The 110,490-nt window shown below is 71.4% G+C and carries 112 protein-coding genes (1 of these 112 running past the window's edge); 63 read left to right on the top strand and 49 right to left on the bottom strand.

All coding sequences use genetic code 11. The annotated features are described in order from the left end of the window. From ACFYV5_RS28840 to ACFYV5_RS28815, 6 genes are all read left to right on the top strand, one after another. On the top strand, positions 1-856 hold the 3' portion of the coding sequence (locus ACFYV5_RS28840) for an acetoin utilization protein AcuC (RefSeq protein ID WP_389173154.1). It extends 323 nt beyond the left edge of the window; the window shows 856 of its 1,179 coding nt (coding positions 324-1,179); its start codon lies off the left edge, out of view; its stop codon occupies positions 854-856. Between the two features lie 135 nt (positions 857-991). Beyond that, the gene (locus ACFYV5_RS28835; RefSeq protein WP_355113836.1) at positions 992-1,807 is read left to right on the top strand and encodes a phosphatase; all 816 of its coding nucleotides are present in this window, start codon (positions 992-994) and stop codon (positions 1,805-1,807) included. A 128-nt stretch (positions 1,808-1,935) separates the two neighbouring features. Next, positions 1,936-2,145, top strand: coding sequence for a helix-turn-helix domain-containing protein (locus ACFYV5_RS28830; protein WP_158988220.1), 210 nt, complete (start codon positions 1,936-1,938; stop codon positions 2,143-2,145). 132 nt (positions 2,146-2,277) lie between these two features. Further along, on the top strand, positions 2,278-2,376 hold the full coding sequence (locus tag ACFYV5_RS28825; RefSeq protein WP_003948845.1) for a 30S ribosomal protein bS22: 99 nt from the start codon (positions 2,278-2,280) through the stop codon (positions 2,374-2,376). 205 nt (positions 2,377-2,581) lie between these two features. Then, on the top strand, positions 2,582-3,622 hold the full coding sequence (locus ACFYV5_RS28820) for an NAD-dependent epimerase/dehydratase family protein (protein ID WP_355113834.1): 1,041 nt from the start codon (positions 2,582-2,584) through the stop codon (positions 3,620-3,622). Positions 3,623-3,624: 2 nt separating this feature from the next. Continuing rightward, positions 3,625-4,704, top strand: coding sequence for a lysophospholipid acyltransferase family protein (locus ACFYV5_RS28815; RefSeq protein ID WP_389173151.1), 1,080 nt, complete (start codon positions 3,625-3,627; stop codon positions 4,702-4,704). Between the two features lie 76 nt (positions 4,705-4,780). Here the strand turns inward: ACFYV5_RS28815 and ACFYV5_RS28810 are convergent, their stop codons facing one another. The 3 genes from ACFYV5_RS28810 to ACFYV5_RS28800 all read right to left on the bottom strand — a co-directional run bounded on the left by ACFYV5_RS28810 (position 4,781) and on the right by ACFYV5_RS28800 (position 8,440). After that, entirely contained in the window at positions 4,781-5,980 is a 1,200-nt protein-coding gene (locus ACFYV5_RS28810) for a DUF5667 domain-containing protein (protein WP_355113830.1), read from the bottom strand. A 298-nt stretch (positions 5,981-6,278) separates the two neighbouring features. Further along, complete coding sequence (locus ACFYV5_RS28805) at positions 6,279-7,070, bottom strand: ECF subfamily RNA polymerase sigma factor, BldN family (RefSeq protein ID WP_137988687.1); 792 nt, start codon at positions 7,068-7,070, stop codon at positions 6,279-6,281. Positions 7,071-7,498: 428 nt separating this feature from the next. After that, positions 7,499-8,440 carry an HAD-IB family hydrolase gene (locus ACFYV5_RS28800; RefSeq protein ID WP_355113828.1) on the bottom strand — a complete coding sequence of 314 codons (942 nt, stop codon included), beginning with the start codon at positions 8,438-8,440 and terminating at the stop codon, positions 7,499-7,501. A 137-nt stretch (positions 8,441-8,577) separates the two neighbouring features. Here ACFYV5_RS28800 and ACFYV5_RS28795 point away from each other — a divergent pair, with 137 nt between their 5' ends. The 6 genes from ACFYV5_RS28795 to hemB all read left to right on the top strand — a co-directional run bounded on the left by ACFYV5_RS28795 (position 8,578) and on the right by hemB (position 15,150). Next, positions 8,578-8,865 carry a glutaredoxin family protein gene (locus ACFYV5_RS28795; RefSeq protein ID WP_389173147.1) on the top strand — a complete coding sequence of 96 codons (288 nt, stop codon included), beginning with the start codon at positions 8,578-8,580 and terminating at the stop codon, positions 8,863-8,865. Positions 8,866-9,136: 271 nt separating this feature from the next. Beyond that, positions 9,137-9,928, top strand: a complete 792-nt coding sequence (locus ACFYV5_RS28790; RefSeq protein ID WP_355113824.1) for a redox-sensing transcriptional repressor Rex — start codon at positions 9,137-9,139, stop codon at positions 9,926-9,928. Next, a complete protein-coding gene (locus ACFYV5_RS28785; RefSeq protein WP_355113823.1) occupies positions 9,925-11,289 on the top strand; it encodes a glutamyl-tRNA reductase in 1,365 nt (454 codons plus the stop codon). Before ACFYV5_RS28790 ends, ACFYV5_RS28785 begins: the two co-directional genes overlap by 4 nt. Beyond that, positions 11,286-12,272, top strand: coding sequence for a hydroxymethylbilane synthase (gene hemC / locus ACFYV5_RS28780; protein WP_355113821.1), 987 nt, complete (start codon positions 11,286-11,288; stop codon positions 12,270-12,272). The genes ACFYV5_RS28785 and hemC overlap by 4 nt, the downstream gene beginning before the upstream one ends. Then, positions 12,269-13,939 (top strand): uroporphyrinogen-III synthase, encoded by a 1,671-nt coding sequence (locus tag ACFYV5_RS28775; protein ID WP_389173144.1) that lies wholly within the window; start codon positions 12,269-12,271, stop codon positions 13,937-13,939. The genes hemC and ACFYV5_RS28775 overlap by 4 nt, the downstream gene beginning before the upstream one ends. Positions 13,940-14,148: 209 nt before the next feature. After that, the gene (gene hemB / locus ACFYV5_RS28770; protein WP_389173142.1) at positions 14,149-15,150 is read left to right on the top strand and encodes a porphobilinogen synthase; all 1,002 of its coding nucleotides are present in this window, start codon (positions 14,149-14,151) and stop codon (positions 15,148-15,150) included. On the opposite strand, the gene ACFYV5_RS28765 is transcribed toward hemB, so the two are convergent. Both ACFYV5_RS28765 and ACFYV5_RS28760 read right to left on the bottom strand, forming a co-directional pair. Then, positions 15,134-15,697 carry a hypothetical protein gene (locus ACFYV5_RS28765; RefSeq protein ID WP_389173140.1) on the bottom strand — a complete coding sequence of 188 codons (564 nt, stop codon included), beginning with the start codon at positions 15,695-15,697 and terminating at the stop codon, positions 15,134-15,136. The genes hemB and ACFYV5_RS28765 overlap by 17 nt on opposite strands. 40 nt (positions 15,698-15,737) lie before the next feature. Next, positions 15,738-16,628, bottom strand: a complete 891-nt coding sequence (locus ACFYV5_RS28760; protein WP_389173138.1) for an NAD(P)-dependent oxidoreductase — start codon at positions 16,626-16,628, stop codon at positions 15,738-15,740. Between the two features lie 171 nt (positions 16,629-16,799). Here ACFYV5_RS28760 and ACFYV5_RS28755 point away from each other — a divergent pair, with 171 nt between their 5' ends. Next, on the top strand, positions 16,800-17,072 hold the full coding sequence (locus tag ACFYV5_RS28755; RefSeq protein WP_355113812.1) for a DUF1876 domain-containing protein: 273 nt from the start codon (positions 16,800-16,802) through the stop codon (positions 17,070-17,072). Between the two features lie 94 nt (positions 17,073-17,166). Continuing rightward, on the top strand, positions 17,167-18,489 hold the full coding sequence (locus ACFYV5_RS28750; protein ID WP_389173135.1) for a helix-turn-helix domain-containing protein: 1,323 nt from the start codon (positions 17,167-17,169) through the stop codon (positions 18,487-18,489). 72 nt (positions 18,490-18,561) lie between these two features. Here the strand turns inward: ACFYV5_RS28750 and argS are convergent, their stop codons facing one another. After that, positions 18,562-20,325: an arginine--tRNA ligase gene (gene argS / locus ACFYV5_RS28745; RefSeq protein ID WP_389173133.1), complete on the bottom strand. Its 1,764-nt coding sequence runs from the start codon at positions 20,323-20,325 to the stop codon at positions 18,562-18,564. Between the two features lie 177 nt (positions 20,326-20,502). Between argS and lysS the strand changes: the two genes are divergently transcribed. Together lysS and ACFYV5_RS28735 are read left to right on the top strand one after the other, a co-directional pair. Further along, entirely contained in the window at positions 20,503-22,227 is a 1,725-nt protein-coding gene (lysS, locus tag ACFYV5_RS28740) for a lysine--tRNA ligase (RefSeq protein ID WP_389173131.1), read from the top strand. Positions 22,228-22,353: 126 nt separating this feature from the next. Further along, entirely contained in the window at positions 22,354-22,560 is a 207-nt protein-coding gene (locus tag ACFYV5_RS28735; RefSeq protein ID WP_355113804.1) for a hypothetical protein, read from the top strand. Between the two features lie 19 nt (positions 22,561-22,579). Here ACFYV5_RS28735 and ACFYV5_RS28730 read toward each other — a convergent pair whose 3' ends face one another. The 3 genes from ACFYV5_RS28730 to ACFYV5_RS28720 form a co-directional block, all read right to left on the bottom strand. Then, entirely contained in the window at positions 22,580-23,881 is a 1,302-nt protein-coding gene (locus tag ACFYV5_RS28730; protein WP_389173129.1) for a DUF2637 domain-containing protein, read from the bottom strand. Positions 23,882-24,020: 139 nt separating this feature from the next. Beyond that, a complete protein-coding gene (locus ACFYV5_RS28725; protein ID WP_389173127.1) occupies positions 24,021-24,746 on the bottom strand; it encodes a DUF3558 family protein in 726 nt (241 codons plus the stop codon). 96 nt (positions 24,747-24,842) lie between these two features. Then, positions 24,843-25,673: a DUF3558 domain-containing protein gene (locus ACFYV5_RS28720; protein ID WP_389173125.1), complete on the bottom strand. Its 831-nt coding sequence runs from the start codon at positions 25,671-25,673 to the stop codon at positions 24,843-24,845. 183 nt (positions 25,674-25,856) lie between these two features. Here ACFYV5_RS28720 and ACFYV5_RS28715 point away from each other — a divergent pair, with 183 nt between their 5' ends. Continuing rightward, positions 25,857-27,050, top strand: a complete 1,194-nt coding sequence (locus tag ACFYV5_RS28715; RefSeq protein ID WP_389173123.1) for an RtcB family protein — start codon at positions 25,857-25,859, stop codon at positions 27,048-27,050. Between the two features lie 64 nt (positions 27,051-27,114). Here ACFYV5_RS28715 and ACFYV5_RS28710 read toward each other — a convergent pair whose 3' ends face one another. Beyond that, on the bottom strand, positions 27,115-27,879 hold the full coding sequence (locus ACFYV5_RS28710; protein WP_355113796.1) for an SDR family NAD(P)-dependent oxidoreductase: 765 nt from the start codon (positions 27,877-27,879) through the stop codon (positions 27,115-27,117). A 50-nt stretch (positions 27,880-27,929) separates the two neighbouring features. Then, the gene (locus ACFYV5_RS28705; protein ID WP_355113795.1) at positions 27,930-28,265 is read right to left on the bottom strand and encodes a YnfA family protein; all 336 of its coding nucleotides are present in this window, start codon (positions 28,263-28,265) and stop codon (positions 27,930-27,932) included. A gap of 75 nt (positions 28,266-28,340) precedes the next feature. On the opposite strand from ACFYV5_RS28705, the gene ACFYV5_RS28700 reads away from it, so the two are divergent. Continuing rightward, a complete protein-coding gene (locus tag ACFYV5_RS28700; RefSeq protein ID WP_389173120.1) occupies positions 28,341-28,874 on the top strand; it encodes a hypothetical protein in 534 nt (177 codons plus the stop codon). Positions 28,875-28,882: 8 nt separating this feature from the next. Here ACFYV5_RS28700 and ACFYV5_RS28695 read toward each other — a convergent pair whose 3' ends face one another. Then, positions 28,883-30,307, bottom strand: coding sequence for an FAD-dependent monooxygenase (locus tag ACFYV5_RS28695; protein ID WP_389173118.1), 1,425 nt, complete (start codon positions 30,305-30,307; stop codon positions 28,883-28,885). Between the two features lie 91 nt (positions 30,308-30,398). On the opposite strand from ACFYV5_RS28695, the gene ACFYV5_RS28690 reads away from it, so the two are divergent. Beyond that, on the top strand, positions 30,399-30,959 hold the full coding sequence (locus ACFYV5_RS28690) for a TetR family transcriptional regulator (protein WP_355113789.1): 561 nt from the start codon (positions 30,399-30,401) through the stop codon (positions 30,957-30,959). Between the two features lie 328 nt (positions 30,960-31,287). Here the strand turns inward: ACFYV5_RS28690 and ACFYV5_RS28685 are convergent, their stop codons facing one another. Then, complete coding sequence (locus ACFYV5_RS28685; RefSeq protein ID WP_355113787.1) at positions 31,288-32,025, bottom strand: Mut7-C RNAse domain-containing protein; 738 nt, start codon at positions 32,023-32,025, stop codon at positions 31,288-31,290. Between the two features lie 125 nt (positions 32,026-32,150). On the opposite strand from ACFYV5_RS28685, the gene ACFYV5_RS28680 reads away from it, so the two are divergent. After that, positions 32,151-32,615, top strand: coding sequence for a GNAT family N-acetyltransferase (locus ACFYV5_RS28680; RefSeq protein WP_355113785.1), 465 nt, complete (start codon positions 32,151-32,153; stop codon positions 32,613-32,615). Here ACFYV5_RS28680 and ACFYV5_RS28675 read toward each other — a convergent pair. From ACFYV5_RS28675 to ACFYV5_RS28665, 3 genes are all read right to left on the bottom strand, one after another. Next, positions 32,612-33,136, bottom strand: coding sequence for a GNAT family N-acetyltransferase (locus ACFYV5_RS28675; RefSeq protein ID WP_389173115.1), 525 nt, complete (start codon positions 33,134-33,136; stop codon positions 32,612-32,614). The genes ACFYV5_RS28680 and ACFYV5_RS28675 overlap by 4 nt on opposite strands. A 15-nt stretch (positions 33,137-33,151) precedes the next feature. Continuing rightward, entirely contained in the window at positions 33,152-33,994 is an 843-nt protein-coding gene (locus ACFYV5_RS28670) for a DUF6597 domain-containing transcriptional factor (protein ID WP_389173189.1), read from the bottom strand. A gap of 87 nt (positions 33,995-34,081) precedes the next feature. Beyond that, the gene (locus tag ACFYV5_RS28665; RefSeq protein WP_389173113.1) at positions 34,082-34,327 is read right to left on the bottom strand and encodes a hypothetical protein; all 246 of its coding nucleotides are present in this window, start codon (positions 34,325-34,327) and stop codon (positions 34,082-34,084) included. 248 nt (positions 34,328-34,575) lie between these two features. On the opposite strand from ACFYV5_RS28665, the gene ACFYV5_RS28660 reads away from it, so the two are divergent. Then, positions 34,576-35,496, top strand: a complete 921-nt coding sequence (locus ACFYV5_RS28660; RefSeq protein WP_389173111.1) for an ABC transporter substrate-binding protein — start codon at positions 34,576-34,578, stop codon at positions 35,494-35,496. A gap of 29 nt (positions 35,497-35,525) precedes the next feature. Here the strand turns inward: ACFYV5_RS28660 and ACFYV5_RS28655 are convergent, their stop codons facing one another. Continuing rightward, positions 35,526-35,957, bottom strand: a complete 432-nt coding sequence (locus ACFYV5_RS28655) for a MerR family transcriptional regulator (RefSeq protein ID WP_389173187.1) — start codon at positions 35,955-35,957, stop codon at positions 35,526-35,528. 169 nt (positions 35,958-36,126) lie between these two features. After that, positions 36,127-36,729, bottom strand: a complete 603-nt coding sequence (locus tag ACFYV5_RS28650; RefSeq protein WP_389173109.1) for a hypothetical protein — start codon at positions 36,727-36,729, stop codon at positions 36,127-36,129. A gap of 256 nt (positions 36,730-36,985) precedes the next feature. On the opposite strand from ACFYV5_RS28650, the gene hemL reads away from it, so the two are divergent. The 8 genes from hemL to ACFYV5_RS28610 all read left to right on the top strand — a co-directional run bounded on the left by hemL (position 36,986) and on the right by ACFYV5_RS28610 (position 45,420). Continuing rightward, the gene (hemL, locus tag ACFYV5_RS28645; protein WP_355113775.1) at positions 36,986-38,293 is read left to right on the top strand and encodes a glutamate-1-semialdehyde 2,1-aminomutase; all 1,308 of its coding nucleotides are present in this window, start codon (positions 36,986-36,988) and stop codon (positions 38,291-38,293) included. Continuing rightward, positions 38,290-39,051 (top strand): histidine phosphatase family protein, encoded by a 762-nt coding sequence (locus tag ACFYV5_RS28640; protein WP_389173106.1) that lies wholly within the window; start codon positions 38,290-38,292, stop codon positions 39,049-39,051. Before hemL ends, ACFYV5_RS28640 begins: the two co-directional genes overlap by 4 nt. Before the next feature lie 228 nt (positions 39,052-39,279). Continuing rightward, positions 39,280-40,530 (top strand): hypothetical protein, encoded by a 1,251-nt coding sequence (locus ACFYV5_RS28635; RefSeq protein ID WP_389173104.1) that lies wholly within the window; start codon positions 39,280-39,282, stop codon positions 40,528-40,530. Between the two features lie 121 nt (positions 40,531-40,651). Next, a complete protein-coding gene (locus ACFYV5_RS28630) occupies positions 40,652-41,257 on the top strand; it encodes a TlpA family protein disulfide reductase (protein WP_389173102.1) in 606 nt (201 codons plus the stop codon). Position 41,258: 1 nt separating this feature from the next. Beyond that, positions 41,259-41,996, top strand: coding sequence for a cytochrome c biogenesis protein CcdA (locus ACFYV5_RS28625; RefSeq protein ID WP_355113767.1), 738 nt, complete (start codon positions 41,259-41,261; stop codon positions 41,994-41,996). Positions 41,997-41,999: 3 nt separating this feature from the next. Then, complete coding sequence (locus tag ACFYV5_RS28620; protein WP_389173099.1) at positions 42,000-43,706, top strand: cytochrome c biogenesis protein ResB; 1,707 nt, start codon at positions 42,000-42,002, stop codon at positions 43,704-43,706. Positions 43,707-43,717: 11 nt separating this feature from the next. Next, on the top strand, positions 43,718-44,809 hold the full coding sequence (ccsB, locus tag ACFYV5_RS28615) for a c-type cytochrome biogenesis protein CcsB (RefSeq protein WP_389173185.1): 1,092 nt from the start codon (positions 43,718-43,720) through the stop codon (positions 44,807-44,809). A gap of 44 nt (positions 44,810-44,853) precedes the next feature. Next, complete coding sequence (locus ACFYV5_RS28610; RefSeq protein WP_389173097.1) at positions 44,854-45,420, top strand: SRPBCC domain-containing protein; 567 nt, start codon at positions 44,854-44,856, stop codon at positions 45,418-45,420. Between the two features lie 43 nt (positions 45,421-45,463). Here the strand turns inward: ACFYV5_RS28610 and ACFYV5_RS28605 are convergent, their stop codons facing one another. From ACFYV5_RS28605 to ACFYV5_RS28585, 5 genes are all read right to left on the bottom strand, one after another. Continuing rightward, complete coding sequence (locus tag ACFYV5_RS28605) at positions 45,464-47,002, bottom strand: hypothetical protein (protein ID WP_389173095.1); 1,539 nt, start codon at positions 47,000-47,002, stop codon at positions 45,464-45,466. A 5-nt stretch (positions 47,003-47,007) separates the two neighbouring features. Continuing rightward, positions 47,008-49,077: a hypothetical protein gene (locus ACFYV5_RS28600; RefSeq protein ID WP_389173093.1), complete on the bottom strand. Its 2,070-nt coding sequence runs from the start codon at positions 49,075-49,077 to the stop codon at positions 47,008-47,010. Positions 49,078-49,178: 101 nt separating this feature from the next. Beyond that, entirely contained in the window at positions 49,179-50,099 is a 921-nt protein-coding gene (locus ACFYV5_RS28595; RefSeq protein ID WP_389173091.1) for an isopenicillin N synthase family dioxygenase, read from the bottom strand. Then, positions 50,083-50,544, bottom strand: a complete 462-nt coding sequence (locus tag ACFYV5_RS28590; RefSeq protein WP_389173089.1) for a nucleoside deaminase — start codon at positions 50,542-50,544, stop codon at positions 50,083-50,085. Before ACFYV5_RS28590 ends, ACFYV5_RS28595 begins: the two co-directional genes overlap by 17 nt. Before the next feature lie 610 nt (positions 50,545-51,154). After that, positions 51,155-51,418 carry a GntR family transcriptional regulator gene (locus ACFYV5_RS28585; RefSeq protein WP_389173087.1) on the bottom strand — a complete coding sequence of 88 codons (264 nt, stop codon included), beginning with the start codon at positions 51,416-51,418 and terminating at the stop codon, positions 51,155-51,157. A 163-nt stretch (positions 51,419-51,581) separates the two neighbouring features. On the opposite strand from ACFYV5_RS28585, the gene ACFYV5_RS28580 reads away from it, so the two are divergent. Continuing rightward, complete coding sequence (locus ACFYV5_RS28580; protein ID WP_355113751.1) at positions 51,582-51,899, top strand: hypothetical protein; 318 nt, start codon at positions 51,582-51,584, stop codon at positions 51,897-51,899. A 321-nt stretch (positions 51,900-52,220) separates the two neighbouring features. Here ACFYV5_RS28580 and ACFYV5_RS28575 read toward each other — a convergent pair whose 3' ends face one another. After that, positions 52,221-52,721, bottom strand: coding sequence for a hypothetical protein (locus tag ACFYV5_RS28575; protein WP_389173085.1), 501 nt, complete (start codon positions 52,719-52,721; stop codon positions 52,221-52,223). A gap of 116 nt (positions 52,722-52,837) precedes the next feature. Beyond that, positions 52,838-53,476, bottom strand: a complete 639-nt coding sequence (locus ACFYV5_RS28570) for a flavodoxin family protein (protein ID WP_389173083.1) — start codon at positions 53,474-53,476, stop codon at positions 52,838-52,840. Between the two features lie 149 nt (positions 53,477-53,625). Here ACFYV5_RS28570 and ACFYV5_RS28565 point away from each other — a divergent pair, with 149 nt between their 5' ends. After that, positions 53,626-54,573 (top strand): DMT family transporter, encoded by a 948-nt coding sequence (locus tag ACFYV5_RS28565; RefSeq protein WP_389173081.1) that lies wholly within the window; start codon positions 53,626-53,628, stop codon positions 54,571-54,573. Here ACFYV5_RS28565 and ACFYV5_RS28560 read toward each other — a convergent pair. Together ACFYV5_RS28560 and ACFYV5_RS28555 are read right to left on the bottom strand one after the other, a co-directional pair. Then, positions 54,470-55,360, bottom strand: a complete 891-nt coding sequence (locus ACFYV5_RS28560; RefSeq protein WP_389173079.1) for a LysR family transcriptional regulator — start codon at positions 55,358-55,360, stop codon at positions 54,470-54,472. The genes ACFYV5_RS28565 and ACFYV5_RS28560 overlap by 104 nt on opposite strands. 1 nt (position 55,361) lies before the next feature. Continuing rightward, a complete protein-coding gene (locus ACFYV5_RS28555) occupies positions 55,362-55,751 on the bottom strand; it encodes a PLD nuclease N-terminal domain-containing protein (protein WP_355113742.1) in 390 nt (129 codons plus the stop codon). Positions 55,752-55,840: 89 nt separating this feature from the next. Here ACFYV5_RS28555 and ACFYV5_RS28550 point away from each other — a divergent pair, with 89 nt between their 5' ends. Together ACFYV5_RS28550 and mqnP are read left to right on the top strand one after the other, a co-directional pair. Then, the gene (locus tag ACFYV5_RS28550; RefSeq protein WP_355113741.1) at positions 55,841-57,292 is read left to right on the top strand and encodes a menaquinone biosynthesis decarboxylase; all 1,452 of its coding nucleotides are present in this window, start codon (positions 55,841-55,843) and stop codon (positions 57,290-57,292) included. After that, positions 57,289-58,191, top strand: a complete 903-nt coding sequence (gene mqnP / locus ACFYV5_RS28545) for a menaquinone biosynthesis prenyltransferase MqnP (RefSeq protein WP_389173076.1) — start codon at positions 57,289-57,291, stop codon at positions 58,189-58,191. Before ACFYV5_RS28550 ends, mqnP begins: the two co-directional genes overlap by 4 nt. Here the strand turns inward: mqnP and ACFYV5_RS28540 are convergent. After that, positions 58,181-58,792, bottom strand: coding sequence for a rhomboid family intramembrane serine protease (locus ACFYV5_RS28540; RefSeq protein WP_389173074.1), 612 nt, complete (start codon positions 58,790-58,792; stop codon positions 58,181-58,183). The two genes, mqnP and ACFYV5_RS28540, sit on opposite strands and share 11 nt — an antisense overlap. A gap of 88 nt (positions 58,793-58,880) precedes the next feature. Between ACFYV5_RS28540 and ACFYV5_RS28535 the strand changes: the two genes are divergently transcribed. Next, complete coding sequence (locus ACFYV5_RS28535) at positions 58,881-59,564, top strand: UbiX family flavin prenyltransferase (protein WP_355113735.1); 684 nt, start codon at positions 58,881-58,883, stop codon at positions 59,562-59,564. On the opposite strand, the gene ACFYV5_RS28530 is transcribed toward ACFYV5_RS28535, so the two are convergent. Then, complete coding sequence (locus ACFYV5_RS28530) at positions 59,561-59,686, bottom strand: hypothetical protein (protein ID WP_355113869.1); 126 nt, start codon at positions 59,684-59,686, stop codon at positions 59,561-59,563. The two genes, ACFYV5_RS28535 and ACFYV5_RS28530, sit on opposite strands and share 4 nt — an antisense overlap. A gap of 126 nt (positions 59,687-59,812) precedes the next feature. On the opposite strand from ACFYV5_RS28530, the gene ACFYV5_RS28525 reads away from it, so the two are divergent. The 6 genes from ACFYV5_RS28525 (at position 59,813) to ACFYV5_RS28500 (ending at position 65,016) form a co-directional block, all read left to right on the top strand. Beyond that, on the top strand, positions 59,813-60,268 hold the full coding sequence (locus ACFYV5_RS28525) for an Lrp/AsnC family transcriptional regulator (RefSeq protein ID WP_355113733.1): 456 nt from the start codon (positions 59,813-59,815) through the stop codon (positions 60,266-60,268). Between the two features lie 49 nt (positions 60,269-60,317). Next, on the top strand, positions 60,318-61,481 hold the full coding sequence (gene mqnE, locus ACFYV5_RS28520; RefSeq protein WP_355113731.1) for an aminofutalosine synthase MqnE: 1,164 nt from the start codon (positions 60,318-60,320) through the stop codon (positions 61,479-61,481). Between the two features lie 108 nt (positions 61,482-61,589). Further along, entirely contained in the window at positions 61,590-62,114 is a 525-nt protein-coding gene (locus tag ACFYV5_RS28515) for a GNAT family N-acetyltransferase (protein WP_389173071.1), read from the top strand. 57 nt (positions 62,115-62,171) lie between these two features. Continuing rightward, a complete protein-coding gene (locus tag ACFYV5_RS28510) occupies positions 62,172-62,462 on the top strand; it encodes a DUF4229 domain-containing protein (protein WP_355113727.1) in 291 nt (96 codons plus the stop codon). A 372-nt stretch (positions 62,463-62,834) separates the two neighbouring features. Next, positions 62,835-64,154 carry a dicarboxylate/amino acid:cation symporter gene (locus ACFYV5_RS28505; RefSeq protein WP_389173069.1) on the top strand — a complete coding sequence of 440 codons (1,320 nt, stop codon included), beginning with the start codon at positions 62,835-62,837 and terminating at the stop codon, positions 64,152-64,154. 193 nt (positions 64,155-64,347) lie between these two features. Then, a complete protein-coding gene (locus tag ACFYV5_RS28500; RefSeq protein ID WP_355113723.1) occupies positions 64,348-65,016 on the top strand; it encodes a TetR/AcrR family transcriptional regulator in 669 nt (222 codons plus the stop codon). Here ACFYV5_RS28500 and ACFYV5_RS28495 read toward each other — a convergent pair. Beyond that, positions 64,967-65,845, bottom strand: coding sequence for a MaoC family dehydratase (locus ACFYV5_RS28495; RefSeq protein ID WP_389173067.1), 879 nt, complete (start codon positions 65,843-65,845; stop codon positions 64,967-64,969). The two genes, ACFYV5_RS28500 and ACFYV5_RS28495, sit on opposite strands and share 50 nt — an antisense overlap. 77 nt (positions 65,846-65,922) lie before the next feature. On the opposite strand from ACFYV5_RS28495, the gene ACFYV5_RS28490 reads away from it, so the two are divergent. Next, a complete protein-coding gene (locus tag ACFYV5_RS28490; RefSeq protein WP_389173065.1) occupies positions 65,923-66,048 on the top strand; it encodes a hypothetical protein in 126 nt (41 codons plus the stop codon). 51 nt (positions 66,049-66,099) lie between these two features. Here ACFYV5_RS28490 and ACFYV5_RS28485 read toward each other — a convergent pair whose 3' ends face one another. The 4 genes from ACFYV5_RS28485 to ACFYV5_RS28470 form a co-directional block, all read right to left on the bottom strand. Then, positions 66,100-66,348 carry an SCO4226 family nickel-binding protein gene (locus ACFYV5_RS28485; protein ID WP_355113717.1) on the bottom strand — a complete coding sequence of 83 codons (249 nt, stop codon included), beginning with the start codon at positions 66,346-66,348 and terminating at the stop codon, positions 66,100-66,102. Between the two features lie 32 nt (positions 66,349-66,380). Then, positions 66,381-67,034 (bottom strand): pyridoxal 5'-phosphate synthase, encoded by a 654-nt coding sequence (locus ACFYV5_RS28480; RefSeq protein WP_355113715.1) that lies wholly within the window; start codon positions 67,032-67,034, stop codon positions 66,381-66,383. Then, positions 67,031-68,305, bottom strand: a complete 1,275-nt coding sequence (locus ACFYV5_RS28475) for an FAD-dependent monooxygenase (protein ID WP_389173062.1) — start codon at positions 68,303-68,305, stop codon at positions 67,031-67,033. The genes ACFYV5_RS28480 and ACFYV5_RS28475 overlap by 4 nt, the downstream gene beginning before the upstream one ends. Before the next feature lie 109 nt (positions 68,306-68,414). Further along, positions 68,415-69,596 (bottom strand): acetyl-CoA acetyltransferase, encoded by a 1,182-nt coding sequence (locus tag ACFYV5_RS28470; protein WP_389173060.1) that lies wholly within the window; start codon positions 69,594-69,596, stop codon positions 68,415-68,417. A 145-nt stretch (positions 69,597-69,741) separates the two neighbouring features. Between ACFYV5_RS28470 and ACFYV5_RS28465 the strand changes: the two genes are divergently transcribed. Next, the gene (locus ACFYV5_RS28465) at positions 69,742-70,935 is read left to right on the top strand and encodes an acyl-CoA dehydrogenase family protein (protein WP_389173058.1); all 1,194 of its coding nucleotides are present in this window, start codon (positions 69,742-69,744) and stop codon (positions 70,933-70,935) included. Further along, positions 70,935-71,408, top strand: a complete 474-nt coding sequence (locus ACFYV5_RS28460) for a nitroreductase family deazaflavin-dependent oxidoreductase (RefSeq protein ID WP_355113862.1) — start codon at positions 70,935-70,937, stop codon at positions 71,406-71,408. Before ACFYV5_RS28465 ends, ACFYV5_RS28460 begins: the two co-directional genes overlap by 1 nt. A 147-nt stretch (positions 71,409-71,555) precedes the next feature. Here the strand turns inward: ACFYV5_RS28460 and ACFYV5_RS28455 are convergent, their stop codons facing one another. After that, entirely contained in the window at positions 71,556-72,203 is a 648-nt protein-coding gene (locus tag ACFYV5_RS28455) for a TetR family transcriptional regulator (protein ID WP_355113707.1), read from the bottom strand. 262 nt (positions 72,204-72,465) lie between these two features. Here ACFYV5_RS28455 and ACFYV5_RS28450 point away from each other — a divergent pair, with 262 nt between their 5' ends. Next, entirely contained in the window at positions 72,466-73,335 is an 870-nt protein-coding gene (locus ACFYV5_RS28450) for a VOC family protein (RefSeq protein WP_389173056.1), read from the top strand. Between the two features lie 103 nt (positions 73,336-73,438). After that, entirely contained in the window at positions 73,439-75,826 is a 2,388-nt protein-coding gene (locus tag ACFYV5_RS28445; RefSeq protein WP_389173054.1) for a PQQ-binding-like beta-propeller repeat protein, read from the top strand. 35 nt (positions 75,827-75,861) lie between these two features. On the opposite strand, the gene ACFYV5_RS28440 is transcribed toward ACFYV5_RS28445, so the two are convergent. After that, positions 75,862-76,551: a hypothetical protein gene (locus tag ACFYV5_RS28440; RefSeq protein ID WP_389173052.1), complete on the bottom strand. Its 690-nt coding sequence runs from the start codon at positions 76,549-76,551 to the stop codon at positions 75,862-75,864. Between the two features lie 105 nt (positions 76,552-76,656). On the opposite strand from ACFYV5_RS28440, the gene ACFYV5_RS28435 reads away from it, so the two are divergent. After that, complete coding sequence (locus ACFYV5_RS28435; RefSeq protein WP_355113699.1) at positions 76,657-77,220, top strand: hypothetical protein; 564 nt, start codon at positions 76,657-76,659, stop codon at positions 77,218-77,220. 18 nt (positions 77,221-77,238) lie between these two features. Here the strand turns inward: ACFYV5_RS28435 and ACFYV5_RS28430 are convergent, their stop codons facing one another. From ACFYV5_RS28430 to ACFYV5_RS28420, 3 genes are read right to left on the bottom strand one after another with little or no spacing between them, the layout of a single operon-like run. Then, positions 77,239-78,018, bottom strand: coding sequence for an enoyl-CoA hydratase/isomerase family protein (locus tag ACFYV5_RS28430; protein WP_389173050.1), 780 nt, complete (start codon positions 78,016-78,018; stop codon positions 77,239-77,241). Then, positions 78,015-78,440, bottom strand: coding sequence for an OB-fold domain-containing protein (locus tag ACFYV5_RS28425; protein WP_355113695.1), 426 nt, complete (start codon positions 78,438-78,440; stop codon positions 78,015-78,017). The genes ACFYV5_RS28430 and ACFYV5_RS28425 overlap by 4 nt, the downstream gene beginning before the upstream one ends. Before the next feature lies 1 nt (position 78,441). Next, positions 78,442-79,584: a lipid-transfer protein gene (locus ACFYV5_RS28420; protein WP_389173048.1), complete on the bottom strand. Its 1,143-nt coding sequence runs from the start codon at positions 79,582-79,584 to the stop codon at positions 78,442-78,444. Between the two features lie 92 nt (positions 79,585-79,676). Between ACFYV5_RS28420 and ACFYV5_RS28415 the strand changes: the two genes are divergently transcribed. Next, positions 79,677-81,227 (top strand): FadD3 family acyl-CoA ligase, encoded by a 1,551-nt coding sequence (locus ACFYV5_RS28415; RefSeq protein ID WP_389173046.1) that lies wholly within the window; start codon positions 79,677-79,679, stop codon positions 81,225-81,227. A 90-nt stretch (positions 81,228-81,317) separates the two neighbouring features. After that, the gene (locus ACFYV5_RS28410) at positions 81,318-81,974 is read left to right on the top strand and encodes a hypothetical protein (protein WP_389173044.1); all 657 of its coding nucleotides are present in this window, start codon (positions 81,318-81,320) and stop codon (positions 81,972-81,974) included. Here ACFYV5_RS28410 and ACFYV5_RS28405 read toward each other — a convergent pair. Further along, positions 81,925-83,349 (bottom strand): DUF2079 domain-containing protein, encoded by a 1,425-nt coding sequence (locus ACFYV5_RS28405; RefSeq protein WP_389173042.1) that lies wholly within the window; start codon positions 83,347-83,349, stop codon positions 81,925-81,927. The genes ACFYV5_RS28410 and ACFYV5_RS28405 overlap by 50 nt on opposite strands. Before the next feature lie 93 nt (positions 83,350-83,442). Between ACFYV5_RS28405 and ACFYV5_RS28400 the strand changes: the two genes are divergently transcribed. From ACFYV5_RS28400 to ACFYV5_RS28385, 4 genes are read left to right on the top strand one after another with little or no spacing between them, the layout of a single operon-like run. Then, the gene (locus tag ACFYV5_RS28400) at positions 83,443-84,138 is read left to right on the top strand and encodes a response regulator transcription factor (protein WP_389173040.1); all 696 of its coding nucleotides are present in this window, start codon (positions 83,443-83,445) and stop codon (positions 84,136-84,138) included. After that, positions 84,131-85,594, top strand: a complete 1,464-nt coding sequence (locus ACFYV5_RS28395; RefSeq protein WP_389173038.1) for a sensor histidine kinase — start codon at positions 84,131-84,133, stop codon at positions 85,592-85,594. The genes ACFYV5_RS28400 and ACFYV5_RS28395 overlap by 8 nt, the downstream gene beginning before the upstream one ends. A gap of 35 nt (positions 85,595-85,629) precedes the next feature. Then, positions 85,630-85,935, top strand: a complete 306-nt coding sequence (locus ACFYV5_RS28390; protein WP_355113681.1) for a hypothetical protein — start codon at positions 85,630-85,632, stop codon at positions 85,933-85,935. Then, positions 85,932-86,327, top strand: a complete 396-nt coding sequence (locus ACFYV5_RS28385; RefSeq protein WP_355113679.1) for a hypothetical protein — start codon at positions 85,932-85,934, stop codon at positions 86,325-86,327. The genes ACFYV5_RS28390 and ACFYV5_RS28385 overlap by 4 nt, the downstream gene beginning before the upstream one ends. 252 nt (positions 86,328-86,579) lie before the next feature. On the opposite strand, the gene ACFYV5_RS28380 is transcribed toward ACFYV5_RS28385, so the two are convergent. Together ACFYV5_RS28380 and ACFYV5_RS28375 are read right to left on the bottom strand one after the other, a co-directional pair. Next, entirely contained in the window at positions 86,580-86,780 is a 201-nt protein-coding gene (locus tag ACFYV5_RS28380) for a hypothetical protein (RefSeq protein ID WP_389173035.1), read from the bottom strand. Positions 86,781-86,983: 203 nt separating this feature from the next. Continuing rightward, positions 86,984-89,944 (bottom strand): BTAD domain-containing putative transcriptional regulator, encoded by a 2,961-nt coding sequence (locus ACFYV5_RS28375; RefSeq protein ID WP_389173033.1) that lies wholly within the window; start codon positions 89,942-89,944, stop codon positions 86,984-86,986. A 153-nt stretch (positions 89,945-90,097) separates the two neighbouring features. Here ACFYV5_RS28375 and ACFYV5_RS28370 point away from each other — a divergent pair, with 153 nt between their 5' ends. After that, positions 90,098-91,315, top strand: coding sequence for an amidohydrolase family protein (locus ACFYV5_RS28370; RefSeq protein WP_389173031.1), 1,218 nt, complete (start codon positions 90,098-90,100; stop codon positions 91,313-91,315). 11 nt (positions 91,316-91,326) lie between these two features. On the opposite strand, the gene ACFYV5_RS28365 is transcribed toward ACFYV5_RS28370, so the two are convergent. Further along, positions 91,327-91,737 (bottom strand): PIN domain-containing protein, encoded by a 411-nt coding sequence (locus ACFYV5_RS28365; protein WP_355113671.1) that lies wholly within the window; start codon positions 91,735-91,737, stop codon positions 91,327-91,329. Further along, positions 91,734-91,955 (bottom strand): type II toxin-antitoxin system VapB family antitoxin, encoded by a 222-nt coding sequence (locus tag ACFYV5_RS28360; RefSeq protein WP_355113669.1) that lies wholly within the window; start codon positions 91,953-91,955, stop codon positions 91,734-91,736. The genes ACFYV5_RS28365 and ACFYV5_RS28360 overlap by 4 nt, the downstream gene beginning before the upstream one ends. A 158-nt stretch (positions 91,956-92,113) precedes the next feature. On the opposite strand from ACFYV5_RS28360, the gene ACFYV5_RS28355 reads away from it, so the two are divergent. The 6 genes from ACFYV5_RS28355 to ACFYV5_RS28330 all read left to right on the top strand — a co-directional run bounded on the left by ACFYV5_RS28355 (position 92,114) and on the right by ACFYV5_RS28330 (position 100,242). Then, positions 92,114-93,031, top strand: a complete 918-nt coding sequence (locus ACFYV5_RS28355) for an LLM class F420-dependent oxidoreductase (RefSeq protein ID WP_389173029.1) — start codon at positions 92,114-92,116, stop codon at positions 93,029-93,031. A gap of 17 nt (positions 93,032-93,048) precedes the next feature. Continuing rightward, positions 93,049-93,810: a glucose 1-dehydrogenase gene (locus tag ACFYV5_RS28350; protein WP_355113665.1), complete on the top strand. Its 762-nt coding sequence runs from the start codon at positions 93,049-93,051 to the stop codon at positions 93,808-93,810. A gap of 106 nt (positions 93,811-93,916) precedes the next feature. Continuing rightward, positions 93,917-95,041, top strand: a complete 1,125-nt coding sequence (locus ACFYV5_RS28345) for an LLM class flavin-dependent oxidoreductase (RefSeq protein WP_389173026.1) — start codon at positions 93,917-93,919, stop codon at positions 95,039-95,041. Between the two features lie 196 nt (positions 95,042-95,237). Next, a complete protein-coding gene (locus tag ACFYV5_RS28340; RefSeq protein ID WP_389173024.1) occupies positions 95,238-96,974 on the top strand; it encodes an amidohydrolase family protein in 1,737 nt (578 codons plus the stop codon). Beyond that, positions 96,971-98,428, top strand: a complete 1,458-nt coding sequence (locus ACFYV5_RS28335) for an aldehyde dehydrogenase family protein (protein WP_389173022.1) — start codon at positions 96,971-96,973, stop codon at positions 98,426-98,428. The genes ACFYV5_RS28340 and ACFYV5_RS28335 overlap by 4 nt, the downstream gene beginning before the upstream one ends. A gap of 248 nt (positions 98,429-98,676) precedes the next feature. Beyond that, positions 98,677-100,242, top strand: coding sequence for an APC family permease (locus ACFYV5_RS28330; RefSeq protein WP_355113657.1), 1,566 nt, complete (start codon positions 98,677-98,679; stop codon positions 100,240-100,242). Between the two features lie 91 nt (positions 100,243-100,333). On the opposite strand, the gene ACFYV5_RS28325 is transcribed toward ACFYV5_RS28330, so the two are convergent. Genes ACFYV5_RS28325 through ACFYV5_RS28315 form a run of 3 tightly spaced genes read right to left on the bottom strand, consistent with a single transcriptional unit; the run spans position 100,334 to position 101,802 of the window. Then, entirely contained in the window at positions 100,334-100,546 is a 213-nt protein-coding gene (locus tag ACFYV5_RS28325; protein WP_355113655.1) for a hypothetical protein, read from the bottom strand. Between the two features lie 55 nt (positions 100,547-100,601). Then, positions 100,602-101,357 carry a GNAT family N-acetyltransferase gene (locus tag ACFYV5_RS28320; RefSeq protein WP_389173019.1) on the bottom strand — a complete coding sequence of 252 codons (756 nt, stop codon included), beginning with the start codon at positions 101,355-101,357 and terminating at the stop codon, positions 100,602-100,604. Between the two features lie 13 nt (positions 101,358-101,370). Beyond that, positions 101,371-101,802: a nuclear transport factor 2 family protein gene (locus tag ACFYV5_RS28315; protein ID WP_355113651.1), complete on the bottom strand. Its 432-nt coding sequence runs from the start codon at positions 101,800-101,802 to the stop codon at positions 101,371-101,373. 127 nt (positions 101,803-101,929) lie between these two features. Between ACFYV5_RS28315 and ACFYV5_RS28310 the strand changes: the two genes are divergently transcribed. Continuing rightward, positions 101,930-102,463 carry a GNAT family N-acetyltransferase gene (locus ACFYV5_RS28310; RefSeq protein WP_355113649.1) on the top strand — a complete coding sequence of 178 codons (534 nt, stop codon included), beginning with the start codon at positions 101,930-101,932 and terminating at the stop codon, positions 102,461-102,463. Here ACFYV5_RS28310 and ACFYV5_RS28305 read toward each other — a convergent pair. Next, positions 102,444-103,955 (bottom strand): CehA/McbA family metallohydrolase, encoded by a 1,512-nt coding sequence (locus ACFYV5_RS28305; protein WP_389173016.1) that lies wholly within the window; start codon positions 103,953-103,955, stop codon positions 102,444-102,446. The genes ACFYV5_RS28310 and ACFYV5_RS28305 overlap by 20 nt on opposite strands. An 85-nt stretch (positions 103,956-104,040) precedes the next feature. Here ACFYV5_RS28305 and ACFYV5_RS28300 point away from each other — a divergent pair, with 85 nt between their 5' ends. From ACFYV5_RS28300 to ACFYV5_RS28290, 3 genes are all read left to right on the top strand, one after another. Continuing rightward, the gene (locus ACFYV5_RS28300) at positions 104,041-104,874 is read left to right on the top strand and encodes an LLM class F420-dependent oxidoreductase (protein ID WP_389173014.1); all 834 of its coding nucleotides are present in this window, start codon (positions 104,041-104,043) and stop codon (positions 104,872-104,874) included. Between the two features lie 164 nt (positions 104,875-105,038). Further along, complete coding sequence (locus ACFYV5_RS28295) at positions 105,039-107,639, top strand: bifunctional FO biosynthesis protein CofGH (RefSeq protein ID WP_389173012.1); 2,601 nt, start codon at positions 105,039-105,041, stop codon at positions 107,637-107,639. 119 nt (positions 107,640-107,758) lie between these two features. Continuing rightward, positions 107,759-108,877, top strand: a complete 1,119-nt coding sequence (locus ACFYV5_RS28290) for an ADP-ribosylglycohydrolase family protein (protein ID WP_389173010.1) — start codon at positions 107,759-107,761, stop codon at positions 108,875-108,877. Here the strand turns inward: ACFYV5_RS28290 and ACFYV5_RS28285 are convergent. Next, positions 108,862-110,385 carry a sodium:solute symporter family protein gene (locus ACFYV5_RS28285; protein ID WP_389173008.1) on the bottom strand — a complete coding sequence of 508 codons (1,524 nt, stop codon included), beginning with the start codon at positions 110,383-110,385 and terminating at the stop codon, positions 108,862-108,864. The two genes, ACFYV5_RS28290 and ACFYV5_RS28285, sit on opposite strands and share 16 nt — an antisense overlap. Positions 110,386-110,490: the final 105 nt, after the last annotated feature.

Raw genomic sequence — 110,490 nt, 5'->3', positions numbered from 1 at the left:
GGTGGGCGCGGCGGAGGCGGTGTGGCGCGGGGAGGCCGCGCACGCGGTGAACTTCGCGGGCGGGCTGCACCACGCGATGCCGGGGAGCGCGTCCGGGTTCTGTATCTACAACGACGCGTCGCTGGCCATCGCCCGCCTGCTGGAACTGGGTGCGGAGCGGGTCGCGTACGTGGATGTGGACGTGCACCACGGGGACGGGGTGCAGGCGGCTTTCTGGGACGACCCGCGGGTTCTCACGATCTCGCTGCACGAGCATCCTCGGACGCTGTTCCCGCAGACGGGCTGGCCGGAGGAGACGGGCGCGACGGGTGCGGGCCAGGGGTCCGCGGTGAACGTGGCGCTGCCGGCGGGGACCGGGGACGCGGGGTGGCTGCGGGCCTTCCACGCCGTCGTGCCGGAGCTGCTCGCGGACTTCCGGCCGCAGGTGCTGGTGACGCAGCACGGCGCGGACACGCACTTCGAGGATCCGCTGGCGCATCTGGCGGTGTCGCTGGACGCGCAGCGGGCCGTGCAGGTGGCCTGTCACGAGCTCGCGCACGCGCACGTGGACGGCGGGAAGTGGGTCGCGCTGGGCGGCGGCGGGTACGCGGTGGTGGATGTGGTGCCGCGGTCGTGGACGCATCTGGTGGGGATCGCCGGGCACGCGGAGATCGCTCCCGAGTCGGTGATCCCGTCGTCCTGGCGGGACCTGGTGTACGCGCGGACGCGGCAGCCGGGGCCGATACGGATGACGGACGGGCGGTGGCCGGTGGGCTGGCGAGGCTGGGAGGAGGGCTACGACCCGGCGGACCGGCTGGACCAGGCGGTGCTGGCGACCCGGCGGGCGGCGTTCCCGCTCAGGGGTCTGCTCGCGTAGGGACAGTACCCGCCGAACGCGCGGAATTCGGCCGCGCCCGGCCGAACCCGCGCACCGGCCACATGGTTACGCCAACTGTGCGGTGTGGTAGGTGTTTTGACCCGCTGTCGGGCCGACTGGGGCAGCATCGGTCGGGTGCTGAGTACCGGGGCGCTGCGGGCGCATTTGTTGGCGGCGGGGTTGGCTGGGACGGTGGCGACCTCGCGGGAGCAGAGTCTGCGGAGTTACCGGCTCTTCGCCGCGCGGGATCCGCGGGTGATGCTGGGCCTCGACCCCGACTGGGAGTGGGGCGAGGGTGAGTTGTTGCGGCTGATGGCCGACAAGTGCGGGGTGTCCGGGGATCCGGCGCACCGTTCGGGGCCCGATGTCATCGATCCGGAGCGGACGTTGGGCGGGCTCGACGCGTTCGCCGCGCGGCTGGGGGAGGCGGCGGGCCGACGGGCTCCGGTGCTGTTCGGGACCGGTCATCCGCATCGTCTGCTCGGCTTCTACGCAGCACTCGCAGACGCTTTGTCGGCGGCGGGATGTCTTGTTCTCACACCCGCGCAGGGGCGATGTGTCGACATAACGACCCGGTTCGGTCTACGCACGTACATCCTCGACTACGTACGAGGTGTCGCGCTGGTGCGAGAACCCGGTCTGCCGGGAACGGGGCGTGAGACGGGGGCGCACACGCACTCGCCGCTGCCGGTTAGGGCCGCTCTCGAGGGCGCGGTGGAGGGCGGCTGGCCGCTCCCGGAGCTCGTCGTCGGGGACCACGGCTGGGTCTGCGGAGCAGGTCAGCTGGGTTTTGAGGCCATCGGCCTGGCGGATACGGACGATCCCGCGCTGTTCGTCGGGGAAGCGGAGGGGCGGGTCTCCGTGGCCGTTCCGCTTGATGACGCCGTACGGTCCGACTACTACCGCCCGCTCACTCGCTATGTACTCAATCGAGCGAGTCTGTCACGGTAAACGGCCGATGGCTGCTCCTCTTCCCCACTCGTACCACCCGCCCCTAGTCTGGAGCGTGAGCGCACAGCGACGCAGGGTCACCGGAGGGGAAGCCGGTGGGCGTCGTGTGCGGAAGGTACAGGTGGGTCATGGCTGCTGGCGATCGACCTCTCAACGAGGTCAAGTTTCTGACCGTGGCGGAAGTCGCCTCGGTGATGCGAGTGTCGAAGATGACCGTGTACCGCTTGGTGCACAGCGGTCATCTGCCGGCGATCCGGGTGGGCAGGTCCTTCCGGGTTCCGGAACAGGCGGTTCACGAGTACCTCAGGGAGTCCTTCGTGGGGGTGGAGACCGCGTAGCGGGCGCGCGGGCCGGAGCTCGGCCACCCCTCGGATTACAAGGTCGGTGCTCTGGGCGGTAGGCTAAGCCCTCGTAGGTCGTGTGGGCCCAGACGCCCCGCACCGAGTGAAGAGAAGTGAGCGAGGGTAGTCGTGGGCTCTGTTATCAAGAAGCGGCGCAAGCGGATGGCCAAGAAGAAGCACCGCAAGCTGCTCAAGCGCACCCGCGTTCAGCGTCGCAACAAGAAGTAAGCGACGGCTGGAACGACGGCTGTTTGTGCGTCGAGCGTGGCCCCCCACCGGTTCCGGATGGGGGGTCACGCTTTTTTCGGCCGCGTTCCCCCCGGTTGCCCACGGCAGTCATCGCAGCGCAACGACGAGGCGCTACGGTGGCGCACAGGCCCCTGGGAAGAACCGCGGGGCTGAACCGACGGAGAACCGACGGAAGGCGCTGATCTTGGGCAAGGTCGTGCTCGTCACCGGTGCGGCGCGGCATCTCGGAGGCCGTTTCGTACGGCGGGTCCAGCGGGATCCCGAGGTGGACCGGGTGGTCGCCGTGGACGCGGTCGCGCCGGCGCACGATCTCGGCAGGGCCGAATTCGTCCGGGCGGACATCCGCCAGCCCGCCATCGCCAAGGTGCTCGCGGAGCACGACGTGGACACGGTCGTCCATATGGACGTCACGGGTACGGCGCTGGGCGCCGGCGGCCGGACGTCGATCAAGGAGACCAACGTCATCGGCACGATGCAGCTCCTCGGCGCCTGCCAGAAGTCGCCGCGGATCGCACGGCTCGTGATCAAGTCCAGTACGAGTGTCTACGGCTCCGCACCGCGCGACCCGGCCGTCTTCACGGAGACGACACCGCCCAAGTCGCTGCCGAGCGGTGGATTCGCCAAGGACGCCGTCGAGGTCGAGGGGTACGTACGGGGCTTCGCGCGGCGCCGCCCGGACGTGGCCGTGTGCGTGCTGCGGTTCGCGAACATTCTCGGGCCCCGGGTGGACTCCCCGCTGGCCGAGTATCTGTCGCTGCCCGTCATGCCGACTGTCTTCGGGTACGACCCGAGGCTGCAGTTCGTGCACGAGGACGATGTGATCGACGTCCTGGACCTCTCCTCGCGCGAGCCGCGCCGGGCGACGCTGAACAGCGGCACCTTCAACGTGGCCGGCGACGGCGTAGTGCTGCTGTCGCAGTGCGCGCGGCGGCTCGGGCGGCCGACGGTGCCGGTGCTGCTGCCGGCGGTCACCTGGGTCGGCTCCGCGCTCCGGACGGTCGGCGTGACCGACTTCTCGCCGGAGCAGATCCGGCTGCTCACCCACGGCCGGGTGGTCTCCACGGTCCAGATGCGCGAGACGCTGGGGTTCGAGCCGCGGTTTACGACGGCCGAGACGTTCGCGGACTTCGCCCGCAGCCGTGGGCCGGGGCTGCTTCCGCCGGAGGCACTCGCGGGGGCCGTGGACCGGGTCGCGGCCCGGCTGGATCAGAAGGAGCCCAGGTAACGATGGCGGACGCCAAGGTCATTCCGTTCGACGACGACCGTTCACGGGCGCGGCGGCGGCCGCCCGGCAGGGCGGGGCGCGATGCCGCCGTACGCGCCCTGCCGGGCCAGCAGGGGCCGGAGGGGCCCGCGTTCGCCTCGGAGGCCGCCGAGCCGGTGGGGGAGCCGCAGGACGCCCAGACAGGGCCCGCCGCGGGGCCGGAGTCGACGGAGGCGGCCGGGGCGGTGGCGGGGGAGCGTGGGCGCGGGTGGGAGCGGCGGCTCGCGGGCGGGCTGGCGTTCCTGCGGCGGCGTGTGACGGGCGAGTACGAGGTCGACGAGTTCGGTTACGACAAGGAGCTCACCGACCAGGTGCTCATGTCGCTGGTGCGGCCGCTCGCCGAGAAGTACTTCCGGGTGGAGGTGAAGGGGGTCGAGAACATCCCCTCGGACGGTGGCGCCCTGGTCGTCGCGAACCACTCGGGGACGCTGCCGCTGGACGGTCTGATGATGCAGGTCGCCGTGCACGACCACCATCCGGCGGGGCGGCATCTGCGGCTGCTCGCCGCCGATCTGGTCTTCATGCTGCCGGTGATCAACGAGCTGGCCCGCAAGGCCGGGCACACGCTGGCGTGCGCGGAGGACGCGGAGCGGCTGCTGCAGGCCGGCGAGATCGTGGGCGTGATGCCGGAGGGGTTCAAGGGCATCGGGAAGCCGTTCAGCGAGCGCTACAAGCTCCAGCGCTTCGGCCGGGGCGGCTTCGTCTCGACGGCACTGCGGGCCGGGGTGCCGATCGTGCCGTGCTCGATCGTGGGCGCGGAGGAGATCTATCCGATGCTGGGCAACGCGAAGACGCTGGCGCGGGTCCTGGGTATCCCGTACTTCCCGATCACGCCGACGTTCCCGTGGCTGGGGCCGCTGGGTGCGGTGCCGCTGCCGACGAAGTGGACGATCCAGTTCGGCGAGCCGATCGCGACGGACGGCTATCCGCCGGAGGCGGCGGAGGACCCGATGCTGATGTTCAACCTGACGGACCAGGTCCGGGAGCAGATCCAGCACACGCTCTACAAGCTGCTGGTGCAGAGGCGGTCCGTGTTCTTCTGAGCCGGGGTGAGCCGCCGGTTCTGTCGGCGGTACGACGATGGGGTGCCCCTCCACTGAGGGGCACCCCATCGTCGTCTCAGTGAGCGTCCGTGCTGTCGACGCCCAGGCCGGGGAGCAGGCCCGGCAGCAGGGGCGGGATCGTGACATCCGGCATCGGGGGCGTCGCCTGGCCGGCCGAGGGGGTCGGCGGCATGCCCGTCGGCGGGGTGTCCAGCAGGCCGCCCGTGTTGCCGCCCAGCAGCCCGTCGCTCTCCGGGGAGCCCGAGCCGGAGCCCGAGGGCTGGGGTCGACCGGAGCCTTCGCCGCCCGTGGAGGGGGCGGCGGGGGAGGACGGCGGACGCTGGGTCTGCGTACGCGGGGTGTCCTGCGGCGAGCCGGGATCGCCGGTGCCGGCCGCACCCTTCTCCGGGGTGCGCGGCAGCATCCCCTGGAGCGGCTCGACCTCTTCGTCTATGGCGACGAAGACGTCGTTCACCTCGTTGCCGACGTCCGTGAGCTGTACGGGCAGCCGGTCGCGCAAGCCGATCCAGGTGGTGCGGTGGGCCTGGGCGAACGAGTTGAGCCGGGCCATGGGGCCGATCTCGCCGTCCCGTTCGTACGCCTGGCGCAGCAGCCGGTGGCCCTCGGAGGCGTCGTGCTTCATGCCGCCGAGGACCCGGCGGATCTCGCCGAGCGACTCGTGGTCGAGGTGGCCGGCGCGGCCCCGTTCCATGAGTCTGCGGGCCTCGCTGAGCCGGGTCGATGCCTGGTCCAGGAAGATCCCGCCCCGCTCGGAGTCGTCGTCGGCCATGCCGCGCTTGATGTCTTCCATGCCGCGCTTCAGCCCGTAGAGCGAGTCACCGGGGAGGGCGTCGGAGCTGGCAGCGGCCACACCGCTGAAAGCGCCCGCGGCCACACCGACCGTGAGGCCGCCCGCCGCGATGCCCTTCGACCAGCGGGAGCGGGGGCGCAATTTCCGGAGCGGGGAGGCCCGGTGGGCGCCCCGTCCGCTCGGTGACCGCTGCTCCGGCACCGTAGGGCCCGCGGCCGCGCTCCCCTCCGCGAGCATCGCTTCCATGGCGGCGACGAGCTGGGCTCGTTGCACCACCTTGACCTCAGGGTCCAGCTTCGGCTTCGGCAGCTCGCCGAGGCCGTTCGCCAGGGCCAACAGCCGCCCTTGTTCGGCCGGTTCGGCCGACGCCTCGGGCTGTTCGGCCGTCGCGTCCTCGGGCGTCCGATCATCCAGGGCCTGGGCGAAGGCGTTCGCCCGCCGGTGCGCCGATACGTTCGCGATCACTGGCGGCACCTCCTCTCGTCATGACGGTCGACTCCCCGCGGTGTCCGGGAGGTTGCACGCCTTGAACACATCCACACGAAAGAGTGAGTGGCTGCGGGCATGGCGTGACCACAGGGAGCCTGCATTCCGCACAACGAGCGGCGCGGCACTTGGGTTACGCGCGAAAGATGATCGGACCAGTGCGTCATCGAGGCGTCACCGACTGTGAGTTGGACGGGGGTCGGGGGACGTGGGGGATTGGGCGGGGGGGAAGGGCGCGTCGCGGTGGGTGGGGGCGCGTGTGGGGGGCGCGAAGCGGTCAGCGGGCGTCGTCCGGGAGCAGGCGTGCCAGGGTGCGCACGGCCCGGTACTGGAGGGTCTTGATCGCGCCCTCGTTCTTGCCCATGACCCGGGCCGTCTCGGCGACCGAGAGGCCCTGCAGGAAGCGCAGGGTCACGCACTCCTGCTGCTGGGGGTTGAGCCGGCGGACGGCGTCGAGCAGGGCCGCGTTGGAGAGGGACTCCAGGACGGAGTCCTCGGGGCTGCGCTCGACCTCGTTGGCGTCGAGCATCTCGCCCGTGGTCACTTCCAGCCGGAACCGGCTCGACTTGAAGTGGTCGGCGACCAGGTTGCGGGCGATGGTGACCAGCCAGGCACCGAAGTCACGGCCCTGCCAGGTGAAGGTGGAGATCCGGCGCAGGGCGCGCAGGAACGTCTCGCTCGTGAGGTCTTCCGCTGTCGCCTTTCCGCCGACGCGGTAGTAGATGTAGCGATAGACCGTGTCGCTGTACTGGTCGTACAGGCGGCCGAAGGCCTCGGCCTCACCGGCCTGGGCCCGCTCGACGAGGTCCATCATGCGAGCGCTGTCGCTGTCGGCGGTGGGGCGGCGGGCGGCGGTCGAGGTTCCGGTGCCGCCGCGGCTGCCCCGTCTGCCGACAGCGGCTCCGCTCTCGGCGAGGGCATAACAAGGACCGGCGGGTGCCGGTGCGGCGAAGGCAAAGGCGGGGACAGGGCCGGCATACGCGGTGGGGACGAAGCCGCGCAAGTGGTCGAGGACCGTTGCGCGCAGCGTAGCCAGGCCCGAGGCGTCAACCCCGACGTGTGGGTACACGGGACTCCCAGAGGCAGAGCTTCCATCACGTGCAGTGCGGGACCGTTCACTCGCCGTGGCGACGTGTGGGTTCCGTTGTGCGTCTGAGGAGAATAACGCTTCGTACAGGCAGCGCTACACCCAGTTGCGTAAATCATCGATTCCGTCGTACCTGTAACCGCTTGTGGACGGGATCACTCACAGTTCGTGACCGATTGTTGATCGGATTGCTTCCGAGTGTGACTACGCGCACGCTCTGTTGTGCTCGAGTGGAGAGTCGGAGAGTCACCCGGCCCGCTGCTGGGTAGGGAGACGGGAATGCCCGCGGGTCGACCTGTGCGGTCCTGTTCGACCACGTACGGGTGAGGGCGATGGGTCCCGGGTTGTCGCAGGTGATCGCAGCCGAAACGTATCGGCGGGGCGGGACGCGGGCCGGGTGGAGAGCGGGGTCAGCGGCGGCGGCGGTGCAGGGCGACCGCGGCGGCCGTGCCGCCCGCCAGCGCGCCGACTCCCGCCGCGGCGGGGATGCCGACCTTGGCCGCCTTGCGGCCCGTGCGGTAGTCGCGCAGCCGCCATTCACGCGCCTTGGCGTACTTCCGCAGCTTGGTGTCCGGGTTGATGGCGTACGGATGTCCCACCAGCGAGAGCATCGGGATGTCGTTGTGCGAGTCGCTGTAGGCGGCGCAGCGGTCGAGGTCCAGGCCCTCGGCGGCGGCCAGGGCGCGTACGGCCTCCGCCTTGGCGGGTCCGTGCAGCGGCTCGCCGACCAGCTTGCCGGTGTAGACGCCGTCGACGGACTCGGCGACCGTGCCGAGCGCGCCGGTCAGGCCGAGGCGCCGGGCGATGATCGTGGCCGTCTCGACCGGGGCGGCCGTGACGAGCCAGACCTTCTGACCGGCGTCGAGGTGGGCCTGGGCGAGCGCGCGGGTGCCGGGCCAGATCCGGTCGGCCATGTACTCGTCGTAGATCTCCTCGCCGATCGACATCAGCTCGGAGACGCGGTGGCCCTTGACGATGGACAGGGCGCTGTCGCGGGCGTCCTGCATGTGCTCCGGGTCCTCGACGCCGGCCAGCCGGAACCACGCCTGCTGCCAGGCGAACCTGGCGAGTTCACGCCGCTGGAAGAACTTCCGCTTGTACAGGCCGCGGCCGAAGTGGAAGATCGCGGCGCCCTGCATGACGGTGTTGTCGAGGTCGAAGAAGGCGGCGGCCTCGGCGTCGCCCACGACCGGGAACTCGGGCTCGGACGGCTCGGTCCGCGCCGCGGCCTCCCGCTCCAGTTCGAGCTGCTGCGAGGTCTTGCGCGCCGCTTCGGCGGCGGCCTCGCCTGCCAGAACGCTGCGCGCGGTGGCGGAGCGCCTACGGGGGGTGAGCCATCCCAGAGCGGCCATGCCGTGAGCATAGCCAGTCTGTTCGGTACTTCCCGACCTCTCCGGGTGCCGCGGCGTGAACACCTCGCGACTCTCCCGTTAAACGGACAAGGGGGGAGCAAGCTGGAGAGAGGGGGCACGGTTCCCGGCAGCGCAGAATGGACGGCATGTTTGGACGGACGAAGAAGAAGGACGTACCCGTCGCCGCCTCGCGGACCGTGACGCTGATCGGGAAGCCCGGCTGCCACCTCTGTGACGACGCCCGGGCCGTGATCGAGGCGGTCTGCGCGGAGACCGGGGCGCGTTGGGAGGAGAAGGACATCACCCAGGACGAGGAGCTTCACCGGGCGTACTGGGAGCAGATCCCCGTGGTCCTGGTCGACGGTGAGCAGCACACCTTCTGGCGTGTGGACGCCGGGCGCCTTCGGCGCGAACTGGGTGCCTGACCGGAAGACGGTTACCATCATGGACGTTTTGTGACGTTCGGGGGCGCGATCGTGAGGAGAGTGTGCGGTTTTGCCCCCTTCGGCTTCTCAACGGACTGAAGCGCTCCACGGTTCCGTCATGGCGCGAACCGGCCGCGTGACCCCGGTCACTTTGGCCGGACAAAACGGACACCATCTTTGTGCACGCGTTCACAAAGACATAGCCTGCATTCGACGGGGCGGTCACGGGACATCTGGCCGCCTGCAGCCCCGCTCATCCCGCAGGAGCACCGTGGCAACTGGCCGAACTCACCGACCGGCGACCCGCAGCCGAGGCATCCCCGAGGCCACCGTCGCCCGGCTTCCGCTGTATCTGCGTGCGCTCACCGCACTGTCGGAGCGCTCCGTACCCACGGTCTCCTCCGAGGAGCTCGCAGCCGCGGCGGGGGTCAACTCCGCGAAGCTGCGCAAGGACTTCAGCTACCTCGGCTCGTACGGCACGAGGGGCGTCGGCTACGACGTCGAGTACCTCGTCTACCAGATCTCCCGCGAGCTCGGCCTGACCCAGGACTGGCCGGTCGTCATCGTCGGTATCGGTAACCTCGGCGCCGCGCTCGCCGGCTACGGCGGCTTCGCCTCCCGTGGCTTCCGCGTCGCCGCGCTGATCGACGCCGATCCCGCCATGACCGGCAAGCCGGTCGCCGGGATCCCCGTCCAGCACAGCGACGACCTCGAGAAGATCATCGAGGAGGACGGCGTCTCCATCGGTGTCATCGCGACCCCGGCCGGCGTGGCCCAGCAGGTATGCGACCGGCTCGTGGCCGCCGGAGTCACCTCCATCCTGAACTTCGCCCCGACCGTGCTCTCCGTGCCCGACGGCGTGGACGTACGCAAGGTCGACCTCTCCATCGAGCTGCAGATCCTCGCCTTCCACGAGCAGCGCAAGGCGGGCGAGGAGGCGGAGGCCGAGAACGCCGCCGTGCCCGCCCCGCCCACGGCCCTCGACCCGGCGGCCGAGCCGCAGCGCAAGGGCACCGGCCGCAAGGGACCCGACGGGGACGTCCCCGCCGTGATGCCGGCATGAGCCTCCTCGTCGTCGGCCTCAGCCACCGCAGCGCTCCGGTCAGCATCCTCGAGAGGGCCTCCCTCGCCGCGGACACGCAGATCAAGCTGCTCCAGGACACCCTCGCCGCCGAACCGGCCGCCGAGGGCGCGGTCCTGGCCACCTGCAACCGCATCGAGCTCTACGCCGACGTGGACAAGTTCCACGCCGGTGTCGCCGAGCTGTCCACGCTGCTCGCCCAGCACAGCGGCGTGGGCCTCGAAGAGCTGACCCCCTATCTCTACGTGCACTACGAGGACCGGGCCGTCCACCACCTCTTCTCGGTGGCGTGCGGGCTTGACTCCATGGTCGTCGGCGAGGGCCAGATCCTCGGCCAGATCAAGGACGCCCTCGCGCTCGGCCAGGAACTGCACACCGCGGGCCGCCTCCTCAACGACCTGTTCCAGCAGGCGCTGCGGGTCGGCAAGCGCGCCCACAGCGAGACCGGGATCGACCGGGCCGGGCAGTCGCTCGTCACCTTCGGCCTGGAGCAGCTCGCCGGCAGCACGGTCGGCGCCGACGTCGACGCCTGGGCCGCCGGCAAGCGCGCCCTGGTCATCGGGGCCGGTTCGATGTCCTCGCTGGCCGCCGCCACGCTCGCGCGCGTCGGCGTCTCCGAGATCGTGATCGCCAACCGTACGAGCGCCCGTGCCGAACGCCTCGTACAGATCCTGACCGAGCCCGGGGGCACGGGAGTGGCCGCACGCGCGGTCGAGATGGTTGCCGTCGGCGACGAACTGACACGTGCCGACGTCGTCGTCTCCTGCACCGGAGCCACCGGACTCGTCCTGACCGGCGAGGCCGTCGAGACCGCGATGAAGGACCGTACGGCCCCGCTCGCTCTGCTCGACCTGGCCATGCCCCGCGACATCGACGCCGCCGTCCACCGCATGGCGGGCGTCCGGCTCGTCGACATCGAGTCGCTGGCGGACGCCTCCGCCGACGCCCCGATGGCCGCCGACGTCGACCAGGTGCGCGCGATCGTCTCCGACGAGGTGGCCGCCTTCGGCGCCGCCCAGCGCGCCGCGCACATCACCCCGACGGTGGTCGCCCTGCGCACCATGGCCGCCGATGTCGTCGCGGGCGAGGTGGCCCGGCTCGAGGGCCGGCTGCCCGACCTCGACGACAAGCAGCGCGCCGAGATCGCCCAGACCGTGCGCCGGGTGGTCGACAAGCTCCTGCACGCGCCGACCGTGCGGGTCAAGCAGCTGGCCAGCGAGCCCGGCGGCGCCGGGTACGCCGACGCGCTGCGGACACTCTTCGACCTCGACCCGGAGACGGTCGCCTCCGTCTCCCGGGCCGACCTGAATGACGCCGACGTCAAGAACCGAGGGCGAGTATGACCGAGAGGGCACTGAGGCTCGGGACCAGGCGCAGCAAACTCGCCATGGCCCAGTCCGGGCATGTGGCCGACGCCGTCCGGCGGCTGACCGGCCGGCCCGTCGAGCTCGTGGAGATCACGACGTACGGGGACGTGTCGCGTGAGCACCTCGCGCAGATCGGCGGTACGGGAGTGTTCGTCGCCGCCCTGCGCGACGCGCTCCTGGCCGGCGAGGTGGACTTCGCCGTCCACTCCCTGAAGGACCTGCCGACCACGCAGCACCCGGACCTGGCGCTGGCCGCCATCCCCGAGCGCGAGGACCCGCGCGACGTGCTGGTCGCCCGCCAGGGACTGAGGCTCGACCGGCTGCCGCAGGGCGCCCGGATCGGCACCGGTTCGCCGCGCCGGATGGCCCAGCTCAACGCGTACGCGCGCAGCCACGGGCTGACCATCGAGACCGTGCCGATCCGCGGGAACATCGACACCCGCGTCGGATACGTACGTGGTGGGGAGCTGGACGCGGTGGTTCTCGCCGCGGCCGGTCTCAACCGCATCGGCGGGACGGAGGAGCTCACCGGCTCCCTGTCGCTCGACCACCTGTCGGTCGACACCGTCCTGCCCGCCCCCGGCCAGGGGGCCCTGGCGATCGAGTGCGTGGCGTCCGACGCCGCCCTCGTCGCCGCGCTCGCCGAGCTCGACGACCCGCACACCAGGGCCGCCGTGACCGCCGAGCGATCCCTGCTCGCCGCCCTGGAGGCCGGCTGCTCCGCACCCGTGGGTGCGCTGGCCGACCTGCTGGCCGAGGATTCCGGCCGCGGGCAGATTGTCACCGAGATGCGCCTGCGCGGCGTCGTCGGCACCACCGACGGCTCGACGCTGGTGCAGCTGTCCACCACCGGTCCCGTACCCGCGTCGCACGACGAGGCGATGGCGCTCGGACGCGAACTCGCGGACGAGATGCTCGCCAAGGGTGCGGCCGGTCTTATGGGGGAGCGAGCACTTTGAGCCCCACCAGCCCGACCACCAGCCCCGCGTCCCCGGCCTTCCCCGGTCCAGGGAGCGTCACCTTCCTCGGCGCCGGACCAGGCGATCCAGGACTGCTGACCCTCCGGGCCGTCGAAGCCCTAGCCGGCGCGGACGTCCTGATCGCCGAGCCGGAGGTGCTCGAAGTCGTCCGGTGCCATGCGCGCGCGGGCGTGAGCACGCCTGAGCTGACGATTGTTGACGAGGCGTCAACAACCGCCGGTGTCCCCGTGTTGAGGGATGCGACCAATCTTGTCATGGAGGCCGCACGGGGCGGCAAGCGGGTCGTCCGTGCGGTGACCGGCGACCCCGGCCTCGACGGAAACGCAGGTCAGGAGATGCTGGCCTGCGCCACCGCGGGCATCCCCTTCGAGGTCGTGCCCGGTGTCGCCACGGCCGTCGGCGTACCCGCGTACGCCGGTGTCCCGCTGCGCGACGCGCAGGGCACCGATGTGCGCTTCGTGGACGCCCGTACCGCCGACGACCGCTGCTGGACCGAGGTCGGTGCATCGGACGGCACCGTGGTCGTGTCCACGACGTTGGACTCGGTGGCGGCGGCGGCCGGAGAGCTGGTGGCGGCTGGCCGTAAGCCGGACACCCCGCTCACCGTGACCATCGGCGGCACGACGACCCGGCAGCGGACCTGGACCGCGACGCTCGGCACGATCGCGCAGGTCTTCAAGCAGGGGAAGGTGCTCCCCTCGCCCGAGGGCCACCGTCCGGTCATAGCCGTGGTCGGCGAGCGCAGCGCCCCGGCGCAGCGGGACCAGCTGGCGTGGTTCGAGTCGAAGCCGCTCTTCGGGTGGCGGGTGCTCGTGCCGCGCACCAAGGAGCAGGCCGCGTCGCTCTCCGACCAGCTTCGTTCGTACGGTGCGGTGCCGCACGAGGTGCCGACGATCGCCGTCGAGCCGCCGCGGACGCCGCAGCAGATGGAGCGAGCGGTCAAGGGTCTGGTGACCGGCCGCTACGAGTGGATCGCCTTCACGTCGGTCAACGCGGTGAAGGCGGTGCGGGAGAAGTTCGAGGAGTACGGGCTCGACGCCCGGGCCTTCGCCGGGATCAAGGTCGCGGCGGTCGGCGAGCAGACGGCCGCGGCGCTGGTCGACTTCGGTGTGAAGCCGGACCTGGTGCCGAGCGGCGAGCAGTCGGCCGCGGGGCTCCTGGAGGACTGGCCGCCGTACGACCCGGTCTTCGACCCGATCGACCGCGTCTTCCTGCCGCGGGCGGACATCGCGACGGAGACGCTGGTCGCCGGGCTGATCGAGCTCGGGTGGGAGGTCGACGACGTCACCGCCTACCGGACGGTGCGGGCGTCGCCGCCGCCGGCGGACACGCGTGAGGCGATCAAGGGTGGCGGCTTCGACGCTGTTCTGTTCACGTCCTCCTCGACGGTGCGGAACCTGGTGGGGATCGCCGGGAAGCCGCACAACGTGACGGTCATCGCCTGTATCGGTCCGGCGACCGCGAAGACGGCGGAGGAGCACGGGCTGCGGGTGGACGTGCTCTCGCCGGAGCCGTCGGTGCACAAGCTCGCGGAGGCGCTGGCGGACTTCGGTCTGCGGCGGCGGGCGGCGGCGCTGGAGGCGGGGGATCCGGTGACGCGGCCGAGTGAGCGGCGACCGGGCGCGAGACGGCGCCGGACGACGTAGTCGCGCGTGGCGCACGGGGGGCGGGACCTTGTGAAGGGTCCCGCCCCCCGGTGCGTAGGGGCACAGGGGCGGACGCGCCCGCAGGGGCGCCGTCCGTTGTGCCCACCCGTTCCGCCCTAGCGGAACGAATGCCCACAACTCGTCTCGGGGAACGTATGCCCACAACTCGTCGGCAAAGGCTGGGGCTCCACCGGCGTAGCCTCGGGCGTATGAACTCGTACGGAACCTTTCCCGGGGCGCGGCCGCGGCGGCTGCGGACGACTCCTGCCATGCGGCGGATGGTGGCCGAGACGCGGCTGAGCCCGGCCGATCTGATCCTGCCCGCGTTCGTGCGGGAGGGGATCGGCGAGCCCCGGCCGATCGCCGCGATGCCCGGCGTGGTGCAGCACTCGCGGGACACCCTGCGCAAGGCCGCCGTGGAGGCGCTGGAGGCCGGTGTCTCCGGGATCATGCTGTTCGGCGTGCCCGAGGACGAGAAGAAGGACGCCGCCGGTACCGCGGGCACGGACCCGGACGGGATCCTGCAGGTCGCGATCAGGGACGTGAAGGCCGAGGTCGGGGACGACCTGGTGATCATGTCCGATCTCTGCCTCGACGAGTACACCGCCCACGGGCACTGCGGCGTCCTGGACGCGCACGGGCGCGTCGACAACGACGCCACGCTGGAACGTTACGCCGAGATGGCCCAGGTCCAGGCCGACGCCGGAGTCCACGTCGTCGGGCCGTCCGGGATGATGGACGGCCAGGTCGGGGTGGTCCGGGACGCGCTGGACACCATCGGCAAGGAGGACGTGTCGATCCTCGCGTACACGGTGAAGTACTCCTCCGCCTTCTACGGCCCCTTCCGCGAGGCCGTCGGCTCGTCCCTGCAGGGTGACCGCAAGACCTACCAGCAGGACCCGGCCAACGTGCGGGAGTCGCTGCGGGAGCTGGCGCTGGACCTGGAGGAGGGCGCCGACATGGTCATGGTGAAGCCCGCGGGTCCCTACCTGGACGTGCTGGCGAAGGTCGCCGAGGCCGTGGACGTGCCCGTCGCCGCGTACCAGATCAGCGGTGAGTACGCGATGGTCGAGGCGGCGGCCGAGAAGGGTTGGATCGACCGCGACAGGGCCATCTTCGAGACGCTCACCGGGATCAGGCGCGCGGGTGCGCACATGATCCTGACGTACTGGGCGACCGAGGTCGCCCAGAAGCTCAGTCGTCGAGCCTGACGGCTTCTCGTACGACTCCTCGATAGGGACGGAACCGCAGGACGGTTCCGTCCCCTTCGTCGTCATGGGCGGTGAGGACGTGGACGCGTCTGCCGTCCTCGCCGCGGTGGATGTACTGGGCGACGCCGTCGTCGGAGCGGCTGACGCTGAGGCTGAGGCCGCGGAGAGGGGTCTCCCGAAGCCGCACGACGCGGGGGCGGCTGTAGCGGCCGGGCGGGCCCTCCGTGACCAGGGCCTGGATGGACTCGGCGATGGCCCGCTGGTTGGCGGGGTCGGCGGCGAACTCGAAGTGGGCGGCCGGGTCCGTCCACTGGGCGTAGTTGAGGATCGTGCGGCCGTCGGAGCCCGCCAGGCAGTGGCGGGAGAGGAACGCCTCGGGCAGCCGGGCCCGCGCCCAGGTGTCCACGACGGCGTCCATCACGACGCGTCGGCGCTCGGCGTTCTCCGTGTACCACTCGGAGATGAGCACGAGACCGGCGTCCGGGCGGGCCAAGGCCGGGAGGGCACCGGATTCCACGAGCCCCGTTCCCGCTAAATAGTTAGTCATGACTAACAGTTTCGGGGGTGCGCCCCTCCCCTGCAACCGATTAACGCGTCAGCATCTCCGCCAGGCGGGACAGGCCGTCCGCCGCGTGCCCCTCGGCGATCGAGCGGTCCAACAGGACCTGGAAGGGCTCGAACAGCTCCGGGCTGACACCCTGCGCCTTGTACGTGGCCAGGAAGTTGGGGAACGCCGACTGGTTCACCGCCAGGCTGGAGACATCGGTCAGGTGCTGTCCCGAGTCGACGGCCCGAGCCAGGTCTGGGACGATGCCGAGCATCGCCGTGATCCAGGGGACCAGCAGCTCGCTGTACTCCTCGGCGTTCACCTTCTCCGTACGGGCCAGGGCCAGCGCCTGCACCACGCCGATGAGCATCCCGTACATGCCGGTCAGCAGGCCGAGGTCGTACAGGGCCGCGAGGCCCGGGTCGGTGCCGGTCCACTTGGTGCCGCCCAGCGCCGCGAGGGTCGGGCGATGGGTCGCGTACGCCTCCTCGTCGCCGCTGTAGAAGACGTACGCGTCCGGGCCCGCGATCATCTGCGGGACGGCCATGATGCCGCCGTCGACGTACCGGGCACCGAGCTTCTCCGCGCGGGCGGAGAGCGTCCGGGCCTGCTCCGGCGTGCCGTTGGTGAGGTTGACCAGCGTCTTCCCGGCCACGGAGTCGCCGAGGGCGGTGAGGAGTTCGTCGACGTTGTCGTTCGTCAGCAGGCACAGGACGACCAGCGGGCTCGCCGCCACCGCGTCCGCCGGCGTGGCGGCGGGCAGGGCGCCCTGCGCGACCAGCGGACCCGTCCTGGCCGGGGAACGGTTCCAGACGGTGACCGGGTGGCCGGCGTTCAGGAAGGCCGTGGCGAGGGCGGTGCCCATCATGCCCAGGCCGAGGACGGAGACCGGCGCGGAGGCGGGCGCGGGGGCGGGGGCGTTTTCGGGCATGGGGGTGCTCCAGGACTTGGAATCGGGGGTTTCGAGCCGCTGTCCGGCTCGCTCTCGATCCTTCTCCAGGGCGGTTCGCCCCACAAGTACCGACTTAATGGTCAGCTACGCACCGATTGGTAAGCATGGGCCGCGCGGCGCACCCTGGAAGTACCTCAGGAGGTGGTCCTCATGACCCACACCCTCGTCGGATGGCACATCGAGATGGAGTTCCAGGAGGACGGTGACCGGACGCGGGCGGCCGCCATGGTGCGGCTCGGGGACGGCACCGAGTTCCGCGCCAAGGGCAACGCCCACAGACACCCGTCAGACCCCGAGCAGTTGAGGGTCGGCGAGGAGATCGCGGGCGCACGCGCCCTCATGGACCTCGCCTCCCAGATGCTGCAGAAGGCACACACGGAGATCGACGAGGCCTCGGGCAGGTCGTCCCACCCGATCCGCTGAACCCGCGGCGCCTCGGGACGGGGCGGGCTGATCACCTCACCCTCGCCGGGAGACAATGGAGCCCGGCGAGGGCGAGGCAGGGGGCACGGGACGCGTGGCGACAGATACGGGCGGATTCGCGGAGCAGCTACGGGACCTGAAGGAGCGGTCCGGGCTCAGTTACGGAGCGCTGGCGAAGAAGCTCCACGTCAGCACGTCCACGCTGCACCGGTACTGCAACGGCGACGCCGTTCCGACGGAGTTCGCCCCGGTGGAGCGGCTGGGGCGGCTGTGCGGAGCCTCCCGCGAGGAGATGATCCGGCTCCACCGCGGCTGGATCCTGGCGGACGACGCCCGCGGGAAGGGGAAGGCCGCAGCGGCACCCGACGAGCAGGAGGGCGGGGCGGAGGGCGCGCCGGCGGGCGGGCCGGCGGGTGAGGCCGCTGCCGCCGCCGAGGCGCCGGCCGCAACGGATGCCGACGCCGTCGTCACCGTTCAGCCGCTCGACCGGCCGTCGGCGACCACCCCTTCCCGCCCACGCAAGCGCCTCGCCATGGCGCTCGCCGCGGCCGCCGTCGTCGCGCTCGCCGTGCCCGTGGCCTACGCCGTCCGCGACACGGCGGACGACACGAGCGGCCACGACGGCGGAACAGTGGCCGGCCCCACCACCGGGCCGGACGTCTCCCGCACCCCTCCCCCCACCCCTTCGGCATCCGGCTCCGGCACCCCGTCCGCCTCCCTCTCCGCCTCCGCCTCCGCCCCCACCTCCACGACATCGGGCGCGCCGACGCCGCCCTCCGCCGAGGCGCCGCGCGAGGAGACCGGAACCCCCGTGAGCGTGGGCATCAGCTCCTACGCCTGGGACGGCCCCTGCGGGCAGCACATCGCGCTCGACCAGGAGCCCGGCGAGGTACCGCCCCCGCCCGCCCCCCAGGACACCCGCGGCTGGGCCCGCGCCCTCGGCGGGGTCGACGGCGGACACGTGAAACTCGAACTGACCGCGACCGGCAAGACCGCCGAGGCGGTGGTGCTCAACGCCCTCCACGTACGCGTGGTGGAGCGCGGCGCGCCCCTGAACCGGGCGGCGTACTTCATGGGCGACGGCTGCGGCGGCGGTATCACCCCGCAGACCTTCGACATCGACCTCGACGCCGCGCGTCCGCTCGTGAAGCCGGTCGCCGGCCGCGACGGCGACGGGATCGTGCCCGCCAAGGACTTCCCGTACAAGGTCTCCACCAGCGACCCCCAGGTCCTCAACCTCGACGTGCACACCGAGGCGCACGTCGCCGCCTGGTACCTGGAGCTGGACTGGAGCAGCGGCGATCGGCACGGGACGGTACGCGTCGACGACGGCGGGAAGCCGTTCCGTACGAGCGCCATCGAGGGCAAGAAGCAGTACGCCTACCTGCCCGGCCAGGGCCGATGGGTGGCCCAGTAGGGGTACGGCGAAGGCCCCGGCACCGTACGGAAAACGGTGCCGGGGCCCTCGTATGCCCGGGCCGGTCGCGGGTCAGAGACGCTCGGGGGTCCGGATGCCCAGCAGGGCCATGCCCTGGTGGAGCGTGCGGGCCGTGAGGTCGCAGATGAAGAGGCGGTTCTCCGCGACCTCCTGCGGCGGCTCCGGCTTGATGACCGGGCACTGGTCGTAGAACGTCGTGTACAGCGAGGCCAGCTGGTACAGATACGCGGCCAGCTTGTGCGGGGCGTACTCGGCAGCGGCCTCGGCCACGGTCTCGCCGAACTGGTCCAGGTGAAGGCCGAGTGCGCGCTCCGCCGGGGCCAGCTCCAGCTCGGGGTGGGCGACCGGCGTGCGGTCACCCGCCTTGCCGAAGATCGACTTGATACGCGCGTACGCGTACTGGAGGTACACCGACGTATCGCCGTTCAGCGACACCATCTGGTCCAGGTCGAACTTGTAGTCCCGCGCAGCCGATGTCGACAGATCCGCGTACTTCACCGCGCCGATGCCCACCTGAGCACCCCGCTCGGCGATCTCGTCCTCGGTCAGGTCGCGCGCCTTCTCACGGACCACGGACGCGGCCCGGTCGATCGCCTCGTCCAGCAGGTCCACCAGCCTGACCGTCTCGCCCTCACGGGTCTTGAACGGCTTGCCGTCCTTGCCGAGCACCGTGCCGAAGGCCAGCTGGACCGCCTTGACCTCGTCGTTCAGCCAGCCGGCCCGGCGGGCGGTCTCGAAGACCATCTTGAAGTGCAGGGACTGGCGGGCGTCGACCACGTACAGCAGGGTCGTCGCCTTCAGGTTCTGCACACGGTCACGGATCGCGGACAGGTCGGTGGCCGCGTATCCGAAGCCGCCGTCGGACTTCTGGACGATCAGCGGGGTCGGGTTGCCGTCCTGGCCCTTGATGTCGTCGAAGAACACGCACAGCGCACCGTTGGAGCGGACCGCGACACCCGACTCCTCGAGGATGCGGCAGGTCTCCACCAGCATGTCGTTGTAGCCCGACTCGCCGACCACGTCCGGGTCGTCGATGTCCATGTCGAGCTTGTCGAAGACCGAGTAGAAGTAGATCTTCGACTCGTCGACGAACCGCTGCCACAGGGCGCGGGTCTGCTCGTCACCGGCCTGGAGGTCCACGACCCGCGCCCGGGCACGCGTCTTGAACTCCTCGTCCGAGTCGAACAGCACGCGCGAGGCCTTGTACAGCCGGTTGAGGTTCGACATGGCCTCCTCGCCGGAGACCTCCTCGTCCGACTTGTGGTCCAGCTCGTGCGGGTGCTCCATCAGGTACTGGATGAGCATGCCGAACTGGGTGCCCCAGTCGCCGATGTGGTGGCGGCGGACCACCTTCTCGCCCGTGAACTCCAGGATCTCGACCATCGCGGCGCCGATCACGGCGGAGCGCAGGTGACCGACGTGCATCTCCTTGGCCACGTTCGGCTGCGCGTAGTCGACCACCGTCGTGCCGGCGCTCTCCGCGAACGGCACGCCGAGGCGGTCGTCGGCGGCCCGGGCGGCGAGGGTCCTGATGATCGCCTCGTCGGTGACCGTGATGTTCAGGAAGCCGGGCCCCGAGACCTCGATCTCCTTCAGCACGTCGTTCGCCGGGATGCCGTCGACCACCTTCGTCGCCAGCTCACGCGGGTTGCCCTTGAGCTGCTTGGCGAGGGCCAGGATGCCGTTGGCCTGGAAGTCGGCCCGGTCGCTTCGTCGCAGCAGCGGATCGGCGGAACCGGCCTCCGGCAGGGCTGCCGAGAGCCCTTCCGCGAGGCGCTGCTGCACGGTCGAAGCGAGGGAAGGGACCGAGGCCATGAGCTTCCGTTCCTGTATGTGGGGCGGGTGGGCTATTTCGCTTGTCAAGTGTCCCATGGGCGGGCAACGTGTTTTCTCCCCTGTGGACAACCTCGGAGTGCTCCGTTCCGTCTGGGAGAATGGCTGACGTAGGGCAGCAGGATTTCGAGGGAATCAAGGAAGAAGGACGTACCGACCGTGGCTCAGAGCAGCACCGAGACCGACTGGGTCTCCCGTTTCGCGGACGAGGTCATCGCCGAGTCGGAGCGACGTGCGCCTGGCAAACCGGTCGTCGTCGCCTCCGGACTCTCCCCCTCCGGCCCGATCCACCTGGGCAACCTCCGCGAGGTCATGACCCCGCACCTGGTCGCCGACGAGATCCGCCGCCGTGGGTACCAGGTCCGGCACCTGATCTCGTGGGACGACTACGACCGGTACCGCAAGGTCCCGAACGGCGTCGCGGGCATCGACGCGTCCTGGGCCGAGCACATCGGCAAGCCGCTCACCTCCGTCCCCGCCCCGGCCGGCTCGCCGCACGCGAACTGGGCCGAGCACTTCAAGGCCGCCATGGTCGAGTCGCTGGCCGAGCTGGGCGTCGAGTACGACCCGATCAGCCAGACCGAGCAGTACACCGCCGGCACCTACCGCGAGCAGATCCTGCACGCGATGAAGCACCGCGGCGACATCGACGCGATCCTCGACCAGTACCGGACGAAGAAGGCGCCGAAGAAGCAGTCCCAGAAGCCCGTCGACGAGGCCGAGCTGGAGGCCGAGGAAGGCTCGGGCGCGGCCAGCGAGGACGACGGCTCGGGCGGCGCCGGAGGCTACTTCCCGTACAAGCCGTACTGCGGCCAGTGCGAGAAGGACCTGACGGCCGTCACCTCGTACGACGACGAGACCACCGAGCTGGCGTACACCTGCACGGCGTGCGGCTTCTCCGAGACCGTCAAGCTCAGCGAGTTCAACCGCGGAAAGCTGGTCTGGAAGGTCGACTGGCCGATGCGCTGGGCGTACGAGGGCGTGATCTTCGAGCCCTCCGGCGTCGACCACTCGTCCCCCGGCTCGTCCTTCGTCGTCGGCGGCCAGATCGTGCGCGAGATCTTCGACGGCGTCCAGCCGATCGGCCCGATGTACGCCTTCGTCGGCATCAGCGGCATGGCCAAGATGTCCTCCTCCAAGGGCGGCGTGCCCACCCCGGCGGACGCGCTGAAGATCATGGAGGCGCCGCTGCTGCGCTGGCTGTACGCGCGCCGCAAGCCGAACCAGTCCTTCAAGATCGCCTTCGACCAGGAGATCCAGCGGCTCTACGACGAGTGGGACAAGCTCGAGGCCAAGGTCGCCGACGGCTCCGTGCTGCCCGCCGACGCGGCGGCGTACGCCCGCGCCGCGCGCACGGCCGCCGGTGAGCTGCCGCGCACCCCGCGCCCGCTGCCGTACCGGACGCTGGCCTCGGTCATGGACATCACGGCCGGCCACGACGAGCAGACCCTGCGGATCCTGACCGAGCTGGACCCGGAGAACCCGGTCACCAGCCTCGACGAGGTCCGCCCGCGCCTGGACCGCGCCGAGAACTGGATCACCACCCAGGTTCCCGCCGACCAGCGCACCATCGTCCGCGACGAGCCGGACGCCGAACTCCTCGGCTCCCTCGACGACCAGGGCCGCGAATCCCTGCGCCTCCTCCTGGAGGGCCTGGACACCCACTGGTCCCTGGACGGACTGACCACGCTCGTCTACGGCGTCCCGAAGGTCATGGCCGGCCTCGACCCCGAAGCCAAGCCGACCCCGGAACTGAAGGTCGCCCAGCGCGCCTTCTTCGCCCTGCTCTACAAGCTCCTCGTGAGCCGCGAGACCGGCCCGCGTCTGCCGACGCTGCTGCTGGCGGTCGGGGCCGAGCGCGTGCGCAAGCTCCTCGGCGCGTAGGCGACGCCGTACGCCGGAAGCCCGCCGTCCCGGTACCGGGGCGGCGGGCTTCTGCATCCTTCGGACGAGTCGGGAGTCCGACGTGCGCACGACGAAACAGCGGGCCGCGCGGGAGACCGTGGAGACATGAAGAACGAGGTCATCACAGTCATCGGATGGGTCGCCCTCATCCAGGGCGGACTCGGCGCCGGCGGACAGCTCTTCGGCGACAAGGCCTGGGGGATGCTCCAGAAATGGTGGGACATCCCCACCGCCGGATACGCCGTCCTCACCCTCGCCGGAATCGCGCTCGCCCTGTGGGGCGAGACCGCGAAGAAGCGGGCCAAGGCCTGAACGACGCCACAGCGGCCGGTCAGGCGATGTGGTTCTCCGCCAGCTCCCGCTCCATGCGCTGACGCAGCCCGGGCATCCACTGCCGCAGCAGCGCGGCGCTGCGCGGATGCTGGACGCCGTACCGGTCGCTCAGCAGTATGTCGAGCTGCTCGACGCTCGGCGGCATCTGGTTCTCACCGGTGTACGTCAACAGCGCCTTGTACGCCGCCTCCAGGAAGTCCTCCACCGGCGGCTCCGGCTCCGGCTCCACGTACTCCGGATACTCCTCGAACTGCTCCGGACCCTGCTCCTGGCGCGGTCCGGGAATCGGGAGCTCCTCGGGGCCGTACGGCACCGCCACCGGCGTGGGCTCCAGACCCTCGACGATCTGAGGAGCGTAAGCACCCTCGTACGCCTCCGGCGGCAGCTGCTGGGCCTGGAACCACGGGCTGTCGTGATTCGGCTCCTGCTCGGGCTCCGCCTGCGGCCCGTACTGCGGGCCCTGCTGCCGGCCGGGCTGCTGCACCGGCTGCGGCCCCTGCTGCTGGACAGCGCCCTGGGGAAGCTGCGGAGCGATCTGGACCGGCTGCTGGACCTGCTGCTGGATCTGCTGGACCTGCTGAGCCGCCACCGGCTGCGCCGGGAGCAACGCCGGCTCCACACCCGCCGCCGCGAGCCCCGCCGCCGCCGTCTCCGCCAGCGGCACGCCGTACTTCGCCAGCCGCAGCGGCATCAGCGCCTCCACCGGCGCCTTCCGCCGCCACGCCCGCCCGAAACGCGCCTGCAGCCGCGCCTGATAGATCAGCCGGTCCTGCTCCAGCTTGATCACCTGCTCGTACGAGCGCAGCTCCCACAGCTTCATCCGCCGCCACAACCGGAACGTGGGAATCGGCGACAGCAGCCAACGCGTGATCCGCACACCCTCCATGTGCTTGTCGGCCGTGATGTCGGCGATCCGGCCCACCGCATGGCGCGCCGCCTCCACCGCGACCACGAACAGCATCGGGATCACGGCATGCATACCCACACCCAGCGGGTCCGGCCAGGCAGCCGCGCCGTTGAACGCGATCGTCGCCGCGGTCAGCACCCACGCCGTCTGCCGAAGCAGCGGGAACGGGATCCGTATCCACGTCAGCAGCAGATCCAGCGCGAGCAGCACACAGATGCCGGCATCGATACCGATCGGGAAGAAATAGGAGAAGTCGCCGAAGCCCTTCTCGACGGCGAGCTCACGCACAGCGGCGTACGAACCCGCGAAACCGATACCGGCGATGACCACCGCACCGGCGACCACCACCCCGATCAGAATCTTGTGCGTGCGTGTCAGCTGCACCGCGGCCACCCGCGATCCCCTCCCGTCAGTCCACATCTCGCGGGCACAGCGTGGCACACGCGCGAAGAGCCCGGCCCCCGGGGGAGGGACGGACTCCTCGAAAACATGCGCAAATACGGGTGTTCGCGACCTGTGGCCGCCCCGGCCGCTACTGCGCCGTGGCCGCGACCGCCGAGACGGCCTCCTTGGCCGCCTTCACCGCGCCGTCCATCATCACCTTGTCCGCAGGAGCCGCCGCCCCCCAGTAACCGGCGCCGTTGTACGTCAGCAGCACCAGCACATTGCCGGTCCGCGCCACGACCGAGGCGTACTTGAAGTCCTCGCCCGTCTTCCTCAGCTCGTAGGCCACGGCCTTCGACTGCTCACCCACGCCCGGCGCGTCCGTGGTGCGCAGCTTCTTCGCGCCCTCCGTCGCCTGGAGCTTGGCCAGCTCCTTGGCGAAGTTCTCCTGCGCCCTCTCCTGGCCGCTGCCGAGCGTGGCGTCCGACTCGTAGCGGTAGAACGAGACGTCGAGCCAGCGGTACTGCGAGCCCTTCACGCCCTTGTCGTCGAGACCGTTCCACGAGCAGCCACCGCGGCTCGTCGTGTCGCTGGACGGAGCGGCCGTACCGTTCTTCACCTTCGCCTTGGGAACCAGGCTCGCGGTCGTCTTCGCGGAGATGGCCTTGCACACGTCGGGCAGCTTCGCGTACTTCGCGGGCTCGACCGTCTTCGTCGACTGCTGGGCGCTGGGGGTGGCGGACGCCGAACCCCGGCCCTTGTCCGGAGAGCCCGAACCGCCGTCGGAGTCCGACGAGCAGCCGGCGACGACGAGCATCACCGGGACGGCTGCGCAGGCGAGTATGCGGGTGAGTCGCGGGGCTGATCGGTGCATGGTTCCTTCAGTCGCTAGTCGTACGGTCCGGCCGGCGGCCACGGTACGCCGACACGTTACGTGCTCCCGGCGCGCTCACGGAGCGGCACCGCACGGCTACTCCTCCAGGCGCTCGGCGAGCAGCCGAGCCAGATTCCGGGCCTTTTCCTGCAGTTCCCGGCTGTCCGGCGGCTCCGCGGAACCGCTCGTCTGCTCCACGTACTCGACCGTCACGATCACGTTGGATGTGCGGAACACCACGCTCACGGTGCGGTGCCGGCCGTCCGGGCCGCCGGAACTGAGCACGTCGTCCAGGAACGCGACCTGCCCGAGGCCGTCGAGCACGCGGGGCTCCAGACCGGTGGTGGCCGGGCCCGTGGGGATCGGGGTCGTGGCGGAACCGGTGGGTGCGGCGGGGCTCGCGGGAGCCGTGGTGCCGGTGCCGGTGCCGGGGGTTCCGGGCGTCTGCGTGGCGGGAGGGGACTGAGGAGTCTGCTGGGGCGCGGGAAGGTCCGCCGCCACCTGCTTGCCCGAGAACACCTCCTGCGCGCGGTCGTCGTCGCTGACGGCGGGGTCGTACGACACCACCCGCTCGATGTCGAGGCGCAGCCGGTGCGAGGCGTCGGCGGTGTCGGCCTTCCAGTTGCAGCCGACCCGACGGTCCGTGTCGTACGTGACGACAGCCGTGCCGCGGTACGCCTGCTCGCGCTCCTCGTCGGGGAGCTGGGCGGCGCCGGGGAGCAGGCCCTTGAGCGTGGCCTGCGGGACGGAACCGCAGGGCTCGAAGAGCGTGCGGTAGCGGCCGGGAGGGGCGGGATCGGAGGCGGGGCCGGCCTTGGAGTCGACGGCGTCCACCCCGGCTCCGGCACCCGAGGAGCATCCGGTGAGGCCCAAGGCGAGCGCCGCCGCGAGCGCTGTCAGACCGGGTACGTACGCCTGTCGCTGCACGCTCCCAGGCTCCCTTCTCCCGAAGACTTCCCCGACTTCCCCGAAAACTGTTTGCCGCCGGAGTCCGGTCGGTGGAAACAATGTGTATCGCACGCACTGCCGTTGATGCCGGTCCGTCGTCACCTGTACGGGCCTTGGAGCCGGTTTTTGCGTTATCAGGTTTTTTGGGGGAATCGAGGAAGTATGTCGTATGTAGAGGTGCCGGGTGCGAAGGTACCCATCCGGATGTGGGCCGATCCTTCCACGGTGGAGGGCGGCGCCATGCAGCAACTCCAGAACGTGGCCACGCTGCCGTGGATCAAGGGCCTGGCCGTGATGCCGGACGTGCACTACGGCAAGGGCGCGACGGTCGGCTCCGTGATCGCGATGCACGGGGCGGTCTGTCCGGCGGCGGTCGGTGTGGACATCGGCTGCGGGATGTCGGCGGTGAAGACGTCGCTGACGGCGAACGACCTGCCGGGGGATCTGTCGCGGCTGCGGTCGAAGATCGAGCAGGCGATTCCGGTGGGGCGGGGGATGCACCGGGACGAGGTGGACCCCTCACGGTTGTTCCAGTTCCCGACGGCGGGGTGGGGCGACTTTTGGTCGCGCTTCGATGGGGTCGCCGACTCGGTCAAATTCCGTCACGAACGTGCCCAGAAGCAGATGGGAACGCTCGGAAGCGGCAACCATTTCATCGAGTTCTGTCTCGACGAGTCGGGTGCGGTCTGGCTGATGCTGCACTCCGGGTCGCGGAACATCGGCAAGGAACTCGCCGAGTACCACATCGGTGAGGCGCAGAAGCTGCCGCACAACCAGGGGCTCGTGGACCGGGACCTGGCGGTGTTCGTCGCGGACACCCCGCAGATGGCGGCCTACCGGAACGATCTCTTCTGGGCGCAGGAGTACGCGAAGTACAACCGCGCGATCATGATGGCGCTGTTCCAGGAGGTCGTCCGGCGGGAGTTCCGCAAGGCGAAGGTGACCTTCGATCCGGTCATCTCCTGTCACCACAACTACGTGGCGGAGGAGCGGTACGAGGGGATGGACCTGCTCGTCACGCGGAAGGGCGCGATCCGGGCCGGCTCCGGCGAGTTCGGGATCATCCCGGGCTCGATGGGCACCGGTTCGTACATCGTGAAGGGGCTCGGCAACGAGGCGTCCTTCAACTCGGCCTCGCACGGCGCGGGCCGGAAGATGAGCCGGAGCGCGGCGAAGCGGCGCTTCTCGACGCGGGACCTGGAGGAGCAGACGCGGGGCGTGGAGTGCCGTAAGGACTCCGGCGTCGTGGACGAGATCCCGGGTGCGTACAAGCCGATCGAGAAGGTCATCGATCAGCAGCGGGACCTGGTCGAGGTCGTCGCGAAGCTGAAGCAGGTCATCTGCGTGAAGGGCTGACGGATGGACGAAGAGGGGCCGACGCCATGGGCGTCGGCCCCTCTTCGCGCTGCGGGGTGACCGCTCACAGCTCGCGGTGGACCTTGGTGTTCGAGGCCTGGGCGCGGGGGCGGACGACCAGGAGGTCGATGTTGACGTGCGGGGGGCGGGTGACCGCCCAGGTGATGGTGTCGGCGACGTCGTCCGCCGTCAGGGGGTCGGGCACGCCCGCGTAGACCTTGGCGGCCTTTTCGGTGTCGCCGCGGAAGCGGGTGGTGGCGAACTCGTCGGTCTTCACCATGCCGGGGGCGATCTCGATGACGCGGACCGGGGTGCCGACGATCTCCAGGCGGAGGGTTTCGGCGAGGACGCGGGCGCCGTTCTTGGCCGCGACGTAGCCGGCGCCGCCCTCGTACGTGGAGTGGCCCGCGGTGGAGGAGAGGACGACGACCGTGCCGTCGCCGCTCGCGGTGAGGGCGGGGAGCAGGGCCTGGGTGATGTTGAGGGTGCCGATGACGTTGACCTCGTACATCTGGCGCCAGTCGTCGGGGTCGCCGGTGGCGACGGGGTCCGCGCCGAGGGCGCCGCCCGCGTTGTTCACGAGGACGGCGATGGTGCGGAAGGCGGTGGCGAAGGTCTGGACGGCCTCGCGGTCGGTGACGTCGAGGGCGTAGGCGGTCGCCTGGTGTCCGGCTTCGACGATCTCGGCGGCCAGTGCCTCGATGCGGTCCTTGCGGCGGGCCGTGAGGACCACGCGGTATCCGGCGGCGGCGAGCTGTCTGGCGGTGGCGGCGCCGATACCGCTGCTCGCTCCGGTGACGACGGCGATGGGGGTACCGGCGGCGGTCATGACGTGCTCCTCGAGCGTGTGGTCGATGGTGCGGTCAGGATATGCGGGGGTCAGCGGGCCCGTGGGGTGTACATGATCACGGCCATGCCGGCGAGGCAGATGAGGGCGCCGAGGATGTCCCACCGGTCGGGGCGGTATCCGTCGGCGACCATGCCCCAGGCGAGGGATCCGGCGACGAACACTCCGCCGTAGGCGGCGAGGATCCGGCCGAAGTCGGCGTCGGGCTGGAGGGTGGCGACGAAGCCGTAGACGCCGAGGGCGAGGACTCCGGCGCCGATCCAGATCCAGCCGCGGTGCTCGCGGACGCCCTGCCAGACGAGCCAGGCTCCGCCGATCTCGAAGAGGGCGGCGAGGGCGAAGAGGGCGGCGGAGCGGGCGATGAGCATGGGGTCAGGGTGCCACGGGACACGCTGACTGACGGGTAGTCAGAATATAGGGCGATCTGTCGGTATCTTCGGGGTATGAGTGCGATGCGCAAGGCCCTGCTCGGGACGGCGTTGGCGGCCGCTGTGGTGCTGGGTGCGGGCGAGAGTGCCCGGGCCGTGGGCGGCGGCGAGGCCGCGGCGGGCGAGGCCACGGGGTTCGAGACCGCGGGGTTCGAAGCCGCGGGGTCCGAGGCCGATCTGGCCCATCATGGGCATGTCTCCCTCTGGGAGGGCCGGCTCGGCGTCTGGCTGGTGAGCGAGAACCACGGGCCGGCGGACGTGTCCCGGGCGACCGTGCGGCTCGCCTTCTCCGAGCCGCTGGCGGGTGGGCAGGAGTTGCCGCCGTCCTGTCTGTGGGGGAGCGACCGGGTGGTGGTCTGCCGGACGGCTGAGCTGCGGGCGGCGGGAGCGATCGGCGAGCTGGCTCTCGATCTGCGGACGGCGGGCTCTCCGGACGAGATGACGGTCGACATCTCCACGGTGTGGACCGACGGGACCACCGACGGGAATCCGGGGAACGACCGGCATCGTGTGCTGGTCCTGGCCACCGGTGATCCGTACGTCTTCTGAGCCGACGGTCAGGCGGTGTAGCCGTCGGGGCGGACGAGGAGTGTGGAGCGGCGGGTGGGGTCGGTCCAGGTGGCCCGAGTGACGCGGGCCGGGGTGGTGGGGGCGGCCGGCAGGTCCGGGGTCGTGCCTTCGGGGGCGATGAGGACGAACTCGCCCGCGCGGAGCAGTTCGTAGAGCCGGCCCTCGCGGAGCTTCAGGTCCGGGACGCGTCGGGTGCCCCGGCCGTAGGTGATGCCGATTCCGCTGAGCATGCCCAGCACCTTGGCGGAGGCGGGGGGTGCGGTGTCCAGGACGCGTGCGGCGAGGGTGCGGGCGGTGCGCAGGAGGGGGCCGTGGGCCATGGCGAGCCGGATGATGGCTCCGCTGCTGCGGAGGACGGTGGCGCCGACCGGGTGGCGTTCGGCCTGGTAGCTGTCGAGGAGCGCTTCGGGGTCGGGGGCTTCGCCGCGCAGGACGGCGGTGAGCTTCCAGGAGAGGTTGGCGGCGTCCTGGAGGCCGGTGTTCATGCCCTGGCCGCCGGCGGGGGAGTGGACGTGGGCGGCGTCGCCGGCGAGGAAGACGCGGCCGACGCGGTAGGCGGGGGTCTGGCGTTCGTCGCTGTGGAAGCGGGAGATCCAGCGGGCGTCGTGCATGCCGTAGTCGGTGCCGAGGGCCTGGCGGGCGATCTCGCGGATCTCGTCGAGGTCGACGGGCTCGGTGTCGGGGACCTGGCGCGTGCGGTTCCAGCCCATGACCCGGTACCAGCCGTCGCCGAAGGGGGCGATGAAGGCGAAGGAGTCTCCGCCGCCGTTGACGGTGAGCAGGTCGTCGGGCTTCTCGGTGAGGCGGACGTCGGCGAGGACGAGGGAGCGGATGACCGAGGTGCCGGGGAAGGGCAGGCCGAGTGCGGTGCGCACGGCGCTGCGTACGCCGTCGGTGCCGACGAGGTAGCGGGCGCGGAGGGTGACGGGGGTGCCGTCGGGGCCGGTGAGTTCGGCGGTGACCTGGTCGGCGTCCTGGCTCAGGGCGCGGAGTTCCGTTCCGTACCGGAAGTCCACACCTGTGGACAGTGCGCGGCGTTCGAGGAGACGCTCGACTTCGTACTGGGGGGCGACGAGGAGGTAGGCGAAGCGGGTGGGCAGTCGGGTCAGGTCGAGGGAGGCGCGGCCGAAGAGGCGCATCCGGGTGATGGGGGTGCCTGTCGCGACGAGTTCGTCGGCGAGGCCGCGGGCGTCGAGCTGTTCCAGGGTGCGGGCGTGCACGGCGAAGGCTCGGGTGATGTTGCTGATGCCGTGTGCGCGGCGCTCGACCAGGGTGACGCGCAGGCCCGCGGCGGCGAGGTCGCCGGCGAGCAGCATTCCGGTGGGGCCGGCTCCGACGACGAGGACGTCCGTGTCCTGGTGGTTCATGGCTGCCTCCTGGGTGTGGTGGTGCCCACGGTCGTTGGCCAACACCTGTTGGTCAACACCTGTTGGTCAACGCTTGTTGGCAAATGTAGGTGCGCCGTGATGGAGTGTCAACACCCGTTGGCCTACAGTTGTTGGCATGACGACCGCCCGCCGTTCTGACGGCACCCGCGCCGCGATCCTCGACGCCGCCCGCGAACGCTTCGCCTCCGACGGCTACGAGCGCGCCACGATCCGGGCCATCGCCCGCGACGCCGGGATCGATCCGTCGATGGTGATGCGCTACTACGGGAGCAAGCAGGGGCTGTTCGCCGCGGCGGCCGATTTCAAGCTGGAACTCCCCGAGCTGGGCGGCCTGCCGTCCCGGCACGTCGGCGTGGCCCTGGTCACGCACTTCATCGACCGCTGGGAGCGCGACGACGTCCTGACCGGGCTGCTGCGGGTCGGCGTCACCAACGAGGCGGGCATGGAGCGCATGCAGGAGGTCTTCGCGAGCCAGCTCGGCCCGCTCACCCGCGGGGTCTGCCCCGACCCCGCCGAGGCGCCGCGCCGGGCGGCGCTCGTGGCCTCGCAGATCCTCGGCATGGCGCTCACCCGCTACGTGCTGCGGTTCGGGCCGGCGGTCGAGATGTCCCGCGAGGAGATCGTCGCCTGGCTGGGGCCGACCATCCAGCGCTATCTGACGGCGCCGGAGCCGTAGAGCGCCGGGTCGCTGTACGGACCGTCCAGCCCAGCGCCGAACAGGCCGAGCGTCTGCGCGCGGGCGAACTCGGCTGACCCGCCGGGTCGCCGGGGCCGCAGGGCCGGGCCGCAAGGGTCCCCGGGGCCGCCGGGGCCCGCTGCCGGGTCAGCGCGCCGCTGGGCCGGGTCAGCGCGCCGCTGGGCCGGGTCGCCAGGGCCGGGTCGCCGGGACCGCACGGACGTGTCGCCAGGGCCGGGTCGCCGGGACCGCACAGCCGGGTCGCCAGGGCCCGCCGGGCCGGGTCGCTAGGGCTGGGTCGCAAGGGTCCCCAGGGCCCGCTGTCGGGTCAGCGCGCCGCCGCGCCGCCGAACTCGCGCAGGGCGTCCGTGACGATCGCCTCCAGGCGCGCGTGGTGGGCTCCCCGCCAGTACACCCGCTCGCACTCCGTGCACCGCGCGAAGACGTCGTACGTCTTCTGCGTGCCGTGCTCCAGCCGCTCGCGCACCGAGTCCTTGTCGGCGTCGGTGAGCCGCCCGTTGCAGGCGGTGCAGCGGGTCCAGGGCGCCAGGACCGGCGCGAACCGCTCGAGGACGTCACGGAGCTGGTCCTCGGGCCGGTCGCTGTACACATAGGCACCGGCCCACAGCTCCCGGCGGCGCAGCAGGCCGCGGTCCCGGGAGAGCATCACGCGCCGTTCCTTCGCGGAGAGCGCGGCCAGCGCCGGATCGCCGATGTCCTCGCTCTCGTACATCGCGTCGACGCCGAGCAGCCGCAACCGGCGTGCCAGCGTGCCCAGATGCACGTCGAGGAGAAACCGGAGCGGGGCGCCGGGGACCGGCTGGGGGCGCTCGACGCTTTCGACCTCGACCGTCTCTCCCGCCGCGGGGATGTGGGACGTCTCCACCGGGCGCCCGTCCACCAGCAGCCGCCCCACCTCGGTCAGCGGAACGCCCAGCGACTCCACGACATGGCCGAGTGTGGAGGCGCCGTCGGTCGCGACGGCGGTGCGCCCCGGGCGGCGCTCGGCCGGGACGAAGAGCCGCAGGCCGGGGGCGAAACTGATCTGGATCTCCGGTCCGTTCACGGGGACAGGATGTCACCGCGGCACGCTGGGCGGCCAGGGAATTCGGCCCCGCGGCCTCCGCCCCGGCCTCGCGGGCGGGGTCCCGGTCCACCCCGGCCGCCCCGGCCCTCCGATACGGTCCCGATATGAAGATCATCGACCTCGAGCCCGGGGACCCGCGCCTGGAAGCCGACCTGCTTCCCGTCCTGCGCGAGCTGCGTCCGCACCTCACGCCGCAGCTCTTCCATGACATCCACCGCAACGGCCGGCCGCAGGGCCTGCGCTTCAGCGCCGCCTATGCCGATGACGGCACCTGCGTGGGCGCCGCCGGCTGGCGGATCATCGACAACACCAGCGCGATCCGCAAGCTGTACGTCGACGACCTGGTCACCGCCGCCACCGCCCGCTCCACCGGCGTCGGACACGCGCTCCTCGCGCACCTGGAGCGGCACGCGCGCGAGAGCGGCTGCCACGAGCTCAACCTGGACTCCGGCACCCACCGCACCGGGGCGCACCGCTTCTACCTGCGCGAGCGCCTCGACATCGTGGCCTTCCACTTCACCAAGTCGCTGACCGCGGACGGATCGGACGGTCCCGGCTCGGACGGCTAGGGAGCCTCCAGGTCCAGGCGCCAGTCGTTGCAGCGCAGCGGACGGCCGGGCGGGTACTCGAACGCGCGCTCACCGAGCAGCTCGAAGCCGGCCTTCCGGCACACCGCGTTCGAGGCCCCGTTGTCCGTCGAGGGAAAGGCGTGCAGGAAGCGGTACGTGAGCTCGGCCCGCGCCAGCTCGGCCACCGCGCGCGTGGCCGCCGTCGCGACGCCCCGCCCCTGGAACCCCGGAAGCACCGTCCAGCCCGTCTCGTACACCGGCTCCCCGTCCCAGGTCTGCTTCCAGTAGCCGATGCTGCCGACCGCGACCTCCTCGGGGAGCAGCACGATCCTGAGCATCAGCTCCGCGCTCGTACGGTCGGCGCTCAGCCGCATGTACCGCTGGTGGCGCTTGGTGAGCGCCTCGTCGGTCTCGGGGCCGCCGAGGTGCTCCATGAGTTCCGGCGCGTTCATGGCGCGCAGCAGGCCGAAGTCGCCCTCGGACCAAGGCTCCAGGCGTATCGGTGAGGCGTGGGTGTCCATGGCGCGCACTGTAGGTCAGGGGGCCGACAGGCGGCGGGCGTACACGGTCGGTGACACCCCGACCGTCGCCGTGAAGTCCCGTACGAGATGGGCCTGGTCGCTGTAGCCGAGCTCCGCCGCGAGACCGGCCCAGTCCAAGGAACCCTCCGCCTCGGCGGGCTCGGCGCGTTCCAGGGCCTCGTGGATGCGGTGGCGCAGGATGACCCACTTCGGGCCGACCCCGACGCAGTTCGCGAAGAGCCGCTGCAGCGACCGGCTCGAGAGACCCTGCGCGCGGGCCAGTTCGGACACGCGGCGGATCGTGCGGTCCGTACGGACCAGGTCCACCAGCGCCATGGCCTGGGCGGCCTGCGGGTCGGGCTCGGGTCCGTGGGTCAGCAGGAAGGCGTCGAGGGCCGCCACGCGCGCGTGGTCGGTCTCCGGGGTGAGGACGGCGGCCACGGAGGCGTCCCCCGTGCCCGTGAACACCTCGTCGAGTGGGACGCGCCGGCCCGTCCACGCCGACACCGGCCGTGCGGGGGCGAAGGGCCGGAAGCCGCCCGGCCGGAACTTCACTCCGCAGACCCGGCCGACGCCCATGAGCTTCTTCGTGAACAGGTCGAGCCCGATCCCCGCGACCTCGCCCGAGGCCGTCCCGGAGGAGCCCTCCCCCTGACGCTGGAAGACGACGTTCACGGACGGATGCGGGACGACATGGGAGGCGTACGGCGCGGACAGGTCCCAGTCGATGAACCAGTAGTTGTCCACGTACGGGCGCAGCTCCGGGGCCGGCTCGTCGCGGCGGAACCGGACGCGGGCGAAGAGCTCGGCGGCGTCCACGATGCCCCGGGTGTCACGGCGCGGACCGGAGACGGTCATGCCAGAAGCGGTCACGCCGGAAGCAGCCGTGCCGGGAGCAGCCATGCCGGAAGCAGTCATGCCGCGCACCCTAGGCGGCGGCCCCGCTCACCGCAGGCGGCCCGCGGAACCCACTGAGAGGTGCGAGACGACCTGGCCGAAGGCGTGCTCCTCGGCGGGGGTGAGCGGAACGGTCTCCTGGGGGTGCCAGACGCGCTCCAGCGGCGCGGCCGCCTGTGCGCGGCGAGCGCGGGCGCGCAGGCCCAGCGCCACGCACCCCGCGGCGGTGGCCGCGAGCATGCCGAGGACGGTGATGGCGCGGGGGTCCGAGAACGGGCCGGGCAAGGTCGACATGGCTGACTCCAGGGCGAGAGGGCCGGTACGGGGACGCGCCCGGGGAGACGGCGCGTGTGTACGGCGCTGACGATTTCTCCTTCTTCCTCCCGACATGTTCAGTTAACACGATGATGCGGGACTTTCGGCAGGGGGCCCGGGCGGAAGACCTGGCCCTCGGGGCCTGGCGGGAGGCCCTCTTGTGTGGGCCGGGGAAGCGCTTCAAGGTGGCGGGAGAGGCGCATTCCGGCCGGGGAGGGAGTAGCCGCATGACGGACACAGGGGCCACGGGGGCGTGGGGGTTCACCGACGACAGGGGTGCGGCGCCGGCAGCCGTACGGACGCCCGGGCGGGTGGTGGCCTACGTACGGGCCGGGGCGGGGCTGCTGGATCTCGGGGTGACGCCGGTCGCGGTGTACGGCTCCGCGCACGACGGCGCGGCTCTCGACCCGGTCAAGGCGGGGGAGCTGGCGGCGGCGGGCGTCCCGTACCTGGGGGCGGGGCGCGCCCTGGACGAGGAGGCGCTGCGCAGCCTGCGCCCCGACCTGATCGTGGACGTCACGTACGACAGGAAGAGCCCCTACGCGCTGGACGAGGCGGTCGCCGACCGGCTGGGGGTGCCGCTGGCCGCGCTGTCGGTCGGCAACGAGCTCAGTCTGGCGGCGATCATCGCGCGCTTCGGTGAGCTGGGCGCGGCGCTCGGTGCTCCCGCTGTTTCCCGCCCTGCCGGTGCCGCTCCCGGCCCCGGCCCCGGTGCCGCTCCCAGTCCCAATCCCGGTCCTGGTCCCGCTCCCGGTGCCGATCCGATGGCCTCCGCCGAGGACGTCCTCCGGGCCGCCGCCGCGCGGAGCGACCGCACCGTCCTGGCCCTCTCCGGTGCCGGCCCCGACCAGGTCCACCTGGCCCGGCCGCACGCCTGGCCCGAGCTGGCCCGGCTTCAGGAGCTCGGTGTCCGCCTGCTCGATCCCGGCCCCGGTCCCGGCGCCAGCTGGCTCACGGCCGACTGGGAGCACGCTGCCACGCTGAACCCGGGCCTGGTGCTCCACGACAGCCGCGCCCATGCCGTCGGACCCGACGCGTTCCCGCCCGTGGGGCACGCGCGCGTGGCGCCCTGGAACCCGGAGACACCGCCGAGCCCGGCGGCGTACGCCCGCTTCTTCGAGGACGTCGCCGCGGCGCTTCAGGCGTAGACCGGGGTCTCGGTCCGCGGGCAGGCGCTTCAGGCGTAGACCGGGGTCTCGGTGTTCTCGCCCATGCGCGCCCGCAGGGAGCCCGCGAACTCCTCCGCGCGGGCGAGCTGGGCGCGCAGCTCGGCGACGCGCCCGGAGGCGGCCCGCTCGTAGCGGCGCACCCGGGCGACCAGGGCGGACCGCTCCTCGGGCGTGAGTTCCGCGTCCGTGTCCGGGCGGTCCGCGGCGAGGCGGTCCATCGCCGCCAGGAGGTCGCGGGTCTCGTCGATCGTGAAGCCGAGCGGTTTCATCCGGCGGATCACCATCAGGCGGTCCACGTCGGCGTCGGTGTAGAGCGGGAACCCGCCCGGGGACGATGCCGAGGGGACGACCAGGCCGCTGTCCTCGTACTGGCGGATGGTCCGCAGGGACAGGTCCGTCCGTGCGGCGACCTCGCCGATCTGCATGGGTTCGCCGGCCAGGCGCAGTCTGCTCACGATGTCCGTCCTTCCTCGGGGCGGGCACCAACGGGCACGGCTCCCGCCCGGTTCTTTCTGTTTGTCCTAACTTCAGCACTTATGAGGACGGGAAGGGTGGCGAAACGCCTGCGGGCCGGCCGGCCATTGAACCCGAGGCCGGCGAGAGCGAGCCCTACGGCCAGACCAGGCAGTACGGCTGGTGCCCCGCCTCGTGCAGGCGGACCGAGAAGTCCTGCCACTCGTGGAGCAGCTGGTAGACGTTGAAGGCGTCGCGCGGGCCGCCGCGGTCCGGGACCGTGGACCAGATGAAGGCCGCCGCGCCGACCGATTCCTCGCCGATGCCGCGCAGCGGGTCGACCACGGTCATGGGCAGCTTCACCACGGCGTAGTCGGGGTGGAGGACCACCAGTTCCAGCGGGGGCACTTTGTGCAGGGGCATGCCCTGGATGCCCGTGAGGACCATCGCGGCTATCGTCTCGGGCTTGATCTTCGTGAACATGCCGCCCATGCCGAGCTCGTCACCGCCCAGCTCCTCCGGACGCATCGAGATCGGGACGCGGGCCGCCGTGGCGCCGTCGGGTGCGCCGAAGTATTTGTACGTCACCCCCAACCGGCCTCTCCCGCCCCCTGTCGTGGGTCCTGTGGATTCCCTGGATTCCGAGGATTCCGTGGATTGCGTGGGATCTTCCCTGCGCCGTCGCCGGTGCCGCCCCCGCCGGGCAGGCTCCGGACCCAGATCGTCCGTCCCCTCACCCAGTCCGCCACCGCGATGCATATCTCCACCCGACTGCTTTTTAGGCAACACGACCCCCGCCGCGCAACCCGATCATCGTGACAGTGACCTCCCCCACGCTCTCGCGGTGAAACACCTGTCCGCAAGAACGTCCGGCCCTCTGACACCATGGATTCCGTGAGCCATCCCTATGACGCCCCAGTTTCGCAGACGCGGAGGAACCACGCCCCGGCGTAATTCACAGGGTGCCCACGCCGTCTCTCCGTACTCGCCGACTTACTCGCAGGTCAGGACCACAGTGCCGTATTCATACGAAGCCCCAGTCTCACAGACGCTTTTCGACCGCGCGTCCCTCGTGACGCCCGGCGGCGTGAACTCACCGGTGCGCGCCTTCCGAGCCGTGGGCGGAACGCCCCGGTTCATGGTGTCCGGTACCGGCCCGTACCTCACCGACGCGGACGGTCGGGAGTATGTCGACCTCGTCTGTTCGTGGGGACCGATGATCCTCGGCCACTCGCACCCCGAGGTGATCGCCGCCGTGCAGGCCGCCGTCGCGCGCGGCACCTCGTTCGGCACGCCCGGCGAGGGCGAGGTCGCCCTCGCCGAGGAGATCGTCGCCCGGATCGAGCCCGTCGAGCAGGTTCGGCTGGTTTCCTCCGGTACGGAAGCCACGATGTCGGCGATCCGGCTCGCCCGCGGCTTCACCGGCCGCGCCAAGGTCGTGAAGTTCGCCGGCTGCTACCACGGGCACGTGGACGCGCTGCTGGCCGCGGCCGGCTCCGGTGTGGCCACCTTCGGGCTGCCCGACACGCCCGGCGTGACCGGCGCGCAGGCCGGCGACACGATCGTCCTGCCGTACAACGACCTGGAGGCGGTCCAGGAGGCCTTCCACCGGTACCCGGGCGAGATCGCCTGTGTGATCACCGAGGCCTCGCCGGGCAACATGGGCGTCGTCCCGCCGCGGCCGGGCTTCAACCAGGGCCTGAAGGACGCGTGCGCGAAGAACGGCGCGCTGTTCATCTCCGACGAGGTCATGACCGGCTTCCGTACCTCCCGTGCCGGCTGGTACGGCGTCGACGGCGTGAAGCCGGACCTGATGACCTTCGGCAAGGTCATGGGCGGCGGCTTCCCGGCCGCGGCCTTCGGCGGCCGCGCCGACGTCATGGGGCACCTCGCCCCGGCGGGCCCGGTCTACCAGGCCGGCACGCTGTCCGGGAACCCGGTCGCCACCGCCGCCGGTCTCGCGCAGCTGCGCCTGCTGGACCAGGCCGCGTACGACACGGTCGACGCGGTGTCGAAGGAGATCCAGGGGCTGGTGACGGACGCGCTCACCAAGGAGGGCGTCGCGCACCGGCTGCAGACCGCCTCCAACATGTTCTCCGTGTTCTTCACGTCGACCGAGGTCCGTGACTACGACGACGCGAAGAAGCAGGAGGCCTTCCGCTTCAACGCCTTCTTCCACTCGATGCTGGCCGACGGGGTCTACCTGCCGCCGTCCGCCTTCGAGTCCTGGTTCGTGTCCACGGCCCACGACGAGCGGGCGATCGAGCGGATCGCCGCCGCGCTGCCGGCCGCCGCCCGCGCCGCCGCGGAGGCGACCGCATGACCGGGACGACCGGGGCGGCCGGGGCGGCCGGGGCGACGGTGCCGACCGGCGCGACCGGCTCCACCGGGGCGGGCGGCTCGACCGGGAGCGACATCACCGTCGTCCACCTCGTGCGGCACGGCGAGGTGGAGAACCCCGACGGCATCCTCTACGGCCGCCGTACCGGCTACCACCTCTCCGAGCTCGGCCGGCAGATGGCCGACCGGGTCGCCGAGCACCTGGCCGGCCGGGACATCACGTACGTCGTGGCGTCCCCGCTGGAGCGCGCCCAGGAGACGGCCCAGCCGGTCGCCAAGAGCCACGGCCTCGACCTGGCCACGGACGAGCGGCTCATCGAGGCCGGCAACGTCTTCGAGGGCAAGACCTTCGGCGTCGGCGACGGCGCCCTGCGCAAGCCGGGCAACTGGAGGCACCTCACCAACCCGTTCAAGCCGTCCTGGGGCGAGCCGTACATCGAGCAGGTCGTACGGATGATGGGCGCCCTCGACGCGGCGAAGGACGCGGCCCGTGGTCACGAGGCGGTCTGCGTCAGCCACCAGCTGCCGATCTGGATCGTGCGCAGCTTCGTCGAGAAGCGGAAGCTGTGGCACGACCCGCGGCGCCGCCAGTGCACGCTGGCCTCGCTGACCTCGTTCACGTACCAGGGCGACAAGATCGTCTCGGTCGGCTACAGCGAGCCGGCCCGTGATCTCGTCCCCGCGCATCTGCTCGCGGGCGCGAAGCCGGTCAAGGGGAAGTCGAAGGCGTTCGGCGCGTGAGCGCTCCGCGGGGAGGCCGGCGGGCCGGAGGCGCTCGGTCCCGCTGACGGATGTACATCGGCCGCGCGGGGGTACATGCTCAGGGCGATCGGATGACGTGAAGTCATCTGGTCGCCCTGAAATTTTTGTGCTCATTACCGGAACCTCCGTGTTACTCCCGGCATCTCACTCATTGTCGGTTTGGATGACCTTTTCGGTCATACGCGAGCGAGCGCGAATGGGGACGTCATGCGCGGGATCAGTCGAAGGAGTCTGCTGGGAGCGGGCGTTGGGGCCGCCGCGGCGATCGGGGTCGCCGGCTGCAGCATCAACAACCCGGACGAATCGGGCAATTCCGGACCCGGTAAGGGTGGTGACGCCTCGGGATCCCCGAGCGCGCCCGCACCCACCGAGAAAGAGGCCCGGCTCATCGGTGACGGTTCCACCGCCGACACCGGGAAGCAGCCGAACCAGCCCGACGCCCCCGTGCCGCTCGAACCGGGCCAGACCCCGCCGCAGTTCGTGATCTTCTCCTGGGACGGCGCCGGAGAGGTCGGCAACGGCCTCTTCCCCCGCTTCCTCGAGCTCGCCAAGAACCACGACGCCGCGATGACCTTCTTCCTCTCCGGGATCTACCTCCTGCCCGAGTCGAAGAAGAACCTCTACCGCCCGCCGAACAACCGCGTCGGAGCCTCCGACATCGGCTACCTCACCGACGACCACATCAAGGACACCCTCGGGAACGTCCGCCAGGCGTGGCTCGACGGACACGAGATCGGCACGCACTTCAACGGCCACTTCTGCGGCGGGTCCGGCTCCGTCGGCAACTGGACGCCGGCGCAGTGGCAGAGCGAGATCGACCAGGCGATGAAGTTCGTCACCGAGTGGAAGACCAACAGCGGCTGGACCGACCTCGACCCGCTGCCCTTCGACTACGGCAAGGAGCTCGTCGGCGGCCGCACCCCCTGCCTCCTCGGTCAGGACAACCTGCTGCCCACGGCGAAGCGGCTCGGCTGGCGCTACGACGCCAGCTCCCCCGGCGGCCGCCAGATGTGGCCGGTCAAGCGCCAGGGGATCTGGGACCTCCCGCTGCAGGCCGTGCCCTTCCCCGGGCGCTCCTTCGAGGTCCTGTCCATGGACTACAACATGCTCGCCAACCAGTCGAAGAACACGACCAAGGGGATGCCCTCGCGCTACCCCGGCTGGCGCAAGCAGGCCACCGAGGCCTATCTCGCCGGGTTCAGCCGCGCCTACGAGTCCAATCGCGCGCCGTTCTTCATCGGCAACCACTTCGAGCAGTGGAACGGCGGCATCTACATGGACGCCGTCGAGGAGGCCCTGAAGGGCATGGCCGGCAAGAAGGACGTCCGGCTGGTCTCCTTCCGGCAGTTCGTGGACTGGCTGGACGTGCAGGACCCCAAGATCCTCGCCAAGCTCCGTACGCTCGACGTCGGCCAGTCTCCGGCGGGCGGCTGGAACGCCTTCCTCAGGCCGGCCTGACGCGCTCGCCCGGCAGGCCCGCTTGACCCCGACATGCCCTTTAAGCCCCCTTGACAAGGGGCTTTACGGGCACCCAGGGGGGTGCCCAAGATCCCCCAAACGCCCATGCGAAACTTTTCACATGTGCCTTAGCCGTGCCTCTCGACGCACCCTGCTCGCCGTCGGAACGCTGTCGGCCGCCCTCGCGCTGTCGGCCTGCACGTCGGACAACAACGGCAAGTCCGGCGGCGGCGGTGGAACCAACTTCGTGACCGACACGGGGGGTGTCTCCACCGTCGCCAAGGGCGAGCGCAAGGCGACCAACGCGATCGCGGGCGAGACGATCGAGGGCGAGCGGCTCGACATCGCCGACTTCAAGGGCAAGGTCGTCGTCCTCAACGTGTGGGGATCGTGGTGCGGCCCCTGCCGGGCCGAGGCACCCCACTTCGCCAAGGTCGCGGCCGAGCTCAAGTCGAAGGGTGTGGAATTCGTCGGGCTGAACACCCGCGACTTCAACAAGCAGCAGGCGATCACCTTCGAAGAGGACTACAAGGTCCCGTACCCGAGCCTCTACGACCCGGCCGGAAAGCTCATCGTCAACGGCTTCCCCAAGGGCACGCTCAACCCGCAGGCCATCCCCTCCACCGTCGTCCTCGACAAGGACGGGAAGATCGCCGCCCGCTCCCTCATGGCCCTCGACGAGAAGAAGCTCCGGTCGATGATCGAGCCGCTGCTCGCGGAGAAGTGACGTGAACGAGACGGTCTTCAGCGGCGCCCTGCTCCTCGCCCTCCCCATCGCCGTCCTCGGCGGCCTGGTCTCCTTCTTCTCCCCGTGCGTCCTGCCGCTCGTCCCCGGCTACCTGAGTTACGTGACCGGCGTCACCGGCACCGACCTGGCCGAGGCCAAGCGCGGCCGGATGGCCGTCGGCGCCTCGCTCTTCGTCCTCGGCTTCACGGTGGTCTTCGTCTCGGGAGGCGCCCTTTTCGGCGGCTTCGGCAGCGTCCTGCAGACGCACCGCGAGATCATCTCCAAGGTGCTCGGAGCCCTCACGATCGTGCTCGGCGCCTTCTTCATGGGCGCGATGCCCTGGCTCACCCGCCGCGAGTTCCGCTTCCACAACCGCCCGGTGACGGGACTGGTCGGCGCTCCCATGCTGGGTGTGCTGTTCGGCCTCGGCTGGGTTCCCTGCATCGGCCCCACCCTCGCCGCCGTACTGGCGCTCGCCTCCAACGAGGCCAGCGCGGGCCGCGGCGCCCTGCTCACGGTCGCCTACTGCATCGGCCTGGGCGCGCCCTTCATCCTCACCGCGATCGCCTTCCGGCGAGCACTCGGCGCCTTCGGCTGGGTGAAGCGGCACTATGTCTGGGTCATGCGCATCGGCGGCATCATGCTGATCGTCACCGGCCTGCTGCTCGTCACCGGAGCCTGGGATGGCATCGTGTCCGAGATGCAGTCCTGGGCGGCCGACTTCACTCCGGGGATCTGAGCCATGAGCAACACCAGCACGAACGAGACCGACGCGCACGACGACCTCGGCGCCGCCGGCTCCCAGCTCTCCACCGCGCCCAAGGAGGACCGGCCCGAGTCCGCCCTCGGCGGACCCGCCCTCGGGGTCGTCGGCTGGATCCGTTGGTTCTGGCGGCAGCTGACCTCGATGCGGGTCGCGCTGATCCTGCTCTTCCTGCTGTCCCTCGGCGCGATCCCCGGCTCGCTCATCCCGCAGACCAGCGTGGACGAGCTGAAGGTGCGGACCTTCAAGGAAGCCCACGAGACGCTCACGCCGATCTACGAGAAGCTCCAGCTCTTCGACGTCTACAGCTCGGTGTGGTTCTCCGCGATCTACATCCTGCTCTTCGTCTCCCTCATCGGCTGCATCGTGCCGCGCAGCTGGCAGTTCGTCGGCCAGCTCCGCGGCCTGCCGCCCGGCGCGCCCGGCCGCCTCACCCGGCTGCCCGCGTACACGACCTGGCGCACCGAGGCCGAGCCCGAGCAGGTCCGCGATGCCGCGCTCGCCCTGCTCAAGGGCCGCCGCTTCCGGGCGCACACCGTCAAGGACGCCGTCGCCGCCGAGAAGGGCTATCTGCGCGAGGCCGGGAACCTGCTCTTCCACATCGCCCTGATCGTGATGCTGGTGGCGTTCGCCTGGGGCCAGCTCTTCAAGTCCGAGGGCGGCAAGCTGATCATCGAGGGCGACGGCTTCTCCAACACCCTCACCCAGTACGACGACTTCAGGTCCGGCTCCCTCTACAGCACGGAAGACCTCGCGCCGTTCGGCTTCCAGCTGGACAGCTTCACCGGTACGTACGAGAAGAGCGGCCCGCAGCGCGGCACCCCGCGCACCTTCGAGGCCGCCGTCACCTACTCCGAGGCCGGCGGTGCGGACAAGAAGGCGGTCATCCGCGTCAACGAACCGCTGAAGGTCGGCGGCTCCAAGGTGTACCTGATCGCCCACGGGTACGCGCCCGTGGTCACCGTCAAGGACGGCCGGGGCAAGGTCGTCTTCCACGGCGCCGTCCCGCTGCTGCCGTTCGACAACAACATCACCTCCACCGGCGCGATCAAGGTGATGGACGGCTACCGCGACAAGAACGGCAAGAAGGAGCAGCTGGGCTTCCAGGCCTTCTTCGTGCCGACCTTCGCGGGCGCCGGCCAGGGCGACATGTTCTCGCAGTTCCCGGCGCTCGACTTCCCCGTGATGGCGCTCACCGGCTACCACGGCGACCTGCGCGTGGACTCCGGACTGCCGCAGAACGTGTACCAGCTGGACACCTCCAAGATGACCCAGTTCAAGGTCGACCAGGGCACCGGTGTCGCCCAGCGGATGCGGCCCGGCGAGACCATGACGCTGCCCGACGGTGCCGGCTCGATCACCTTCGAGAAGGACATCAAGGAATGGGCGAGCTTCCAGATCTCGCAGCAGCCCGGCAACGGTCTCGCCCTCGCGGGCGCGATCGCCGCGATCGCCGGACTGACCGGCTCGCTGTTCATCCAGCGGCGCCGGGTCTGGGTCCGGGCCGTCCGGGGGAAGGACGGCGTCACCGTCGTCGAGATGGCGGGCCTCGGCCGGAGCGAGTCCGCCAGGCTCCCCGAGGAGCTGGCCGACCTCGCGGTCACGCTCAACGCACAGGCGCCGACCGCGCCCGAACCCGCAGAAGCAGAACCTGCCACAGCAGAAGCCGAAGGGGCTGAGAAGTGAATCTCGCCGCCGTGAGTCTCGCCGCCGAGACCAACGAGAGCCTGGCGCAGATGAGCAACACGCTCATCTACTCCTCGATGGCCGTCTACACCCTGGCCTTCCTGGCGCACATCGCCGAGTGGGTGTTCGGCAGCCGCAGCAAGGTCGGCCGGACGGCCGCCGCGCTGACCTCCGACACCGCGGCCTCCGGCACCGCGGCTCCGGCGGTGTCCGTCCAGGTCCGGAAGGCCGGAGGCACCGCCGTCCTCGACAAGCCCCAGGTCGTCACCCGGTCCGGTGCCGGCGTCCGTGACGTGCCCGACGGCCCCGGCGCGGCCGGCGGCACGGTCAAGGGCGATCTGTACGGCCGTATCGCCGTCTCGCTCACCACGCTCGGGTTCCTCATCGAGGCGTCCGGTGTGATCGCCCGGGCGATCGCCGTGCAGCGCGCCCCCTGGGGCAACATGTACGAGTTCTCCACCACCTTCTCCACCGTGGCGGTCGGCGTCTACCTCGCCTTCCTCCTCGCGAAGAAGAACGTCCGCTGGATCGGGCTGCCGCTGGTGACGACCGTCCTGCTGGACCTGGGCGTCGCCACGACCGTGCTGTACACCGAGAGCGACCAGCTCGTCCCGGCGCTGGACTCCTACTGGATGTGGATCCACGTCTCGACCGCGATCTTCTGCGGCTCGGTGCTCTACCTGGGGGCCGTCGGTACCCTGCTCTACCTCTTCCGCGACTCCTACGAGAACAAGATCGCGAACGGCGGGAAGCCCGGCGCCTTCGCCCGCTCGGTCCTGGAGCGCCTGCCGTCGGCGGCGACGCTGGACAAGTTCGCGTACCGGGTCAACGCGGCGACGTTCCCGCTGTGGACCTTCACGATCATCGCGGGCGCGATCTGGGCAGGCGACGCGTGGGGCCGCTACTGGGGCTGGGACGCCAAGGAGGTCTGGGCGTTCATCACCTGGGTCGGTTACGCGGCGTATCTGCACGCGCGCGCGACGGCCGGGTGGAAGGGCCGCAAGGCCGCGTACATCGCGCTCATCGCCTTCGGCTGCTTCCTCTTCAACTACTACGGCGTCAACATCTTCGTGACCAGCAAGCACTCGTACGCGGGCGTCTGAGCCCTGAGCTAGCGGGTGACGGGCCCCGGCGCGACGCTGGAGGTATGAGCGAGACACCTCGTGAGATACCTCGGGGCAGGTGCGAGACCCACGACGGCACCCTGCACCACCTGCGGTACGTGATCGACCTGCCCCACCCGATGATCCGGGTCTGGGCGGCCGTCGCGACACCGGAGGGTCTGCCGCAGTGGCTCTGCGAGGCGGATCCGCTGGAGCCGCGGCTCGGCGGAGCGGTGACGCTGCGCTGGCTGGCTGTGTCCGATCAGGGTGCTCCGCCCCCGGGAGACACGGTGGTCTCGGGGCGGGTGACCGCCTGGGACCCCGAGTACGTGGCCGAGTACACGGTCGGCCCGTCGCACGGCCGGATCCGGTTCCACCTGGAGCCGGCCGGGGGCGGCGGGTCGACCGTGCTGCGTTTCACGAACGAGTTCCGTGGGACGCGGGAGGAGAAGCTGGACGCGCTGGCGGGGTGGCACGACCACTTCGAGCGGCTGGACGAGGCGCTGGAGGGCCGGCCCACGGACTGGCGGTCCTGGACCCCGGAGCGCCGGCAGCACCTGCGGGACCTGTACGAACGGGACGAGGCGCGCTGGCCCAGGTGGGAGCCGTAAGGACCCCCTCGCCCGGCCTCACCCCCTCGCCCCGCCGCGTCCCCTAGCCCTTCCTCGGCGGCAGGCAGTCCTTCGCCGGAGCCCTGCCCTCCGGCCAGGCGATCTGGACGAACCTCTGTGAGCCGTCTTCGGCCAGTTCCACGATCGGGACCGCCTTGTTGAACGGGTTGCCGAAGTTGTCCAGGCAGATCCAGCCGCTCGCCCCGTCGACCCGCAGCGAGCCCTTCACCTGGGGCCACTGCCTCCCCACGTCCGCCAGTTCCGGGTACTGGGCGCCCTGCCCGGTCGCCTGGCGGATCGCGTGGACCGCCGTCGCCATCGCGTCGTACGCCACGATCGCCTGGCCGTCCGCCAGCGCGACCGGCTTCTTCGAGGCCCGGGCGATGTCCGTCAGGAACGTCTCGTACGCGGCCGTCGAACCGCCCGTTCCCGGCACCGGCCGGCCCGGCGCCGGCTTCCAGGCGTCCGGGTGGGCGAGCGAGGCGTAGCGGACGGTCAGCTTCGCCTTCAGCGCGGCCCGGTTGAGCTTGGGGTCCGCTCCCAGGTACGAGCCCTCGTCACCGGTCAGGATCGTGAACGAACGCTCGGCGCAGCCGCGCGCGCCGAGCGCGTTGATGAACTGCCGCAGCTGGGTGTGCCGCCCGGCGAAGAACACCGTCTCCGCCCTCGTGTCGCAGATCAGATGCGTGATCTGGCGGAAGGTGTTCGCGGTCGTGCCCTCCTCCGTCGGATCGGCGGGCGAGGTGAACAGCTGCGGCTCGTACGGCGCGCCCTTCAGCGAGGCCGCGAACGCCGCCTTCAGCGTGTCCGTGTAGTGATCGCCGGTCCGGGTGTCCTGCACCAGCAGTGCCTTCGCCGCCTCGACCTTCCCGAAGTGGGCCAGGGCCTTGGCCTCGTCTCCGTTGGTGGGGGAGACGCGGGCGAGACCGGGGTAGCGGTTGTTGCCCGCGCCCGGGCCGTTGGCGATGTCGTCGGCGGTGATGGTGGTGCCGACGACGGCGATGCCGCCACCGGTCAGGGCCGCCACCGCCTGCCGTATCTCGGTCGAGGAGGTGGCCACCCCGGAGACCGCCCGCAGCCGGTCGTCCCCGCCCGTCATCGTCTTCAGGCGGTCCACCGTCGTACGCCAGTGGCCGTTGCCCTTGCCGGTGTTGGCGAGGACCAGCCGGATCTTGGGCGTCTCGCTGTTGGACTCGTGGTTGGCCCGGTACTGCCGGGCGAAGGCGCCCTGCACCTCGTGCAGGACCTTCACCCGCATCCCGCTGTCCGTCGAGGTCAGCGGCAGCAGCAGGGCGACCGTCGCGTACTCGCCGGCCTTCAGCGTGCGGTTCTCCTCGCGGATCAGCCCGGCCACCTCGGTCAGGGACGGGACACCGAAGTCGTGTCCGTCGCCGTTGACGCCGATGCATTCCGTGCTGCCCGGGGGCCGCTCCACGCCCGCGGCGCAGGAACGGTCCTCCGGGGTGGTGGCGCGGTTCACCGCGTATCCGGTCGCGGAGAGAAGGACGGCCAGGGTCACCACCGTCGTGAGGATCCGCTGACGGGGGGTGTGCCACAGGCGGAAGCGCAGCCAGTCGAGCATCGTCCTCAGACTCCGTCCTCGCGCGCCGGCGGCAGCGAGAGCTCCCGCCATGCGCGGATGTCCGTCGGCCAGTGGGTGGCCGCGTCCCACAGCGGCCGGTTGCCCGTCAGATGGCGGCCGGACAGCTGGCGCAGCTCGAACGCCAGCTTCTCGGTCACCTCGCCGTCGGGCAGGGCGAGCGGATCGGTCAGCAGCCAGACCGCGTGCAGCAACCTCCGTATCCGCAGATGGAGTTCGGTGGTGTCGGCGTCGAGACCGGCCGGCATCCGGTCGGGCGGCCGCTGCCCGAGCGCGACGGCCCGGCGCGGATCGGGACCCGACCGGCCGCGGGTGCGCGGGTAGGGGGCGGAGGCGATGAACCGCAGCCGCCCGAGCCAGTCCTCGACGTCCGGACGGGGGAACGTGACCCGCAGATGGGTCACGGCCTGCTGGGTCCGGCCGAGGGCGAGCTCGTGGTGCAGCCGGTAGGGCAGCCCGCTCTCCTGGTCGTAGTGCCGGTGCAGGGTCTCGTGGACGGCCCGCCAGGTCGCGTACCCGGCCGGCCCCTCGCCGTCCTCGAACCGCAGCCGGTGCAGCAGCAGGGCGCGCAGCAGCGGATCGGCGACGAAGTGCTCCGGGCTCTCCGGCCAGCCCTCGGCGCGCAGCCGGTCCCGGACCTCCAGCGCCATGTCCCCGTCCGGGGACTCCCCGGGCAGCCGGGTGTGGGCGAGGAGCCGGGCGGAGGTCTCGTCGTGAGCCGCGGCGAGGACCGCGAGCCGGCCGTGGTGCTCCCCGGGCAGCAGCTCCCCGAGCAGCGTCGGCGCGACCGGCACCGGCGGGGCGTCCTCGCGCAGCTCCACCGTCAGGTCGAGCAGCGCGCCCGGGGTGAGGACCGGGCGCAGCTCCACCGGGGCCTCCCCGGCGGTCCGGCCGAGCAGGGTCACGCCCAGCGGGCGTCCGCCGGTGAGCCGGTGGACGCCGCGGGCCAGGTCGGCCGGGGTCCGGGCGGCCGGGTCGTGGCGGTCGAAGGCCGCCTGGGTGTGCGCGGGGGAGAGCGGGGTGAGGGCGACCGCGAGGATGCCGGAGGTGACGTCCGTACCGCGCGGGCAGGGGGCCAGGCGGGCGGTCTCGGGCAGCCGCAGCCGGGTGGCGCGGCGCATGCCCTCGTGGTCGCTGACCCGGGAGGAGGCGAGGACCACGATCCGGTCGCGGCGGCCGGCGGCGCGGTCCCGCAGGATCGGTTCGAGCAGGCGGCGGCCCAGCGGCTCGTGAGCGTTGTCGAGGAGGAGTACGGGACGTCCGCTGCGGGCGCCGGCCCGCAGGAGGCCGGTGAAGGCGCGGTACAGGTCCTCGACGAGCGCGCCGACCAGGAAGCTCTCGGCCTCCTGGCGGCGCCGGCCGCCCTGCTCGAAGTCGTTGGCGAGGTACTGGAGGCCGACCGTGCCCCGCCCGCCCGCGTTGCGGTAGTTCCCGTACCAGCTCTCCGACCTGCGCTGACTGCGGCCGAAGACCTCCTCCAGGACGGTCTCCACGGTCGCCTCGGCGAGGAGACCGGCCATCGGCGCGGTGGCCTCGGCGAAGTTGGCGGCCAGCTTGCTGAGGACCTTGGTGACCCAGGTGGCCCCGGCGCCCTTCGCCGCGTCGACGGTCGCGAGGACCGGCCCCAGCCGCTGCAGATCGCGCCGGGCCGGCTCCTCGTCCTCCCGGGACCAGCCGGTGGAGGCGACGGCGACCAGGCCGAGTGACAGCCGGGGGAACTCCACGGGCGCGCTGGCGAACCCCCGCGGGGCGAGCTGCCCGGCGAGCTCGGCGAGCGCGCCGGTGAGCGGGTTCCAGCCGGGCCCGTGGTCGGCGGGCGGCTCGATGTGCGCGCAGTCGAGCAGGGCGAGCGGAGTGGCCCCCCTGTAGGCGTTGCGCACCTGCTTGAGCAGGGCCGTCTTGCCCATGCCCCGGCCGCCGGTGAAGACGGTGACCGGCGGGTCGTCGCCGTGCTCGTACGCGGTGCGGGTGAAGCGGTACGGGGTCAGGCCCGTGAGCCGGGCGGCGAGTCCGGAATCCTGGAAGACCGCCTCGCGGCCGTACAGCTCTCTGTCCACGCACCGTCACCCCCGTCACAGTCAACCCCAGGATATCGACGGTGTGTTGGGAAAGCGGCAGTCTTTTCGACTCTGGTGTGTGCGCTGGTGTGCGGGTGTTGTCATCCCGTGGCGATCGCGTCGAGCTGGGCGCGCAGATACGCGTGGGACTCGATGCCGTGGATCGTGGTCCCGGGGTCGCACTCGTAGAAGTAGACCAGCGACATGAGCTCCTCGGCGGGAGCGTCGGCCGGCGGCGGCAGCACGCGGTGGCGGCCGGAACGCCAGCGCCCGCCGGTCCAACCTGCCATCAGGTCGCCGATGTTGACGGTGAAGGCGGCGGGATCGTACGGAGCGTCCTGCCAGCCGTCGGCGTCGGTGAAGACCTGCAGCCCGCCCTTGCCCGCCTGCCGGTCCAGGACGGTGACCGTGCCGAAGTCGGTGTGCGGACCGATCCGGAACTGGCCCGGCTCCGGATCGCCCGTCCGCTCCCGGCCCGGGTACCAGTTGACGTTGAAGCCGAAGGTGGGGTGCCCGGTGTGCCGGGTGAAGAAGTCCCGCTCCTCGCCGAGCGCCACCCCGAGCAGATCGAGGACCCGGTCCGAGAGCGCCTTCATCTCCGCCAGGTACGTCTCCACCAGTGGCTTCAGCTCCGGCACCTCGGCGGGCCAGGTGTTCGGCAGGAACCACTCGGCGTCCACGGCCGGGTTCCCGGTCGGCTCCTCCGCCGCGAAGGAGAGTGACTCCTTCAGGTCGGGCGGGGTCGCCGTGCCCTCCGCGTACCCGTTGGCCTCCGCGCCCGGCCCGAGCCAGCCGCGCCCGCCGACGCGCACCGCGTACGGCTCCTTGAGGGCGGGCGGGAGGTGGAAGAAGCGCCGGGCGACGGCCCGGATCTCCTCCCGCAGCTCCGGCTCGACACCATGCCCGGTGACGAGCAGAAAACCGGCCTCGCGCAGGGCGCGGTCGACGGCGGGCAGCTGCCCGGCGGGGTCGGCTGCGGCCAGGTCGATCGTCGGGAGGCTCGCTTCACTCATCTCGCTCATCGCCGATGTCCTCGTTCCACAGCTCGGGGTTCTTGCCGATGAACTCCCGCATCAGCGCGGCGCATTCGGGATCGTCGAGCACCAGGACCTCGACGCCGTGCTCGGCCAGCCAGTCGTGGCCGCCGTGGAAGGTCTCCGCCTCGCCGACGACCACCCGCGAGATCCCGAACTGCCGGACCAGGCCGGAGCAGTACCAGCAGGGGGAGAGGGTCGTCACCATCGTCGTCCCCCGGTACGAGCGCTGCCGCCCGGCCGCCCGGAAGGCGGCGGTCTCGGCGTGCGCCGAGGGGTCGCCGTCCTGCACGCGCCGGTTGTGCCCGCGGCCGAGCAGCGTCCCGTCGGCGCCGTAGAGGGCGGCCCCGATCGGGATCCCGCCCTCGGCGAGCCCGGCACGGGCCTCGGCGAGGGCGGTGGAGAGCCAGCTGCGGGCCTGGTCCTGGTCCATGCGGGGACTCTTCCCCGCCGGACACTGAACGTCACGCTCTTGGCGGCGGGTCTTGGGCGGTCGGGGCGGGCCGGGTTCGTGGGCTTCTGGTTCGGCCGCCCTCGCTCCGAGTGTGGCGTCCTCCACCGGGCCCTCAAGGGCGCTCCTCGTTCCTCGTCGCGTCGCTGCGCGATGGGCTGGCGCCCACCCTTGACCGCCCGGCTCCGGACGCCTTTTCCCACTCGGAGGGCGGCCGGGGGGGCGTGGCCACGCGTCCCGGCCCGGGGGCGGTGCGGCTTGCTCGGCGCCTGCGGGCGGGTGGGTGGATGGCGCGGCAGTGGAATGGGGCGGCTCGGTAGGGGCTTAGCGTGTTGCGGCCGGTGGGTGGCCGGGCTTCATGCCCCGCTGGTCACTGCCGGTGGGTGGCGACGATCCCCGGGGGAATCGGGGGGCCACCAGCCCCACTGGACACCTGTCGCCCCATCTCCGGGACCGTCTCGCCTCCCCGTGTGACGCTAAGTCCTCCCTACTCGCAGTAACCCGGCGAGCGAAAGCCTCATTGGTGGGCATATCGCCTATGGGGGAGTGTTGATGGCGGAGTTGGAGAGCCTTCCCCGGCGGGGCGGGGGCCTCACGCCTCCGTCGGAGGGCCGCTCTTTCCGGCGGTGGGCAGGACGTACGAGCCCTTGCCGGGGACGGTGATGATCAGTCCGCGCTCACGGAGTTCACGCATGGCCCGGCGGGCGGTGAGTACCGCGATGCCGTACTCCTCGGAGAGGCGACCCGGCGTGGGGATCATCCGGTCAGGGGCGAACTCCCCGGAGGAGATCTTCGCTGCGATCACGTCGGCCAGCTGCATGTACAGCGGCCGTGCCGACTGCGGATCAAGGCTCATGGGGCAACAGTAGATAGTCATACAAATACACGTTGGGATGGCTCTAGCTACATCGTGATGCATCACGGTGCATCACGGGCTACCGTGGTGCGAACGTGAAGACCCCGGCGACCGCTGGTACCGGCCCCGGGGCATGGCCACCAACTACACAGGAGTTGATGACGTGCGGAACCCTATCGCGCGTGTACTCGGCAGGGCGCTGATCCCCGTTCTCCTCGGGCTGCTGATGCTCACCCTGCCGCCCACCGGCAGGCACCGCCCCCGACCGGCCCCGCCGGTCCAGGCGTCGCCGCGTCACCGGGCGCCCACCCGGCGGTCGCCGTACGCACGGGAGCAGGCGATGCTCCTCGACGGCGCCCGGTCGCCCCTCGAACGCCCCTACCTGGCGGCGGTACAACGGAGGCGTCGGCGGGCGTTGTGGCTGGCGACGGTCGGGGTGGACGTCGACCACCGCAACATCCACGCCGAGGCGGCCCGATGAGCCGCTGCGGGGCGCGGCGGCCCGTGATCGCCGTCGTGGAGGTGATGCGGCCGGTGTGCGCGGGCTCGGTCTGCGTGCTCGCCGTGGGGCACGACGGTCCGCACCGCGACCGCGCGGGGGACGCCTGGTGGGTGACGCCCGAGATCGCCGACGCGGTGAGCGTGTCCCTGCTGGTACGAGCCCTCACGGCAGCGCCCGAGCCGGAGTTCCGGTCACCGCGCTGCATCGTCGGCCGCCATGACCACTGCCGGGACGGCGTCCCCCGTGACAGCGGCGTGGACGGCGTCCGCCATCTCGTCTGCGGGTGTCCCTGCCACGGTCTTAGTCGACCAGCGTCATGCGATAGAAGCGCGTGATCATCTCGCGGTAGTGCTGGTGCGACGGGTTCTTGCCGACATGGGCGAACGCCCAGTCCTGTGGCGTCTCCTCCTCCGCCGAGGACTCCATCTCGCAGGCGGTGCACCGCAGCTGGTAGAGCGGCGAGGCTTCGCCGGAGCGGTCCGGGCCCATGTGCCACTGCGCGTACCTGATGACCGTGCGGGCTCCACTCCTCGGGCTCTCCGCCGGCGATCCCTCCGGGCGGGCCTCGCGGGAGGCGGATCCGACCGGACCGCGCGGGCGGACCTCGACAGCGGCGCCCAGGAAGCCGGACAGGTCCGACTCGAAGCCCAGCACGTCGAGGTACGAACGCCCCTCGTCCACCGTCGCCACGAGCTCCCCCGGCTCCGGGCTCAACACGAAGGAACGCAAGCCGTGGTGCTGCCCGAGGCGGTGGATCGTCACCGCGTTGGCACGAAGCTCCGCTCTGGTGGCCCGTCTCACAGCCCGTTCCTCCCTCACCTGCCCGGCTGCCGGGGATCCCCGGATCGCTGCGCCGATCAATATCACCCGGCACCTGGTGCAGCAATCCCCTCTACTACGGGCTCCGCGCCGGGGCCTCACGCGGCGGCGCCGGCCTTCGCCTCGTACGGGAACCGGGCGAGCGGGGTCTCGCCCTGGAAGAAGGTCCTGGCGCGGAGCATCGCCTGTTCGTCGGCGCGTACCCGGCCGGGGCGGGAGCCCGTTCCGGTCAGGACGCCGCCGAACCGCATCCGCAGGTAGGCCGCCGAATGGTTCAGGGTGGTCTCCAGGGCGCCCGCGACGACGTGGTCGGCGTCGGCCATGACCGTCACACCCCACAGCGTCCGGCCCGCCATCCGCTCCTTGAAGTCCGAGTCGGGCACGTTCAGCCAGCCCGACCAGTAGTCGAGGTAGCGCTTGGTCTGAGCGGAGAGGGTGTACCAGTAGAGGGGCGAGGCGATGACGATGTCGGTGGCCTCCAGCGTGGCCTGCCGCAGCAGCTCCTCGCTCTCTCCGGCCGGCCAGCCGGCGGTCTCGTGCCGCCCGTCCTGGAAGTCGGGCAGCGGCAGCCGGTTCAGGTCCACCCAGCGCTGGGGGACATCGGCGGGGAGGTGCGCGGCGGCGGCGCGGGCGAGGATCTCGGTGTTGCCGTCGGGGCGCGAGCTGCCGAGGACGAAGAGGAACGAGCGATCCGAGCGGTCCGAGCGGTCCGAGCCGCCTGCGGTGTCGAGGGTCATGTCTGCTCCGGTGTCAGGGGTGTCCCGGTGCCAACTCCGCCTCCCCCGGAGGTATTCCGGCCGCCCATCGGCTCCGCCGATGGGGCCATCGGCAGGACGCCCCACTGGCTCGTGGACCGGTCCCGGGCCCCCTCCGTAGCGTCGCGGTCATGAGAAACGAGCGCGGTACGCAGACCAGGGGAACCGTCGAACTGACCCTCGCCATGGTGCTCTCCGGCACCCTCGGCATCTTCGTCGTCGAGTCCGGGGCGTCGCCCCTGAACGTGGTGTTCTTCCGGTGCCTCTTCGGGGCCGCCGCCCTCGGCGCGTACAGCCTGGCCCGCGGCTACTTCACCGGGCACGGTTTCACCCCGAAGAAGCTCGGACTCGCCGCGCTCGGCGGGGTGTTCATCGTCTTCAACTGGGTCCTGCTCTTCGAGGCGTACGAAGCCGTCTCGATCTCCTTCGCCACCGTCGTCTACCACACCCAGCCGTTCTTCCTGGTGGTCTTCGGCGCGGTGCTGTTCCGGGAGCGGATCACGGCCGCCAAGTTCGGCTGGCTCGGCCTCGCCTTCGTCGGGCTCGTCCTCGTCTCCGGCATCCGGCCGGGGGACACCGCCTCCCTCAAGGGCCTCGGCCTCGCGCTCGCCGCCGCCGTGCTCTACGCGCTGTCGACCATCGTCACCAAGCGGATCACCGGCGTACGGCCGCACCTGATCGCCCTCGTGCAGGTCCTGGTGGGCCTTCCGCTGCTGCTGCCCTTCGCCGACTTCGGCGCGGCGGCGGGGCTCGGCGCCGGCTGGGCCTGGCTCGCCGGGCTCGGGCTCATCCACACCGGCCTGATGTACGTGCTGATGTACTCGGCCTACGCCAAGCTGCCCACCGCGAAGATCGCCGTGCTCGCCTTCACCTACCCCGCCGTCGCGATGGTCGCCGACTGGGCGGTGTACGGGCACCACATCGGCCTCGTCCAGGCGCTCGGCGTCCCGCTGATCGTCCTGGCCAGCCTGAAGGTCACCCTGTCGGGCTCTGCTCCCGCACGAGTCGTCGCGCCTGCTCCACGAACAGCCGCACATGGGCCGGAAGCCGCTTCCCCCGCCGCCACGCGATCTGCGTGAAGAGCGTGAACGGCGGACGCCAGTCCAGCTCCCCCAGTGCCCCGGACGCCAGCTCCTCGGAGACGGTGACCCGGGGCACCAGGGCGATGCCCAGACCGCCGGCCACACCCCGCTTGGTCGCCTCGATCGTGCCGAACTCCATGAACGGCGGGGACCACTGGCTCAGCGACTCCTCGAACAGGTCGCGGTACGGACAGCCCGGTTCCGTCCCCACCAGCTGCGCCGCCGCCAGGTCCGCCGCCGTCAGATCCGTACGGCCCGCCAGCGGATGCCGCGGCGAGGCGACCAGCACCAGCGGCTCCTCGGCGAGGACCTCGCTCTCCAGGCCCTCGTGCTCGGTGTCGGGCTCCATCAGGAAACCGATGTCGTACGTCCCCTGGCGCAGCGCCTGCCGGGTCGCGTCCCCGAGCGTGGGGCGCAGCGAGAGCTGGACCTTGGGGTAGCGGTGGTGGAACAGCTCCAGGAGCGGTGGCAGCCGGTAGGAGGTCAGCGACTCCATGGTGCCGACCGCGATCGTCCCGGCCGGCTCCTCGGTCTCCACGACCGCGGCCCGCGCCTCCTCCGCCAGCTCGATGATCCGGCGGGCGTACGGCAGGAGCCGCTCACCGGCCTCGGTGAGCCGGATACGGCTGCCGAGCCGTTCGAAGAGCTCCACGCCGAGCGAGGACTCCAGGGCGCGGACCTGGCTGGTCACGCTGGACTGGGCGTACTTCAGCTCGGTGGCGGCGCGGGTGAAGGAGAGGACCGTGGCGACCTTCTCGAAGGTGACCAGGAGCCGGAGCTCCATGTCAGGACTTCTGCTCGTCGTCGCCCTGCTCGCGCTTCTTCAGCTCCTCCTCGCGGCGGCGCAGGTCCGCCTCCCAGTCCTTGAGGAGGGACTCGTCCTTCTTGTTCTCCTCACGGATGGACTTGAGGAAGTCGGGGTTGTCGTCGGGGGCGACCCACTCCTGGCGGTGGTTGCGGTGCCATTCGGAGGGCGTACGACCGCCCGCCGGGGCCTTGCGCATCTTGCCGGCGGCGAACCAGACGATCGGGCCGACGATCCAGAACAGCAGGATGATGATGACCCAGACGACCTTCGGCAGGTGCTTGGCCTCGTCCTCGGGGGTGTTGAGACAGTCGATGAACGCGTAGATCGTCAGCGCCAGCGGCAGGATGTACATCAGCGCCCTGAGCATGTGGGACAGCCCCCTGGAAGCGGTAGCAGGGCTCGTTTCGGCGGCCCCGGTGACAAGCCCAGCCTATCGGGTGGCGGATACTTGCCCCCATGGCTTACGACGATCTCCGCTCGCTGCTCAGGGCCCTTGAGCGCGAAGGCGACCTCAAGCGCATCAAGGCCGAAGTCGATCCGTACCTTGAGGTCGGGGAGATCGTCGACCGGGTGAACAAGGCGGGAGGTCCGGCGCTCCTCTTCGAGAACGTCAAGGGCTCCGCCATGCCGCTCGCGATGAACGTCTTCGGGACGGACCGGCGGCTGCTCAAGGCGCTGGGCCTGAAGTCGTACGGCGAGATCAGCGAGAAGATCGGCGGGCTGCTCAAGCCCGAGCTGCCGCACGGTTTCGTCGGGGTCCGCGAGGCCTTCGGCAAGCTGGGCTCGATGGTCCACGTGCCGCCGAAGAAGGTGAAGGACGGGCCCGTCCAGGAGGTCGTCCTCACCGGCGACGACGTCGACCTGGACCTGCTCCCGGCGCTGTTCACCTGGCCCAAGGACGGCGGGTCCTTCTTCAATCTGGGCCTGACGCACACCAAGCACCCGGAGACGGGCGTCCGCAACCTCGGTCTCTACCGGCTGCAGCGTCACGACAGGCGCACGATCGGCATGCACTGGCAGATCCACAAGGACAGCCGCAACCACTACGCGGTGGCGGCGGCGAAGGGTGAGCGGCTGCCGGTCGCCATCGCCTTCGGCTGCCCGCCGGCCGTGACGTACGCGTCGACGGCGCCGCTGCCGGGCGACATCGACGAGTACCTGTTCGCCGGCTTCGTGCAGGGCAAGCGGATCGAGATGGTCGACTGCAAGACCGTGCCGCTGCAGGTACCGGCGAACGCCGAGGTCGTGATCGAGGGCTGGCTGGAGCCGGGCGAGATGCTCCCGGAGGGCCCCTTCGGCGACCACACCGGCTTCTACACGCCGCAGGAGCCGTTCCCCGCGCTGAAGATCGACTGCGTGACGATGCGGAAGCGTCCGCTGCTGCAGTCGATCGTGGTGGGCCGCCCGCCGACGGAGGACGGGCCGCTGGGGCGCGCCACCGAGCGCTTCTTCCTGCCCCTGCTGAAGATCATCGTGCCGGACATCGTGGACTACCACCTGCCGGAGTCGGGCGGCTTCCACAACTGCGCGATCGTCTCGATCGACAAGAAGTACCCGAAGCACGCGCAGAAGGTCATGCACGCCATCTGGGGCGCGCACATGATGTCGCTGACCAAGCTGATCATCGTGGTCGACAAGGACTGCGACGTGCACGATCTGCACGAGGTGTCCTGGCGGGCGCTCGGGAACACCGACTACGCCCGCGACCTGACGGTCGTCGAGGGGCCGGTGGACCACCTGGACCACGCCTCGTACCAGCAGTTCTGGGGCGGCAAGGCGGGCATCGACGCGACGAAGAAGCTGCCCGAGGAGGGCTACACCCGGGACGGCGGCTGGCCGGACATGGTGGAGTCCGACCCGGCGACGGCGGCGCTCGTGGACCGCCGGTGGAAGGAGTACGGCCTGTGACCAGCGCCGCCGCGGCCGCACCGGTGTCCGGGCGCACCAAGGCCTTCCTCCGGCTGGTCATGATCGAGCACTCGGTCTTCGCGCTGCCGTTCGCGTACATCGCCTCGCTGACCGCGATGTTCCAGCAGGACCGGAACATCGACTGGGTCACGCTGCTCCTCGTCACCGTCTGCATGGTCGGGCTGCGGACCTTCGCGATGGCCTGCAACCGGATCATCGACCGCGAGATCGACGCCCGTAACCCGCGGACGGCGGGCCGTGAGCTGGTGACCGGTGCCGTGTCGGTGCGCTCGGCGTGGACGGGGGCCGGGGTGGCCGTCGTCGTCTTCCTCGGTGCCGCGGCCCTGCTGAACCCGCTGTGCCTGGCGCTCGCGCCGCTCGCCGTGGTGCCGATGGTGGTCTACCCGTACGGGAAGAGGTTCACGAACTACCCGCACGCGATCCTGGGCCTCGCGCAGGCCATGGGACCCGTCGGGGCCTGGATCGCGGTGACCGGGGAGTGGTCCTGGGACGCGGTGATCCTGGGCCTGGCGGTCGGTGTCTGGATCGGCGGCTTCGACCTGATCTTCGCCTGTCAGGACGTCCAGGCCGACCGCGCCCACGGCGTGAAGTCGGTCCCGGCGCGCTTCGGCATCCCGGCGGCGCTGTGGGGCGCCCGGGGCGCGCATGTGGTGACCGCGGCGCTGCTGGTCTGGTACGCCCTGGTGACGGACGCGGGCCTGTTCTTCTGGGCCGGTCTGGTGATCGTGGCGGCGGCGTTCTGCTACGAGCACACGATCGTGAAGCCGCACGACCTGTCCCGGCTGAACCGGGCGTTCTTCACGGTCAACGGCTTCATCGGGATGGCCCTGTTCGTCTGCGCGCTGCTCGACCTGGTGGTGCGCGGCCTCACGGTGTGAGTGAGGCCGGGCGGCGCGTGGGGCGGAAGAGGAAGGCCGCGCCCACCCCCGCCACCAGGCCCACGAGGTGGCCCTGCCAGCTGACCGTGGTGTTGGTGGGGGAGATCCCCATGAGGATCGAGCCGCCCCAGAGGGCGGCGATCGTCAGGCCCACCGCGATGCCGAGGAGCTTGCGCTCCACGAACCCGCGGACCACGAGGTAGCCGAAGAGGCCGAAGACCAGTCCGGACGCGCCCGCGGTGATCGAGTTCGACGGGGAGATGAGCCAGACGCCGATGCCGTCGGCGACGATGATCAGCGCGCAGACGGCGAGGAAGCGGCGGATGCCGCCGAGCGCGGCGACGAAGCCGAAGATCAGCAGCGGGACGCTGTTGGAGGCGACGTGACCGAAGCCGAAGTGCAGGAACGGCGCGGCGAGGATCCCGCCGAGGCTCTCCGGGTCGCGGGCGACGATGCCGTGGTCGTCGAGCGCGTGGCCCGTCGCGAGGTCGACGACTTCGAGGACCCAGAGCAGGGCCACCCAGCCGGCCATGAGCCGGATCGCCGTCTTCGCCCGGTCGGACGTACGCCATCGTGTCGCTTCGATGTCTGTCATGGTCATCCCCCTGCGGTCTTCCGTCCTGTGTAGGGGGAACGTACGGGACCCCGTGCGGAGTTCTCCCACCGGGCCGCCGGATAGGCTCGTCGGCGTGGAGCCGGTAGAGGAACAGCAGCGTCGTCCCTGGGTGGTCGGGGTGTCCGGGGCGTCAGGGACCCCGTACGCCGCCGCCGTCCTGAGGGGGCTGCTCGCAGCGGGGGAGAGCGTCGATCTGGTCGTCTCGCGGGCGTCGCGGCTGACGCTGCTCGACGAGACGGGGATCGCCTTCCGGGACGCGCACTGGCGAGAGGACCTGGCGGCGTGGCTGGCGCGGGGCGCCGACGGAAAGCCGGGGACGTTCGCTCCCGTCCTGGACGACGTGCGGTACTGGAGCGCGGGGGACCTGGCCGCGGGGCCGAGCAGTGGTTCGTACCCGGTGAAGGGGATGCTGATCGTTCCCGCGTCGACCGCCTCGGTGGCGGGTGTGGCGCTCGGGCTTTCGAAGGACCTGCTGCAGCGGGCGGCGAGCGTGACGCTCAAGGAGCGGCGGCCGCTGGTGGTCGCGGTGCGGGAGACCCCGCTGAGCGGGCAGACGCTGAAGCAGCTGGTGGCGCTGGACGAGGCGGGCGCCGTGGTGCTGCCCGCCTCTCCGGCGTTCTACGCGGGGGCGACGCACATCCAGGATCTGGTGGACTTCGTCGCCGGGCGGGTGCTGGACGCGGCGGGGGTGCCGCACCGGCTGTACCGCCGCTGGGAGGGGGAGCTCGGTGGTGGCTCGGGCTCTCGGGGGGATTAGCGCTTCGCGGCGGCGCGCTTCTTCTCGGCGCGCTTCGAAGCGGACGGCTGGTGGGCACGCGAGCGGTTGGCCATCTCCTGCAGCTCGCGCATACGGGCGTAGGCCATCTCGATCGTGTACACGGTGAACACCACTCCTGAAAGATCGTCTTTGATCAACTGAAAGATTCGCAGGGTGTCGACCCCTGTGTGCCTTAGATTCTATACCTATACTCGCGGTATCGCTGGACAATGGAAGGCTTCATACCTATGGACGCCGTGGACAGGCAGCTCATCCAGGCTCTGCGCGAGAACGGCAGGGCTTCGTACGCCGAACTCGGCCGGCTCGTCGGGCTCTCCGGCCCCTCCGTCACCGACCGCATCAACCGTCTGGAGGCGGCCGGTGTCATCACCGGCTACCGCGCCACCGTCGACGCCCGCTCGCTGGGCCTTGGCGTCACCGCCCTCATCGGCATCTCGCTCTCCGACGCGGCCGACCACGAGGACGTGGCGCGCCGGCTGAAGGACCTCGCCGAGATCGAGGACTGCTGGTTCATCGCGGGCGACGACTCGTTCATGCTCAAGGTCCGCGCGAACGACGTCGACGGCCTGGAGAAGACGATCCGCCGGCTCTCCGGCACCAAGGGCGTCTCCCGCACCCGTACCACCATCGTGCTCTCCACCAAGTGGGAGAACCGGGTCGGAGATCTGCCCGAGGAGGGCTGAGGGTAGCGTGGGTGGAGCCTGATTTCGGAGATATGGGAGGCGGCCGTACATGGACGCGGGACTCAAGCGCGAGCTGGAGCAGAAGGTCCGGGCCGGTGAGCGGCTGAGCCGTGAGGACGGCATCGCCCTCTACGAGTCCGACGACCTGGCCTGGCTCGGCGGCCTCGCCCACGAGGTCCGGACCCGTAAGAACGGTGACGTCGTCCACTTCAACGTCAACCGTCACCTCAACATGACGAACGTGTGCACCGCCTCCTGCGCGTACTGCTCGTTCCAGCGCAAGCCGGGCGAGAAGGACGCGTACACGATGCGCATCGAGGAGGCCGTCCGCCTCGCCAAGGCGATGGAGGGCGAGAACCTCACCGAGCTGCACATCGTCAACGGGCTCCACCCCAACCTGCCCTGGCGCTACTACCCGCGCTCGCTCTCCGAGCTGAAGAAGGCGCTGCCGAACGTCTCCCTGAAGGCGTTCACGGCCACCGAGATCCACCACTTCGAGACGATCTCCGGGATGTCCGCCTCGGACATCCTCGACGAGCTGATCGAGGCCGGTCTCGAGTCCCTGACCGGCGGCGGCGCGGAGATCTTCGACTGGGAGGTCCGCCAGCACATTGTGGACCACCGCACCCACTGGGAGGACTGGTCCCGGATCCACCGCCTCGCGCACGAGAAGGGGCTCAAGACCCCTTCGACGATGCTGTACGGGCACATCGAGGAGCCCCGGCACCGCGTCGACCACGTGCTGCGGCTGCGCGAGCTCCAGGACGAGACCGGCGGCTTCCAGGTCTTCATCCCGCTGCGCTACCAGCACGACTTCGTGGACATGCAGGACGGCAAGGTCCGCAACAAGCTCCAGGCGCGCACCACGATGGCGACCGGCGCCGAGGCACTGAAGACCTTCGCGGTCTCCCGGCTGCTCTTCGACAACGTGCCGCACGTCAAGGTCTTCTGGGTCATGCACGGCGTCCAGACCGCGCAGCTCGCGCTCCAGCACGGCGCGGACGACATGGACGGCTCTGTCGTCGAGTACAAGATCACGCACGACGCCGACAACTACGGCACGCCGAACAAGCTGACGCGTGACGACCTGCTCGAACTGATCAGGGACGCCGGCTTCCGCCCGGTCGAGCGCAACACCCGGTACGAGATCATCCGCGAGTACCCGGGGCCGGACGCGGACCGCCGCGAGGCGCCGCAGCCGATGCGGGTCTGACCTCCGGTCGATGTGAGGACGGCCGTGGTGCGCAGGAGTGCGCACCGCGGCCGTCTTGCTGTGCGGAATCCCCTTGAGCCGGGTCGGGGTAATGGCTACTCTCGCTCCATGCCACTTACCTTTGAGCTGGATCCCCCGGTCACCCCGGCCCTGCGGGACGGCATCCTGCGCCTGTGGGCGGACGTCTCCAACGCGGGCGGGGCCGTCGGCTTCGTCCCGCCGGTGGACGTCGACGAGGTACGGCCCGAGCTGGTCAAGCACCTCGTCGCCATGACCGAGGGCCGGATGCGGCTGGTCATCGGGTACGAGGAGGACGGCACCGTCGCCGCCACCGCGTTCGTCGCGTACAACACCCACCGGCTGATGAGGCACTGGGTCTGGCTCTACACCGTCATGGTCCACCCCTCCCACCAGGGCAAGGGGTACGGGCGCGACCTCATGGCCGCGGTCGAGGGCGAGGTCCGCGGCTTCAACGGGATCGACGCGATCCGGCTCACCTGCCGCGGTGGCACCGGTGTCGACCGCTTCTACGTCTCCTGCGGCTACAAGGAGGTCGGGCGCGTGCCGGACGCGATCAGGGTCGCCGACGGGGACGACCGCGACGACATCATCATGCTGCTCCCGCTGACTTGATCCCTTTCGTCCCATGCTTCACTGGATGCGACCAGTGAAGAAGAGAAAGGGTCCGTCGTGTCCCAGAACGGAACGGGTGCCGCCACCCTCCGCTACACCCTCATGCGCCTCGGCGTCTTCGCCGGCTGCTTCTTCGCGCTCTGGGGGCTCGTCTACGTCGGCGTGCTGCCGCGCGGCCTCGGCGACTCGAACCTGCTCTGGGTGCTCCTGCTCTCGATCGTGATCTCCGCGCCCCTCAGCTTCGTGCTGCTGCGCGGGCAGCGGGACGCCATGTCCGAGCAGATCGTGGCCAAGGTGGACCGGGCCAAGTCCAAGCTGGAGGCCGACCGGGCCCGCGAGGACGCGTGACTCGCCGGCGGGCATGAGCGAGGCGTAAGCGGTACGTAAGGTTCCTCACAGCGCACACCCCGATCGGGAGCTTCGAAGGCTCCTGACCGGGGTGTTCTGCGTTTCGGAGGCACTGCCGGGCCCCCACTGCCCCAAAGAAGGGCTTTGAGGTTCTCAAAGTTCAAGTGTTAACGTGTCCGGCATGACGACAGCAGTGCGCCTTCCCGACGCCGCGAGCATTCCGCTCGTGGCGCGCCTGCACGTCGATCTCTGCCGCTGTATGTCCGCGGTCTGTTGCCGCGAGCTCTGACCCGGCATCATGCAGCGGCACCGCCTGAGCGCGTGTGTGCCGCACCCCCGTCCCCGTATTCCCCCGATACGCACCTGTGGAGTGTGTCTGTGTCCGCGTCCGCGTCCGCGCCCGTGACGAAGTCCCCGTCCCGCATACCGAAGATCCCCTTCTGGGCCCAGATCGTCGCCGGCCTCGTGCTGGGTGTCCTGCTCGGCTGGCTCGCCCGCAGCCAGGACATCAGCTGGCTCAAGCAGACCCTTGAGCAGATCGGCGGCATCTTCGTCCAGCTGCTGAAGCTGGCCGTCGCCCCGCTCGTCTTCTTCGCGATCCTGGTGTCCATCACCAACCTGCGGAAGGTCAACAACGCGGCCCGGCTGGCCGCCCAGACGCTGGTCTGGTTCATGATCACCTCGCTGATCGCGGTCGCGATCGGCCTCACGATCGGCCTGCTCACCAACCCGGGCGCCGGCACCGGCCTCACCCCGCAGGACGGCAAGCTGCCGAAGCGCGAGGGCACCTGGATCGACTTCCTGACCGGGATCATCCCGACGGACGTCATCACGCCGTTCACCGAGCTGAACGTCCTGCAGATCGTCTTCATGGCCGCCGTCGCCGGTGTCGCCGCACTGAAGCTCGGCGACCGCGCCAAGCCGATCCTCGCGCTCTCCGAGTCGGTCCTGGAGCTGCTGCAGAAGGCCCTGTGGTGGGTCATCCGCCTCGCCCCGATCGGCACCGTCGGCCTCATCGGCTTCGCCATCGCCGACTACGGCTGGGAGCTGATCGGCAAGTACGCGACCTTCACCGCCGACGTCTACATCGGCTCGGCCCTGGTGATGTTCGGCGTCTACCCGCTGCTGCTCGCGACGGTCGCCAAGGTCAACCCGATCCAGTTCTTCAAGGGCGCCTGGCCGGCCATCCAGCTCGCCTTCGTCTCCCGCTCCTCGGTCGGCACCATGCCGGTCACCCAGAAGGTCACCGAGCGCCTCGGCGTCCCGAAGGAGTACGCCTCCTTCGCCGTACCGTTCGGCGCCACCACGAAGATGGACGGCTGCGCCGCGATCTACCCGGCGCTCGCCGCGATCTTCATCGCGCAGATCTTCGACGTCCAGCTGGGCATCCAGGACTACCTGCTGATCGCCTTCGTCTCGGTCGTCGGCTCGGCGGCCACCGCCGGCCTCACCGGCGCGACGGTCATGCTGACCCTGACCCTCTCCACGCTGGGCCTCCCGCTGGAGGGCGTGGGCCTGCTGATGGCGATCGACCCGATCCTCGACATGATCCGTACGGCCACGAACGTCGCCGGCCAGGCGCTGGTCCCGGTCGTCGTCGCCGCCCGCGAGAAGATCCTGGACGTCGACGCGTACAACTCCGCCTCCTCGTCGCCGGTCGACGAGCGCGAGCGGGTGGCCGTCGCCGCGTAACGCGCAACGCCCGGTCGCACGACCGCCCGTGATGCCCATGCCCCGTCTCACGCGGGCATGGGCATCATGTCGTTGCGGCCACGCGCCCCCGGCCGGGCGCTCTGTCGACCTGCCGCCGAAGACCGGGTGGTCGCGTACCCGTCCCGTAGGCTCTCCCCGGAGCGGGCGGCAGGGGTGGGGAAGGATGGCCGAGGTGGGTACCACGAAGGTCAAGCGGATGCCGCGGGCGGTGCGCGAGCGGCAGATGATGGACGCCGCCGTGCAGACCTTCGGGCAGCGGGGGTACCAGGCCGCGTCCATGGACGAGATCGCCGAACTCGCGGGCGTGTCCAAGCCGCTGGTCTATCTGTATCTGAACTCCAAGGAAGAGCTCTTCACCGCCTGCATCCGGCGGGAGGCGCAGGCGCTGCTCGGTGCCGTCGCGGCCGGGGTCGACGCCCGGCTGCCGGCCGAGGAGCAGCTGTGGGCCGGGCTGCTCGCCTTCTTCACGCACACCGCCGAGCATCCCGACGGCTGGGCGGTGCTGAGCCGGCAGGCACGGACGCACGGGGAGCCGTTCGCCAGCGAGGCCGCGCAGATGCGCGACGAGATCGTGGCGTACGTGGGGACGCTGATCGGGGCCGCCGCGCAGGAGACCCACCGCGCGACGCAGCGCGATCCGGAGCTGGCCGAGCGGGATGTCGCCGGGCTCTCCCAGGCGCTGGTCGGGGCGGCCGAGTCGATGGCCTGCTGGGCCAACGAGACGCCGGGTATGACGGCCTGGGAGGCGGCGGCGACGCTGATGAACTTCGCCTGGGCGGGACTCGGCAACCTCATGAAGAGCGAGCGCTGGTCTCCCCGTACTCCCCGCTCTCCCCGGTGACGCCGGTCAGGTGCACGCGGTCGCCGCTCCTCAGCTGGAAGCGGCCGGTGTCGTCGGCCGAGTGGGAGACCACACCGGGCAGGAGTACGGGCGCCCTGAAGTCCGCCCGGGCGTAGGGCAGTTCGCCGGCCGGGTCCCGTTCGGCCAGGCAGCGGGCGAAGGTCCACATGCCGTGCGCGACGGTCCTCGGGAAGCCGAAGGCCCGTGCGGTCAGCGGGTGGAGGTGGATCGGGTTCCGGTCGCCGGACACGGCTCCGTAGCGGCGGCCGAGGTCGGCCGGGAGCCGCCACTCCGCCGTCTCGGCCGTCTCCGGCAGCGGCGGTGGCGGCTGCACCGGACCCGGGGTCGGGGCGCCGGCCGGGCGGGTGTGGCGTGCCAGATAGCCGCTCGCCGACTCCCACACCAGCCGGCCCGCGAGCCGCGCCTCCGTCACCATCGTGACCTCCGTCCCCCGGCGGTGGGGGGACAAGTCCCGCGCGTACACGGTGATCTCCGGGCGATCGCGCGCCGTCAGCGACGCATGCCGCCTGACCGTGATCCAGGTGTGGACGAGGCCGAGCAGCGGAAGCGGGAAGTCCCGGCGGGCCATCAGCCGCAGCGCGGAGGAGAACCCGAGGACGTGGGGGTACGTCAGCGGCAGCGCGCCCTCGTCGTGGCGGAAGCCGCAGATCCGTGCGTACGCGGCGAGATGCCCGGGCTCGATGCGCCGCGGTCCGCTCGTGATCCGGTCCGTCGGCAGCGGCGCCTCCGGCCGGGCCTTCGCGAAGGGGGAGCGGGCCACGGCCCCGGCCAGGGCGAGGAGAACCGTCGGCGCTTCGCGGGTGGCCATGGTCCGGACTCCTTGCGCGGTCGTGGATTTACTGCAGAGTAAGTTACTTCAGGGTCAGGACGCGGGCCGCACTGCTGGTGGCCCGTGCCGAGTCGATCCGCGCGTTCCGGGTCCTGACGCGGGAGTGGTCGGAGACCAGCGGCCACCTCACGCCCTCGCTGAAGCGGGACTTCGCGCGCGAGATCGACTCGATGGACGAGTGAGACCGTCCTTTTCCGGCTCTTCCCGACTCCTCTCGCCTTCGCCCGACACTCTCAGACGCTGAGCGGCACCTCGTGGATCTCGTCGGCGGCGTGGCCGGTGCGCTCGTGGATCCGCTGGACCGCGTCGGCCGACGGACCGGTGGAGAGGCAGTAGACCGTGCCGGACTTCGGGTCCGCCCATGCCTTCTGGAAGTGCACACCCTCGTCCTTCTCGATGGCGAGGTCGGCGGCGTGCGCCTCCTTGAGCTGATCGGCGGTGATGCCGGTCATGTTCCGGTGGACGTCCATGTACGTACCCATCTCGTTCCACCTCCTCCTCTCATGGTGCGCCCTCAGGGCCACAGCAGCTCGCGGACCCAGCCCGCCGCTTCCCTGCGGTACCGGAGCCTCACGTGGCGTCGCCGCTCGTCGCCCTGGAAGAACTCGACCTCGGACGGCTGGAGGACGTACAGGGTCCAGGTGGGCGCGTGGGCGTCCGGCTCGGCCTGGGCCCGCTCCCAGGCCGCCAGGCTCGCCCGGTCCAGCTCCTCGGCCGAGCCGAGCACCTCGCTCTGGCGCCCGACCAGCGCCGAGGCGAGGGCGCCCGTCGTGCGCGCGTGCAGATCGTCGTACGCCTCGCCCGCCGTGCCCGTGGCCACCCGGCCGCGCAGCCGGACCTGACGGCCCTGGACCGGCCAGTAGAAGTGGAGGGCGGCCTCGGGGTGGGCGGCGAGCTGACGGCCCTTGGCGCTGGTCGCGTGCGAGGCGAAGTGCCAGCCGCGCTCGTCGGCGCCGTGCAGCATGACCGTACGGACGTCGGGCCGCCCCTCCTCGTCGACGGTCGCCAGGGACATCGTGTGGGGCTCGGTCTGCCCCGCCCGGGCCGCCGCCACGAACCAGTCGTGGAACAGCGGCAGGGGCTCGGCGGGGGCGGTCTCGGGGGCGAAGCCGGGCAGGTCGGTGTCCCAGACCCGGAGGGAGCGCAGCGTGCCGTCGAAGTCGGTCATGCGGAAACAGTAGGTGCCGCGCGGCCGGGCTCGTACTCCCGCACCGGCACGCGGTACTCCTTCACCGGCACGGCGTGCGCCGCGCGCTGGATGTCGTCGCGGATCTTCTTCGCGACCAGGTTCTTCCACGGCGTGCGGGGGAGCGTGCGCACCATCGCCATGCGCAGGGCGATCTTCCAGCGCGAGGAGAGCGTCATCTCCTTGACGAAGCCCGCCGCGAACCTCTGGTTCAGCTCCACGCCCGGCCGCATCACGCGCTCGTACGCGTCGAAGGCGGTCCGATGGTCGCCGTTCGCCGCCGCGAGCTCGCCCGCCAGGACGTACGCGCCGGTCAGGGCGAGGCCCGTGCCCTGCCCCGAGGCGGGCGAGGCGCAGTGGGCGGCGTCGCCGAGGAGGACGACACGGCCGCTGGACCAGCGGTCCATCTCGATGAGGGCGATCGCGTCGAGGTAGAAGTCCTCGGCGTCGGCCGCGTCGGCGATCAGCCGCGGGATCTCCCAGTCGTCACCGGCGAAGGCGTCGGCGAGCAGCCGCTTCTGGTGCGCGGTGTCGCGATGGTCGTAGGAGAGCTGCTCGGGCGAGGCGAAGACGAAGCAGTTCTTCGCGGTGTGCGCCTGCTCGCCCGCCGCGCTGTAGACGCAGATCAGCTTGTCGGGGCGGGCGTGGTACGTCTCCCAGCGGGTGAGGCCGAGCCTGTTGGGGGCGGTGAAGATCGAGATGTACGCGCCGAGGTACCGCTCGAAGCGCTCGTCCTCCCCGAAGACGAGGCGCCGGGTGTTCGAGTGCATCCCGTCAGCCCCGACCACCAGGTCGAAGCGGCGGCGGGTCCCGCTCTCGAAGGTGACGTCGACGCCGCCGCCGTCGTCGTCGAGCGCCGCGATCGAGTCGCCGAAGAGGTACTCGACGTCGTCGCGGGTCCGCTCGTACAGGATCCGGGCGAGGTCGCCGCGCATGATCTCGTCGTCGCCCTCGACCCGGCCGCCGAAGATCTCGGCGGGCATCTCGCCGACCGTGCGGCCCTTCGCGTCGACGTACGAACCGCCTGCCATGTCCGTGGAGCCGGCCCGGATCGCGTCGAGGACGCCCATCCTGCGGCAGACCTCGACGGCCGTGCCGCGGATGTCGACCTTGTAGCCGCCGGTGCGCAGTTCGGGGGCGCGCTCGACGACGGTCGGGACGAAGCCGTAGCGGTGGAGCCAGAGGGCGAGGGCGGGGCCGGCGACGGAGGCGCCGGAGATCAGAACGGTCCGGTTCGCGGTCGGGTGCGTCATGGCGGACTCCTCGTCACGGATGGGCGCGGGACCTCTCCGGCCCCGCGCCGATGACTATACGGATGTCCTACACGCTTGTCTATGACGCTTGTATAGATTGCGGCGGGCCTCACCCGCGGCCCAGCACCACCGTCCCGGAGGAGCAGAACCAGCCGCCCGTCCCCGATGCCACCGCCAGCTCCGGAAGGCTGCCGTCCGCCCGTCGCACCTGCAGCCCCGGAGCCTCCCCGCGCAGCTGCCGCACCGCCTCCACCAGCAGGAACAGCCCCCGCATGCCCGGATGGCAGGCCGAGAGGCCACCGCCGTCGGTGTTCACGGGCAGCCGGTCCTTCTCCTGGACGAACGGGCCGCCCTCACCCTTGGCGCAGAAGCCCAGGTCCTCCAGCGTCACCAGCGTCATGTAGGTGAAGGCGTCGTAGATCTCCGCGAGGTCGACCTCCTCCGGCCGTACCCCCGCCCGCTCGAAGGCCAGCCGGCCGCTGACCGCGGCGGGGGAGACCGTGAAGTCCTCCCACTGCGACATCGTGGTGTGCGAGACGTACTCGCCCGTGCCGAGGATCCACACGGGCGCCTTCGCCGTGTCCGGCACGTACTCCTCGGCCGCGAGCAGCACCGCGCAGCCGCCGTCGCTGCGGATGCAGCAGTGGAGCTTGGTGAAGGGGTCGGCGATCATCGGGCCGTCCAGCACCTCGTCGACCGTGATCGGCTCGCGGAACATCGCCTCCGGGTTGAGCGCGGCGTTCGCCCGCGCCTGGACGGCGACCTCGGCGAGCTGCTCCAGGGTGGTGCCGTACTCGTGCATATGGCGGCGGGCGGCCATCGCGTACTTCGCGATCAGGGTGTGCCCGTGGGGGGCCTCGAACTGCAGCGGCCCGCGCGCACCGAAGGAGAGGTTCGAGGTGCGGCGCCGCGCCTTGATGTCGGCGCGGGCGGTCGATCCGTAGACGAGGAGGACGGCGTTGGCGTGACCGGCGGCGATGGCGTCGGCCGCGTGCGCGGCCATCACCTCCCAGGTGGCGCCGCCGACGGCGGTCGAGTCCACCCAGCGGGGGCGCAGGCCCAGATACTCGGCCACCTCGACCGGTGCGAGGGTGCCGAGGCCCGCCGAGGCGAGGCCGTCGATCACCGAGCGGTCCAGTCCGCTGTCCGCGAGGGCGCGGCGCGCGGCCTGGGCGTGCAGGGCGTAGGGGGTGGCCTCGTCGACTCGGCCGCAGTCGGAGAGGGATATGCCGACGACGGCGACGCGGCGCCCGGTGTGGCGACCGGCGCGGTTCCGTGAGGTGGTGGGCATGAACCTGACGGTACATCAGATTGCCTGGACGGGGAGTGGCCGTCGAGAAGTGGTGGCCCGCTCGCGACATCCGCTGATCCTGACTCTGTGCTTCTGCCCCCCGTCCGCCTAGCATGACGGGCCGTCAGATACGGAGGGGAGCTCCATGGACGCCGCCTTCACCGCGGAGCAGGACGAGATCCGCCGCACCCTGCGCGAACTGCTCGCCAAACGCTCCGGACCCGCCGAGGTCCGCGCCGCCGTCACGACCCCCGAGGGGTACGACACCGGCCTGTGGCACCGGATGTCCGGCACCCTCGGGCTCGCCGGACTCGCCCTGCCCGAGGAGTACGGCGGCGTGGGCTGCGGCCCCACCGAACTCGTACTCGCCTGCGAGGAGACCGGCCGGGCCCTCACCCCCTCCCCGCTCCTCGCCACCGCCGTCCTCGCCGCCCCGCTGATCGCGGCCCTCGGCAGCGAACGACAGCGCGCCGACCTCCTGCCCCGCATCGCCGACTCCTCGCTGACCTGCGCCCTCGCCGTGCCAGGGGGATCCCTCGCCCTCGCCCTCGGGCTGACCGGCGACAACGCCGACGGCTCCTGGGCCGGGGGCGGACGGGCGGGCGGCGTCCAGGCGCGGCCCGTGGAGGGAGGGTGGCGGCTGTACGGGGAGGCGGCCCAGGTCCTCGACGGGCACAGCGCCGGGCTGCTCGTGGTCGCCGCGCACACCGGCGGCTTCGCGCGCAGCCGCACCCTGCTCTTCCTGGTGCGCGGCGAGACCGCCGGACTCACCCGCGTACGGCAGCCGACCCTGGACGCCACCCGCTCCCAGGCGTCCGTACAACTCCGGAACGTCAAGGCGGAGCTGCTCGGCGAGGAGCCGGTCGACGTGCTCGGCGCGCTCGCCGCGGTGGGACGGACGGCGGCGGCGGCCCTCGCGGCCGAAGCGGTCGGCACCGCGCAGGCGGCCCTGGACCGCACCGTCGAGTACGTCGGCTCCCGCGAGCAGTTCGGCCGGCCCATCGGCTCCTTCCAGGCGGTCAAGCACCGGCTCGCCGACCTGTACGTACAGGTGGAGGCGGCACGGTCGCTGGCCTACGCCGCCGCCCGCGAACCGGCCACGGGAGCGCTCGCGCTCGCGGCGGCCCTGGAGGCGCTGCGGGAGGTGGCGGGCGAGACGATCCAGCTGCACGGCGGCATCGGCTTCACCTGGGAGCACGAGGCCCACCTGTACTTCAAGCGGGCGACGGCCGACGAACTGCTCTTCGGGCCTGCCCGGCGGCTGCGGGCGCGCGTGGCACAGCGGACCGGACTCTTCGGGGAGGTGACGGCGTCGTGGCTGCCCTCGGAGTGCGCCTGATGCAGAAGGTGTCGTCCACGCGGACGTTCGCGAAGGTCGCGCCCCACGTCATCCCGGCGATGGACCGGGCCGTGCACCGGCTGACGCGGGGGAAGGTGATGCTGAGCGCCCAGATGCTGCCGGGCCTGATCCTCACCGTCCGGGGCGCGAAGTCGGGGCTGCCCCGGGTGACGCCCCTGGCCTGCATGCCCGAGCCGGGCGGGACCTGGCTGCTGATCGGGTCCAACTTCGGGCGCGAAGGGCATCCCGCCTGGACCGCGAACCTGCTGAAGAACCCGGAGGCGGAGGTCAGTTGGCGCGGCGAGACGATCGCCGTGCGCGCCGAGCTGCTCGGCGGGCAGGAGCGAGCGGCAGCCTGGGAGGCGGCGCTGGGGTTCTGGCCGCCGTACGCGACGTACCAGGCCAGGGTGGAGCGGGAGATCAGGCTCTTCCGCCTGACCCGGCGGCAGCCGGGCGACGCACCCGACTCCTGACACGGTTCGTGATCCGGTTCCTCAACCAGTTCCTCGACCAGTTCCTGAACCGGTTCCTGACACGGGAACGCCGACGGCAGTCTCTCGAGCGGGACCGCCGTCGGCGCGACAGGACGGATGGGGGGCAGGGTGGTGCGTGGCTCGTGGCTACTTCGTCGGCTTCTTGCCCGTGATCCCGAGGTGCACCAACAGGGCCAAATTGGGCTTCAGTTCGGCCTGCTTCACACCCCAGGTCTGGAAGCCCTTCTGGTGACCGGCCACCGAGGCCAGCATCGCCACCAGGGAGCCGGCCATCGCCGCGGGACTGACGTCCTTGTCGACCTTGCCCTTGCCCTGGAGCTCCTTCACGGTGTCCGTGAGGGAGTTGGTGACGGAGTTCAGGATCTTCATGCGGATCTTGTAGAACCGCTTGTCGCCCTCCGCCGCGCCCAGGTCCACGACCCGCAGGATCGCGTCGTGCCGGCGCCAGAAGTCCAGGAAGCCCTCGACCAGTTCCTCGGAGGTCTGCCAGCCGGCCTTGCCGACCCAGGAGCGGCCGGAGACCAGATCGGTCAACGCCGCACCCTCCTTGGCCATTTCCTCCGCGATCTCGAGGACGGCTCCCTCGACGTCGGGGAAGTACTGGTAGAACGTCGCGGGTGAAGTGCCCGCCTTCCGGGCCACGTCGATGACCTTGACGTCCCGGTACGGCGAGGAGCTGAGCATCTCGCTGAGGCAGTCGAGCAGCTTCTGCCGCGTCGCCTGACCGCGTCGTCCGGCCACGCGGCCGTCGACGGTGCGTACTTGTCCTGTCATGCCGTCAGCTTACCGAGGGGTGATCGGCGCGCGATTCGGCCGACTGCAAATGGGGTGCACCCCCTCCCGGGCGGCCGACGGAGGGCCCCCTCGGGGTCAGGGAGGCGTCGGGGCGGACCCCCGCACTCGAAAAAGCTTATTAACAGCCTGTGGATAACTTCGGTGGACAACTCAAGGAAACGGAGGGTCGCCGGGTCCCTATATGGCGGTATGTTCGATTACGGGGCGTGCGGGGCGGGTCCCCCGGACCTAGCGTGGAGCCATGGCCGCATTCACAGAGGGCACCCCGTGCTGGGTGGAAGCGCAGCTCCCCGACCTCGAGGCGGGGAAGCGGTTCTACGGCGAGCTCTTCGGCTGGACCTTCGACCCCGACCGCGACGAGGCCCTCAGCGACGGCAAGCGCGTCGCCGGTCTCGTACCGAAGCGGGACGGCCGGATGCCCACCACCTGGACCGTCTATCTCGCCGCCCAGGACGCGGGCGCGCTCTCCGCCCGGATCAAGGCGGCCGGCGGCCAGATGATCATGGAGCCGTACCCCGTCGGCCCCTTCGGCGTGCTGGCGCTCGCCGCGGACCCCGGTGGAGCCGTCTTCGGGCTGCGCCAGGCCGGCGAGGACGACGGCTTCGAGAAGACGATGCTCCCCGGCTCCTTCTGCTGGATGGAGGTCTACACCCGGGAACGCGACGCGGTCGACACCTTCTACGCCTCCGTCTTCGGCTACCTCGGCCGCCAGGTGGAACCGGACGAGGAGGGCAGGGAGGGCGACTTCGACTACCGCGTCTGGTCCCCGCCCGGCTCCCGCCCCGGCGACGACACGTCCTTCGGCGGCCGCGCGGTCCTCACCGACGCCTTCCCGGCCGAGATGCCGGGGCACGTCCTCGTCTACTTCGCCGTGACGGACTGCGACGAAGCCTGCGCCACCACCGTCTCCCTCGGCGGCCGGGTCACGAACCCGCCCTTCGACACCCCCCACGGCCGCATCGCCGTCCTCCGCGACAACCAGGGCGCCCGCTTCGCCGTCCTCGCGGAGCCCACGACGGAGGACGCGTCGGAGACAGCTGCCGCCGAACCGGCGACCGAATCCGCCGAACCGGCCGAAAAGCCCTCCACCCCGTCCGACGATATGCGGTAAGACACCCCGATCCGCCCCCGGGTTCGCAACCGTCGCCTCGGACAGGAAGAATCAGGGCCACGGGGCCGTACCCTCATGGCCCGTACGGGGAGGTGGCAGGCAAGTGGAGCAGCTGACGCAGCACGACCCGAGACGGATCGGGCCCTTCGAGGTGCTGGGCCGGCTCGGTGCAGGTGGCATGGGTCTGGTCTATCTCGCGCGCTCGGCGTCCGGCCGGCGCGTGGCGATCAAGACCGTGCGGACCGAGCTCGCCGAGGACCAGCTGTTCCGTGTCCGTTTCACCCGTGAGGTCGAGGCCGCGCGGGCCGTCTCCGGCTTCTACACGGCCGCCGTCGTCGACGCCGATCCCCGGGCCGCCGTGCCGTGGCTGGCCACCGCGTACGTACCCGCGCCCTCCCTCGAAGAAATAGTGAACGAGTGCGGGCCGCTGCCGGCCCAGGCCGTGCGCTGGCTGGCCGCCGGTGTCGCCGAGGCCCTGCAGTCCATCCACGGCGCGGGCCTGGTCCACCGTGACCTGAAGCCCTCCAACGTCCTCGTCGTCGAGGACGGCCCGCGGGTGATCGACTTCGGTATCGCGTCCGGGGTCTCGAACACCCGGCTGACCATGACCAACGTCGCCGTCGGCACGCCCGCGTACATGTCGCCCGAGCAGGCCCGCGACTCGCGCAGCGTCACCGGCGCGTCCGACGTCTTCTCGCTCGGCTCGATGCTGGTCTTCGCCGCCACCGGCCACGCCCCCTTCCACGGCGCCAACCCCGTCGAGACCGTCTTCATGCTGCTCAGGGAGGGCCCGGACCTGGAGGGTCTGCCGGACGAGCTGCGCCCGCTCATCGAGTCGTGCATGCAGATGGACGTCTCGCGCCGCCCCACCCCGGCCGACCTCCAGGCCCAGCTCGCTCCCCATCTCTTCGGCTCCGGCAGCGACGACAGCGGTACGGCCTCGGCCTGGCTGCCGGAGTCCGCCACGGCCATGATCGAAACGCGCCGCGGCGGCCGCCCGAGTGCCCCACCGCCCCCGGCCGCCCCGCCCGTACCGCCGCGTCCGCCCCGGCCCGCGCCGGAGTGGAGCGGCGATCCGCACTCCGGCCAGGGCGGCGGCGGCCGGCACGCCGGCCCGGCCGAGGCGGCGGGTCCCGTACGGCTCGCCGGCGCCGCCGTCCCGATCGGCCCCGGCCCCCGGGTCGCCGACACCCGCGCCGCCGTCGGCGCGGTCGCCGACGCGGGCCCGGCCACCGGCTGGATCCGCCCGCCCGGTGGCGGCCCGAACGGCGCCGAGCCCGGCCCGCCGCCCGGCTCCCGCCCGCTGCCGGCCCCCGCCCCGGCGCCCGAGGCCGCGCAGGAGCCGGCGCACTGGCGGCCCTGGCGCTTCCGGATGTCGAACGACGTCTGGGGCACCCCGGTCGTCGCCGGTGACCTCCTCTACGTCACCTCCTTCGAGGTACACGCCCTGGACGTGGCCAGTGGCCGCCGCCAGTTCAAGACCCGGGACGTGGCCTGGTCCATGGCCGTGGCCCAGGGCCGTATCCACGCCTCCGACGGACCCACGCTGTACGCGCTCGACGCCGCCGACGGCAGCGAGCGGTGGCGGCTCCGGACGGACGCCTGGGTGTACTCCCTCAAGGTCGACCGCGGCACGGTCGTGACCGGCACCCGGGGCGGCGGCGTCCAGGGCTGGGAGGCGTCCAACGGCGCCAAGCTGTGGGAGATCACCGGAGCGCAGACCGACTTCGAGACGGCGGAGGCGGGGCCCGCCGTCCACGGCGACACGGTGTACGTGTGGCGCGACGCCCGGCTCCAGGCCCTGGACGCCCGTACGGGTGTGGAGCGCTGGTCGTACCCGGTCGGCGACGCCGCCTCCTGCGGCAACGTCCCGGTGCGGGTGGCCCCGGCGGAGGACGGCTGTGTGTACGTCTCGGCCGGTACGCGCGTGCTGTCGATCGACATCGCCGGCGGGCACGTCCGCTGGCACTTCGAGGCGCCCGCGGTCTTCCTCTCCCCGCCGGCCTTCGCGCCCGGTCCCGCCGTCACGGGCGGCGGGGTCTACCTCGCCGACTACCTCGGCACGGTCTACGCGCTCGACGCGACCACCGGCCAGGACCGCTGGCGGATCGCCACCGAGTCCCGCCAGTCGGTCGAGCCGGTCCTGGTCGTCGACGGGAACGTCCACGTGGGCAGCGGCAGCGCGCTGTACACGCTCGACGCGGTGACCGGCACGCCGAAGTGGCGGTTCGCGGCGGGCGGCGAGCTGATCGGCACGCCGGTCGTCGCGGACGGCCGGGTGCACTTCGGTTCGGCGGACCATGTCCTCTACACGCTGGACGCGATGGGGGGCCAGCTGCGCTGGAAGCTCGCGACGGGCGGCGAGATCACCGGCTCGCCGGTGGCGCGGGGCGGGGTCGTGTACGCGTGCAGCAAGGACCGCTGTGTGTACGCGCTGGACGCGGTGAAGGGTACGGCGACGGGGCGGGGCGCGGCGGCGCCGCGGGCGTAGGTCGTACGTCACGTGCGTCCCGTACGCCAGGTGCGTCAGGAGCGATGCCGGGGCGGCGGTTCGTCCGGGTACGGGCCGTGGCCACCCCGGCCCTGGTCCCACGGGTCCTGCCCGCTCTGCCCGCCCTGCCCGCCCTGGCCCTGGCTCCACTGACCACGGCCCTGCTGGTCCCAGTGGGGCTCGTCCATCGTCCGTGTCGGTGAGCCCTCGTCGTGGGGGTACACGGGTGCGTGGGGGTCCGTGGGCGCCTCGCCTTGGCGCGGGCCGGCCTGGCGCGGTGGTTCGTGGCCGTCGACCCGGGTCGCGTGGGCGCGGCGGCGGCCCGACATGACCCCCGCGGCGAGCAGCAGCAGCACGCCGCCGCCGAGGGCGAAGAACACCCCGTCGTCCAGTCCCCTGCGTGCGCCGCCGACCGTCAGGCCACCCTCGGCCTGGCCCACGCGGACCATCCACAGCACGGTGAAGCCGAGCACGATCAGCCCGGCGAGGGCCACGAGCAGGCGGGAGCGGAGCACCACGCCGACGAGGGTGACCAGGGCCGCGAAGGCGAAGGGCAGCAGGATCGAGCCGATCACCTCCGCCTTGGCGTCGGTGATGCCGCCGAACAGGTCGCCGATGCGGTAATCGCTGCCGTGACGGCCGTCGTACCAGGCACGGAAGGGGCTCCAGACGGCGGCCGTCGCTCCGGCGAGGGCCAGGATCGAGCCGATGACGTTGCGGACCATCGATCGGCCTCCTTACGGTCCGGCTCTCGCTGTCGACGCTACGCCGGGTGCGGGGGGCCCGCCACGCGGCGTTAGGGTGGCGCGGACACGACAGAAGGGGCCGAGATGGCGACGGGGACGGCGCGTCGGCGGGGCATCAGGCTCGCGGCGACGCTCACGGTGGTGGCGCTCGCGTTGACGGGTTTCCAGACGAGCAGCAGCGGTGGCAAGGGCGGCAGCGGCAAGAGCAGGAGCAAGAGCAGCGGCTCCGGCGGCGGCTGCTCCAGCTCCAAGAAGAAGAACGACGACTACGCGTACGACGACGCCGGTTCCGGTGGCGGGGGCAGCGAGTACACCGCCCAGCCGACCGTGACGGCCGCCCCCAGCCCCACGTCGGACTTCGAGGTCGTGGTCGTCGACTGTGTGAAGCCCGCCCAGAAGAAGCGGAAGGGCAAGCCCGCCCGCAAGGCGGACACCACGGCGACGCTGGAGATCACCTCGCGCGCGGCCGTCGAGGAGACGGTGAAGGTCACGCTGCAGTTCCGGGCCCGGGCGGCGGTGGTCGACACGGTGGACAAGGTGGTCACCGTCCAGCCGGGCCAGACCAGGATCTTCGACATCGCCATGGCGAAGCCGAGGACCGTGGACCAGGTGAAGGCGTGCGAGGTCTGGCGCGTGGGCACGCCCTGACCCCACGGCCCCGGCCCTTCACCGCGTCCGGAAGCCCGTCGCCCTCCTCGTGAACAGTTCGGCCTGCCGCTCCGGTGCCAGGTTCCCGAGCGTGACCAGGTGGGGTGCGTGGGCGAGGGCCTGGGCCCTGGCGGCCTCCTTGGCCGACCACAGCGCCCGGACCGTGCCCTGGACCGCCTCGGTGGGGTACGAGGCGATGACGGCGGCGGCCCGGCGGGCGGCGTCCAGCGCCCCGCCCGGCTCCGTCAGCTCGGAGACGAGCCCCGTCTCGTACGCCCGGCGGGCCGAGATCCGTTCGGCCGTCCCCATCAGGGCCATGCGCGCCACTTCCCCGTACGGCATCTTCTGCGCCATGTGGATGGTCTCGAAGGCGCTGACCATCCCGTAGGTGGTGTGCGGGTCGAAGAAGGACGCCCCCTCGCCGGCGACGAGGAACTCCGCCTCGCCGAGCAGATAGAACGCCCCGCCGCAGGCCATGCCCTCGACGGCGGCGACGACCGGTTTCCACAGGTCGTTCGCCTTGGGGCCGATCGTGAGCAGCGGATCGTCGATCGTGTACGGGGACGGGGGCTGGGGGACCTCGGCCGAGCGGTCGATGCCGGTGCAGAAGGCCCGGGTGCCGGCGCCGGTGACGACGATCGCCCGTACGGTGTCGTCGTACCGGAACTCCCGCCAGGTGGCCGCGAGCCGGCGGGCCATGTCGAGCGTGACGGCGTTGTGCTTCTCGGCGCGGTCGAGGGTGACGACGGCGACGCCCGTCTCCTTGTCGTGCGCGACGGCGATGCCGGAGGTGCTCATCCGCGCTCCAGCAGCCAGCGCGGCACCGTGACGCCGTCGATCTCGGCGAAGGCGACCTTCACGCCGGCCCCGATCCGCAGCCGTGCGGGGTCGACCGAGTCGAGCGGTGCGTCCGGAGCGGCGACGACGTTGCCGACGAGACGGATGCGGGGCGCGTCGGCGAGTTCCACGACGACGGCGTTGTAGGGGGCCTGGGCGGCGTAGTCGGGCAGGAGCGGCGGGTGGGGCACGACGTACGACCAGATCCGGCCGCGGCCGGACATGCGGCGCCACTCGCCGCGGAAGGACTGGCAGTGCGGGCAGCAGGGCCGGGGCGGGAAGCGCAGCTCGCCGCAGTCGGCGCAGCCCTGGATCCGCAGTTCGCCCTGGGCGGCGTACTCCCAGAAGGGGGCGCCGTCCTCGTCGAGGACAGGTGTGAGCATCTCAACTCCTCAGCAGGATCGCCGATGTGGGGACGCCCTCACCGGCGGTGACCAGGCAGGTGGCGGCGTCGGGGACCTGGGCGGTGGAGGCGCCGCGGAGCTGCTTCACGCCCTCGTTGATGAGGTTGAAGCCGTGGACGTACGCCTCGGAGAGGCCGCCGCCGCCGGTGTTGAGCGGCAGGCGTCCGCCGATCTCCAGGGCGCCGCCCTCGGTGAACGCGGCGCCCTCTCCTCTGCCGCAGAATCCGTACCCCTCCAGGGAGAGCGGGATGAGCGGGGTGAACGCGTCGTAGATCTGGGCGACGTCGACGTCCTGGGGTCCGAAGTCGGCCTGTTTCCAGAGGTGTCGGGCGGCGGTCCAGGCGGGGCCGGAGAGCGGGTCGTCGTTCCAGTAGTTGACCATGCCGTGGTGCTGGGCGGGCAGGCCCTGGGCGACGGAGTGGACGTAGACCGGCTTCCGCCGACAGTCGCGGGCGCGTTCGGCGCTGACGACGACGCAGGCGAGTGCCCCGTCCGTCTCCAGGCAGTTGTCGTAGAGGCAGAGGGGTTCGCTGATCCAGCGGGCGGTCATGTACATCTCGCGGGTCAGCGGACGTTCGTACATGATCGCGGCGGGGTTCTGGTTGGCGCGGTTGCGGCAGGCGAGGGCGACGTTGAAGAGGTGGTCGCGGGTGGCGCCGTACTCGTGCATGTAGCGGCGGGCGAGCATCCCGATCTCGTCGGTGGGGCGGAGGAGGCCGAAGGGCCGGGTCCACTGACCGGGGGTGGCGAGCTGCGCGCTCGTGTTGGTCCACGGCCTGGGTCCGCTGCCGCGCTTGCGTGACCGCCACGCGACACCGACGCTCGCCTGGCCGGTGGCGACGGCGGCGGCGAGGTGGCCGACGGTCGCGCACGAGCCTCCGCCGCCGTAGCCGACCTTGGAGAAGAAGGTGACGTCACCGGCGCCGATGGCCTTGGCGACCTCGACCTCGTCGGTCTCCTCCATCGTGTACGAGGCGAAGGCGTCGACCGCGGAGGGGGCGATTCCGGCGTCGTCGAGGGCGGCGAGGATCGCCCGGCAGGCGAGCGTCTTCTCGGTCTCGGGGAGCCGTTTCGCGAACGGTGTCTGTCCGATCCCGACGATGGCCGTGGCGTCCTTGAGCACTGCAACCTCCCCGATCGCGAGCTGCTGACAGCGCGTCAGGCTACAGCTAATCTGACGGATAGTCAGCTACGGGTGCGGTGGGAGGGACGACCATGCGCGGTGACCTGGAATGGGGCTCCATAGCGGGCCTCGTGCGCTCGGCGGCCGAACGGTACGGGACGGCGGAGGCGGTGGTCGACGGCCGTACCCGCGTCTCGTACGAGGAGCTGGGCGAGCGCGTCGAGCGCGCGGCCGCGGCCTGTCTGGCGGCGGGTGTGGAGCCCGGCGACCGGGTCGCGATCTGGGCGCCGAACACCCTGGACTGGATCGTCTCGGCGCTCGGGGCGGTGACGGCGGGAGCGGTGCTCGTCCCGCTGAACACCCGCTTCAAGGGCACGGAGGCGGCGTACGTGCTGGCGCGGTCCCGGGCGAAGCTGCTGTTCATCACCGGCACGTTCCTGGGGACCTCGTACGTCGCGTCGCTGCGCCGCGCGGAGGTCGAACTCCCGGACCTGGAGCGGGTGGTGGTGCTCGCGGACGCCGCGCCCGAGGACTACACGACCTGGAAGGACTTCCTCGCGGAGGGCGAGTCCGTCTCCTCGGCCGAGGTCCGCGCACGGGCCGCCGGCCTCTCCCCGGGAGACCCCTCGGACATCATCTACACCTCGGGCACGACGGGCGCCCCCAAGGGCGCGGTGATCAGCCACGCCCAGACACTGCGCTGCTACGGGATCTGGGCGGACCTGGCGGGCCTGCGGGAGGGCGACCGCTACCTGATCGTGAACCCCTTCTTCCACACCTTCGGCTACAAGGCCGGGATCATCGCCTGTCTGATGCGCGGGGCGGTGATGGTCCCGCAGTCCGTCTTCAACGTGGACACCGTCCTCGCCAACATCGCCGCCGAACGCATCTCGGTCCTCCCCGGTCCGCCGACCCTCCACCAGTCGCTCCTCGACCACCCCGCCCGCTCCTCGTACGACCTCTCCGCGCTGCGCCTGGTGGTCACGGGCGCGGCCGTCGTCCCGCTGCGGCTGGTCGAGCGACTGCGCGGCGAGCTGGGGGTCGGCACGGTCCTCACGGCGTACGGCCTCTCCGAGGCGAGCGGCATCGTCACCATGTGCCGCAGGGGCGACCCCGCGGACGTCATCGCGACCACCTCGGGCCGCCCGATCCCGGACACGGAGGTCCGCCTCTCGACGGCGGGCGAGGTCCTGGTGCGCGGCCACCACGTGATGAGCGGCTACTTCGAGGACCCGGAGGAGACGGCCCGGGCGATCGACGCGGACGGCTGGCTCCACACGGGCGACGTGGGCGTCCTGGACGAGGCCGGCAACCTGCGCATCACGGACCGCATCAAGGACATGTTCATCGTCGGCGGCTTCAACGCCTACCCGGCGGAGATCGAGCAGCTCCTCGGCCTGCACCCCGACGTCGCCGATGTCGCGGTCATCGGCATCCCCGATCCGCGGCTCGGCGAGGTGGGCAAGGCCTTCGCGGTCCGGCGGTCCGGCGCCCGGGTGACGGGCGACGACCTGATCGCGTGGGCGCGCCGGGAGATGGCGAACTACAAGGTGCCGCGGGAGGTGGAGTTCGTGGCGGAGCTGCCGCGGAACGCGAGCGGGAAGGTGATGAAGGGGGTGCTGAGGTCACAACCTCGTCCCTGAGCGGCGGAACATCGGCGTCCCCGCGGCCGCGCCCGCCACAATCCGCAGGGATCGCTCGTCCCCTCTTCCGACTCCCCTTTGGAGCAGCCGGTGTCGTCGCCCGAACTCCCCATAACCCTGAGCCCTCAGCAGGCCGCGACGGGCGTGATCGTCCCGGTCACCCTGCCGACCGGACCCACCCAGATGCACATCCCGCCGTGCCGTGACGGGGACCTGGTCCCGGTCCAGGTCGGGGGCGGCACGGTGTTCCTGCGCATCAAGGTCGCCGGGCCGGCGCAAGGGCCCCGCAGGTCCGGCGGCCTCGGCTGCCTGGTGGCGCTCGGGGTCGTCGGCGCCGTGATCGCCGCGCTCGTCCTCACGAACGACAGCGACGACGAGACTCCCACGGCCGGCTCGCCGACGGTCTCGGCCGCCCCGCTCGACACCACGCCGCCGCCCGCCCCCACGGTCACCGCCACCCCGACGACGGAGGCGCCGCCCGACCCGTACACCAAGGGCACCTGCCTCAACGGAAGGCTGCCGGACTCGACGACCGCGCAGAGCGTGAGCAACGTCGAGGAAGTGCCCTGCTCGGCGTCCGACGCGCACTACCGCGTGATCCAGACGATCCCGCTGACCTCGGACCTGAACCGCTGCAACGCCAACCCCAAGACGCAGTACGCGTTCTCCCACCGCTACACGATCAACGGAGCGACGATCAACGAGTACGTGTACTGCCTGGTCGGAATAGGTTCGTTCGCTCGCTGAGCCGGAGCACGACGATGCCCTGCTCCGCGTGGACCCGTCGCCACCCCCTCCCTTCCGCCCGCCGCAGGACGGCGTCCACGGCGCCGGACGGGAAGGGGTCGCGGGTGTCCGCCACGATCCACTCCACCGGCTCGGACCGGTCGAGCACGCCCTCGGCCACGAGATACACACGGGCGCTGTCGGTGAGATGGGGCGCGAGGCTGTTGCTCGCCGCGACAAGGGCGCCGTCGGGCACCCGCGCGAGCGCGGCGCGGGCGGCGGCCTGGCGTGGACCGTCCTGCCAGAAGCCGGGCGCGGCCAGCCGGGCCAGCGGCTGCCCCGGCAGCAGCAGGAGCGCGACGAGCAGCGGAACGAGAGGGGGGAGCCGCACGCCCCGGCGCAGGACGTCGATCAGGGCGGCGAAGGCGATCGGGACGAGGACGGCCGAGTAGTGCAACTCCGGGCCCCAATAAGCCGGGTTGGGGGAGGTGAGGCGCCACGCCAGGGTGGGCAGCAGGAGCCAGGCCAGCGGACTGCGCAGCACCAGACCGGCCGTGACGGCCAGCAGGGCCAGCAGGGTCAGCGATTTCGTCGGCCATCCGTCGAGCATTCCGTACGCGTGGGGCTGGTCGAGGTAGCCGTACCGGCCGTCCGGGGCCCACGCGGGCAGCGCCACACACACGACGAGCACGGTGGACGCGACGGCGAACGCGCCGAGGGCGAGCCCCGCGCGGCGATGGTGCCGCATCAGCAGCAGACCGAACACGGCGGCGGTGGCACCCAGATCCTCCTTGACCAGCACCAGACCGCCGGCCCAGCAGGCGGCCGCGACCCAGCGCCCGTCGAGATGGGCGCGGCAGGCGAGCGCCAGCAGCGGGACGGCGAAGGCGACTTCGTGGAAGTCGAAGGCGACGAGCTGCTGGAGACCCCAGCACAGTCCGTACGCGAGCCCGATCGCCACGCCCGCGCCCGGCCGCGGGAGGTGCCGCTGCGCGGTGCGCGCGACGACGTACGTCGAGAGCGCGACCAGCCCCGCTTGCGCGAGGAGCAGGAGCTCGACGTACGGGAAGAGGCGGTAGAGCGGTCCCAGCAGGGCCAGTACGGGATGGAAGTGGTCGGCGAGCAGCGGATAGGCGTCGCCCGTGAAGCCCGGTGGGGCCGTCGCCGTACGGATCTCGGACGCGGGGAGGCGGAGCTCGGCGTACGCGCGGACGCCCTGGCCGAAGATGCCGAGGTCGTAGCCGGTGGTGCCGAAGCGGCGGTGCTCGCGCAGGGAGTAGGCCGCGTGGAGGAGGAGGACGAGGCCGGCGACGAGGGCGGGCGCGGTACGGGGCGGGCGGGGCTCGAGGCCTCGGGCGGGGACCACGACGGGCGCCGGGGCGGACAGCAGAGACATGGGGGGACCCTGGCCGCCGCCCCCTGAGGACCGGCTGAAGAGGGCTGAGGATTTTTTCAGCGTCTCTCTCGGCGCGGAGGCGATACTCGCCGCATGAGGTTGCTGGTGATCGAGGACGAGGAGCGGCTCGCCGCGTCGCTGCGCCGTGGTCTCGCGGCCGTCGGCTACACGGTCGACGTCGCCCACGACGGTGTGACGGGCCTGCACCTGGCACGGGAGCACCCCTACGCCGCGATCCTGCTCGACCTGATGCTGCCCGGGCTCAACGGCTACCAGGTCTGCTCCCGGCTGCGCGCCGAGCGGATCGAGGTGCCGGTGATGATGCTGACGGCGAAGAACGGTGAGTACGACGAGGCCGAGGGGCTCGACACCGGCGCCGACGACTACCTGGCCAAACCCTTCTCGTACGTCGTCCTTGAGGCCCGCCTGCGGGCGCTGCTGCGCCGGGGCGGGTCCCGCGCCCGGCCGGCGGTCCTGGCCTGCGGGGACCTGTGGCTGGACCCGGCTCGCAGGGCCTGCGGGCGGGGGGAGAGCGCGATCGCGCTGACGCCCAAGGAGTTCGCGGTCCTGCAGACACTGATGCAGCGGATGGACGAGGTGGTGCCCAAGCTCGACATCCTCGACGAGGTCTGGTCGGCGGACTTCACGGGTGACCCGAACATCGTGCAGGTCTACATCAGCGCCGTGCGCCGGAAGGTCGACCTCCCCTTCGGGACGGCCACGATCGAGACGGTGCGCGGCGGCGGTTACCGGGTGTCGGGGTACGCGGGTGGGTACGCGCGTGGGTGAGCGGCCGATGCGGGCGGTGTGGGCCGCGGGGGCGGCGGCCTGGCTGGTCGTGGTGGGGGCGGTGGTGTGGCTGGAGCTCGCCGACCGCCGTGCGGGCCCGCGGCCTGTCGTGATCGCGGAGCTCATCAGGGACGACCGTGTGGGCCCGCAGATCGCGTTGCTGACCTGGCCGGGATTCGCGGTCGGAGCGGTGGGTGTCGCGGTCGTGTGCTGGTTCGCGACGCACGGCCACGCCAGGGCGGTACGGGTCCGGACCACGCTCACCGCGGCCGTGACGTCGGGAGGGCTGTACGCCACCTACGTCTGGTGGCTCGGCGAGGAGAACCCGCTCAAGCCGTGGCTCGTGGCCGAAGAGGCCCTTCGCTGGGGCCTGATGTTCATCGGGCCGTCGGCAGGCGTGCTGACGTCGGCGGCCGTCTGGACGGCGATGGGCCGGGGAGCGGGCCGGGTCTCCTTCCCACGGCGTCTCGTCCTGACGGCGGCGGCCGGGGCGGGGGCGCTGTCGCTGAGCGGGGTGTATCTGCTCAGGCAGGCACAGCTGGAGAGGGCACCGGACGTCTTCGGGATCGCCCTGACCACCGGCGCGCCCGTCGTCGCCCTGCTCACCGGTGTCCTCGTGCACTTCGCCGCGGCCAGGGCGCTGCGCCCGGTGGAGGCGATCCGGCGGGAGCTGGAGGACATCACCAGCCACTCCCTGGACCGGCGGGTCCCGGTCCCGGCGACGGACGACGTGATCGGCCGCCTCGCCCGGACGACGAACGACACGCTCGACCGGCTGGAGCAGGCGTCGGCGCGGCAGCAGCAGTTCGTCGCCGACGCGGCCCACGAACTGCGCAGCCCGCTCGCGGCTCTGCGGGCCCAGCTGGAGTCGGCGCTCCGGCATCCCGAGGGGGTTCCCTGGCCGGCCGTCGTGGAGGACGCGGCGGCCGACGTCGTACGGCTCCAGGAGCTGGCGGACGACCTGCTGTTGCTGGCGGGCATGGACGGCACGCGACACCGGGCGCGGGCGGTGGAGGACGTCGACCTGGCGGCGCTGGCGGAGGACCTGGTCCGTGAACACCAGCACCTTCCGGAGGCGCGGCGCCTGCGACTGTCGTACGGGGCGGAGGGTCCGGCCCGAGTCGTCGGCGACGCCCGCCAGTTGGAGCGTCTGCTGCGCAACCTCCTGGGCAACGCGTGCCGGCACGCCGGTTCCACGGTGACGGTGGCGGTACGAACCGACGCCACCTCCGCGGTCCTGGAGGTCCTCGACGACGGCCCGGGCATCCCACCCGCCGACCGCCACCGCGTCTTCGAGCGCTTCACCCGCCTCGACGAGTCCCGCACCCGCGCGGCGGGAGGAGCGGGCCTGGGCCTGCCGATCGCACGGGAGATCGCGGTGCGGCACGGCGGGACGCTGGGGGTGGGGGAGAGCGCGCGGGGGGCGAGGCTGGTGGCGAGGCTGCCGAAGGGGTGATCCAGATCACTCCGCGCGGTGGTATGGTAGGAGGTATGGCAACGAAGAAGTACACGGTCACCCTGCCGGAGGAACTGGCGGAGGAGATCCGTGGCGAAGTGGGTCCGGGCGGCTTCAGCGCGTATGTCACGCATGCCATACGGCGTCAGCGGGAGCAGGACCGGCTGGGGGAGCTGGTGGCCTGGATGGAGGAGGAGTACGGCCCGGTCACGGAGGAGGAACGGGCTGCCGCCGAGGCGGAGCGGCGCGAGATCGAGCGCTGGCACGAGGAGCGGGAGGCGAGGCAGCGGGCGGAGGCCGAGATGCCGGCTCCGGCGGAGCGGCGGGCCGAGGCAGCATGAGCGAGGTGTGTTACGTCCTGGACAGCGAGGGCCTGTCGAAGTCCGTCCTCGGCGATCCCGTGATGAAGGCCCGCATGAAGGAGGCCCACCGCGCGGGCATTCGCGTGGTGACGAGTTCGATGACCCTGATCGAGGCGTACCACGCGAAGGTTCCCCACGCCGCCTGGAAGTGGTTCCTGTCCCGCATCGTCGTCGAACCGGTCACCGAGGATGTCGCGGAGGCGGCGATCTCCCTGCTGAGGAACACCGGCCTGCACGGCCACAAGTACGCCATCGACGCGGCCCTCGCGGTGATCGCGGGGCGGCAGCGGGGCCGGGCCACCGTGTACACATCGGACGAGGACGACATGCGGAAGCTCTGCGGTCCGAGCGTGCTGGTCCGCGCCGTCTAGGCACGTCCGAACGCGCGGGAGGGGCCGGGCAGATGCCCGGCCCCTCCCTCATGCTGTCCGGTCGCGATGCGGCGGCCGTGAACGTGTCGGACGCCTGCCCGAAGTCTCCCCCTGGTTCCTTCGAGCGTCCCCCGGCATCCGGCACGTCGGCCTCCCGGACGGCTACGGCCGCGGCGGCTCCCCCGTTGGCGCCGCCGCAGCCGTCCCCCGATGGTGAACCGGCCCCCGTCTCCCCCGTGGGCCGGCTCATGTCTACTTGAGCGGCTCGCTCGTGGCGTGCGAGTCGAGCGGCTTGATGGGCTCGCCGGTGGCGTGGGAGTCCATGGTGGTGATGTCCCCGCCCGTCGCGTGGGAGTCGAGCGGCTTGATCGGCTCGCTCGTGGCGTGGGAGTCCATGGTGGCGATGTCCTCGCCGGTCGCGTGCGAGTCCGTGGGCTTGAAGTTGTCGGCCATGGAGCCAGCTCCTGAAGTCGTTGGGCATTGTGGGACTGAAGTGTCCGCCCGGCAATTCCCCCGTGGACCGCCGGGCGGACACGTCAGGGCCGATCACCATAACGGTGGGGCCTCGTGTCGAACCGTCTGCCCCCCGACGCGACGGATCGATACGTACGAGAGTGCCGTGCGGCGATAAACGATTGATGAACGCCCAGTCCAGGTCAGGCAACCGCCGCCGGATGGAGCAGAACGCGCACGTCGTCGGCCTCCGGCGAGCCGAGGTGCTCGAACGCCGTGAGCGCCTCGCTCCAGCACACGCGCGCCCGGTCCGTCTGTCCCAGGGCCGAGAGGCCGCGGCCGAGGACGGTCAGGACGTTGGCTCGGCGCCATTCCCCGCCGATGCCGTGCAGCACCGACAGTGCCTGCTCGGCGTGGGCCGCGGCCGCGGCGTGCCTGCCGTCGGCGAGGTGGACCTCGGCGAGCCGGAACAGGGTCATCCCGTGCCACAGTTGCTGCCGGCTCTCCTGGAAGACGCTGAGCGCCTCGGTGAGGACCGCACGTGCCCGGGTGGTCTGTCCGGAGGCCGTCAGGGCGAGGCCGAGGGCGTACTTGCCGTTGGCGAGGCGCAGGGCGAGCCCGGTGTCCGCCTCCTCGTAGATGGCGATGCCCTGCGTCGCGAGTTCCACGGCGCTCGCCACGCGCCCCGTCGCGAGGTGTACGCGAGACAGGTTGCACAGGGCACTCGCCTCGCCGGGCTTGTTCGCGTCGGCGCGGAAGGCGTCCCGTGCCCGCGAGAGATGGGCCTCGGCGTCGGCATGACGGTTCTCGTACAGGGCGAGGATGCCGCGCTCGTTGGGTGCGTTCGCACGCGTCCACGGGTCCGCGGACGCCTGACCGAGGTCCATGGCGAGCCGGGCCTCCTCGTCGGCGTCGTCGAACCGTCCCGCGGTGCTGTACACCTGCGAGAGCGTGGTGCGCGCCCGGCCCTCGGAGCGGGCGTCCCTGAGCGCGCGCGCCGCGTCTCGTGCGGCCACCGCCGCCACTTCGTACCGGAGGGAGTTCACGCCCGATTCGGCGAGGTCCTTCGTCGCCATCAGGAGGTCGACGGCCCGGCGCAGGGATCCGTGGGCCAGGGACTGCTGGGCGCAGGCCAGCACACAGCCCGCCTCGGCGTGCAGCCAGTCCAGGGCCTCGGCGTGGTCCGAGAACTCCAGGCCCGAGTGGTGGGTGACTTCCAGATGCGCGACCGTACGGTCGCCCGGGCGCTCGATCGCGTACACCCTCGCCGCCGTCGACAGGTAGAAGTCGAGCAGCCGCGAGAGCGCCCGCTCCCGCTCCGCCGACGGCTCGTCCCGCTCCGCGCACGCACGCGCGTAGAGGCGCACCAGGTCGTGGTAGCGGTAACGGCCCGGGGCCGCCGATTCCAGGAGGGAGGTGTCGACCAGGGCCTCCAGGAGGTCCTCGGTGTCCTGGGGCGGGAGGTCGAGGACCGCGGCCGCGGCGGCCAGGGAGATGTCCGGGCCGTCGGCGAGGCCCAGCAGGCGGAAGGCGCGGGCCTGGGCCGGTTCCAGCTGGCCGTAGCCGAGTTCGAAGGTGGCCTTGACCGCGAGGTCGCCCGCCTGGAGCTCGTCCAGGCGGCGGCGCTCGTCGGCGAGCTTCGCCGCCAGGACCGCCACCGTCCACGTGCGCCGCGCGGCCAGGCGGGAGGCGGCGATACGGATCGCCAGCGGGAGGAAGCCGCACGCGGCGACCACGTCCAGGGCCGCCTCGCGTTCGGCACAGACGCGCTCGGCGCCGACGATGCGCGTGAAGAGCTGGAGCGCCTCCTCCGGCGACATCACGTCCAGGTCCACCAGGTGCGCGCCGGCCAGGTCCACCATCCGGATCCGGCTGGTCACCAGCGCCGCGCAGCCCGCCGTGCCCGGCAGGAGGGGGCGGATCTGGGCCGCGTCCCTGGCGTTGTCGAGCAGCACCAGGATCCGGCGGCCGTCGAGCGTCGAGCGGTACAGCGCCGCCCGCTCCTCCAGCGAGTCGGGGATCGCGGAGTCGGGGGTTCCGAGCGCCCTCAGGAACGCCCCGAGCACCGTCTCCGGGGCCGCCGCCCGCGCCCCCGCGCCCTGGAGGTCCACGTACAGCTGCCCGTCCGGGAAGTGCGGGCGCGCCTCGTGCGCCAGGTGCACGGCGAGCGTCGTCTTGCCGACGCCGCCGATGCCCGCGAGCGCCGAGACGGCCATCACGGAACCCTCCGCCGTGGCCAGCCGGTCGCCCAGCTCCCGTACGAAGGAGGCGCGGCCGGTGAAGTCCGGGACCGTGGCCGGGAGCTGGGCGGGCCGGGCCACGGCGGGAGCCGGCGCGGACTCCTCCACAGGCCGGGCCAGTTCGGCGTCCGCCCGGAGGATCCGCTGCTGGAGCCGGGAGAGCTCCGGGCAGGGGTCGACGCCCAGTTCGTCGGCGAGGAGCCGGCGCGTGTCCGCGTACACGGCCAGTGCCTCCGCCTGCCGGCCGCCGCGGTAGAGGGCCAGCATCAGCAGTTCCCTGAGGCGCTCGCGCAGTGGGTGCGCGGCCGTCAGCGCGGTGAGCTCGGAGACGGCCTCCGCGTGCGCGCCGGCCTCCAGGTCCATGTCCAGGCGTGTTTCGAGGAGCTGGAGGCGCCATTCCTCCAGCCGGGCGCGCTGGGTCTCGGCGTACGGCCCCGGGACGGACGCCAGGGGCTCGCCGTCCCACAGCGCGAGCGCCTTCGTCAGCCGGGCGCGCGCCTCGCTCCGGTCCCCGGCAGCCCGCAGCTTCTCGGCCTCGGCGGCCAGCTCCTGGGCGATGTTCAGGTCCACCACTCCGGCCGGGACGCGGATCGCGTAGCCGCCCGCGTCGCTGACCAGGACCCCGGCGTCGAGGACCTTGCGCAGTCGCGAGGCGTACGTCCGTACGGCCGCCAGCGCCTGCGAGGGCGGGTCCTCGCCCCAGATGGCGTCGATCAGCTCCGAGGCCGTGGCCGTGCGCCCCTCGCGCAGCAGCAGCGCGGCGAGCAGCGCCCGCTGCTGCGGGGAGCCGGACGGCAGGGCCGCGCCGTCGCGCCAGGCGCGGACGGGGCCGAGCACGCCGAAGCGCAGGTCGTTGCCGACAAAGTCAGGACCTGTCAACGGAGCACGTTGCTCCGGAACTCGCGGGCCGTTCTCACGGTCCATAGCTCCCCCTGCCCACCGCTGGTTTCGCCCAAGACAGTCTGCCTTGTCCGGAGGGGGCGCGTCAGCATCGGGTGACTGTCTGCACAAGTCCTGCCACAGATTCGTCCCACCAGGAAGCTGACGGACCGTCAGATGAGCGCTACGGTGAAACGCATGGAGACCTTCCCGAAGATCATCTCGGTGGACGACCACACCGTGGAGCCGCCTCACGTCTGGCGGGACCGGCTCCCGTCCAGGTACCGCGACACCGGACCGCGGATCGTCAGGGCGCCCCTGAAGGAAATGACCTTCCTCGGGGGGAAGTTCGCGCCGGTGATGGGGGCGAAGGGCGACGACGGGCCGATCGGCGACTGGTGGGTGTACGAGGACCTGCACCGGCCGCTCACCCGGCTCGACACCGCCGTCGGTTACGACAGGGACGAGATCAAGCTCGAGGTCATCACCTACGAGCAGATGCGCCCCGGCTCGTACAACGTCCCCGACCGGCTCGCCGACATGGACGTGAACCACGTCCAGTCGGCGCTCTGCTTCCCCACCTTCCCCCGCTTCTGCGGGCAGACGTTCACGGAGGCGGGCGACCGCGAGCTCGGTCTGCTCGGCGTCCGCGCGTACAACGACTGGATGGTGGAGGAGTGGTGCGGGCCGGAGGCGCACGGACGTCTCATACCGCTCACGCTGATCCCCCTCTGGGACGCCGACCTCGCCGCCGAGGAGGTCCGCCGCAACGCCGCCCGCGGGGTCCGCGCCGTCGCCTTCTCCGAGATCCCGCCCCACCTCGGGCTCCCGTCGATCCACACGGACTACTGGGACCCGTTCCTGCGGGCCTGCGACGAGACGGGCACCGTCGTCGCCATGCACATCGGCTCCTCCAGCCGGATGCCGTCCACCTCCGCCGACGCCCCGCCCGCCGTCGGCTCCACGATCACCTTCGCCAACTGCTGTTTCTCGATGGTCGACTGGCTGATGAGCGGCAAGTTCGAGCGCTTCCCGAACCTGAGGATCATGTACGCGGAGGGTCAGATCGGCTGGATCCCGTACATCCTGGAACGCGCCGACGTGGTCTGGGAGGAGAACCGCGGCTGGGGCGGCGTCGCGGAGAAGGTGCTGCGCCCGCCGTCGGAGCTGTTCGCGGGGCACGTGTACGGGTGTTTCTTCGACGACGCCTTCGGGCTGAAGAACCTCGATGACATCGGGGTGGGGAACGTGCTCTACGAGACGGACTACCCGCACTCCGACTCCACCTGGCCGAAGTCGCGTGAGGTCGGCGAGGCGCAGATGGGCCACCTGGCTCCGGAGGTGGTGGAGCGGATCGTGCGCGGCAACGCGATCGAGCTGCTCGGGCTGACGGCGGAGGGGCTGTGGTGTCCCTGACCGGTTGACGGTTACCGGATGTCGTGGACGCTGTGTTCGCTCAGGTCGGCCGCGTGCCGGGCGATGGTCCGGTAGTCGACGTCGTCGTGGAGCACGGTCAGCCCGTGATGAGCCGCGGTGGCCGCGATGATCAGGTCGACGGCCGAGGCGCTCCTGTGCTCCCCGGCCCTGGCCATCCGATGCTGTACGGAGCTGATCCAGCGTCCCGCGTTCTTCGGCACAGCGACATCGGGGTAGAGGTCGCTGAACATCTCCGCGATCTCGTCGTACTCGCGACTGCTTCGAGCGCTGTACAGGAACTCGGCGCGCTGAGGGAAGCAGGAGGCGATCGCCTCGGCGTCGATCGCGTCGTACCAGGCGGACTGGAGCGTGGGGTCGCTCAGCAGCCGGACAAGGCCGGACGTGTCGAGGAGATAGATCACCGAGCGTCCTTCTCGGCCTGGTGCCGACGCTCGGCGTCCTCGACCGCTCCCCACTGCTGTGCCCGCTCGAAGTGGCGGCTGATGCGCGCCGCCCGCTCCTGCCGATCGGCGTAGAACCGGAGGGCGAGATTGACCACCTCCTTCTTGGTCCTGGCCTTGGACAGGGCCATGGCCCGTTGCAGTGCGTCATCGTCTATGTCGATCTGGGTCACTGCCATGCCGCACCTCCGCGTGTGTGGGTGATGTACAAAGAATCATATGTCATCAACATTGCCTCCGCGACTCCCGCGCTCCGCATGACCCTTGCCTGATGGTGCGTCAGCGGCGACGATGGGGCCCCTTCGTTCTCTGACGGTACGTCAGTTAAGGGGTCCTCATGGTCGTCTACGGGATGCAGCTCCCGGTCCAGTCCCAGAGCACCCTCTACGCCGAGCCCTGGGAGGCCGCCGCAGGCCCCGCCGATCTCGTCGAGATCGCCCGGACCGCCGACCGGACCGGCTTCGACTACGTCGCCTGCTGCGATCACGTCGCCATTCCGCGGCGGCTCGCGGGGGCGATGAGCACCGTCTGGTACGACCCCGTCGCCACCCTCTCCTTCCTCGCCGCCGCGACCGAGCGCGTCCGGCTGCTCTCGCACGTCGCCGTCGTCGGGCTGCGGCACCCGCTGGTGACCGCCAAGGCGTACGCGACCGTCGACCACCTCTCCGGCGGACGGCTGGTCCTCGGGGTCGGGGCGGGGCACGTACAGGAGGAGTTCGAGGCCGTCGGGGCCGACTTCGCGGGCCGGGGAGCGGTTCTCGACGAGACGGTCGACGCGCTCAGGGTGGCGCTCGGGCCGGAGGAGTTCCCGGAGTTCAGCGGTGAGCGGTTCTCCTTCAAGGAGCTCGGGCAGCGGCCCCGCCCCGCCCAGGAGCGGGTGCCGGTCTGGGTCGGCGGATCCTCGCCCGCCGCCGTGCGCAGGGCGGCGCTCAGGGGTGACGGCTGGCTCCCGCAGGGCGATCCGCGCGAGAAGCTGCCCGCGCTGATCGCCCGGCTGAAGGAGCTGCGCGCCGAGGCGGGGATCGAGGAGCCGATCACCGTCGGGGCGATCGTCGAGCCCCTGTACGTCGGCCGGGCCGGCTGGAACGTCGGCCGGCGGACGCTGACCGGTGAGCCGGAGGCCCTCGCCGCGTCGCTGCGCGCGTACGGGGAGATGGGCGTGGACCAGATCCAGGTGCGGTTTCGCTCCCGGAGCCGTATCGAACTCACCGACCAGATGGCGGTGTTCGCCGCCGAGGTCGCCCCGCACCTCTAGAGAAGGGGAGTACGGACATGGGCAAGCTGGACGGGCGCGTCGTCGTGATCACGGGCGCGGCGCGCGGGCAGGGCGAGCAGGAGGCCCGGCTCTTCGCCGCCGAGGGGGCACGGGTCGTCCTCGCCGACGTGCTCGACGATCTCGGTGAGGCGCTGGCCAAGGAGCTGGGGGAGGAGCGGGCCGCGTACGTCCACCTCGACGTGACGCGGGAGGAGGACTGGGCGGGCGCGGTCGCCGCCGCCAAGGAGCGCTTCGGGCGGATCGACGGACTCGTCAACAACGCCGGCATCCTCCGCTTCAACGAGCTGGTGTCGACGCCGCTCGCCGAGTTCCAGGCGATCGTGCAGGTCAACCAGGTCGGCTGCTTCCTGGGGATCCGTACCGTCGCGCCGGAGATCGAGGCGGCGGGCGGCGGCACGATCGTCAACACCGCCTCGTACACGGGCGTGACGGGTATGGCGGGGGTCGGCGCGTACGCGGCCACCAAGCACGCGGTGCTCGGGCTCACCCGGGTCGCGGCCCTGGAGCTGGCGGCCAAGGGGATCCGGGTCAACGCGGTCTGCCCGGGGGCGATCGACACCCCGATGAGCAATCCGGAGGGCGTGGACCCGGCGGCGACGGCCGAGCTGTACCGCTCGCTCGTGCCGCTCGGGCGGATCGGGCGGCCGGAGGAGGTCGCGGCGCTCGCGCTCTTCCTGACCTCGGACGACTCCGCGTACATCACCGGCCAGCCGTTCGTCATCGACGGGGGCTGGCTGGCCGGCGTGAGCCTGTTCTGAAGTCACCTGACGCCCCGTCAGGTATTGACGCGCCCACCGGGCGGTGCGAAAGTCGGGCACAGAGAATCTGACGGTACGTCAGAAACCATGAGGACGGTGAACCCCCTTGGAATTCGGGATCTTCGTACAGGGATACGTCGGCAAGCGCGCCGAGACCGATCCCGAGGCCGAGCACAAGGCGCTGATGGAGGAGGCCGAGTACGTCATCCAGGCCGACAGGTCCGGGTTCAAGTACGCCTGGGCGTCCGAGCACCACTTCCTGGAGGAGTACTCCCACCTGTCGGCGAACGACGTCTACCTGGGCTACCTCGCCCACGCCACCGACCGGATCCACCTCGGCTCCGGCATCTTCAACCCCCTCGCCCCGGTGAACCACCCGGTCAAGGTCGCCGAGAAGGTCGCCATGCTCGACCATCTCTCGAAGGGCCGCTTCGAGTTCGGCTCCGGCCGGGGCGCCGGCTCCCACGAGATCCTCGGATTCATGCCGGGCATCACCGACATGAACCACACGAAGGAGATCTGGGAGGAGACGATCGCCGAGTTCCCCAAGATGTGGCTCCAGGACGAGTACGTCGGCTTCCAGGGCAAGCACTGGTCCCTGCCGCCGCGCAAGGTCCTGCCCAAGCCGTACGGGAAGTCCCACCCGGCCATGTGGTACGCGGCCGGGTCCCCGTCCTCGTACGCCATGGCCGCCAAGAAGGGGCTCGGCGTCCTCGGCTTCAGCGTGCAGAAGGTCTCCGACATGGAGTGGGTCGTCGACTCGTACAAGACGGCGATCAAGGAGGCCAGGGCCGTCGGCGACTTCGTCAACGACAACGTCATGGTCACCTCGACCGCGATCTGCGCCGAGACCCATGAGAAGGCGGTCGAGATCGCCGTCGGCGGCGGGCTCAACTACCTGCAGTCGCTGCTCTTCCGCTACCACGACACCTTCCCGAGGCCCGAGGGCGTGCCGGAGTGGCCGGAGCTGCTGCCGGAGTACAGCGCCGAGATCATCGAACTCCTCATCGCGGAGGAGCTGATGATCTGCGGCGACCCGGAGGAGGTCACCCGCCAGTGCAAGCGCTGGGAGCAGGCCGGGGCGGACCAGCTCTCCTTCGGGCTGCCGATCGGGATCTCGTACGAGGACACGATGAACACGATCAAGCTGATCGGTGAGCACGTGATCCCCAAGATCGACACGGACCCGGTCCACCGCACGACCCGCTTCCGGCAGCAGGCCGGTACCTGACGGGCGCGCCCCCGCGCCCCGACGTGCGTCCACGTCACGGCCTCGTACAGCGCGGGTCCCGGGGGCGTCGGCACAGCTCGGGACGGTGTCTTCCCGGATCGCCGTCCCGTGTCAGCCCCGGCCGGGGACGTCGTAGCCGCGGCCGGCTGCCCCGTCCCCGGCCGGGGCATGTCCGGCGTACGAAGGAAGGGACCCCATGCTCGACCACCTGATCAAGGGCGCCACCGTCGTCGACGGGACCGGTGCCCCCGCCCGCGTCGCCGATGTCGGCATACGCGACGGGCGGATCGTCCTCGCCCAGCCGGGCACGGTCCAGGAGGAGGCGAGGACCACCGAGGACGCCACCGGCCTCGTCCTCACCCCCGGCTTCGTCGACCCCCACACCCACTACGACGCCCAGCTCTTCTGGGACCCCTTCGCCACGCCCTCCATGAACCACGGCGTCACCACCGTCGCCGGCGGGAACTGCGGTTTCACCCTCGCGCCCCTCCACCCGGACCGGCCCGAGGACGCCGACTACACCCGCCGCATGATGTCCAAGGTCGAGGGCATGGCCCTCAAGGCCCTGGAGGAGGGCGTCGACTGGAGCTGGTCGTCCTTCGGCGAGTACCTCGACGCCCTCGAAGGACGTATCGCCGTCAACGCCGGCTTCATGGTGGGGCACTGCGCGCTGCGCCGGTACGTGATGGGGGCCGACGCCGTCGGCGGGCAGCCCACCGAGGAGCAGATGGCCCGCATGGTCGCGCTGCTCCACGACGCGATGGACGCCGGCGCCTGGGGTCTGTCCACCACCCAGTCCTCCACCCACTCCGACGGCGACGGCGCCCCCGTCGCCTCCCGGCACGCCGCCCCCGCCGAGCTGATCGCCCTGTCGAAGGCCGTCGGGGAGCACGAGGGCACCCAGCTCGAAGCGATCCTGGCCGGCTGCCTCGACCAGTTCTCCGACGACGAGATCGACCTCTTCGTCGAGATGACGGCCGCCGCCGGCAGGCCCCTGAACTGGAACGTCCTCACCATCGACGCCACCGTCCCCGAGCGCGTCCCGCGCCAGCTCGTCGCCTCCGAACGCGCCCGCAAGTCGGGCGGCCGGATCGTCGCCCTCACCATGCCGATCCTCACCCCCATGAACATGTCGCTCGGCACCTTCTGCGCCCTCAATCTCATCCCCGGCTGGGGCGAGATCCTGGGCCTGCCCGTCCCCGAGCGGATCGCGAGGCTCCGCGACCCCGCCACCCGGGCCGAGATGCTGCGCCGCGCCGACTCCAAGGAGGCCGGCGTCTTCCGCCGCCTGGCGGACTTCGGCCGGTACGTCATCGGCGACACGTACTCCGAGGAGAACCGGGGGCTCACCGGACAGGTCGTCCGCGACATCGCCGCCCAGCGCGGCCAGGACCCCTTCCAGTGCCTGGTCGAGATCTGCGCCAACGACGAGCTGCGGACCGTGCTGTGGCCCATGCCCACCGACAACGACCCCGCGTCCTGGGCTCTGCGCCGGGAGACCTGGGAGCACGAGGACGTGATGCTCGGCGGCTCCGACGCCGGTGCGCACCTGGACCGCATGTGCGGGGCCCCGTACACCACCCGCTTCCTCGGCGACTGTCTGCGCGGCCGGAAGCTGCTCCCCCTCGAACAGGCGGTGAAGATGCTCACCGACGACCCGGCCCGGCTGTTCGGGCTGCGCGAGCGGGGGCGGATCGCGGAGGGCTTCCACGCCGATCTCGTCCTCTTCGACCCCGAGCGGATCGACGCGGGCCCGGCGACCCTGGTGCACGACCTGCCCGGCGACAGCCCCCGGCTGGACTCGCGGGCGATCGGCATCGTCTCGGTCCGGGTCAACGGCGTGGAGACCCTCCGCGACGACGAGGTGACCGGCGCGATCCCCGGCAGGGTGCTGCGCTCGGGCCGCGACACGAGGACGGTGAGCACCAGGTGACGCAGCGACTGTTCATCGGCGGCGAGTGGGTCGAGCCCGACGGCGGGCACTACGAGGTGGTCAACCCGGCCACCGAGGAGGTCGTCGGACTCGCTCCCGAGGCGAGCACGGACCAGGTGTACGAGGCGGCGGACGCCGCCCGGGCGGCCTTCGCGACCTGGTCCCGTACGACACCGGAGGAACGGGCCGCGATCCTCGACCGGGCCGCGGACCTGATGGCCCGCGACGCCGAGGTGAACACGGCCCTGGCCCAGGCGGAGACCGGGGCGACGACCGGCACCGCGCGCGGGATGCAGGTCGCCGTCGGTGCCGCCCGCTTCCGCCGGTACGCGCGCGGCGCCCTGGAGCCGGTCGAGCAGGCGCTGCCCCCGCAGATCAACGAGGCCGGACCCATGGGGAAGGCCGGGGTCTTCGGCGCGGTCGCGGTGCGCCGCCCGGTCGGGGTGGTCACCTGCATCACCTCGTACAACAACCCCTGGGCCAATCCGGCCGGCAAGATCGCCCCGGCGCTCGCCATGGGCAACACGGTCGTGGTGAAGCCCGCCCCGCAGGACCCGCTCTCCGTGTTCGCGATGGCCCGGGCGCTGGAGGAGGCGGGCGTCCCCGCAGGCGTCGTCAACGTCGTCACGGGGACGAGCACCGCCGTCGGTGAGGCGGCCGTCGACTCCCCGGCGGTCGACATGGTCTCCTTCACCGGCTCGACGGCCGTGGGGCAGCGCATCGGCGAGGTCTGCGGGCGGGAGCTGAAGCGGCAGCTCATGGAGCTGGGCGGGAAGGGCGCGGCGCTGGTCCTCGACGACGCCGACCTCGACTCCGCCGTGATGGGGATCGGCACCACCTTCTCCTTCTACAGCGGACAGATCTGTACGGCCCCGACGCGGGTGCTCGCCCAGCGCGGGATCTACGAGCGGCTGATCGAGAAGCTCACCGGCTATCTGGCCTTCATGAAGGTCGGCGATCCGACGGAGCGGGGCACGGTGGTCGGCCCGGTGATCTCGGCGGCCCACCGTGACCGGGTAGAGGCGTACGTCGAGCTGGGGCGGAAGGAGGGCGCGCGGGTGGTCGCGGGCGGGGAGCGGCCGTCCGTCGGTGACGGGCGCGGTTTCTATGTGGCGCCGACGCTGCTCGCGGACTGCACGAACGACATGCGGGTGGTCCGGGAGGAGATCTTCGGTCCGGTCGTCGTGGTCGTCCCCTTCGACGACGAGGAGGAGGGCGTCGCGCTGGCGAACGACAGCGACTACGGGCTCCTCGACTACGTGTGGTCCGGGGACGTGGCCCGCGCATTCCGTATCGCGTCCCGGCTGAGGGCCGGTGGCGTCGGGGTGAACACCGTCGGACGGAACATGGAAGCGCCGTTCGGAGGGTTCAAGAAGAGCGGTGTGGGCCGGGACGTGGGGTCCTACGCCCTGCACGCGTACAGCGAGACGCAGGCGGTGGTCTGGCCCGGCTGACCCCCTGCCCGCGTGGCTCGAAAAATGCCATGGGAAATTTTTGAAACGGACATTTTGGGCACTGCTGCGGTTCCCGCATAGCGGACAGGTGGCGAGACGCCTACCAATCGGTCGGCCCGAGCCGGTCGTCGATCTTTCAATCAATGCCGTTGAGGCCCACTCTCCCTCGCAATGCAAGGTAAAGATCGGCCGGGGTCCCGGAGTCGCTGCTTCCGGATGTGGAAACCGCAGCGCCTAACGTCCTGTTTATGACTCAGGTGGAAGAACGGCCTCAGGCCGGAGACACGGTAAGCGGCGTCAACGCCCCGGGCGACACGCAGGCTGTACGCACCAAGGGCCTCGGCGGAAACTCCGTCGGGCTGATGGGCGGCGCCGTCATCGGCATCTCGACGGTGGCACCCGTCTACTGTCTGACCTCCACGCTCGGCCCCACGGTCGGCGAGGTCGGACTCCAGATGCCGGCCATCTTCCTGGCCGGCTTCCTGCCCATGCTTCTCGTCGCGTTCGCATACCGGGAACTCAACAAGGCCCTCCCCGACTGCGGCACCTCCTTCACCTGGTCGGTGAAGGCCTTCGGACCCAAGATCGGCTGGATGTGCGGCTGGGGCCTGCTGGTCGCCACCATCGTCGTCCTGTCCAATCTCGCCGGGGTCGCGACCTCCTTCTTCTGGCTCACCGCGGGCGAGGTCACCGGCAGCGCCGACGTCGCCGCACTGGACGAGAACAAGGCCGTCCACATCCTCACCACGCTGGTCTTCATCGGCATCGCCACCGCGATCAGCTACCGCGGCATCACCGCCACCAAGTGGGTCCAGTACGCCCTCGTCGGACTCCAGCTCACGGTCATCGCGATCTTCGCCTTCATGGCGATCAGCAAGGCCGACCAGGTCCCCGGATCGATCGACTTCTCCTTCACCTGGCTGAACCCCTTCGGCATCGAGTCCTTCTCGGCCTTCACCGCCGGCCTCTCCCTGTCGATCTTCATCTACTGGGGCTGGGACGCCTGCCTGTCCATCAACGAGGAGAGCACCGGCAGCGCCCGCACCCCCGGCCGCTCCGCCTTCCTCGCCATGGTCGTCATCGTCGCCTCCTACCTGCTGGTCGCCATCGCCGTACAGATGTACGCGGGCATCGGCGAGGAGGGCACCGGCCTGGGCAACCCGGACACGTCCGACAACGTCTTCGCCGTCCTCGCCGGCCCGATCATGGGCCCCGGCCTCGGCATCCTGCTCTTCGTCGCCGTGCTCGCCTCGGCCGCGGCCAGCCTCCAGACCACGTTCATCCCGGTCGCCCGCACGGCGCTCGCGATGAGCACGTACGAGGCGCTGCCGCCGGCCTTCGCCCAGGTGAACCCGCGCTTCAAGACGCCGGGCCGCGCCACGGTATGGGCGGGCGTCGCCACCGGCCTGTTCTACGCGGTGATGAGCCTGGTCAGCGAGAACGTGCTCGTCGACACGATCTACGCACTCGGCCTGATGATCTGCTTCTACTACTCGATCACGGCCTTCGCCTGCGTCTGGTTCTTCCGCAAGGAGCTCACCTCCTCCTTCGGCAACCTGATGGTCAAGGGCATCCTCCCGGGCGTCGGCGGCCTCATGCTCACCGCCGTCTTCGGCAAGACGCTGTACGACATGTGGGACCCGGCCTACGGCTCCGGCTCCTCCGTCCTCGGCGTCGGCTCGGTCTTCGTGATCGGTGTCGGACTGCTGCTGCTCGGACTGGTGATCATGCTGGTGATGCAGCGCAGGAGCCCCGCGTTCTTCCGGGGCGAGGTGCTCACCAAGGAGACGCCGTCGCTGGTCGTCGCGGACTGATCGCGAACCGTACGACCCCCTGAGTCATGAAACGCCGAGGTGGCGGGACCTTCCGGTCTCGCCACCTCGGCGTTTGGCATGGCGCGCGCCCTCAGTGCCCGGCCAGGAGCCCCTCGACCGCCGCGTCGGCGGAGGCCGGCTTCCCCTGGGGATCGAGGACGCCGCTCAGCGGTACGACGGAGGGGAGCTGGGCGTTGCCGAGGTCCGTGGTGTCCGCGACGGCGGAACCGGCGGCGGCGCCGATGCTCCCGGCCACGGCGAGACCGGTCAGGGCGAGTCCGGCTGCGGTGAGGATCTTCTTCATGCCCGCTCCAACGAGCGACCCCCGCCCCGGTGGCGCCGCGCCGCCCGCGAGGCCCTCAGGAGGCCGGTTCCGCGATCAGGGCGGTGCCGATCGTGCGGAAGCCGAGCCGCCCGTAGAGACGGGCCACCGACTCGTCCGTGGCCGACAGGAAGACGGTCTCCACCCCCCGGGAACGGGCGTCGGCGACCAGGACCGCGGTGACCGCGAGGCCCAGGCCGCGGCGGCGGGCGTCCGGCAGGGTGCCGACGGCGACGACCTCCGAGACGGCCCCGACCGGCTGGTGCTGCCCGGCGGACAGGGCGGTGCCGGAGGCGTCCACGGCGGCGGCGAGCCGGGTGAGGCCCGCTCCGATCCGGGCCGTGAGCTGGGGGACGGCCTGGGGCGAGGGCGGGACGCCGAACGCGGCGTACGGAACGGCGGCGGCCGACGGCAGGACGGGATCGTCCGCGTCCACGATCCGTACGGTGACGTCCTCGGGCACCGCGACCGCGTCGCCCGCACCGTCGAGGACCATCAGCGGGTGCTCGTGCACCACGAGCCCGCTCTTCTCCACGGCGGCCCGCAGCCCCGGCGTCGTCTCCGCCACCCACTCGAAGGCCTCGGGCACCCCCAGCTCCCGCTGCCGCGCCCGCACGCGGTCCACCTCGGCGACGGAGACCTCCCCGGAGTGCCCGAGCCCCGGCCGCGCGTAGTACGGCCAGCCGTCCCCTTCTCGTACGAACAGGGTGAGCGGCCCGAACGCCTCGGCGCGGGCGGTGGACCGGGGGACGGCGTCGTAGTACGTCTCGAGGCGCTTGAGCATGTCCGTCATCCAAGCAGGCGGGCTACGGAAGCACAGGTGGATTTCCCTGGGTCCAGACGATGCGCAGATCGGCCCGGGACAGCCGCCAGCCCCCGGCGGTGCGGACGAGCTCGTTCTCCGTACGCCCGCCGGAGAGGAAGAGCCCGCCGTCGCCCGCGAGGACGTGGGTGGAGAGCTGGTTGCCGAGCAGCGTGGCACGGTCGCCGTCCACGTCGATCAGGTAGTTCGAGCCGATGTGCAGGGTCCGGTCGAAGAGCCCCATCGCCATCCGCACGTTCGCGGCGACGGCGTCCCGCCCGTGGACGTCCCCGGCGGGGGTGGAGGTGGAGGCGTCCTCGGTGAAGAAGGAGGCCGCCCATGCCTCGTCGAAGGGGCCGCGGTCGTCGAGGGAGCGGAGGTAGCGGTCGAAGAGACGGGTGACGGCGGCGATGTCGGTGCTCGTGTCCGTGTTCATGCGGCGAGCCTCGCGCCTCAACCTTGGTTGAGGTCAAGCCCCTCGGATGATCGCGTCCCGGGTGTCAGCCTGACATGTGTCCGTCGCCATGGCGGTGGGGGTGGGCGGGGTGGGGGACGATGGAGGCATGACCGAGATCCACACCCCCCGCCTGCTCCTCCGCCGCTGGACCGACGACGACCTCGTCCCCATGGCCGAGATCAACGCCGACCCCGAGGTGATGCGCTGGATCGGCGACGGATCCGTGCGGGACCTGGAGCAGACCGCCGAGGACATCGAGCGGTGGGAGGAGGAGTGGGACGAGGAGGGCTTCGGGCTCTTCGCCGTCGAGCTGCTCGCATCCGGCGAGCTGATCGGCTTCGCCGGGCTCTCCGTGCCGGAGTTCCTGCCCGAGGTGCTGCCCGCCGTGGAGATCGGCTGGCGGCTCGGACAGCCCTTCTGGGGCCAGGGGTACGCCTCCGAGGCCGCTCACGCCGCCCTGGAGTTCGCGCTCCAGGACCGCGGTCTCGACCGGGTGATCGCCATCACCCACATCTCCAACACCGCCTCCGAGAACGTCATCGCCAAGCTCGGCATGACCCCGGAGCGCGACACGAACCACCCGGTCTTCGGCGTCCCGCTGCGCGTGTACGCCATCGACCTCAGCGAGTACCAGGGCTGAGACGCCCCTCCCCGCCCAGGAACACCGGGTTCGTCAAGGCCGCGAGCGCGCCCGGCAGCGGCGGCAGCGTCGCGGGCCGGCGCACCTCCGCCCGTACGTAGGTGGCGTACGCGGCCGTCGTCACCCACTCCACCGGGCCCCCGGCCGGCGCCGTGTGCAGGACGCCCTGGTCCGTGACGAAGCGGACCGTGCCGCCCTCCGGGGCGCCGGTCACCGCGAGCCGTACCGTCACCGGCTCGTCCGCCGCCACCCGCAGCCGCTCGCCGATCCCCGCCGAGCGGCCCCGGCCGTCCGTCACCGTGAGGTCCAGGGAGACGGACGAGGACTCGGCGACGTACGAGCGGCCCGCGCGCAGGCCCTCCAGGATCGCCTCGCGGCTCAGGTCGTCGGCCAGGACCACGGTCTGCGGGGTGCCGACGCGGTCCGGGTCGCGGTGGGCGTCGCTGCTGCCCATCGCCGGGGTCCACCGGCCCCGGGCGAGCGCCGCGTCCCAGCCGGCGAGGGACACCTCGTCGTCCGGGGTGTACGGGCCGTTCCACACCTCGACCGCGTCCGCGTCGCCGAGGCCGAACTTCCAGGCGCAGCCGATGCAGGTGGCGTGCGGGTGCGCCGGGACGACGAGCCCGCCCGCCCTGCGGATCTCGCGCGCGAAGTGCCCGAAGCGGTTCTCCCGTGCCCGGTAGCGCCAGTCCACGAACGTGTCCGGGTCGGTCCCGAGCGCCAGGACGTGACCGTTGCGGGTGGTGATCTCCTCGCCGAGGAGGATCAGCAGGTCGTCCCCGGCCAGGTCCGCCCACGCCCCGTGCCCGGCATGGGTGTTGTGCTCGGTGGTGGCGACGAAGTCGAGCCCGGCGGCCCGCGCGAGCGCGGCGACCTCGGCGGGCGTGCGGCGCCCGTCCGAGTACACGGTGTGCAGATGGCAGTCGCCGCGGTACCAGGCCCGGCCGCGGCCCTCGGCCCGCTCCGGCGGGTACACGGGCCGGGGCGTGGGCAGCGGGGCACCGAAGCGGAGCGTGATCGTCACCGTGTACGTGAGCCCCCGCGGCGCCACCGTGTACGGGGCGAGCACCACGAACCAGGTCCCGGCCTTCAGCGGACCGGCGACATAGCCCGGCGTCGCCGCGTCGGCGCGCAGGAAGAACTCCTTGCGCGCCCCGCCCGACCAGCCCCGGAAGCCCTTGCCGCCCAGCCCGGTGCCGCGCTGGTCGAAGATGCCGATGTCCAGGGCGTTGCCCTGCGTGCCGGCGGGGACGGCCGGTCTCTCGTACGCGTAGGAGACATGGATCTCGCGCACACCGCGCGGGATCTCCACCGGGAGGTACACGAAGTCGGGGGAGCCGGGCGGCAGCGTGCCGCCGACCGTCTCCGTACGGTCGCCTCCGGGGGTGTCCGCGGCGTGGGCGAAGCTCACGCTCCCCAACGTAAGGGCGGAGGCGGCGGAGGTCACGAGGAGCGTTCGTCTGGTCGGTTCGCTCATGTCCGGCACCCTCATAGGAAGCCGTGAACGCCGGGACAACGCAAGACGCACTCGTGCCGCACCTCTCGGAAATCCGCGCCGCACGCCCTACCTTGCCCTCATGCGGATCTCGACCACGATCTTCCTGACCGACGAGACCATCACCCCCGTGCGCCTCGCGCGCGAGCTGGAGGGGCGCGGCTTCGCCGGGCTCTACCTCCCGGAGCACACCCACATCCCCGTCGAGCGGACGACTTCGTACCCGGCGGCGGGCGCCGAACTGCCCCCGGAGTACGGCCGGACGCTCGACCCCTTCGTCGCCCTCGGCCAGGCGGCCGCGGTCACCGAGCGGCTCGGGCTCGGCACCGGCATCACGCTGATCACCCAGCACGACCCGATCGACCTGGCCAAGCAGATCGCGACCCTCGACCATCTGTCGGGCGGCCGTTTCACCCTCGGCGTCGGCTTCGGCTGGAACAAGGAGGAGGCCGCCGACCACGGGGTGGAGTGGGCGACGCGGCGCGAGCTGGGCCGGGAGCGCATGGCGTTGATGCGGGCGCTGTGGGCGCCCGAACCGACCGCGTACGAAGGCGAGTTCGGGGTGTCCGTGCGCGCCTCGTACGCCTGGCCCAAGCCGGCCGGCGGCGCCCCGCGCACGCTGCTCGGCGGGGCGGCGGGACCGAAGCTCTTCGCCCAGATCGCCGCGTACGCGGACGGCTGGATGCCGATCGGCGGTCGCGGCCTGACGCAGACGGTCCCCGTGCTCCGCGAGGCGTGGGAACGCGCGGACCGCGACCCGAAGACCCTCCAGATCGTCCCGTACGCGGTCCTCCCGAACCCCGGCAAGCTCGCCCACTACGAGGAGCTGGGCTGCGAGGAGGTCGTGCTGCAGCTGCCGCCGGGGGGTGAGGCGGAGGTGCTGGGGGTTCTGGACGACTTCGCCCGGTATCTGTAGAGCGCCAGACGCTCCAATGGACGACCGCGCGTGCCGCCCATCCGCCGGTCGTCGTGCTGACCTCCGACCCGGAGGACCTCGAACGGCTCTGCGGGCCGCAGGTCGCCGTGCTCGAGATCTGACAGGGGCTCCTGCCTGTCCGAGGCCGCTCGTATGCTCGGTCCATGACTGATCACCAGGCGCGACGGCCCGAACAGGCAGGACGGCCCACCGAGAACGCCATGCGCCGCGCCCTGAAGCGGGCCAGGGACGGCGTCGCGCTCGATGCCGCCGAGGCCGCCGTGCTGCTCCAGGCGCGGGGCGCGGACCTGGACGACCTCGCCGCCTCCGCCGGCCGTGTGCGGGACGCGGGTCTGGCGGCCGCCGGGCGGCCCGGGATCATCACGTACTCGAAGAGCGTGTTCCTGCCGCTCACCCGGCTGTGCCGCGACACGTGCCACTACTGCACCTTCGTCACCGTGCCGGGCAAGCTGCGCCGGGCCGGTCACGGGATGTTCATGTCCCCCGACGAGGTCCTCGACATCGCCCGCCGCGGCGCCGAACTGGGCTGCAAGGAAGCCCTGATCACCCTCGGCGACAAGCCCGAGGACCGCTGGCCCGAGGCGCGCGAGTGGCTCGACGCGCACGGATACGACGACACCCTCGCGTACGTACGGGCCATGGCGATCCGCATCCTGGAGGAGACGGGACTGCTCCCGCACCTCAATCCCGGCGTGCTCTCCTGGACCGACTTCCAGCGGCTCAAGCCCGTCGCCCCGTCCATGGGAATGATGCTGGAGACGACCGCGACCCGGCTGTGGAGCGAGCCGGGCGGGCCCCATTACGGCTCCCCCGACAAGGAGCCGGCCGTGCGGCTGCGGGTCCTGGAGGACGCGGGCCGTTCGTCCGTCCCCTTCACCTCCGGCCTCCTCATCGGCATCGGCGAGACGTACGAGGAGCGTGCCGAGTCGCTCTTCGCCCTGCGCAAGGTCTCCCGCGCCTACCACTCCATCCAGGAGCTGATCATCCAGAACTTCCGCGCCAAGCCGGACACGGCGATGCGCGGGATGCCGGACGCCGACCTGGACGACCTGGTCGCCACGATCGCCGTCGCCCGGCACATCATGGGCCCCTCGGCCTGCCTCCAGGCCCCGCCGAACCTCGTCGACGAGGAGTACGGCCGGCTGATCGGCGCCGGCATCGACGACTGGGGCGGGGTCTCGCCGCTCACCATCGACCATGTGAACCCCGAGCGGCCCTGGCCGCAGATCGACACCCTCGCCGAGCAGTCCCGAGCCGTCGGCTTCGAGCTGCGCGAACGCCTCTGCGTCTACCCGGAGTTCGTCGGCCGGGGCGAACCCTGGCTCGACCCGCGCCTGCTGCCGCACGTCCGCGCGCTCGCCGACCCCGAGACGGGCCTCGCGAACCCGGACGCCCCGGTGCGCGGCCTGCCCTGGCAGGAGCCGGACGAGGCGTTCACCGCCACCGGTCGCACCGACCTGCACCGCACCATCGACACCACCGGCCGCACCCACGACCGCCGCGACGACTTCGACGAGGTGTACGGGGACTGGGAGGCGCTGCGCGAGGCGGCCGTCCCCGGCATGGTTCCCCAGCGCATCGACACCGATGTCCGCGAAGCCCTCGCCGTCGCCGCCGACGACCCGACGCGGCTCACCGACGACCAGGCCCTGGCCCTGCTGCACGCGGACGGCCCGGCGCTCGACGCGCTCACCCGCGTCGCGGACGACGTCCGCCGGGCGGTGTCCGGCGACGACGTCACGTACATCGTCACGCGGAACATCAACTTCACCAACGTCTGCTACACCGGCTGCCGCTTCTGCGCCTTCGCCCAGCGCCGCACCGACGCCGACGCGTACACCCTCTCGCTCGACCAGGTCGCCGACCGCGCCCAGCAGGCGTGGGACGTCGGCGCGGTCGAGGTGTGCATGCAGGGCGGCATCCACCCGGATCTGCCGGGCACGGCCTACTTCGACATCGCGCGGGCCGTGAAGGAGCGCGTGCCGGGCATGCACGTGCACGCCTTCTCCCCGATGGAGGTCGTCAACGGTGCGACCCGTACGGGCCTTTCGATACGGGAGTGGCTGACGGCGGCGAAGGAGGCCGGGCTCGACTCGATCCCCGGCACGGCGGCCGAGATCCTCGACGACGAGGTCCGCTGGGTGCTCACCAAGGGCAAGCTGCCCACGGCCACCTGGATCGAGGTGATCACCACCGCCCACGAGCTGGGCATCCGCTCCTCGTCCACGATGATGTACGGACATGTGGACCAGCCCCGCCACTGGCTCGGCCACTTCCGCACGCTGTCCCGGATCCAGCAGGAGACGGGCGGATTCACCGAGTTCGTGACGCTGCCCTTCATCCACACCAACGCCCCGGTCTATCTCGCGGGCATCGCCCGCCCGGGCCCGACCGTCCGCGACAACCGCGCGGTCACCGCCATGGCCCGGCTGCTCCTCCACCCGTACATCCCCAACATCCAGACCAGTTGGGTGAAGCTGGGCGCGGACGGTGCCGCCGAGATGCTCCGCTCGGGCGCCAACGACCTCGGCGGCACGCTGATGGAGGAGACCATCTCCCGGATGGCGGGCTCCGGCTACGGCTCGTACCGCTCGGTCAAGGACCTCGTCGCCATCGCGGAGTCGGCGGGCAGGCCGTCCCGCCCCCGGACGACGCTGTACGGCGAGGTCCCCGAGGAGCGGGTCCGGGCCGCGACGGCCTCGGACGGGCACCTCCCGGAGCTGCTGCCGGTGCTGCCAGACTGAGCCAAAACCGGTCCTGAAGGGCGTCCGATCACATAACGTTCCGGCCCCCGAACGCGCGTACCCGGTCGATTACAGTGCTGCGAGACCGAGTGCGGAGGGCGATCCGGGGGAGGCGCGTCGTGACGACAACCGCCGCGGCCGTGTGGGGCCGCGCCGAGCAGCAGGACTTCCGGGCCCGCGTCCGGGGCTGCCTTCTCGGCGGGGCGGTCGGCGACGCGTTCGGCGCGGGCGTCGCCGGGCTCACCCTGGAGGAGATACGGGCCGCCCACGGGGCCGAGGGGCTCACCGAACCGGTCCCCGCGCACGGCAGACGCGGCGCCGTCACCGCCGCCACCCAGATGACCCTCTTCACCGTCGACGGGCTCATACGCGCCCAGGTCCGCCGCGACACCGGAGCCTGGCACCCGCCCACCGACGTCCACCGCGCCCATCTGCGCTGGGCCGCCACCCAGCGCGACTGGGGCCCCGACGAGCGGCGCGCCGACATCGGCTGGCTGGCCCGCGAGGAGTGGCTCTACGCCCGCCGCGACCCGGCCCGCGCCTGCCTCACCGGCCTGGGCGACGAGATCCTCGGCACCCTCGACAAGCCCAAGAACCCGGAGGCGGCCGACTCCGGTGCCCTGGTCCGCTCGGCGCCCTTCGGGCTGCTCGTCGGCTGGGAACCGCAGCTGGTGTGCCAGCTGGCCGTGGAGTGCGCGGCGCAGACGCACGGCGACCCCGCCGCGTACCTCGCGGCCGGGGCGCTCGCCGTCGTCGTCCACGGCCTCGCGCGCGGCGAGAGCGTGGACGGCTCGGTCCAGCGGGCGCTGGGCCAGCTCGCCCCGCGCCCCGGCCACGAGCCCGTCACGGACGCGCTCCAGCAGGCCCTCGGAGCCGTACGCCAGGGGATGCCGAACGCCGCCCGGGTCGGCGCGCTGGGCGCGGACGAGGACCGTGCGGAGTGCCAGCTCGCCGTCGCCGTCTACTGCGCCCTCGTCGGCGAGGACATCCGGCACGGCCTGCGCCTCGCGGTCAACCACGACGGGCCGTCCGCCGTGACGGGAGCGGTCACCGGCGCGCTGCTCGGCGCCCTGCACGGCGAGACGGCCCTCCCGCCGGCCTGGCTGGCCGAGCTGGAGGGCCGTTCCACGGTGCTGGAGCTCGCGGACGACTTCGCGATGGAGATGACGCAGGGCGCCGCCCTGCACAGCCCCTCGGAGTCGCACCCGGGCTGGCTCGCCCGCTATCCCAGGGGCTGACGTTCGGGCACCACGCCCGCCGGGCTGCCGTCGTCCGAGTGGAGCTTGTCGAGCACGGCGTCGCGCTCGGGGGTGTCCTCCGGCCGGATGAAGCCGATCAGGACGTACAGGATCAGCGAGGTGGCGAGCGGCGAGACGATCTGGATCTGCAGCTCGATGCCGTCCAGGCCGTAGTTGGTCAGCCAGAAGGCGAACAGGCCGGCCGCCCAGGAGACGAGCGCCGCCGTCGGCCCGGACTTACGGAAGCTCCGCAGCAGGCCCAGCATGAACGGGATCGCGATCGGGCCCATCAGCCCGGCCACCCACTTGATGACGACGGTGATGATGTCCTTGAAGGTGGGAGAGTTGATCTGAGTCGCGACCGCCATGGACAGGGCGAGGAAGGCGACGGTCGACCAGCGGGCGGCGAGCAGCCCCGCCTGCTGCGTCCAGCTGCGCGCCGCCTTGCTCATGGCGGGCGCGATGTCACGGGTGAAGACGGCCGCGATGGCGTTGGCGTCGGAGGAGCACATGGCCATCGTGTGCGAGAAGAAGCCGACGATGACCAGGCCGAGGAGTCCGTGCGGCAGCAGCTGCTCGGTCATCAGGGCGTAGGAGTCCGAGGCGTCGGGCTTCTCGGGGGTGACGAGCAGCGGCGCGACCCACATGGGGAAGAAGAGGACCAGCGGCCAGACGAACCACAGCACGGCGGAGAGCCGGCCGGAGCGGGTGGCCTCGCGGGCGCTGGGGGTGGCCATGTAGCGCTGGGCCTGGTTCCACATGCCGCCGCTGTACTCGAAGGTCTTGATGAAGAGGTATGCGAGCAGGAACGTCATCGTGTACGGGCCGGCCGTCGGCTCGGTGTGGCCCTGGAGCTCGGGGCGGTCCCAGACCGTCCACAGGGCGCTGAAGCCGCCGAGCTTCGCCATCACGGCGACCAGCATCGCGATACCGGCGAAGAACTGGATGATGAACTGCCCCAGTTCGGTGAGCGCGTCGGCCCACAGGCCGCCGACCGTGCAGTAGATGCCGGTGATGACGCCGGTGATGAGGATGCCCTGGTTGAGGGAGATCCCGGTGAAGACGGAGAGCAGGGTGGCGATCGCCGCCCACTTGGCGCCCACGTCGACGATCTTCAGCAGCACACCGGACCAGGCGAGGGCCTGCTGGGTGGGGAGGTTGTACCGGTTCTTCAGGTACTCCAGCGGGGAGGCCACATGGAGCCGCGAGCGGAGCCGGTTGAGGCGGGGTGCGAAGAGGTGGGCGCCGATGGCGATGCCGATCGCGATGGGGAAGGACCAGGTGACGTAGGAGGTGACGCCGTAGGTGTAGGCGATGCCGGCGTACCCGGTGAACATCACCGCGCTGTAGCCCGACATGTGGTGCGAGATGCCGGAGAGCCACCAGGGCATCTTGCCGCCGGCGGTGAAGAAGTCGGAGACGTTGTCCACGCGCTTGTGGGACCAGACGCCGATCGCGACCATCACGCCGAAATAGCCGATGAGCACGGCCCAGTCGAGACTGTTCATTGAGCCCCCTCCAGGGGTTCCGGTCCGCCTTGTGAACGCCGTTCATGGTGTGGTGAGTTGCGGGGCCACGACAACGCGGAGGAGGGTCAAGAGCAAGTAAAATCG

It is taken from the genome of Streptomyces sp. NPDC003035, from assembly GCF_042888285.1.
Taxonomy (GTDB): Bacteria; Actinomycetota; Actinomycetes; order Streptomycetales; family Streptomycetaceae; genus Streptomyces.
The sequence above is the reverse complement of the archived record's forward strand: the minus strand, read 5'-3'. Positions and strand labels throughout refer to the sequence as shown.

Coding starts and splice junctions, on each gene's coding strand:
- ACFYV5_RS28760 (WP_389173138.1), bottom strand. CDS start 16,628: ATGCCCGAAAACGCCCCCGCCCCCGCGCCCGCCTCCGCGCCGGTCTCC.
- ACFYV5_RS28815 (WP_389173151.1), top strand. CDS start 3,625: ATGGCGGACGCCAAGGTCATTCCGTTCGACGACGACCGTTCACGGGCG.
- ACFYV5_RS28440 (WP_389173052.1), bottom strand. CDS start 76,551: ATGGTCCGCAACGTCATCGGCTCGATCCTGGCCCTCGCCGGAGCGACG.
- ACFYV5_RS28435 (WP_355113699.1), top strand. CDS start 76,657: ATGGCGACGGGGACGGCGCGTCGGCGGGGCATCAGGCTCGCGGCGACG.
- ACFYV5_RS28305 (WP_389173016.1), bottom strand. CDS start 103,955: ATGAGGGTGCCGGACATGAGCGAACCGACCAGACGAACGCTCCTCGTG.
- ACFYV5_RS28455 (WP_355113707.1), bottom strand. CDS start 72,203: ATGACAGGACAAGTACGCACCGTCGACGGCCGCGTGGCCGGACGACGC.
- ACFYV5_RS28590 (WP_389173089.1), bottom strand. CDS start 50,544: ATGGACCAGGACCAGGCCCGCAGCTGGCTCTCCACCGCCCTCGCCGAG.
- ACFYV5_RS28330 (WP_355113657.1), top strand. CDS start 98,677: ATGACTCAGGTGGAAGAACGGCCTCAGGCCGGAGACACGGTAAGCGGC.
- ACFYV5_RS28405 (WP_389173042.1), bottom strand. CDS start 83,349: ATGTCTCTGCTGTCCGCCCCGGCGCCCGTCGTGGTCCCCGCCCGAGGC.
- ACFYV5_RS28360 (WP_355113669.1), bottom strand. CDS start 91,955: ATGGCAGTGACCCAGATCGACATAGACGATGACGCACTGCAACGGGCC.
- mqnE (WP_355113731.1), top strand. CDS start 60,318: ATGGACGCGGGACTCAAGCGCGAGCTGGAGCAGAAGGTCCGGGCCGGT.
- ACFYV5_RS28640 (WP_389173106.1), top strand. CDS start 38,290: ATGACCGGGACGACCGGGGCGGCCGGGGCGGCCGGGGCGACGGTGCCG.
- ACFYV5_RS28515 (WP_389173071.1), top strand. CDS start 61,590: ATGCCACTTACCTTTGAGCTGGATCCCCCGGTCACCCCGGCCCTGCGG.
- ACFYV5_RS28325 (WP_355113655.1), bottom strand. CDS start 100,546: ATGAAGAAGATCCTCACCGCAGCCGGACTCGCCCTGACCGGTCTCGCC.
- ACFYV5_RS28700 (WP_389173120.1), top strand. CDS start 28,341: ATGAGTGCGATGCGCAAGGCCCTGCTCGGGACGGCGTTGGCGGCCGCT.
- ACFYV5_RS28355 (WP_389173029.1), top strand. CDS start 92,114: ATGGTCGTCTACGGGATGCAGCTCCCGGTCCAGTCCCAGAGCACCCTC.
- ACFYV5_RS28475 (WP_389173062.1), bottom strand. CDS start 68,305: ATGACGCACCCGACCGCGAACCGGACCGTTCTGATCTCCGGCGCCTCC.
- argS (WP_389173133.1), bottom strand. CDS start 20,325: ATGGCCTCGGTCCCTTCCCTCGCTTCGACCGTGCAGCAGCGCCTCGCG.
- ACFYV5_RS28620 (WP_389173099.1), top strand. CDS start 42,000: ATGAGCAACACCAGCACGAACGAGACCGACGCGCACGACGACCTCGGC.
- ACFYV5_RS28480 (WP_355113715.1), bottom strand. CDS start 67,034: ATGACCGACTTCGACGGCACGCTGCGCTCCCTCCGGGTCTGGGACACC.
- ACFYV5_RS28675 (WP_389173115.1), bottom strand. CDS start 33,136: ATGGACACCCACGCCTCACCGATACGCCTGGAGCCTTGGTCCGAGGGC.
- ACFYV5_RS28495 (WP_389173067.1), bottom strand. CDS start 65,845: ATGGCCACCCGCGAAGCGCCGACGGTTCTCCTCGCCCTGGCCGGGGCC.
- ACFYV5_RS28560 (WP_389173079.1), bottom strand. CDS start 55,360: ATGGAGCTCCGGCTCCTGGTCACCTTCGAGAAGGTCGCCACGGTCCTC.
- ACFYV5_RS28585 (WP_389173087.1), bottom strand. CDS start 51,418: ATGAGCCTTGATCCGCAGTCGGCACGGCCGCTGTACATGCAGCTGGCC.
- hemC (WP_355113821.1), top strand. CDS start 11,286: ATGACCGAGAGGGCACTGAGGCTCGGGACCAGGCGCAGCAAACTCGCC.
- ACFYV5_RS28295 (WP_389173012.1), top strand. CDS start 105,039: ATGACTGATCACCAGGCGCGACGGCCCGAACAGGCAGGACGGCCCACC.
- ACFYV5_RS28690 (WP_355113789.1), top strand. CDS start 30,399: ATGACGACCGCCCGCCGTTCTGACGGCACCCGCGCCGCGATCCTCGAC.
- ACFYV5_RS28525 (WP_355113733.1), top strand. CDS start 59,813: ATGGACGCCGTGGACAGGCAGCTCATCCAGGCTCTGCGCGAGAACGGC.
- ACFYV5_RS28450 (WP_389173056.1), top strand. CDS start 72,466: ATGGCCGCATTCACAGAGGGCACCCCGTGCTGGGTGGAAGCGCAGCTC.
- ACFYV5_RS28380 (WP_389173035.1), bottom strand. CDS start 86,780: ATGGCCGACAACTTCAAGCCCACGGACTCGCACGCGACCGGCGAGGAC.
- ACFYV5_RS28565 (WP_389173081.1), top strand. CDS start 53,626: ATGAGAAACGAGCGCGGTACGCAGACCAGGGGAACCGTCGAACTGACC.
- ACFYV5_RS28755 (WP_355113812.1), top strand. CDS start 16,800: ATGACCCACACCCTCGTCGGATGGCACATCGAGATGGAGTTCCAGGAG.
- ACFYV5_RS28375 (WP_389173033.1), bottom strand. CDS start 89,944: ATGGACCGTGAGAACGGCCCGCGAGTTCCGGAGCAACGTGCTCCGTTG.
- ACFYV5_RS28800 (WP_355113828.1), bottom strand. CDS start 8,440: ATGGCCGCTCTGGGATGGCTCACCCCCCGTAGGCGCTCCGCCACCGCG.
- ACFYV5_RS28415 (WP_389173046.1), top strand. CDS start 79,677: ATGCGCGGTGACCTGGAATGGGGCTCCATAGCGGGCCTCGTGCGCTCG.
- ACFYV5_RS28430 (WP_389173050.1), bottom strand. CDS start 78,018: ATGAGCACCTCCGGCATCGCCGTCGCGCACGACAAGGAGACGGGCGTC.
- ACFYV5_RS28400 (WP_389173040.1), top strand. CDS start 83,443: ATGAGGTTGCTGGTGATCGAGGACGAGGAGCGGCTCGCCGCGTCGCTG.
- ACFYV5_RS28830 (WP_158988220.1), top strand. CDS start 1,936: ATGGCTGCTGGCGATCGACCTCTCAACGAGGTCAAGTTTCTGACCGTG.
- ACFYV5_RS28785 (WP_355113823.1), top strand. CDS start 9,925: ATGAGCCTCCTCGTCGTCGGCCTCAGCCACCGCAGCGCTCCGGTCAGC.
- ACFYV5_RS28340 (WP_389173024.1), top strand. CDS start 95,238: ATGCTCGACCACCTGATCAAGGGCGCCACCGTCGTCGACGGGACCGGT.
- ACFYV5_RS28665 (WP_389173113.1), bottom strand. CDS start 34,327: ATGTCGACCTTGCCCGGCCCGTTCTCGGACCCCCGCGCCATCACCGTC.
- ACFYV5_RS28765 (WP_389173140.1), bottom strand. CDS start 15,697: ATGACTAACTATTTAGCGGGAACGGGGCTCGTGGAATCCGGTGCCCTC.
- ACFYV5_RS28285 (WP_389173008.1), bottom strand. CDS start 110,385: ATGAACAGTCTCGACTGGGCCGTGCTCATCGGCTATTTCGGCGTGATG.
- ACFYV5_RS28610 (WP_389173097.1), top strand. CDS start 44,854: ATGAGCGAGACACCTCGTGAGATACCTCGGGGCAGGTGCGAGACCCAC.
- ACFYV5_RS28635 (WP_389173104.1), top strand. CDS start 39,280: ATGCGCGGGATCAGTCGAAGGAGTCTGCTGGGAGCGGGCGTTGGGGCC.
- ACFYV5_RS28390 (WP_355113681.1), top strand. CDS start 85,630: ATGGCAACGAAGAAGTACACGGTCACCCTGCCGGAGGAACTGGCGGAG.
- ACFYV5_RS28315 (WP_355113651.1), bottom strand. CDS start 101,802: ATGAACACGGACACGAGCACCGACATCGCCGCCGTCACCCGTCTCTTC.
- ACFYV5_RS28385 (WP_355113679.1), top strand. CDS start 85,932: ATGAGCGAGGTGTGTTACGTCCTGGACAGCGAGGGCCTGTCGAAGTCC.
- ACFYV5_RS28605 (WP_389173095.1), bottom strand. CDS start 47,002: ATGCTCGACTGGCTGCGCTTCCGCCTGTGGCACACCCCCCGTCAGCGG.
- ACFYV5_RS28550 (WP_355113741.1), top strand. CDS start 55,841: ATGGCTTACGACGATCTCCGCTCGCTGCTCAGGGCCCTTGAGCGCGAA.
- ACFYV5_RS28725 (WP_389173127.1), bottom strand. CDS start 24,746: ATGCACCGATCAGCCCCGCGACTCACCCGCATACTCGCCTGCGCAGCC.
- ACFYV5_RS28710 (WP_355113796.1), bottom strand. CDS start 27,879: ATGACCGCCGCCGGTACCCCCATCGCCGTCGTCACCGGAGCGAGCAGC.
- ACFYV5_RS28795 (WP_389173147.1), top strand. CDS start 8,578: ATGGACGGCATGTTTGGACGGACGAAGAAGAAGGACGTACCCGTCGCC.
- ACFYV5_RS28460 (WP_355113862.1), top strand. CDS start 70,935: ATGCAGAAGGTGTCGTCCACGCGGACGTTCGCGAAGGTCGCGCCCCAC.
- ACFYV5_RS28370 (WP_389173031.1), top strand. CDS start 90,098: ATGGAGACCTTCCCGAAGATCATCTCGGTGGACGACCACACCGTGGAG.
- ACFYV5_RS28350 (WP_355113665.1), top strand. CDS start 93,049: ATGGGCAAGCTGGACGGGCGCGTCGTCGTGATCACGGGCGCGGCGCGC.
- ACFYV5_RS28540 (WP_389173074.1), bottom strand. CDS start 58,792: ATGACCATGACAGACATCGAAGCGACACGATGGCGTACGTCCGACCGG.
- ACFYV5_RS28555 (WP_355113742.1), bottom strand. CDS start 55,751: ATGCTCAGGGCGCTGATGTACATCCTGCCGCTGGCGCTGACGATCTAC.
- ACFYV5_RS28630 (WP_389173102.1), top strand. CDS start 40,652: ATGTGCCTTAGCCGTGCCTCTCGACGCACCCTGCTCGCCGTCGGAACG.
- hemB (WP_389173142.1), top strand. CDS start 14,149: ATGAACTCGTACGGAACCTTTCCCGGGGCGCGGCCGCGGCGGCTGCGG.
- ACFYV5_RS28650 (WP_389173109.1), bottom strand. CDS start 36,729: ATGCATCGCGGTGGCGGACTGGGTGAGGGGACGGACGATCTGGGTCCG.
- ACFYV5_RS28425 (WP_355113695.1), bottom strand. CDS start 78,440: ATGCTCACACCTGTCCTCGACGAGGACGGCGCCCCCTTCTGGGAGTAC.
- ACFYV5_RS28470 (WP_389173060.1), bottom strand. CDS start 69,596: ATGCCCACCACCTCACGGAACCGCGCCGGTCGCCACACCGGGCGCCGC.
- ACFYV5_RS28320 (WP_389173019.1), bottom strand. CDS start 101,357: ATGACGGACATGCTCAAGCGCCTCGAGACGTACTACGACGCCGTCCCC.
- ACFYV5_RS28310 (WP_355113649.1), top strand. CDS start 101,930: ATGACCGAGATCCACACCCCCCGCCTGCTCCTCCGCCGCTGGACCGAC.
- ACFYV5_RS28485 (WP_355113717.1), bottom strand. CDS start 66,348: ATGGGTACGTACATGGACGTCCACCGGAACATGACCGGCATCACCGCC.
- ACFYV5_RS28300 (WP_389173014.1), top strand. CDS start 104,041: ATGCGGATCTCGACCACGATCTTCCTGACCGACGAGACCATCACCCCC.
- ACFYV5_RS28660 (WP_389173111.1), top strand. CDS start 34,576: ATGACGGACACAGGGGCCACGGGGGCGTGGGGGTTCACCGACGACAGG.
- ACFYV5_RS28570 (WP_389173083.1), bottom strand. CDS start 53,476: ATGACCCTCGACACCGCAGGCGGCTCGGACCGCTCGGACCGCTCGGAT.
- ACFYV5_RS28595 (WP_389173091.1), bottom strand. CDS start 50,099: ATGAGCGAGATGAGTGAAGCGAGCCTCCCGACGATCGACCTGGCCGCA.
- ACFYV5_RS28735 (WP_355113804.1), top strand. CDS start 22,354: ATGAAGAACGAGGTCATCACAGTCATCGGATGGGTCGCCCTCATCCAG.
- ACFYV5_RS28670 (WP_389173189.1), bottom strand. CDS start 33,994: ATGACCGTCTCCGGTCCGCGCCGTGACACCCGGGGCATCGTGGACGCC.
- ACFYV5_RS28465 (WP_389173058.1), top strand. CDS start 69,742: ATGGACGCCGCCTTCACCGCGGAGCAGGACGAGATCCGCCGCACCCTG.
- ACFYV5_RS28705 (WP_355113795.1), bottom strand. CDS start 28,265: ATGCTCATCGCCCGCTCCGCCGCCCTCTTCGCCCTCGCCGCCCTCTTC.
- ACFYV5_RS28680 (WP_355113785.1), top strand. CDS start 32,151: ATGAAGATCATCGACCTCGAGCCCGGGGACCCGCGCCTGGAAGCCGAC.
- ACFYV5_RS28715 (WP_389173123.1), top strand. CDS start 25,857: ATGTCGTATGTAGAGGTGCCGGGTGCGAAGGTACCCATCCGGATGTGG.